The sequence below is a fragment of the Hyphomicrobium sp. genome (genome assembly GCF_041659645.1).
Taxonomy (GTDB): domain Bacteria; phylum Pseudomonadota; class Alphaproteobacteria; order Rhizobiales; family Hyphomicrobiaceae; genus Hyphomicrobium_B.
Genome location: NZ_JBAZXX010000001.1, coordinates 973128 through 1086136, shown reverse-complemented (window position 1 = coordinate 1086136; position 113009 = coordinate 973128). Strand labels below are relative to the sequence as shown.

The 113009-nt window shown below is 60.2% G+C and carries 108 protein-coding genes and 2 tRNA genes (2 of these 110 cut by a window edge); 53 read left to right on the top strand and 57 right to left on the bottom strand.

The features are described from left to right. The 5 genes from WC811_RS05080 to WC811_RS05060 all read left to right on the top strand — a co-directional run. A protein-coding gene (locus WC811_RS05080) for a hypothetical protein (protein WP_372641619.1) crosses the window boundary here: on the top strand, nucleotides 1–275 show its 3' portion. The gene continues 154 nt to the left of window position 1, outside the view; only the last 275 of its 429 coding nucleotides appear in the window; its start codon lies off the left edge, out of view; the stop codon is at nucleotides 273–275. A 71-nt stretch (nucleotides 276–346) separates the two neighbouring features. Continuing rightward, nucleotides 347–832, top strand: a complete 486-nt coding sequence (locus tag WC811_RS05075) for an isoprenylcysteine carboxylmethyltransferase family protein (RefSeq protein ID WP_372641617.1) — start codon at nucleotides 347–349, stop codon at nucleotides 830–832. A 12-nt stretch (nucleotides 833–844) separates the two neighbouring features. Further along, nucleotides 845–1519 (top strand): hypothetical protein, encoded by a 675-nt coding sequence (locus tag WC811_RS05070; protein WP_372641615.1) that lies wholly within the window; start codon nucleotides 845–847, stop codon nucleotides 1517–1519. 102 nt (nucleotides 1520–1621) lie between these two features. Continuing rightward, nucleotides 1622–2968, top strand: coding sequence for a hypothetical protein (locus WC811_RS05065; RefSeq protein ID WP_372641613.1), 1347 nt, complete (start codon nucleotides 1622–1624; stop codon nucleotides 2966–2968). A gap of 82 nt (nucleotides 2969–3050) precedes the next feature. After that, on the top strand, nucleotides 3051–4043 hold the full coding sequence (locus WC811_RS05060) for a DUF6232 family protein (RefSeq protein ID WP_372641611.1): 993 nt from the start codon (nucleotides 3051–3053) through the stop codon (nucleotides 4041–4043). A 6-nt stretch (nucleotides 4044–4049) separates the two neighbouring features. Here the strand turns inward: WC811_RS05060 and WC811_RS05055 are convergent, their stop codons facing one another. Next, on the bottom strand, nucleotides 4050–4487 hold the full coding sequence (locus WC811_RS05055; protein WP_372641609.1) for an N-acetyltransferase family protein: 438 nt from the start codon (nucleotides 4485–4487) through the stop codon (nucleotides 4050–4052). Between the two features lie 282 nt (nucleotides 4488–4769). On the opposite strand from WC811_RS05055, the gene WC811_RS05050 reads away from it, so the two are divergent. Both WC811_RS05050 and WC811_RS05045 read left to right on the top strand, forming a co-directional pair. Then, on the top strand, nucleotides 4770–5870 hold the full coding sequence (locus WC811_RS05050; protein WP_372641607.1) for a polysaccharide deacetylase family protein: 1101 nt from the start codon (nucleotides 4770–4772) through the stop codon (nucleotides 5868–5870). A gap of 21 nt (nucleotides 5871–5891) precedes the next feature. After that, the gene (locus tag WC811_RS05045; protein ID WP_372641605.1) at nucleotides 5892–6893 is read left to right on the top strand and encodes a polysaccharide deacetylase family protein; all 1002 of its coding nucleotides are present in this window, start codon (nucleotides 5892–5894) and stop codon (nucleotides 6891–6893) included. 19 nt (nucleotides 6894–6912) lie between these two features. On the opposite strand, the gene WC811_RS05040 is transcribed toward WC811_RS05045, so the two are convergent. Together WC811_RS05040 and WC811_RS05035 are read right to left on the bottom strand one after the other, a co-directional pair. After that, nucleotides 6913–7428 (bottom strand): DUF1269 domain-containing protein, encoded by a 516-nt coding sequence (locus tag WC811_RS05040; protein ID WP_372641603.1) that lies wholly within the window; start codon nucleotides 7426–7428, stop codon nucleotides 6913–6915. Nucleotides 7429–7581: 153 nt separating this feature from the next. Then, on the bottom strand, nucleotides 7582–7869 hold the full coding sequence (locus WC811_RS05035) for a hypothetical protein (protein WP_372641601.1): 288 nt from the start codon (nucleotides 7867–7869) through the stop codon (nucleotides 7582–7584). Nucleotides 7870–8162: 293 nt separating this feature from the next. Between WC811_RS05035 and WC811_RS05030 the strand changes: the two genes are divergently transcribed. Continuing rightward, nucleotides 8163–9680, top strand: coding sequence for a Do family serine endopeptidase (locus WC811_RS05030; protein ID WP_372641599.1), 1518 nt, complete (start codon nucleotides 8163–8165; stop codon nucleotides 9678–9680). A gap of 89 nt (nucleotides 9681–9769) precedes the next feature. Here WC811_RS05030 and WC811_RS05025 read toward each other — a convergent pair whose 3' ends face one another. After that, on the bottom strand, nucleotides 9770–10159 hold the full coding sequence (locus tag WC811_RS05025) for a response regulator transcription factor (protein WP_372641597.1): 390 nt from the start codon (nucleotides 10157–10159) through the stop codon (nucleotides 9770–9772). 656 nt (nucleotides 10160–10815) lie between these two features. Between WC811_RS05025 and WC811_RS05020 the strand changes: the two genes are divergently transcribed. Then, the gene (locus WC811_RS05020) at nucleotides 10816–11424 is read left to right on the top strand and encodes a helix-turn-helix domain-containing protein (RefSeq protein WP_372641595.1); all 609 of its coding nucleotides are present in this window, start codon (nucleotides 10816–10818) and stop codon (nucleotides 11422–11424) included. Nucleotides 11425–11611: 187 nt separating this feature from the next. Here WC811_RS05020 and WC811_RS05015 read toward each other — a convergent pair. Beyond that, nucleotides 11612–11698 (bottom strand) — tRNA-Leu (locus WC811_RS05015). Between the two features lie 265 nt (nucleotides 11699–11963). On the opposite strand from WC811_RS05015, the gene lipB reads away from it, so the two are divergent. Further along, the gene (gene lipB / locus WC811_RS05010) at nucleotides 11964–12698 is read left to right on the top strand and encodes a lipoyl(octanoyl) transferase LipB (RefSeq protein ID WP_372641593.1); all 735 of its coding nucleotides are present in this window, start codon (nucleotides 11964–11966) and stop codon (nucleotides 12696–12698) included. A gap of 78 nt (nucleotides 12699–12776) precedes the next feature. On the opposite strand, the gene WC811_RS05005 is transcribed toward lipB, so the two are convergent. Beyond that, nucleotides 12777–13151 (bottom strand): hypothetical protein, encoded by a 375-nt coding sequence (locus WC811_RS05005; protein ID WP_372641591.1) that lies wholly within the window; start codon nucleotides 13149–13151, stop codon nucleotides 12777–12779. A 245-nt stretch (nucleotides 13152–13396) separates the two neighbouring features. Between WC811_RS05005 and WC811_RS05000 the strand changes: the two genes are divergently transcribed. Continuing rightward, entirely contained in the window at nucleotides 13397–14245 is an 849-nt protein-coding gene (locus tag WC811_RS05000; protein WP_372641589.1) for a LysR family transcriptional regulator, read from the top strand. Between the two features lie 54 nt (nucleotides 14246–14299). Here the strand turns inward: WC811_RS05000 and WC811_RS04995 are convergent, their stop codons facing one another. The 11 genes from WC811_RS04995 to rpoZ all read right to left on the bottom strand — a co-directional run bounded on the left by WC811_RS04995 (nucleotide 14300) and on the right by rpoZ (nucleotide 26161). Continuing rightward, nucleotides 14300–16318: an acetyl-CoA carboxylase biotin carboxylase subunit gene (locus tag WC811_RS04995; protein WP_372641587.1), complete on the bottom strand. Its 2019-nt coding sequence runs from the start codon at nucleotides 16316–16318 to the stop codon at nucleotides 14300–14302. Nucleotides 16319–16528: 210 nt separating this feature from the next. Beyond that, nucleotides 16529–17539, bottom strand: a complete 1011-nt coding sequence (locus WC811_RS04990; RefSeq protein ID WP_372641585.1) for a hypothetical protein — start codon at nucleotides 17537–17539, stop codon at nucleotides 16529–16531. 575 nt (nucleotides 17540–18114) lie between these two features. Further along, nucleotides 18115–18834: a DNA repair protein RecO gene (gene recO, locus WC811_RS04985; protein WP_372641583.1), complete on the bottom strand. Its 720-nt coding sequence runs from the start codon at nucleotides 18832–18834 to the stop codon at nucleotides 18115–18117. 20 nt (nucleotides 18835–18854) lie between these two features. Beyond that, nucleotides 18855–19793, bottom strand: coding sequence for a GTPase Era (gene era, locus WC811_RS04980; RefSeq protein ID WP_372641581.1), 939 nt, complete (start codon nucleotides 19791–19793; stop codon nucleotides 18855–18857). Then, nucleotides 19786–20493: a ribonuclease III gene (gene rnc, locus WC811_RS04975; RefSeq protein ID WP_372641579.1), complete on the bottom strand. Its 708-nt coding sequence runs from the start codon at nucleotides 20491–20493 to the stop codon at nucleotides 19786–19788. The genes era and rnc overlap by 8 nt, the downstream gene beginning before the upstream one ends. Nucleotides 20494–20514: 21 nt before the next feature. After that, nucleotides 20515–21273 carry a signal peptidase I gene (gene lepB, locus WC811_RS04970; protein ID WP_372641577.1) on the bottom strand — a complete coding sequence of 253 codons (759 nt, stop codon included), beginning with the start codon at nucleotides 21271–21273 and terminating at the stop codon, nucleotides 20515–20517. 192 nt (nucleotides 21274–21465) lie between these two features. Next, nucleotides 21466–21882 (bottom strand): holo-ACP synthase, encoded by a 417-nt coding sequence (acpS, locus tag WC811_RS04965; RefSeq protein ID WP_372641575.1) that lies wholly within the window; start codon nucleotides 21880–21882, stop codon nucleotides 21466–21468. Continuing rightward, entirely contained in the window at nucleotides 21879–22667 is a 789-nt protein-coding gene (locus WC811_RS04960) for a pyridoxine 5'-phosphate synthase (RefSeq protein WP_372641764.1), read from the bottom strand. The genes acpS and WC811_RS04960 overlap by 4 nt, the downstream gene beginning before the upstream one ends. Nucleotides 22668–22770: 103 nt before the next feature. Next, on the bottom strand, nucleotides 22771–23325 hold the full coding sequence (locus WC811_RS04955; RefSeq protein WP_372641573.1) for a DUF2062 domain-containing protein: 555 nt from the start codon (nucleotides 23323–23325) through the stop codon (nucleotides 22771–22773). Between the two features lie 57 nt (nucleotides 23326–23382). Next, nucleotides 23383–25605 carry a bifunctional (p)ppGpp synthetase/guanosine-3',5'-bis(diphosphate) 3'-pyrophosphohydrolase gene (locus WC811_RS04950; RefSeq protein ID WP_372641571.1) on the bottom strand — a complete coding sequence of 741 codons (2223 nt, stop codon included), beginning with the start codon at nucleotides 25603–25605 and terminating at the stop codon, nucleotides 23383–23385. Nucleotides 25606–25708: 103 nt separating this feature from the next. Then, nucleotides 25709–26161 carry a DNA-directed RNA polymerase subunit omega gene (gene rpoZ, locus WC811_RS04945; protein ID WP_372641570.1) on the bottom strand — a complete coding sequence of 151 codons (453 nt, stop codon included), beginning with the start codon at nucleotides 26159–26161 and terminating at the stop codon, nucleotides 25709–25711. A gap of 400 nt (nucleotides 26162–26561) precedes the next feature. Here rpoZ and WC811_RS04940 point away from each other — a divergent pair, with 400 nt between their 5' ends. Next, on the top strand, nucleotides 26562–27221 hold the full coding sequence (locus WC811_RS04940; RefSeq protein ID WP_372641568.1) for an NYN domain-containing protein: 660 nt from the start codon (nucleotides 26562–26564) through the stop codon (nucleotides 27219–27221). 30 nt (nucleotides 27222–27251) lie between these two features. Next, on the top strand, nucleotides 27252–27911 hold the full coding sequence (locus WC811_RS04935; protein WP_372641566.1) for a uracil-DNA glycosylase: 660 nt from the start codon (nucleotides 27252–27254) through the stop codon (nucleotides 27909–27911). Here WC811_RS04935 and WC811_RS04930 read toward each other — a convergent pair. From WC811_RS04930 to dapA, 3 genes are read right to left on the bottom strand one after another with little or no spacing between them, the layout of a single operon-like run. After that, nucleotides 27892–28443: a peroxiredoxin gene (locus WC811_RS04930; protein ID WP_372641564.1), complete on the bottom strand. Its 552-nt coding sequence runs from the start codon at nucleotides 28441–28443 to the stop codon at nucleotides 27892–27894. The two genes, WC811_RS04935 and WC811_RS04930, sit on opposite strands and share 20 nt — an antisense overlap. Nucleotides 28444–28499: 56 nt before the next feature. Next, nucleotides 28500–28973, bottom strand: coding sequence for an SsrA-binding protein SmpB (gene smpB, locus WC811_RS04925; protein WP_372641562.1), 474 nt, complete (start codon nucleotides 28971–28973; stop codon nucleotides 28500–28502). Between the two features lie 23 nt (nucleotides 28974–28996). After that, nucleotides 28997–29887, bottom strand: a complete 891-nt coding sequence (dapA, locus tag WC811_RS04920) for a 4-hydroxy-tetrahydrodipicolinate synthase (protein WP_372641560.1) — start codon at nucleotides 29885–29887, stop codon at nucleotides 28997–28999. Between the two features lie 283 nt (nucleotides 29888–30170). On the opposite strand from dapA, the gene WC811_RS04915 reads away from it, so the two are divergent. Beyond that, on the top strand, nucleotides 30171–32390 hold the full coding sequence (locus tag WC811_RS04915) for a transglycosylase SLT domain-containing protein (protein ID WP_372641558.1): 2220 nt from the start codon (nucleotides 30171–30173) through the stop codon (nucleotides 32388–32390). Nucleotides 32391–32419: 29 nt separating this feature from the next. Further along, entirely contained in the window at nucleotides 32420–33403 is a 984-nt protein-coding gene (locus tag WC811_RS04910) for an alpha/beta fold hydrolase (RefSeq protein WP_372641556.1), read from the top strand. Here WC811_RS04910 and WC811_RS04905 read toward each other — a convergent pair. The 7 genes from WC811_RS04905 to WC811_RS04875 form a co-directional block, all read right to left on the bottom strand. After that, entirely contained in the window at nucleotides 33343–35172 is a 1830-nt protein-coding gene (locus WC811_RS04905) for a hypothetical protein (RefSeq protein WP_372641554.1), read from the bottom strand. The genes WC811_RS04910 and WC811_RS04905 overlap by 61 nt on opposite strands. Nucleotides 35173–35348: 176 nt before the next feature. Then, the gene (locus tag WC811_RS04900) at nucleotides 35349–37499 is read right to left on the bottom strand and encodes an OmpA family protein (protein WP_372641552.1); all 2151 of its coding nucleotides are present in this window, start codon (nucleotides 37497–37499) and stop codon (nucleotides 35349–35351) included. A gap of 400 nt (nucleotides 37500–37899) precedes the next feature. Next, nucleotides 37900–38874, bottom strand: a complete 975-nt coding sequence (locus WC811_RS04895; protein ID WP_372641550.1) for a siroheme synthase — start codon at nucleotides 38872–38874, stop codon at nucleotides 37900–37902. A gap of 120 nt (nucleotides 38875–38994) precedes the next feature. Continuing rightward, a complete protein-coding gene (locus WC811_RS04890) occupies nucleotides 38995–40332 on the bottom strand; it encodes a cytochrome c (protein WP_372641548.1) in 1338 nt (445 codons plus the stop codon). Then, a complete protein-coding gene (locus tag WC811_RS04885; protein ID WP_372641546.1) occupies nucleotides 40329–42479 on the bottom strand; it encodes a molybdopterin cofactor-binding domain-containing protein in 2151 nt (716 codons plus the stop codon). The genes WC811_RS04890 and WC811_RS04885 overlap by 4 nt, the downstream gene beginning before the upstream one ends. Nucleotides 42480–42494: 15 nt before the next feature. After that, the gene (locus WC811_RS04880) at nucleotides 42495–42947 is read right to left on the bottom strand and encodes a (2Fe-2S)-binding protein (protein WP_372641544.1); all 453 of its coding nucleotides are present in this window, start codon (nucleotides 42945–42947) and stop codon (nucleotides 42495–42497) included. A 206-nt stretch (nucleotides 42948–43153) separates the two neighbouring features. After that, entirely contained in the window at nucleotides 43154–44041 is an 888-nt protein-coding gene (locus WC811_RS04875) for an alpha/beta fold hydrolase (RefSeq protein ID WP_372641542.1), read from the bottom strand. 170 nt (nucleotides 44042–44211) lie between these two features. Between WC811_RS04875 and WC811_RS04870 the strand changes: the two genes are divergently transcribed. The 6 genes from WC811_RS04870 to WC811_RS04845 all read left to right on the top strand — a co-directional run bounded on the left by WC811_RS04870 (nucleotide 44212) and on the right by WC811_RS04845 (nucleotide 51091). After that, nucleotides 44212–45273: a TrkA family potassium uptake protein gene (locus tag WC811_RS04870; protein ID WP_372641540.1), complete on the top strand. Its 1062-nt coding sequence runs from the start codon at nucleotides 44212–44214 to the stop codon at nucleotides 45271–45273. A gap of 211 nt (nucleotides 45274–45484) precedes the next feature. Further along, entirely contained in the window at nucleotides 45485–46081 is a 597-nt protein-coding gene (locus WC811_RS04865) for a DedA family protein (protein ID WP_372641538.1), read from the top strand. A 227-nt stretch (nucleotides 46082–46308) separates the two neighbouring features. Beyond that, nucleotides 46309–47769 carry a phenylacetate--CoA ligase family protein gene (locus WC811_RS04860; RefSeq protein WP_372641536.1) on the top strand — a complete coding sequence of 487 codons (1461 nt, stop codon included), beginning with the start codon at nucleotides 46309–46311 and terminating at the stop codon, nucleotides 47767–47769. A gap of 379 nt (nucleotides 47770–48148) precedes the next feature. Further along, entirely contained in the window at nucleotides 48149–49594 is a 1446-nt protein-coding gene (locus WC811_RS04855; protein ID WP_372641534.1) for a nitrogen regulation protein NR(II), read from the top strand. Then, nucleotides 49591–50250 carry a response regulator transcription factor gene (locus WC811_RS04850; RefSeq protein WP_372641532.1) on the top strand — a complete coding sequence of 220 codons (660 nt, stop codon included), beginning with the start codon at nucleotides 49591–49593 and terminating at the stop codon, nucleotides 50248–50250. The genes WC811_RS04855 and WC811_RS04850 overlap by 4 nt, the downstream gene beginning before the upstream one ends. A gap of 391 nt (nucleotides 50251–50641) precedes the next feature. Next, the gene (locus WC811_RS04845) at nucleotides 50642–51091 is read left to right on the top strand and encodes a YaiI/YqxD family protein (RefSeq protein WP_372641530.1); all 450 of its coding nucleotides are present in this window, start codon (nucleotides 50642–50644) and stop codon (nucleotides 51089–51091) included. Between the two features lie 48 nt (nucleotides 51092–51139). On the opposite strand, the gene WC811_RS04840 is transcribed toward WC811_RS04845, so the two are convergent. After that, nucleotides 51140–51231, bottom strand: a tRNA-Ser gene (locus tag WC811_RS04840). 158 nt (nucleotides 51232–51389) lie between these two features. On the opposite strand from WC811_RS04840, the gene WC811_RS04835 reads away from it, so the two are divergent. Continuing rightward, complete coding sequence (locus WC811_RS04835) at nucleotides 51390–52043, top strand: hypothetical protein (RefSeq protein ID WP_372641528.1); 654 nt, start codon at nucleotides 51390–51392, stop codon at nucleotides 52041–52043. Between the two features lie 27 nt (nucleotides 52044–52070). Here WC811_RS04835 and WC811_RS04830 read toward each other — a convergent pair whose 3' ends face one another. After that, the gene (locus tag WC811_RS04830; RefSeq protein ID WP_372641526.1) at nucleotides 52071–52343 is read right to left on the bottom strand and encodes a sel1 repeat family protein; all 273 of its coding nucleotides are present in this window, start codon (nucleotides 52341–52343) and stop codon (nucleotides 52071–52073) included. A 422-nt stretch (nucleotides 52344–52765) separates the two neighbouring features. Between WC811_RS04830 and WC811_RS04825 the strand changes: the two genes are divergently transcribed. Next, complete coding sequence (locus tag WC811_RS04825) at nucleotides 52766–53044, top strand: hypothetical protein (RefSeq protein ID WP_372641525.1); 279 nt, start codon at nucleotides 52766–52768, stop codon at nucleotides 53042–53044. A gap of 14 nt (nucleotides 53045–53058) precedes the next feature. On the opposite strand, the gene WC811_RS04820 is transcribed toward WC811_RS04825, so the two are convergent. Both WC811_RS04820 and WC811_RS04815 read right to left on the bottom strand, forming a co-directional pair. Continuing rightward, nucleotides 53059–53703 (bottom strand): glutathione S-transferase family protein, encoded by a 645-nt coding sequence (locus WC811_RS04820; protein ID WP_372641523.1) that lies wholly within the window; start codon nucleotides 53701–53703, stop codon nucleotides 53059–53061. Between the two features lie 8 nt (nucleotides 53704–53711). Beyond that, a complete protein-coding gene (locus WC811_RS04815; protein WP_372641521.1) occupies nucleotides 53712–54680 on the bottom strand; it encodes a quinone oxidoreductase in 969 nt (322 codons plus the stop codon). A 205-nt stretch (nucleotides 54681–54885) separates the two neighbouring features. Here WC811_RS04815 and WC811_RS04810 point away from each other — a divergent pair, with 205 nt between their 5' ends. The 5 genes from WC811_RS04810 (at nucleotide 54886) to WC811_RS04790 (ending at nucleotide 57968) form a co-directional block, all read left to right on the top strand. Beyond that, a complete protein-coding gene (locus tag WC811_RS04810) occupies nucleotides 54886–55296 on the top strand; it encodes a hypothetical protein (protein ID WP_372641762.1) in 411 nt (136 codons plus the stop codon). Nucleotides 55297–55392: 96 nt separating this feature from the next. After that, nucleotides 55393–55947, top strand: coding sequence for a DedA family protein (locus tag WC811_RS04805; RefSeq protein ID WP_372641519.1), 555 nt, complete (start codon nucleotides 55393–55395; stop codon nucleotides 55945–55947). A gap of 112 nt (nucleotides 55948–56059) precedes the next feature. Continuing rightward, the gene (locus WC811_RS04800) at nucleotides 56060–56221 is read left to right on the top strand and encodes a hypothetical protein (protein WP_372641517.1); all 162 of its coding nucleotides are present in this window, start codon (nucleotides 56060–56062) and stop codon (nucleotides 56219–56221) included. A gap of 67 nt (nucleotides 56222–56288) precedes the next feature. Next, the gene (locus tag WC811_RS04795; protein WP_372641515.1) at nucleotides 56289–57653 is read left to right on the top strand and encodes a cytochrome P450; all 1365 of its coding nucleotides are present in this window, start codon (nucleotides 56289–56291) and stop codon (nucleotides 57651–57653) included. 165 nt (nucleotides 57654–57818) lie between these two features. Then, a complete protein-coding gene (locus WC811_RS04790; RefSeq protein WP_372641513.1) occupies nucleotides 57819–57968 on the top strand; it encodes a hypothetical protein in 150 nt (49 codons plus the stop codon). 9 nt (nucleotides 57969–57977) lie between these two features. Here the strand turns inward: WC811_RS04790 and gatB are convergent, their stop codons facing one another. The 6 genes from gatB to gatC are packed head-to-tail and all read right to left on the bottom strand — an operon-like array spanning nucleotide 57978 to nucleotide 62315. Beyond that, on the bottom strand, nucleotides 57978–59459 hold the full coding sequence (gene gatB / locus WC811_RS04785) for an Asp-tRNA(Asn)/Glu-tRNA(Gln) amidotransferase subunit GatB (protein WP_372641511.1): 1482 nt from the start codon (nucleotides 59457–59459) through the stop codon (nucleotides 57978–57980). Next, a complete protein-coding gene (locus WC811_RS04780; protein WP_372641509.1) occupies nucleotides 59456–59767 on the bottom strand; it encodes a hypothetical protein in 312 nt (103 codons plus the stop codon). The genes gatB and WC811_RS04780 overlap by 4 nt, the downstream gene beginning before the upstream one ends. Next, nucleotides 59757–60074, bottom strand: a complete 318-nt coding sequence (locus tag WC811_RS04775; protein WP_372641507.1) for a chorismate mutase — start codon at nucleotides 60072–60074, stop codon at nucleotides 59757–59759. Before WC811_RS04775 ends, WC811_RS04780 begins: the two co-directional genes overlap by 11 nt. A 37-nt stretch (nucleotides 60075–60111) precedes the next feature. Beyond that, nucleotides 60112–61611, bottom strand: coding sequence for an Asp-tRNA(Asn)/Glu-tRNA(Gln) amidotransferase subunit GatA (gene gatA / locus WC811_RS04770; protein ID WP_372641505.1), 1500 nt, complete (start codon nucleotides 61609–61611; stop codon nucleotides 60112–60114). After that, entirely contained in the window at nucleotides 61608–62024 is a 417-nt protein-coding gene (locus WC811_RS04765) for a hypothetical protein (protein WP_372641503.1), read from the bottom strand. The genes gatA and WC811_RS04765 overlap by 4 nt, the downstream gene beginning before the upstream one ends. Nucleotides 62025–62027: 3 nt before the next feature. Next, entirely contained in the window at nucleotides 62028–62315 is a 288-nt protein-coding gene (gene gatC / locus WC811_RS04760) for an Asp-tRNA(Asn)/Glu-tRNA(Gln) amidotransferase subunit GatC (protein ID WP_372641760.1), read from the bottom strand. 227 nt (nucleotides 62316–62542) lie between these two features. Between gatC and ruvX the strand changes: the two genes are divergently transcribed. From ruvX to dprA, 5 genes are all read left to right on the top strand, one after another. Continuing rightward, complete coding sequence (gene ruvX / locus WC811_RS04755) at nucleotides 62543–63040, top strand: Holliday junction resolvase RuvX (RefSeq protein ID WP_372641758.1); 498 nt, start codon at nucleotides 62543–62545, stop codon at nucleotides 63038–63040. Between the two features lie 125 nt (nucleotides 63041–63165). Beyond that, complete coding sequence (locus tag WC811_RS04750) at nucleotides 63166–64140, top strand: aspartate carbamoyltransferase catalytic subunit (RefSeq protein WP_372641500.1); 975 nt, start codon at nucleotides 63166–63168, stop codon at nucleotides 64138–64140. After that, nucleotides 64137–65468, top strand: coding sequence for a dihydroorotase (locus tag WC811_RS04745; protein ID WP_372641498.1), 1332 nt, complete (start codon nucleotides 64137–64139; stop codon nucleotides 65466–65468). Before WC811_RS04750 ends, WC811_RS04745 begins: the two co-directional genes overlap by 4 nt. Before the next feature lie 50 nt (nucleotides 65469–65518). Then, nucleotides 65519–66151 (top strand): glycerol-3-phosphate 1-O-acyltransferase PlsY, encoded by a 633-nt coding sequence (gene plsY, locus WC811_RS04740; RefSeq protein ID WP_372641496.1) that lies wholly within the window; start codon nucleotides 65519–65521, stop codon nucleotides 66149–66151. After that, the gene (dprA, locus tag WC811_RS04735; RefSeq protein WP_372641494.1) at nucleotides 66135–67322 is read left to right on the top strand and encodes a DNA-processing protein DprA; all 1188 of its coding nucleotides are present in this window, start codon (nucleotides 66135–66137) and stop codon (nucleotides 67320–67322) included. The genes plsY and dprA overlap by 17 nt, the downstream gene beginning before the upstream one ends. A 43-nt stretch (nucleotides 67323–67365) precedes the next feature. Here dprA and WC811_RS04730 read toward each other — a convergent pair whose 3' ends face one another. Further along, a complete protein-coding gene (locus WC811_RS04730; protein ID WP_372641492.1) occupies nucleotides 67366–67581 on the bottom strand; it encodes a hypothetical protein in 216 nt (71 codons plus the stop codon). Between the two features lie 84 nt (nucleotides 67582–67665). Between WC811_RS04730 and WC811_RS04725 the strand changes: the two genes are divergently transcribed. Together WC811_RS04725 and WC811_RS04720 are read left to right on the top strand one after the other, a co-directional pair. Further along, nucleotides 67666–68586 carry an IS1595 family transposase gene (locus WC811_RS04725; protein ID WP_372641490.1) on the top strand — a complete coding sequence of 307 codons (921 nt, stop codon included), beginning with the start codon at nucleotides 67666–67668 and terminating at the stop codon, nucleotides 68584–68586. A 60-nt stretch (nucleotides 68587–68646) separates the two neighbouring features. Then, nucleotides 68647–68934, top strand: coding sequence for a hypothetical protein (locus WC811_RS04720; RefSeq protein WP_372641488.1), 288 nt, complete (start codon nucleotides 68647–68649; stop codon nucleotides 68932–68934). Between the two features lie 262 nt (nucleotides 68935–69196). Here WC811_RS04720 and WC811_RS04715 read toward each other — a convergent pair whose 3' ends face one another. Then, nucleotides 69197–70114: a hypothetical protein gene (locus tag WC811_RS04715; protein ID WP_372641486.1), complete on the bottom strand. Its 918-nt coding sequence runs from the start codon at nucleotides 70112–70114 to the stop codon at nucleotides 69197–69199. A 223-nt stretch (nucleotides 70115–70337) separates the two neighbouring features. On the opposite strand from WC811_RS04715, the gene topA reads away from it, so the two are divergent. The 5 genes from topA to rpmG all read left to right on the top strand — a co-directional run bounded on the left by topA (nucleotide 70338) and on the right by rpmG (nucleotide 76901). Then, nucleotides 70338–73109, top strand: coding sequence for a type I DNA topoisomerase (gene topA, locus WC811_RS04710; protein WP_372641484.1), 2772 nt, complete (start codon nucleotides 70338–70340; stop codon nucleotides 73107–73109). Nucleotides 73110–73132: 23 nt separating this feature from the next. Further along, nucleotides 73133–75409, top strand: a complete 2277-nt coding sequence (gene rnr / locus WC811_RS04705; RefSeq protein WP_372641482.1) for a ribonuclease R — start codon at nucleotides 73133–73135, stop codon at nucleotides 75407–75409. A gap of 23 nt (nucleotides 75410–75432) precedes the next feature. Continuing rightward, nucleotides 75433–75948, top strand: coding sequence for a DUF983 domain-containing protein (locus tag WC811_RS04700; protein WP_372641480.1), 516 nt, complete (start codon nucleotides 75433–75435; stop codon nucleotides 75946–75948). Further along, nucleotides 75945–76658, top strand: a complete 714-nt coding sequence (locus WC811_RS04695) for an NUDIX hydrolase (protein WP_372641478.1) — start codon at nucleotides 75945–75947, stop codon at nucleotides 76656–76658. Before WC811_RS04700 ends, WC811_RS04695 begins: the two co-directional genes overlap by 4 nt. Before the next feature lie 75 nt (nucleotides 76659–76733). Next, the gene (rpmG, locus tag WC811_RS04690; protein WP_045836778.1) at nucleotides 76734–76901 is read left to right on the top strand and encodes a 50S ribosomal protein L33; all 168 of its coding nucleotides are present in this window, start codon (nucleotides 76734–76736) and stop codon (nucleotides 76899–76901) included. A gap of 573 nt (nucleotides 76902–77474) precedes the next feature. Here rpmG and WC811_RS04685 read toward each other — a convergent pair. Beyond that, nucleotides 77475–78845, bottom strand: a complete 1371-nt coding sequence (locus tag WC811_RS04685; RefSeq protein ID WP_372641476.1) for a PleD family two-component system response regulator — start codon at nucleotides 78843–78845, stop codon at nucleotides 77475–77477. A 23-nt stretch (nucleotides 78846–78868) separates the two neighbouring features. After that, nucleotides 78869–79303 (bottom strand): response regulator, encoded by a 435-nt coding sequence (locus tag WC811_RS04680; protein ID WP_372641474.1) that lies wholly within the window; start codon nucleotides 79301–79303, stop codon nucleotides 78869–78871. A gap of 121 nt (nucleotides 79304–79424) precedes the next feature. Here WC811_RS04680 and WC811_RS04675 point away from each other — a divergent pair, with 121 nt between their 5' ends. Beyond that, nucleotides 79425–79718, top strand: coding sequence for a DUF3572 domain-containing protein (locus WC811_RS04675; RefSeq protein WP_372641473.1), 294 nt, complete (start codon nucleotides 79425–79427; stop codon nucleotides 79716–79718). A gap of 4 nt (nucleotides 79719–79722) precedes the next feature. On the opposite strand, the gene WC811_RS04670 is transcribed toward WC811_RS04675, so the two are convergent. Next, nucleotides 79723–80595: a cell envelope integrity EipB family protein gene (locus WC811_RS04670; RefSeq protein ID WP_372641471.1), complete on the bottom strand. Its 873-nt coding sequence runs from the start codon at nucleotides 80593–80595 to the stop codon at nucleotides 79723–79725. A gap of 129 nt (nucleotides 80596–80724) precedes the next feature. On the opposite strand from WC811_RS04670, the gene WC811_RS04665 reads away from it, so the two are divergent. The 4 genes from WC811_RS04665 (at nucleotide 80725) to WC811_RS04650 (ending at nucleotide 83690) form a co-directional block, all read left to right on the top strand. Continuing rightward, a complete protein-coding gene (locus WC811_RS04665) occupies nucleotides 80725–81186 on the top strand; it encodes a RidA family protein (RefSeq protein ID WP_372641469.1) in 462 nt (153 codons plus the stop codon). Nucleotides 81187–81190: 4 nt separating this feature from the next. Continuing rightward, nucleotides 81191–81940 (top strand): glycerophosphodiester phosphodiesterase family protein, encoded by a 750-nt coding sequence (locus WC811_RS04660; protein ID WP_372641467.1) that lies wholly within the window; start codon nucleotides 81191–81193, stop codon nucleotides 81938–81940. A 112-nt stretch (nucleotides 81941–82052) separates the two neighbouring features. After that, nucleotides 82053–83225 carry a GNAT family N-acetyltransferase gene (locus WC811_RS04655; protein WP_372641465.1) on the top strand — a complete coding sequence of 391 codons (1173 nt, stop codon included), beginning with the start codon at nucleotides 82053–82055 and terminating at the stop codon, nucleotides 83223–83225. Nucleotides 83226–83270: 45 nt separating this feature from the next. Beyond that, nucleotides 83271–83690, top strand: coding sequence for an HIT family protein (locus tag WC811_RS04650; RefSeq protein ID WP_372641463.1), 420 nt, complete (start codon nucleotides 83271–83273; stop codon nucleotides 83688–83690). A 44-nt stretch (nucleotides 83691–83734) separates the two neighbouring features. On the opposite strand, the gene WC811_RS04645 is transcribed toward WC811_RS04650, so the two are convergent. From WC811_RS04645 to clpS, 3 genes are all read right to left on the bottom strand, one after another. After that, nucleotides 83735–84418, bottom strand: a complete 684-nt coding sequence (locus WC811_RS04645) for a GNAT family N-acetyltransferase (protein ID WP_372641461.1) — start codon at nucleotides 84416–84418, stop codon at nucleotides 83735–83737. A 222-nt stretch (nucleotides 84419–84640) separates the two neighbouring features. Further along, on the bottom strand, nucleotides 84641–87094 hold the full coding sequence (clpA, locus tag WC811_RS04640) for an ATP-dependent Clp protease ATP-binding subunit ClpA (protein ID WP_372641459.1): 2454 nt from the start codon (nucleotides 87092–87094) through the stop codon (nucleotides 84641–84643). Nucleotides 87095–87101: 7 nt separating this feature from the next. Beyond that, nucleotides 87102–87449: an ATP-dependent Clp protease adapter ClpS gene (gene clpS / locus WC811_RS04635; RefSeq protein ID WP_372641756.1), complete on the bottom strand. Its 348-nt coding sequence runs from the start codon at nucleotides 87447–87449 to the stop codon at nucleotides 87102–87104. Nucleotides 87450–88140: 691 nt separating this feature from the next. Between clpS and WC811_RS04630 the strand changes: the two genes are divergently transcribed. Both WC811_RS04630 and WC811_RS04625 read left to right on the top strand, forming a co-directional pair. Further along, nucleotides 88141–89868: a D-alanyl-D-alanine carboxypeptidase gene (locus WC811_RS04630; RefSeq protein WP_372641457.1), complete on the top strand. Its 1728-nt coding sequence runs from the start codon at nucleotides 88141–88143 to the stop codon at nucleotides 89866–89868. A 65-nt stretch (nucleotides 89869–89933) separates the two neighbouring features. Continuing rightward, nucleotides 89934–90302, top strand: a complete 369-nt coding sequence (locus WC811_RS04625; protein WP_372641455.1) for a cupin domain-containing protein — start codon at nucleotides 89934–89936, stop codon at nucleotides 90300–90302. Nucleotides 90303–90377: 75 nt separating this feature from the next. On the opposite strand, the gene putA is transcribed toward WC811_RS04625, so the two are convergent. Further along, nucleotides 90378–93560 carry a bifunctional proline dehydrogenase/L-glutamate gamma-semialdehyde dehydrogenase PutA gene (gene putA, locus WC811_RS04620; RefSeq protein WP_372641453.1) on the bottom strand — a complete coding sequence of 1061 codons (3183 nt, stop codon included), beginning with the start codon at nucleotides 93558–93560 and terminating at the stop codon, nucleotides 90378–90380. Between the two features lie 167 nt (nucleotides 93561–93727). Here putA and panC point away from each other — a divergent pair, with 167 nt between their 5' ends. Next, nucleotides 93728–94579 carry a pantoate--beta-alanine ligase gene (gene panC, locus WC811_RS04615; protein ID WP_372641450.1) on the top strand — a complete coding sequence of 284 codons (852 nt, stop codon included), beginning with the start codon at nucleotides 93728–93730 and terminating at the stop codon, nucleotides 94577–94579. 170 nt (nucleotides 94580–94749) lie between these two features. Next, entirely contained in the window at nucleotides 94750–96759 is a 2010-nt protein-coding gene (gene parE, locus WC811_RS04610; protein ID WP_372641448.1) for a DNA topoisomerase IV subunit B, read from the top strand. Nucleotides 96760–96814: 55 nt separating this feature from the next. Here parE and WC811_RS04605 read toward each other — a convergent pair whose 3' ends face one another. Continuing rightward, nucleotides 96815–98221, bottom strand: a complete 1407-nt coding sequence (locus WC811_RS04605) for a fatty acid desaturase (protein WP_372641446.1) — start codon at nucleotides 98219–98221, stop codon at nucleotides 96815–96817. A 387-nt stretch (nucleotides 98222–98608) separates the two neighbouring features. On the opposite strand from WC811_RS04605, the gene WC811_RS04600 reads away from it, so the two are divergent. Then, nucleotides 98609–99280 carry an aquaporin gene (locus tag WC811_RS04600; protein ID WP_372641444.1) on the top strand — a complete coding sequence of 224 codons (672 nt, stop codon included), beginning with the start codon at nucleotides 98609–98611 and terminating at the stop codon, nucleotides 99278–99280. 301 nt (nucleotides 99281–99581) lie between these two features. Beyond that, on the top strand, nucleotides 99582–101300 hold the full coding sequence (locus WC811_RS04595; protein ID WP_372641442.1) for a DEAD/DEAH box helicase: 1719 nt from the start codon (nucleotides 99582–99584) through the stop codon (nucleotides 101298–101300). A gap of 75 nt (nucleotides 101301–101375) precedes the next feature. Here WC811_RS04595 and WC811_RS04590 read toward each other — a convergent pair whose 3' ends face one another. The 8 genes from WC811_RS04590 to WC811_RS04555 form a co-directional block, all read right to left on the bottom strand. Further along, the gene (locus tag WC811_RS04590) at nucleotides 101376–101783 is read right to left on the bottom strand and encodes a TfoX/Sxy family protein (protein WP_372641440.1); all 408 of its coding nucleotides are present in this window, start codon (nucleotides 101781–101783) and stop codon (nucleotides 101376–101378) included. Nucleotides 101784–101807: 24 nt separating this feature from the next. Continuing rightward, nucleotides 101808–102191, bottom strand: a complete 384-nt coding sequence (locus WC811_RS04585) for a HesB/IscA family protein (RefSeq protein ID WP_372641438.1) — start codon at nucleotides 102189–102191, stop codon at nucleotides 101808–101810. Nucleotides 102192–102259: 68 nt separating this feature from the next. Next, nucleotides 102260–102730, bottom strand: a complete 471-nt coding sequence (locus tag WC811_RS04580; RefSeq protein ID WP_372641436.1) for an SUF system Fe-S cluster assembly protein — start codon at nucleotides 102728–102730, stop codon at nucleotides 102260–102262. 12 nt (nucleotides 102731–102742) lie between these two features. After that, nucleotides 102743–104026, bottom strand: a complete 1284-nt coding sequence (locus WC811_RS04575; protein ID WP_372641434.1) for a cysteine desulfurase — start codon at nucleotides 104024–104026, stop codon at nucleotides 102743–102745. 4 nt (nucleotides 104027–104030) lie between these two features. Next, nucleotides 104031–105368: a Fe-S cluster assembly protein SufD gene (gene sufD / locus WC811_RS04570; RefSeq protein WP_372641432.1), complete on the bottom strand. Its 1338-nt coding sequence runs from the start codon at nucleotides 105366–105368 to the stop codon at nucleotides 104031–104033. 1 nt (nucleotide 105369) lies between these two features. Beyond that, complete coding sequence (gene sufC / locus WC811_RS04565) at nucleotides 105370–106125, bottom strand: Fe-S cluster assembly ATPase SufC (protein WP_372641430.1); 756 nt, start codon at nucleotides 106123–106125, stop codon at nucleotides 105370–105372. Nucleotides 106126–106160: 35 nt separating this feature from the next. Further along, the gene (gene sufB / locus WC811_RS04560; protein ID WP_372641428.1) at nucleotides 106161–107630 is read right to left on the bottom strand and encodes a Fe-S cluster assembly protein SufB; all 1470 of its coding nucleotides are present in this window, start codon (nucleotides 107628–107630) and stop codon (nucleotides 106161–106163) included. A gap of 55 nt (nucleotides 107631–107685) precedes the next feature. Next, a complete protein-coding gene (locus WC811_RS04555; protein ID WP_372641426.1) occupies nucleotides 107686–109308 on the bottom strand; it encodes an aminotransferase class V-fold PLP-dependent enzyme in 1623 nt (540 codons plus the stop codon). 271 nt (nucleotides 109309–109579) lie between these two features. Between WC811_RS04555 and WC811_RS04550 the strand changes: the two genes are divergently transcribed. Beyond that, entirely contained in the window at nucleotides 109580–110365 is a 786-nt protein-coding gene (locus tag WC811_RS04550) for an alpha/beta hydrolase (RefSeq protein WP_372641424.1), read from the top strand. Nucleotides 110366–110405: 40 nt separating this feature from the next. Here WC811_RS04550 and WC811_RS04545 read toward each other — a convergent pair whose 3' ends face one another. Continuing rightward, on the bottom strand, nucleotides 110406–111545 hold the full coding sequence (locus WC811_RS04545) for an anhydro-N-acetylmuramic acid kinase (RefSeq protein WP_372641422.1): 1140 nt from the start codon (nucleotides 111543–111545) through the stop codon (nucleotides 110406–110408). A gap of 93 nt (nucleotides 111546–111638) precedes the next feature. Here WC811_RS04545 and tyrS point away from each other — a divergent pair, with 93 nt between their 5' ends. Continuing rightward, nucleotides 111639–112895, top strand: a complete 1257-nt coding sequence (gene tyrS / locus WC811_RS04540; RefSeq protein WP_372641420.1) for a tyrosine--tRNA ligase — start codon at nucleotides 111639–111641, stop codon at nucleotides 112893–112895. Here tyrS and WC811_RS04535 read toward each other — a convergent pair. Then, on the bottom strand, nucleotides 112892–113009 hold the 3' end of the coding sequence (locus WC811_RS04535) for an AsmA-like C-terminal region-containing protein (RefSeq protein WP_372641418.1). Its footprint extends 3587 nt past the window's final position; 118 of the gene's 3705 nt are visible here — the last part of the coding sequence; its start codon lies off the right edge, out of view; it ends in the stop codon at nucleotides 112892–112894. The genes tyrS and WC811_RS04535 overlap by 4 nt on opposite strands.

Here is a 113009-nt window from a genome sequence, read left to right as displayed (position 1 = left end):
GGTTTGCCGACCGCAAGCAGGCGTCCTCCCTGGCCCGGGGCATTCAATCGGGCTTCGCTGCAACCCTCGGAAACGCCGCGCACGGCATCGACCCGCAGGGCGAGCACGCCGCCAGCATCCAAAAACTCCGGGAATATAACCAACGCTTGGTCGAAAAGGGCTGCAAAAGCTACGACCTCGACGCCGAGTTGCAAAAGAGCGATATCTCCGATGTTCCGGCGCCAACCGTTCTGCCGCCGAAGAAAAAGAAAGCTTCGGCTCCGGCGGCGCCGTAGCCACCCGGCGGCCGACTGCCGCACGGCGCGTAGCGGCTGACTGGGATGCCATTTGGCGATAGTCTGGCTGAATGACCGACCAGAAATCAGAACCCATCGCGGCGGCAACCGGATTTCCTTGGCCGCCCGTGCTCTTCGTCGCGGCCATCGCTGTTGCCTGGACGCTGATGGTATTCGCACCGCTACCGTGGCCGGGCCTTGACGATACCGCGGCCCATTGGGTGGGGCTCGCGTTCGGCGCATTCGGACTTCTCGCGGTCGTCTCGGGCTTCGCGACGCTGATCGCACATCGCACCACCTACCTTCCCAACCGCGCCTCGACGCGGCTCGTCACGACCGGCCCCTTCGCCGTGTTCCGAAACCCGATTTACCTTGGCGAGGCGCTGCTGCTTCTCTATGGCGCCGAAATCACCCAATCGATCTGGTTCGTCGCAGCCGCCCTGCTTTTCGTGATTCTCGTTACTTTGCTGCAGATCATTCCCGAGGAACGCCATCTCGAAGCAGCGTTTGGCGACGAATATCTGGCCTACAAAGCTCGCTCGCGGCGCTGGATCTGATATCGGATCGCCATGAACTCCGCTTACGCCGAAAAGGAACGCGAATTCGTCGCCGGTCTCGCCGAAGACACCGGCCGCGATCTCGCAGCCTGGATGACGGCGATTGCCAGTAGCGGCCACACCGAGCGCAACGACATTATTGATTGGCTCCGCCATCAGGGCTTCCATTTTGCATGGGCGTCCTGGCTCGAACGCATCCACCACAACGGCGGTCGCCTGATCTACGCCGGCATTCTCCCAAACGAACAGCACCCCGCGAACCGCGCGGCATCGACTAGCGAAACAACCGAGGAGCCGCCGTCGCGGACTCGACCGGTCCGCTCTGTGCTCCAGCCTCCACAACCGTCGGGCGGCGACATTCAAAATCTCTTGAGCGAGGCCAAAGGCTTGCGCCCTCTTGCCGAGCACATTCTGCGCGAAGTGGGGCGTGCGGTGCCTGCGACGGAATTTGCAGCTGCCGGACCGCTGGTCACGATGTCGGCTCCCAAGCCCTTCGCGGCGCTTTATCCAGGTCCGAAAAAATTGCGCCTCTACGCCAATTTCGGACCGGCGGGCACCAATCGCAGCAAACCCGCCGAAGCCGTCAACAAGGGCGCGCCGCCATTTGCCGAGATGCTCGTTCTCGACGATGCCCGCAGCATCGACGAAGACTTCCGCCGCTTGATCCGCGCCGCCGCCGCCCGCTAACGCCGCGATAACCCGCGCCGTCGGAAGATTGCATACACCACGCTACGGCAGCACCATTGATTTGCCGGAATTTTCATCGCCATTGTCGCGCCGGAGGCACCCATGTCGGTTGGACGGAAGCCCATAGCGGCCCGGTATTTCGTACTTGTCGTGATGCTGGGATTTTCCAGCGGCGCCCATGCGCAAGCTGCGAAGCGCGATGCCATCGCCGATTGGCTGCGGTCCGTCGAAGGCAAAACGGCGGCGGGCAGCGACGCCAATGCGCTCGATCCCACGAAGAAGCCATCGAAACCCAGCGCCGATGAAGAAGCAGCAAAAGCCGCCGCCGCCGATCCGCGTGACGGCGACCCTCAATATGAGCAGGCCAAATCGCTGATGGCCGCCATTGATTCCATTTTGCGCGACGCCGCCGACACCCGCGCCGGCGAAAACAAACTGCCGAGCCGCGACGACTACATCATCCCGCCGTTCTGGAAGGAGACGCGCGAAGACCGCAACGCCAAGGTTCGCACCCTTCTCGATGCCGCACTCGGCATCGTCACGAACGCACCCGTGGTTGAAGTGCAAAAACGCGTCGAACTTCTGCGGCACAACATCCGCGAGCTTGAAGACGCCAACGTCAAGCTCAAGGAAAAGCAGCTCGTCGCTCCCAAGGACGCGAACTTTCCCGGGATTTTGACCGACACCGTCTCCTCTCTCCAGGATCAGATTGCGGAGAACAATAAGAGGATCGAGGCCAACCGCGTTGAGATCACAAGCTCGAAAACCGAGATCGCCGTCGCCTTGAAGGCCGCCGGCGTCGAGCTTTCCCAACAGCAGGTCGATCTGCTTCTCGATAGCGTCCTATCGGGCGATCTCGTTCGTCTCGTCGCCGTCTTCAACGCCGCGAAGCTGATCGACGCCCAACTCGCCAAACTTATCGGCACGACAGGCGACAACATGGAGGCCGCGCGCCGCTATTTCGCAATGCACGCCGCGCTCTTCGCTATGCTGGTACAGGCCCAGGACGCGACCATCGCCAAGATCGATACGCAATACCTGCCGAAGCTCGATGCCATCATCGCCGATATCGCCGCCGCCCGCGATCGCACCGCCGAGTTGCTTAAAGCCGACAACCGCCCTGATCAGCAACGTGCCCTCCAATCGAATCGCGAAAGCCAAAAGGTCGCCGACGAAGCCGCAAAGGCCTATCGCCACTATCTGCAACAGCAACGCGAACAGATCGCCGGCGCCCGCCTCAAGGCGACGCATGACCTGAAGATCGCGGACAACACTTACGAAACGGTCGAGGCCAGCGTTCAGCTTCGCAATTTGATTCGCGAGAGTTCGACCTCCTTCGAGGCCATCCAGAAACTCGAAGCCCCGAGCTTCGAACAGATTTTCAAGAACGACGAGTTGCGTAGAGAATTCGAAGATCTCACCAAAAAACTTGATGTTCCCGCCAGCTGATAAGCGTGTGTGACATCTGCGCAAGGCTTCTGTTTCCTTGCCGCATCGACTATGTTTCCGCTCGGACTATTACCGTAGTCCCATGAGCAGGTTTTCGATGGTGTTTACCGGACGAATTCGCGAGAGCGCAGCCGCGACCAAAACATTCGGGTCGCTGCGCATTGATCGCCGCGTGCTATCGACGCCGACGCGCACGATTGCCATCGCCAATATCGCGACGGTCAGCACCGGCACGCATGTCGCGCACAGGCCGACCGCAATCTATTGGCTGCTGACGCTTCTGTTTGTTCTGATGGCCCTAGGTTCGATGCGCCCGGACTTTACATGGGGACCGCTGGCGCCGACCGGCGGAACCGTCGTCCTCGGATTCCTTGCGGTTGTCTTCGCCGGCCTCGCACTTCGCCCCGACGACAAAACGCACTACCTGCTTATCTTGTCGGCCGATGGCGTGCTGTCGCGATTTACCGCGCCGGACCGCTCCATTCTCGAAGAAGTACGCACGATCCTCACCGACAAGATCAACCGCGCTGACGAGACGATGGTCTTCAACGTCAATTTCGACCGCGGCCACATCGAACAACTCGGCGGCAATTCGGGACAGGGGCAGCCCGCTTCACTGCCGCCGCCCGATCACGGTACTCAGCCGCATCCGACGCAATCCGGCCGCCCAAGCAATATCGGCGTGCCACCAGAGCGCGGACCGCAAACTGGTGGCAACAGGCCACGGCAAAATCCGGCGGAAAACACCGGACCGCCGTCGCGTCCCCTGCGCACACAGCCGACGCTATCGGCGTCATTGAACGGCGCGGCCGCGCCGAATGCCGTCGCCGAAAACTTCGTCGATTATTCCGGCGTCCTTCCGGCGATCGTCGAGATGCACCGCTTCTATGCACGCCAGGCCGGCACCCAGCACCTCGAACAACGGCTCTCGGAACTTGAGCTGCTGATGCGCGCCGGAACGCCGACGGTATCGCAGAAGACGCGCCTCCAGGAGTTATCGGGTGAAATGTCCCAAATCCTCGGAGCGTATCCGCAAGCGGTCGAACTATTCGACCACATCAACAGCCTCGTTTGACGAGGCTCAGCGCCGATACTGCACGAACTCCGTCAGCGTGCCGATGCGATCATAAAGCTTACGCGCCGTTGCGTTGTTGTCTTGCGTCGCCCAATACGTCCGGTCCGCGCCACGACGGTCGGCTTCGGCGTACGTTGCTTCGATAAGGGCTCGACCAACGCCAAGTCCCCGCGCGTCAGACGCAACGAAGAGATCCTCAAGATAGCAATACCAACCCGCCGACCATGTCGAACGATGAAACACGAGCGCCGCGATCCCGACGGCTTTTCCGTCATCGTCGACTGCGATCAAGGCCGTCATGTTGTCGTCTTGATCGAGAAGGCGGCGCCACGTCGTCGCAATGATCTCCTCGGACACGCTGGCCTTGTAAAAAACGACATAAGCTCGAAAGAGCTTCAACCAAGCTTCTTCGTCGCTCGCCACCACCGGCCTGACGCTGACCATCGACGTTCCACCTATTTCATTTCGAGCGCCGCTCTATCGCGCATTTCGCAGTCCTTGTCAGCCTTTGCGGAACCATACGAAAAAGTACAGAAATCGCGCATTTTTCGCTGCCAATCGTCAGCATTTGTTCACATTTCCGCCGATGCGGACAACGAAGCGATGCAAAACGCGGCACTTGAGTAACAGCGAAAAAAGGATCGGCAGGGCACAACCGCCGTTGCTTGATCATTCATAGTCGCCTCCGTACAAATCCGGCTCGGCTCCCATCATGAAGCGAGACAGATGCGGTACGTTTCCGTCTATATCCTGGCTTTTGCGTCCCTTCTGGCACTCGCCATGCATGATCCTCTCTTCGCGGAAGTCGAAGTTGGCGCCGCGGTCAAGCCGGACGCGTGCATCGGCGACGACACGAAGCTGGGTGTCTCGCGCGTCGTCGAAATCGATACCGAAGGCGGCGTCGACGTCGGCGGCGAGAAAGCCGGCGCCAAGCAGTTTTTGAACGACGGCGAAGTCGTCCTGACCTTCGATGACGGCCCGATGAAGTCGGTCACCGGACCGATCCTCAAGGCGCTGGCCGACCAGTGCACCAAGGCGACGTTCTTCATGGTCGGTCAAATGGCGCTCGCTAATCCGGAAATGGTGAAGGAAGTCGCAGCTGCGGGCCACACCGTCGGCTCGCATACGTGGTCTCACAAGAACATCCATGTCATCTCGCTCGCGAAAGCGCAGCAGGAGATCGAGGCCGCGATTTCGACCGTCTCGAAAGCCAAGGGCACCCCTGTCGCGCCGCTGTTTCGCTTTCCCTATCTCAACTCCACCAAACAGACCGAAGCCTATCTGCGCTCTCGCAACATCGGAGCCGTGTGGATCGACGTCGATTCCAAGGATTACCGAACGCGTAGCGCGAAAGTCGTCGAGCAGAATATTCTTTCCCAGCTCGCCAAGCAGAAGAAGGGCATCATTCTGATGCACGACATCCACGCTTGGACGGCCGCGCAGCTTCCCGACTTGCTGAAAGAGCTTCACGACCGAGGCTACAAGGTCGTACAGTTCGTTCCCAAGGGACAGATCGAGACGATCGCCTCCTATGACGCTGCCGCCGAAAAGGCGCTCGCCGCCAAAGCCGCCGCGAAAGCCGCAAACCCGATGGTGTCGCGCTCGATCGTTTGGCCGATGTCCTCTATCCCCGGAACGGACCTGGCCGCCGTCTCGCCGACCGGAACGCGCCTCAGGGCGGGCTCGCGCTATAAAAGGGTCGCGACCAAGCCCACGATTGTTGACGGCGTGGCCGACGATTCCGCTCCGGTGAAGATCCCTGTTTCAAAATATAAGAAGACCGCCAAGCCGAAGGACGAGACCTCGTCCTGGGGACTATTCAATTGATCGCGCCGCCAGCCGTCCTCGATGCGGCTCACGAACTTTAAATTTGCCGCGGCTCTGTTATTCCTGACGTCGACGGCGCCGGGAGCACAGGCCGACTGCACCGACCCGAAAACCGCCCTCGGCGTTTCCCGCATCATCGAGATCGATGCCAGCAAAGGCGGAATTTACGGCGCCGTTACGCGCCAAACGAAAGAGCCCTCGTTCCTGAAGCCCAAGGAAGTCGTCCTGACCTTCGACGACGGCCCCATGCCGTGGATCACGCGCTCAATCCTCGATACGCTCGACCGCTTCTGCACCAAGGCGACGTTCTTCGAAGTTGGCCGCATGGCGCTCGAGCATCCAAATGTTACGCAAGAGGTCGTGGCGCGCGGCCACACCCTTGGCGCCCACACGATGACCCATCCGTTCAATCTGCCGCGGATGGAGGAATCTGCCGCCACCGACGACATCGAGCAGGGTTTCGCCGCAGTCGCTTTGGCGGCCGGAACTCCGATAGCGCCATTCTTCCGGTTTCCGGGGCTCGCGGATTCGCCGGCTCTCATAAGGTATCTGCGCACACGCGGCATCGCCGCCTTCACCGTCGATGTGGTGTCGAACGACAGCTATATCCCGGATAAAAGCCGCCTCATTGCGCGCACGCTCGCCGGTATCGAGCAGTATCAGGGCGGAATTATTCTATTCCATGACATCAAAGCCGTGACGGCCAAAGCCCTCCCCGACATCCTCGCGGCCCTCAAAGCGCGCGGTTACACTGTCGTCCAGATGCGTTCGAAAATACCGGCGCAACTGCTGCCCGAAGCGGTTGCGGAAGTTACCATCGATGGCGGCAGGACGAAGCGCAGGCGGAAGCTGCCGTTCTATGCCTCCGTCGAGCCCGACCGCGCGGCGACAACGGCGGCGCTACGCGGCTATATAAAGAAGAAGACCCGAAACGGCAGAAAGGAGCCGTCCAAGGAAATACGCCGCCAAAGACGAACTTCGGCGGCGCACCGTGCCCATCGGGCCAATAGGTCCGAGCATTGAAAACCCGGGCCAGCGCGAATTAGGTCTGCGGAGTTTGCGCCATCGCCGGAGCGTGTGTCGCAATCGCATCGCGCAGCGCCTGCTCTTTTGTATTGTCGAGCGACGTCTTGAGCACCACGCCACCCGTGCCGCTGATCGCTTCAAAAACCTTATCTTCCGTCATCTTCTTGATTTCGACGAACAGAGCCGCGCTTCCCGGCTGCAGGCTCGACGACAGATCCTTCATGAAGTCGTCGTTGATACCGTAATCCGCAAGCGCACCGCCGAGAGCGCCGGAGGCCGCACCAACTGCTGCTCCGAGCAGCGGCATCAAAAAGATCATGCCGACCAGCGTTCCCCAGAAGCCACCCGAGAGCGCGCCCGCCGCGGTCGTATTGATGAGCTGGTTGAGTTTGACCTTGCCGTCTTCGTGCTTGACCGCGATCACCGCATCTTTGATCTCGATCAGATATTGTTTCTGAAGCTCGAACAGCTTCGTGCGCATTTCCTCGGCTTTCGCCTCGGTCGGATAAACAATGACGATGAGATCGGACATTAGGGTCACTCCACCTGCTGGTTTTTGCCACCCTACATCGGGCGTCCAGGCATTGTTGCCAACGAAATAGATCAAATTGACGAATGCCGGCACGCACGTTCGATGAATGCGGTAAATCTTAAGTTAGAGACGCGCGCGGAGTGAACGTCTGGATTAGTGCGACGTGCGCTTTGTGGCGCGTGCCCGTGTCCGCTTGTCGGCCATCAGCGCCCGAAGCTTGGTTGCGTCGCCCTGCACGGTGATCCGCAGATACGTCGGCAAACCGCCGTGGCCCTCCGCGCCGTCAGCAAAAGCGCTTACGAAATCGCCGATCGTCAACGGACCGTCGAAATGGCGCGTCACGATATCGTGGTCCGGATAGACCGCAGCGGCGTCATCGATATCCGCCAGAATGACCGCCTCGGCCTCATTGGCATTCCGCGAATAAAAACGTTGTCCCATCATCGTCACTCCTGAAGTATCCGCACACGGCGGACCACGCCTGTATTGACTGCAGAGTAGAACCTTCCGCCGGCTGCTTTCTTTCTCAATCGATCCCGGATTTTTCCGATCGCACGATAGTAACCGCTTTTTTCCTGAGCAATTGAGCCGAATGGAATAGGACTTTTACTTTCTAATTTTTAAGCCATTGGACGGATTCCGGAAAGCTTGGTTTTGGCAAATTCGCGTCACCCCCAGCCCGGGAGCGGTGCCATTGACGTGCGCCGACCCTCGAAGAACCAGGAAATCCGATAATGGACGAGACCAAGATGAACGCGGCGCAACATTCAGGCGGGCGCGTGATCGCAAACCACAAGATAAAATTAGCTGCCTGCGCGGCGATCGTCGCAATCCTCGGAGCCGGAGCCGTTCTCGCGGCCGACAAGCCGTTGCCGAACGCATTGATGACGCCCGTCGCCGATCTGAGTACGCCCGGAACTTCCCAGCTCGCCGTTCCAAGTTTTGCCGATCTCGTGCAGCGCGTGAAACCTGCTGTCGTCTCGGTCTTTGTAAAGGCCGAGCAGGTGGATGACGTCTCGGATACGCCGGAACAGGGCGAAAACCCATTCCAGGGCCTCCCCTTCCAGCCGGGTCCGCAATCGCAGGATCAGAACGGCCGCCCCCAGCCCCACCTTATGCAGGCCCAAGGTTCCGGGTTCTTCATCTCGGCTGACGGTTACATGATCACGAACAATCACGTCGTCGATCACGCCACGAGCGTCGAGATCATGACCACCGACGGCAAGCGCTACCATGCCAAGGTCGCGGGCACGGACCCGAAGACGGACCTAGCGCTTCTGAAAGTCGACGGCTCATCCGATTTCCCTTACGTTCGCTTCGCCTCCAAGTCTCCGCGCATCGGCGACTGGGTTGTGGCGATGGGTAACCCGTTCGGTCTCGGCGGCACCGTCACGGCCGGTATCGTTTCAGCGAACGGCCGCGATATCGGCTCCGGCCCCTACGACGACTTCATCCAGATCGACGCGCCGATCAACAAGGGCAATTCAGGCGGCCCGACCTTCAACCAGAACGGTGAGGTCGTCGGCGTGAACACCGCGATCTTCTCGCCGTCAGGCGGCTCGGTCGGCATCGCCTTCGATATCCCGGCAGAAACGGCGAAAAACGTTTCCGAGCAGCTCCGCTCCTCGGGTCAGGTCGTTCGCGGTTGGATCGGTGTCTCAATACAGCCCGTAACGGCCGATATCGCCGATAGCCTGGGCCTCAAGGAGGCAAAAGGCGCATTGGTCGACGAGCCGCAGGATGGCGGCCCCGCGGCCCAGGCAGGACTCAAGTCGCAGGATGTGATCCTTTCCGTCAACGACCACGAGATCAAGGATGGTCGCGACCTGGCCCGCACGATCGCGGCCGTATCGCCCGGTCAGCGGATCAAGGTTTCCTACATCCGCAACGGCGAAACGCGCAGCGTTGATTTGGACGTCGCTCGGTATCCCGACGGCAAATCGGCTCAGAACAGCGACAATGCCGAAAGCGATTTTAAACTCGGCATGACACTCGCGCCGGCCGATCAAGTCGAAGGCGCAGGTTCGCACGGCGCCGTTGTGATGAACGTCGATCCCGCAAGCCCCGCCGCCGAAAAAGGCATCCAGCAGGGCGACGTCATTCTGTCGGTCGGCGGCAAGACCGTCTCCGGTCCGGGCGATGTGAAAAAGGCGCTGAAGGAAGCGAAGAACGCAAGCAAGCGCGCCGTGCTCATGCAGTTGAAGACGGCACAAGGCAACCGCTTCGTCGCCGTTCCGACCAGCCAAGGCTGATCGCTCAGACGCAGGAATAGGATCGGCGGCAGACCTTTGAGCCTGCCGCCGATCAATCGTTTCAAATTTAGTTATCGAATATCCGGCCGCTAGTGCCGGGTAGCCTGAATATCGCGGCCGAGCGCCCTATCGATGCACTGGATCATCGCTCCGCCATCGAACGGCTTGCTCAGAAAACCGATCGCTCCGGCCGCATGCACCCGCTCGCGCGTCCGTTCTTCCGGGAATGCCGTAATGAATATCATTGGTAGATCATGTCCAAGCGCTAAAAGACGGGTCTGCAGTTCGACGCCGGTCATGCCTGGCATGTGGACGTCCGTGATGACGCATGAGGTCTCCTCCAGTCTGGAGGACTTCAAAAATTCCTCAGCCGAAGAGAACGTGCTCGCACCGAACCCGAGCGACCGCACGAGGTTCTCGGTTGCCACGCGGACCGCCTCATCGTCATCGATGATGCTGATCAGGGGATTTTGCGACACTTCGGCGATCCTTTTTCAAAAAAAACATGCGGTGTGAACCGCATTCACAACCACAAGATGCCGCTTACGGCGGAAGTTTTAAATCATACGCTGGTTTGTATCGACCCGCCCATTCGAAGGGTCCCCCTAATAAAAAAGCGCGCCGGTTGCGTTTAAAACCGGCGCGCCAGAGGCCTCGGGACATCTCGGGAGGAGGACAGCCCCGGGGGGACGGGGGCGAGATATTGCCGAGGACACCATGAGCTGGAGGGTCGTTAGGTTAACGAGGCGAGAAGGATTTTATCGTTCTCGGGCCCCGATACTGGCACCGCCCACTCAAGCGGTATTCTCCGTTCGCACAAGCGATTCCCGAAACGCATGATCGGCGCATAAGCGGAACTTGTCGTCCCTTTCACCGCTTCCCGAAGCGAACACGGCGGGGTCGAAACGAAACCATCGCGATCCTGGGGCGCCCGCTCTCGCCTCCACGAACTCCATACCAAAGTATGTAAGAACCAAGCTGACGATGTAGGTCCGGAAACGCTTGTAGGATAGAGCGCACCGGCTCGCTTCCGTACTTTCCCAACACACCCGACGGACTTCAATCGCACCGCATCGGCGCGATTTGGATGCTCCGGCCGAAACGAAAGCTTAGGAAACAGGGAAGGTCTTCCGCGATGTCGCTTCAATTGACCTCGGACTTTCAGGACAGCGCCGTACAGTATCAGCGCATCGGTACCAGCATCGGCGGAATGTCTCGCTTCGGTTATCACGAAAGCGCGGAATCACCGATTTTAGATCGTTTGGCGAAAGCCTTGGTCGAAGCCGGCGTCAATCCCGACAAGCTCGATCGTCGCGCCGAGAACGAGAAGCGGCTCGCGATCGTGGCCCGCCTTTTCGAGCTACCTGTTTCAACCGATACCGATCATGACCAGACGTCGCGGAAAGCACCGTCTGCATTGCCGAAGTGGCGCCTGAAGCGCGTAGTTGAATATGTCGACGCCAATATCTCGGAGCAGATCACACTGGCGGCGCTGGCCTCCACCGCGGGTATGAGCCGGATGTATTTCGCCAGCCAGTTTAAGGCCGCAACCGGAATGCGGCCTCACGACTATGTGCTGAACAAGCGTATCGAGCGTGCGCAGACTCTGTTGCTCACCACATCGGAGCCGCTTGTCGAGATCGCCTTGAGCGTTGGCTTCCAAACTCAGGCGCACTTCACTACCATCTTCAAGAAGATCGTCGGCAACACGCCACTCCGTTGGCGCCGCGGGCAACAGTCCTGAGCGGCGCGACCGCTCGGATTTCAATGCCCATCGGAGCGACAGCGGCGTCCCGATTGGATGTGCGCCAAGCCCGGAAGTAGAAGTACGAAACGCCAAATGATCGGCCATTGCCTTCATATCGGCAGCCGGTCCTAGACTTCGGCCGGTGCCTGAGAGCCCCGGCGCCAGCTCAGTGAGCCACTTTAAATGGTGCGGTCGAGAGGACTCGAACCTCCACGCCGTTTCCAGCGTTACCACCTCAAGGTAGTGCGTCTACCAATTCCGCCACGACCGCAGTTCAGACCCTTGGATCTGGAGATCGCGAAGGGCCTTGGCGCTGCCCAAATCCGCGAAGACGCCGACGTATCAGAGCGCTTCCAGGAACGCAAGCGGCAGATTGGCCAGAAACCCATCCAAGCCGCAAATGGCGGGACTCACATTATATATATGTGCGCCTCGGCGAATGACGTCCAGCGAGGTTGCCAGGTTCATTGGGCTGCCGCGCATAACTTGGGCGTTGAGAGAGCATCCCGCACCATCGCAACCGAAAGCGGCCGAAAGTGAAAGCTCAGCCATCCAAAACATCGATTGCTACCGGGTCGACCCCAGTCGACTGGGCGATTAGTGACGGCTATGTCGACTATGAGTCGGCCTTAAAGGTCATGAGCCACCGCGTGGTGGCAATCCGTGAGGGAAAAGCCAAGGAGCTTGTCTGGCTTCTTGAGCATCCCCCGCTTTACACCGCCGGGACCAGCGCCAAGGACCAAGACCTTCTGAACCCAAACGCGCTGCCGGTGTTTCGCACTGCACGCGGCGGTCAGTTCACGTATCACGGGCCGGGCCAGCGCGTAGCCTACGTCATGCTCGATCTCGAAACGCGCGGCCGCGATATCAGGGATTTCATCACCCGACTCGAGCTGTGGGTGATCAAAGCGCTCGCGGAATTCAACGTGACTGGAGAGATCCGTAGCGACCGGGTCGGCATCTGGGTCAAACGATCCTCAATGGGAAATGAGGTCGAAGACAAGATCGCGGCCATCGGCCTTCGTGTCAGCCGCTGGGTGTCGAGCCACGGCATAGCAATTAACGTCGATCCCGATCTTTCTCAGTTTCAGGGAATCGTTCCCTGCGGAATTCGCGATCACGGGGTGACGAGCATGGCCGACTTGGGCCTGCCGGTTTCGATATACGATGTGGACGTCGCGCTCCGCGGCAGTTTTCAACAAATTTTTGGACCGACGAAGCCTGTCGATCCGCCCCAATTTGATACGGACCCGGGCGGGGAAGCGCTTTGATCACCGGCCAAAAGAAAAGGCGCCTGCACCGTTGAGGTACAAGCGCCTGATTACCGATGCCGCAACCTTCTTCCTACTTCATCTTCCTTCCCGATCGTTCGAGGCGCTGCCAACCGGCGGCGGCGCACCCCCATTCACGGGCGAATCGTAGTAGAGAAAACCCCCTTCGACCGAAACGCTTTCCGAACCGTCCAGTTCGTACTCGTCGTTCGCATTGTCGTTGAGGCGGATGATACAGCTCTTCTGACAGACCCCGTCGACCACCTTACCTACTGCCAGAACATCGTCTTTGGTGGACGTGTCCTCGGTGATGGTGAGCTTGACCTCTTCGTCACCGCGGTTGGCAATCGTGGCTGCTGAAGCAGCCGAGGTCGTAAGAAGAACTGCGATCGCGCCAGCCGCTATAACCCGAAGGTCGAAACGGCCGCTCCTGCGATCGCGGCTGAACATCATTACTTCTTCTTCTTTGCTGCCTTCTTGGCAGGGGCCTTCTTGACGGCTTTCTTTGCAGCTTTAGCCATTTTTAGATCGTCCTTCCGTTTGCTCGTTGACAGACACGCGTCTGTCGACCTGACTCTAGTCGGGTCAATTTCGACATTGATGATAATAATGGTGATGCACAAACGAAATTTGATGTTTGGTGATATCGGAAATTTCGATAGATGAGTTTCTTGCCTCCGCGATGAGGATCTCAACGGATGGACGTCAATCTCGCTCGCACATTCCTCGTCGTTGCCGAAACGGGAAGCTTCGTCGACACCGCGCGCAAGCTGAACATCACCCAATCGACCGTCTCGGCGCGAATCAAAGGTCTCGAAGAACTGCTCGGGCGCCCTCTCTTCACGCGTTCGAAGTCCGGCGCCGAACTGACCGGCGCAGGCGAACTCTTTCAGAAACACGCCCTCGCGATGGTGCGCGTCTGGCAACAAGCGCAGCTTCAGGTTTCGCTCGCAGATCAGCATCCCGAGCACATTTCCGTGGGCGCGCCGCTGAGCCTTTGGAGCGGTTTTCTGTTGAAATGGGCGGCTGGACTGAGGATTCAAATCCCCGGAATCGCCGTGTCCGCGACAGCCAGCGCTTCTCCCGTGCTGAGCCAACGGCTGATCGAAGGAACCCTCGATCTCGCGATCATGTACCGTCCGTCACCGCCGCCAGGCCTCACGATCGAGCACCTCTTCGATGAAGAGTTCGTGCTCGTCTCGTCCGCCAAGGCTTCGGCCCGGCGTGGAGTTAACGACTATCTGCTCATCGATTGGGGAACGGATTTTCTTCAGGATCATGCCGCGGCTTTTCCCGAGCATGCGAACCCAGCGATAAGCCTCGATCTCGGTCCGATGGGCTTGGACTATCTTCTGGCGAACGAATGCTCCGGATATTTCCCGGCTCGCATGGTGCGCAAACTCATCAGTCGCGGGCGAGTGAGAGAGCCAAAACGGGCTCGAAAGTTCGTCTATCCGGTTTATATGGTCTATCCGGAGACGCGAAATGAAGAGGCTTACGAGCCGATTCTACGTGGTCTGAGGCGGGCGGCGTCGAAACCCGGCTAATGCCGGATCACAGACGTAACAGTTTATTTCAAACGCCGCCGCGCGATACCCTTCTCAGGCGAACTCGATGATCACCGCATCGACGGCGAGACTGTCGCCGGGCTGCGCCGCGATCTTCTTCACCTTGCCGTCGCGCTCGGCCTTCAAGATGTTTTCCATCTTCATGGCTTCGACGACCGCCAGATTGTCTCCAGCTTTCACGTCCTGTCCCTCGGTAACATTCACCGCCTTGACGAGACCTGGCATCGGGCAAAGCAGGAATTTCGACATATCGGCCGGGACTTTTATCGGCATCAGCGCCGCCAGCTCGGCTTCGCGCTGCGTATAGACGTAAGTCGCAGCTTGGATGCCGCGATAGGACAGCGTCAAACCGTTGGGAATCGGACGAACTTGAACCGCAACGTCGGCGGCATCGACCGTTCCGACCCACACCGGTTCGCCCGGCCACCATTCCGACGTGATCTCCATCGTCTTCGCCGGTTGCCCATCCTTGTCGAGGATCGACACGTAATAAGGACCCGGAATGGCGCCGAGAGCCTCAAGCTCGACCGTCGCGGACCCAATCTTCACGACTCGCCGCTTTGCGAATCGGACGCCAAGGCCCGACATCTGGTCGGTGATGTCGCGGCGGCGCGCATTGCTAAGGTGGTCGATCGCCCCGGCCACCGCGGCGAGCGTGACCAAATGCTGGCCTTCCGGCTCACGCGGCACGAACCCGTCGGGGAACTCGTCCTTGATGAAGGCCGTCGAAATATTCCCTGACCGCCAGCGCGGATGCTGCATCACGGCTGAAACGAACGGCACGTTGTGCTGGATTCCGTCAATATAAAAGGCGTCGAGTGCCGCCGATTGCGCGTCGATGGCTTCGAGCCGGGTCGGCGCATGGGTCACGAGCTTGGCGATCATCGGGTCGTAGTACATCGAGATTTCGCCGCCCTCGAAGACGCCGGTGTCGTTTCGTACCGTCACGCCGTCCTTCGTCCCCTCGGCTGGCGGCCGGTACTTAACCAGGCGACCGATCGACGGCAGGAAGTTCCGGAATGGATCTTCAGCGTACACGCGGCTCTCGACGGCCCAGCCCGTCAGCTTGATGTCGGACTGCTTGAACGGCAGCTTTTCGCCCGCCGCCACGCGGATCATCTGCTCGACGAGATCAACGCCGGTCACGAGCTCCGTTACCGGATGCTCCACCTGCAGACGGGTGTTCATTTCGAGGAAATAGAACGAGCGGTCCTGCCCGGCGACGAACTCTACGGTACCGGCACTGTCGTAACCGACCGCCTTGGCGAGCGCGACTGACTGCTCGCCCATCGCCTTGCGGGTCTTCTCATCGAGCAGCGGCGACGGCGCTTCTTCCAAAACTTTCTGGTTGCGACGCTGGATCGAGCATTCGCGCTCGCCGAGATAGACGACGTTGCCGTGCTTGTCGCCTAACACCTGAATTTCGATGTGGCGCGGATTTTCAATGAACTTTTCGACGAAGCAGCGGTCATCGCCGAACGACGACTTCGCTTCGGAGCGTGCGAGTTCGAAGCCCTCGGCCGCTTCCTTCGCGTCATAGGCGATGCGCATGCCCTTGCCGCCGCCGCCCGCCGACGCCTTGATCATCACGGGGTAGCCGATTTCGTTGGCGATCTGGACCGCGTGCTTGCTGTCCTTGATCTCGCCCAGGTAGCCGGGAACCGTCGAAACTTTGGCCTCAGCGGCCGCCTTCTTACTCTCGATCTTGTCGCCCATGGCCGCAATGGCGCGCGCGTTCGGCCCGATGAAGACGATGCCGTTCTTCTGCAGCGCCAACGGGAATGCTTCGCGCTCAGAGAGGAAGCCATAGCCCGGATGAACGGCCTCGGCCCCCGTCGCCTTGCAGGCCTCGATGATCTTGTCCATCACCAGATAAGACTCTGCCGCAGGCGCGGCGCCGATGTAAACGGCTTCATCGGCCATCTCGACATGCAGCGCGTCCCGGTCGGCGTCCGAATAAACCGCGACGGTCTTGATGCCCATCTTGCGGGCAGTTTTGATGACGCGGCAGGCGATCTCACCACGATTGGCAATCAATATTTTCTTGAACATCGGTGCGTCCCGGTCCTTCCCGTCAATCTTTTGGCTGCCTCAGCTTGTCGCAAGGCAACATGCCGTTCTAGAGCGTGTGCAAGGCCGCGTAAACACGCCGTTCGCACCACGTGTGCCAGGGCATCTGCGATCAGCTGCCGCACAGCGAAAGCCGCCCGCGAGGAGACCCGCCGGCGGCTCGAAAGTAACTATGGATGTGCAGCGTTTTCGCTAGGCCGCCTGCCCCAGCCGGCAAACCGCCTCGGTGATCGTCGGATGAATGCGCGGGCTCTCGTGATTTAAGTACGAGATGAGCGCCCGTTCGCTCGGCGTCAGTCTACCGTCGCGCCCGAGCCGTCCAACGAGCCAGAGCGGGTCCACCTCGGCGATCGGCTCATTCGTGATGATCTCGATGCGTTGATGTTCGAGCCGCGCCAACGCCCGTTCTTCCAGACTCTGGTCATGATAGGCGTCTTGCATCGAGGAAAGGTTCGCGTGAACCATGGCGAGCAAAGAGAATAGGATCGACGTCTGGCCGTCATCGTCGTCCAAATCCGCTTCCTGCCGGAGCGCCTCCTCGCGGGTCGGAACCGAATAGCCCGATGCCGACATCATGACGTTGGCGATGGCCTTGACGAAAAGATCGGTCCAAAGAGCATTAGGCGGCGATCCCGCCACGGCTTCATCGATATCGAACAGAACGTCGGCTTCGATCCGCGTCACGGCGACGTGACCGTCTCCCCCGAAGGCATAAAGAATGCGACGGAGAAGATCGACTTCGCATTCGCTGATCCTGCCCGCGGCCACGGACTTGCCGTGACGCAGCGGACCATGCCCGGTGATGACCGCGTGTTTGACCTGCTCGAGCACGAACTTCGACAGGCTCGCCGGCGCCCAGCGCGCCTTGCCGAGCACGGTGAGTACGAGATCGATCTCGGCCTTGGACTTGATCTTGCCGTCGCTTGTGACGCGATTGACCAGCCAGTTCGCGTTCGCAGCGGTCAGATATCCCCGCGGCGGCTCCTGAATAATGAGAAAGTCGGTGATCGCCTCGACGAAGAAATCAGCCCAGTCGGCATGCTGCACCATGCAACCGCGGTGCAGAGAAAACAGCAAGTCGGCCTCATCCGACGAGGTGACGCCATCTTCGTAGAAGGCACGCTTCAAATAGAGCATGTCGTCAAACTCGATCGCTTGCCGCTCCAGAATGTCGTCAATCGGCAGCGACCTCAAACCGCCCATCGATAGCCCCCTAACGCCACGCCCAATACGTATGAAGGGTAAGCAACGATGTTTAATTGCGTCTTAAAAGACGTAGGAAAATGGAAGAAGAAATCCGTGCATTTTCCGATGCGTGGCAACCGAGCCGCAGAACACTTGAATATCGGGACCGCAGCTCGACGCCGCGGCCCCGCTAGACCCTCCGTGCTCCCGCATGCGCAGAGGGAATGGAAATTCCACGCATAGGAGTTGTCTACGCATCAGCATGAATGCTTGCTGAAGGGAAACTGAATTCCCTCCTAAATCGACACCGTAAGGCAACAGTCCATCTTGATAAGTGAGAAGGCCCGTTCGGAGGGGGGATCCGAACGGGCGGTCGCTAACCGTGCGAGCGGTGTGGGTCGCAACGCCGGTCAAGTCGCAGGACACAACCGAACCCAGCCGATGAACGGCGAAATCCGGCGACGCATCCGATGGCCGTGAGGACGAAGCGAAACTTGTTCGCTTCCCCATGGTCAATAACAAGAACGGCTGTTCATGCTGCTTCCGTCGCCGCCGCCTCGGATTGCATTAAAAAATGCCGAACTACGGCACCCTTAGGCCGCGAGTTGCGCGACGAGGCGCATCCGTGTCTCCGGCAACGTCTGGCCTCTCGGCTGCAAAAGATGCTTCTCTATGAAATATCCCGTGAGCGCGAAGCCGAGATTCACGTCTTGCGCCGTGACCGGTCCCGACCTCTGCTTCGTCAGAAACTGCGGAAGCCCCAAAAGCTTGTCGCGATAAGGCTCTCCTGCCGACGCCGAAACGGCGCGCCCGGATTTAGGCGAAACATAGATAAGCTGATCGTTGACGCCAGTCGCCGCGCACTGGCTGAGATCGAGGCCGAACCCCAACTCATCGAGGAGAGCCAGCTCCCACCTGACGAGCAGCGCGGGCCAGACCGTCGCGTCGTTCAAAAAACCCAAAACGAATAGAGTAATTTCGTAGAGATTGGGGTGGGGATCGCGTTCGGGCAGCAGCCCGGTCAAGGTCGTTATGGTGGATAACGCCATCAGCGCTTGGGCGTCGTCCAGCGTTTCGGCAGCGAAGGCGCGCCGCATCTCGACGCTCATCGAGCCGAGCTGATCCGCAAGCCGCGCCTTCCAAGCCGCATCGACGTGATTTCCGGCCTGAAGGATCGGACGCAAGCGCCTCGATCGGCCACCATGCACAAGCCCCATGTGCCGGCCGTGGGCGCGCGTCCACAAATCGACGACCGCGGTCGTCTCACCGTGCGGTCTTACCGAAAGAACGATGCCTTCATCCGTCCACTGCATGGGGCTTCATAGCAGGCGACTCACGATTTGGGAAAACGCAGGCCCATTTCGCGGTACCGCTCAGGATCGCTTTCCCAGTTTTCGCGAACTTTGACGAACAGGAACAGATGAACGCGGTGCCCCGCCATTTCCTCTATCGCGTGCCGCGCCGTGCTCGAAATCTTCTTGATCGTCTCGCCGCCTTTGCCGAGCACGATTTTCTTCTGCCCGTCGCGCTCGACATAAATCGTCTGCTCGACGCGCGCCGAACCGTCCTTCAGACTTTTCCAGTCCGTCGTTTCAACGGTCGTGGTGTAGGGAAGTTCCTGATGCAGAAAGCGATAGACGCTCTCACGCGTCATCTCCGCAGCCTGCGTCCGCATCGGCACATCCGTGACGTCGTCTTCCGAATAGTGCCAAGGTCCCTTGGGCACGAGGCCCGCGAGATAGGTCCGCAAATCCTTGATGCCCTGGCCCTCAAGTGCCGAGATCATGAAGATGCGGTTCGGTGAAAGACGCTCCTCGAGGTCCTTGGCGAGTTCCAAAAGCTTCGGCTTGTCGTCGACCCTGTCGATCTTGTTCAGCACCACGATCTTAGGCATACGCGCACCCTTCAAGCGCTCGATGATGCCGTCGACATCGTCGCCGAAGTGCGTCGCGGCATCGAGCACCAACAGCACCGCATCGGCATCTTCCAGGCCGCCCCAAGCAGCTTCGACCATGGCCCGGTCGAGCCGGCGCTTCGGATTGAAAATGCCGGCCGTATCGATGAAAACGATCTGGCTGTCGCCTTCCATCGCGATGCCCCGGATGGGCGCACGCGTCGTCTGAACCTTATGCGAGACGATGGCGATCTTGGCACCGACGAGCGCGTTGACCAGCGTCGACTTGCCGGCATTCGTCGGACCGATGATCGCGACGAACCCGCACCGCCGATTGTCGTCCGTCGCCGGTTCCTTTGGCTCGTTGCTCTCAGACATCGCCGACATGTGCTCCAACACCTTCGCGCGTAAGCAGTGCGCTTGCCGCCGCCTGCTCCGCAATGCGCTTCGAAGCGCCTTCGCCTTGCGCCGGCGCCCTGCCCGAGATCAGCACCTCGGCCGTGAAGCGCGGCGCGTGATCCGGACCGTTACGGGCAACGACGGTATAGCGCGGCAGCGCCAGACCTTGCCCTTGCGCCCATTCCTGCAACGCCGATTTCGCATCCACGGCAACTTCGGGCACCGGCTCGGATTGATCCTGCCAGAGTTTGCTGACGACCGTCCGAGCCTTCTCGAAGCCGCCATCGATGAAGACGGCGCCGAGCAGCGCCTCCGCGGCATCGGCCAGAATCGTCGTCTTATTCCGTCCGCCGCTGTCGGCCTCGCTTTCCGACAGAATGAGATGATCGCCGAGGCCGATGTTACGCGCCACCTTAGCGCAGGCTTCGCCCCGGACAAGACGATTATACCGCCGCGCCAGTTCGCCCTCGTTCGCTTCAGGGTATTGCTTATTCAGCGCTTCCGCGATCGCGAGGCCCAGGACGCGGTCTCCGATGAATTCGAGGCGCTCGTTGTCCGACCGAGCGACCCTGCCGCCGCGCACGCTGGCATGCGTGAGCGCACGTTCGAGCAAGCCGGAGTCCTTGAACTTGTATCCGAGCTTCGTCTCGAGGTCTTTGAACTTGCGTGGTCTTAACATGGCGCAAATGCCGCTTCGCGGTCACCGCACGAGAGTGAAGAACCTGGTCCAGCGAATGTCAAATGGCCAAGTCCAAGGCGCCCACCAGTGCATTGCGTCGGGTCCGTCGACCTTAGCGGAAAAAAAGATGATTTCCGCCCGCCCGATGAAATTCTCATAAGGAACAAACCCGACCGCGCTCCGCACCCGGCTGTCCGTCGAGTTATCGCGATTATCACCCATCATGAAATAATGGTCCGGCGGCACCTTGTAGACGCCAGTATTATCGTACGGACCATTGGGATCGCTATCGAGAACCTTATACTTCACACCATTCGGCAGGGTTTCCTCGAACACCGGTATCGTCCGCTCGTGCCCCTCTTCCCAGGTCGTGAATTCGCCCGCGGGCACCTTCGGAACGCCGACCCCGTTAATGAAGACCTGACCGTCTTTCATCTGGATTTCGTCGCCCGGCAGGCCCATCACGCGCTTGATGTAGTCAGTAGAGTTGTCGCGCGGCAGCTTGAAAACCGCGACATCGCCGCGCTTCGGCGGCGCTCCCCAAATGCGGCCCGAGAACAAATCCGGGCTGAAGGGAAACGAGAACCGGCTATAGCCGTAAGACAGCTTCGAGACGAAAAGGTAATCGCCGATCAGCAGCGTTTCCTTCATCGATCCCGATGGAATGTTGAACGGCTGATAGAAGAAAACCCGGACAAACATCGCAATAGCGAGTGCTTCGACGACGATGATGATGGTTTCTGACCAACTCGATCTCGACGTCTTCGTACCAACACTCATCCGTGGCTCCTCTGCGCCGCCGACCGGCGTAGGCCGGGGCTCGCTGCGATTTAGCGGTCCGCTATAGCGAGTTTGGCCTGATGCCGCAACGACGGGCATAAACCTGACAAAAAGGTAAGGAAAACAGCGACTCGGTCGCAGTCGCTCCCCTCAAAAAAAACGAACTGCGAAAGATTTCCCGCCGAAGACGGCTCAACCCGGAAGATCGGCGCTCTCAGGCACCGCTGAAATGATCACGATCGCCTCGGCCATCGGGTATTCGTCGGTGAGCGTGACGTCGATCCGAGCCTTGAAGCCAGCCGGTACCAGCCTCGCGAGATGGCGCGCCGCACCGCCCGTCAAAGCCAGCGTCGGCCGCCCCGAAGGCGCGTTCACGACGCCGCTATCCTTAAGATAGACGCCGGCGCGAAACCCCGTGCCCAGCGCCTTGCTGGCAGCTTCTTTCGCAGCGAAGCGCTTGGCAAAGGTCCGGGCAGAGTGCGCGCGCGAAAACGCCTTGCGCCGCTCTTCCGCCGTGAACACGCGCTCCAGAAACCGATCCCCGAAACGCGCTATCGTCTTCTCGATCCGGCGGATATCGCAAAGGTCGTTGCCGATACCGAGGATCATTTCGCGCGCCGCACGGGAACTGGAGAGGGAACCGGCATCGTTTCTCGCGCTTCGTCCATCAGCACGCGCATGCGCCGAACGGCCATCGGCAGGCCACCAAAAATCGCCTCTCCGACCAGGAAATGACCGATATTAAGCTCGACGATTTCCGGAATCGCCGCGATGGGCTTTACAGTGTTGTAGGTCAGTCCGTGCCCGGCATGGACTTCGAGACCGGCTGCGGCTGCTGCCGTCGCTGCCTTCCTGTGACGCTCCAACTCGCGCGCAACGCCCGCCGCATCGTGTTCGAGCGCGAGATTGCAATAGCGGCCGGTGTGCAGCTCGACGATATCCGCTCCAACGTTCGCCGCCGCCTCGATGGTCTTTAAATCGGGTTCGATGAAAAGCGATACCCGAATGCCTGCGTCCTTGAGCTTGGCAATGAAAGGCTTCAGCGTCTTCACCGCCCCCTGAACCTCAAGGCCACCCTCCGTCGTGCGTTCTTGTCGCCGCTCGGGAACGAGGCAGCACGCATTCGGCACATGCCGCAACGCGATCTGCTGCATTTCCTTCGTCGTCGCCATTTCGAGGTTGAGCGGACGCGTCAGCTCGCTTTTGAGCCGCGTGATGTCGGTGTCGGAGATATGCCGGCGGTCTTCGCGTAGATGCGCCGTGATCCCGTCCGCGCCTCCCTCGATCGCGAGATGAGCGGCGCGCAGCGGATCGGGATGCATGCCGCCACGCGCGTTTCGCAGCGTCGCGACGTGGTCGATATTGACACCGAGACGCAATGCGCGAACGGACATCGGTGCGAAGCTGCCTTCAGGGGGCTTGCGGGTAATGGCCACGTTCTGTGCCACCGATTGCTAAGGGGTTTGCCGGACTGTTGGGAAAGTCGCGCGGAAAAGTTTACCCGACGTTGTGAAGTCGTTGAAAAAGGCGCACCGCGCGCCGCGTAGGATAGTAGCTGAAGACGGCTGCAATCAAGCCGACGAGAACTCCTCCGACCATCATAGGTTCGGCGATGGGTGAAAGATTGTCGACCGCGGCACCGAGCGTTTCGGGCGACGGCGCCATCAACGTGGCGCCAAGCACGTTTGCGGTCTCGCTCAGATGGTTGGCGGCATACGTCGGATCTTGCCCAAGCAACAGCGCCCCCGAAACATAGGACGCCGCCCAGATTGCGGGCCAGCTCAGCGGATTACCGACGAAGGTGCCGAGCACGGCGGCGGGCATGCTAACGCGGAATCCGAACGCCAAGGCGCACGCGAGGATTGTCTGGACCCCGAGAAACGGCGTACACGCCGTGAACACGCCGATGGCGAATCCCAATGCGACCTCGTGGGGTGTCGCCCGCACCTGAAGAAGCCGCCGCCAGAAATAGCGAAGCCTCGACCGCAGCCGAACCGCATTGAACGGCCAGTGGCTCGCACGAGCTTCAAGCGCTATATGCTTTTCGTCCAAACGTTATGATCCTAGTGGCCTTAAGACGCGAAATGATCGCGCGCTGTGCACCATAGCTTACTCGAAAAGCCGTTCCACCCTTGCGACGGACGGCTTCGCTCTGAGCCCGGCAATGATGTGGTTCAAATGCACCAGATCAAAAACCTCAAGTTCTATGTTCATCACCGTGAAGTCTGCGGCATGTCGGGCCATTTTGATATTGTCGATATTGCCGCCGGTCTCACCGATCACTTTGGCAATCTCGGCCAACGATCCCGGCGCGTTAACGGCAGTTACGCTGATTCTTGCCGGAAAGCGCTGCGGCCGTTCCGGATCCACGTCCCAAGTGACATCGATCCAATGCTCCTCCTCGTACTCTTTCAAGCGCGGAGAATGGATCTGGAAAACGCGAATGCCCTCACCCGGCGCCATCACGCCGACGATGCGATCGCCCGGAACCGCTCCACCTGGCTCGAATGCAACGGGTAGTTCCTGGCTCGGACCGCCGATCGACACCGCGGTCATGCTGTCGATCTCGGACGTGCGGAATTTGAGGCTCGTGACCTTATCGATATTGAACCAACCGTCCTGCTCGCGCGCGCGGCCGAAACGTCGCGTCGGCTTATAACCATCATCGAGAGTCTGGCCGTGAGGCAGAATGGCGCCGAGCACGTCCGGAAGCTTGACGTCATCCCGGCCGACGGCTGCAAGCAGATCGTCCGCCGTCTTGAAGCCGACTTTGGGCGCCGCCGCTCTAACCTTTTCCTCCGAATAGTCGACGTCAATCCCAGCGAGCGTCGACTGAACGAGTTGCCGCCCAAGCTCGATAAAGCGCCGGCGCTCCGCTTCTCGCGCCGCCCGCCGTATCGCCGACCTCGCGCGCCCCGTCACGGCAAACGCTTCCCAGGCGGCCGGGCGGACATGGCCCTTCGATGTTTCGATCACGACCTCGTCGCCATTGCGCAGATGCGTATCGATCGGAACGTGTCGCCCGTTGATATAGGCGGCAACCGCCTCGTTTCCGATGTCGGTATGGACCGCGTAAGCAAAATCGAGCGGCGTCGCGCCACGCGGCAGCGCAATGAGGCGCCCTTTCGGCGTGAAGCAGAAGACCTGATCGTGGAACAGCTCAAGCTTCGTGTGCTCAAGAAACTCCTCCGGATTCGCCGCTTCCAGCAATGAGCCAATCATGGTCCGTAGACGCCCATAAGGGCTGTCGTCGGACTCATCGTCCGGCTCAGCATCGTGGCCGTTCACGAGCCCCTGCTGTTTGTCCTTATAGAGAGAATGTGCCGCAACGCCGTATTCGGCGATGTGCTGCATCTCGTGGGTGCGAATCTGCAATTCCACGCGCTGATGGCGCGGCCCATAAACGGTGGTGTGGATCGACTGATAATTGTTTCGCTTCGGCGCGGAGATGTAATCCTTGAAGCGGCCGGGCACCGTACCCCAGGTCGTGTGTACGATGCCGAGGGCCCGATAGCAGTCCTCGATCGAGCCGACGATCACGCGGAACGCGTAGATATCTGAAAGCTGCTCGAGGCTGATCTGCTTGTGCTCCATCTTACTCCAGATGGAATACGGCTTTTTCTCTCGCCCGTATGTCTCCGCCTTGATCCCGGAATCAGCGCATTTGCGCGCGATCGCTTGGCGAATTTCCTCGACGAGACCCCGGTTGCGCTCGCGCATATCCGCGAGCCTTTCCGTGAGCGCCTCATAGGCTTCCGGATGCAGCCAGCGAAAAGCGTGATCTTCGAGTTCCTCTCGCAGCGCCTGCATGCCCATCATGCCGGCCAGCGGCGCATAGATATCCCGCGTCTCTTCCGAGTTCCGCCGACGACTCTCAGGCTTCATATGCTCGAGCGTTCGCATGTTGTGCAGACGGTCCGCGAGCTTGACGAGAAGCACGCGAATATCGCTCGAAATGGCGATGAGGAGTTTGCGGAAACTTTCCGCCTGCTCGGCTTTTTTAGAAACGAGATCGAGGCGCTTGATCTTCGTCAGCCCGTCGACGAGGCCGCCGATCTCAGGTCCGAACATCTGATCGATCTCGGAGCGAGTGGCGTCGGTATCTTCGATGACGTCGTGCAACAGCGCAGTCGCGATGGTCGCGTCGTCGAGTTTCAGGTCCGTCAGGATCGCGGCGACTTCGAGGGGATGGGAAAAATACGGCGCGCCGGACGCGCGCTTCTGGTTGCCATGCGCCTTCATGGCATAGACGTAGGCGCGATTGAGCAGCGCCTCGTCAGCATTTGGATCGTATTTCAGAACCCGTTCGACGAGTTCGTATTGCCGCATCATGACCCGCCGCACTCCTTCTGGGCGCAAGCGTAACCGAAGACGCAGGACGGATTAAAGTGGAACAGCCCGAGCTTGATGTCGCGAGCGGTTTGTTCCCACCGGCTCAGCGAGACCGGTCGCGCGGGTCGCGATCCCGCTCGCGGGGACCGCCACCTGACCCGATATTGGCCGAAGGCTCCAACGGCGTCATGCTCTCCAATCCGCGGAGAAGCTGTTCTTCCGTCATCACATCGACCTGCGTATCGGAGGAAAGGTCGTCTCGGCCAAGCATCGGGGCACGCCGTTCCGGCGGCAGGAGCGGCGCCGCGACGGCCTCCGGCTCATCGACTTCCGTATTCTTCTGAATGGACGAGATCAGCGTTTCGCGCATATCGTCAGGCGAGAGCGTGCGCTCAGCGATTTCGCGCAGCGCGACGACGGGGTTCTTATCGTTGTCCGCCGATATCGTGATTGCGCTACCATTCGTAATCGCGCGAGCCCGGTGAGCGGCGAGAAGCACCAGCTCAAACCGGTTTGGAATCTTGTCGACGCAATCTTCGACGGTAACGCGAGCCATGGGTTGGACCTTCCCTTGGAGGAATTAGACACAAAAAAGGGGCATTGAGGGCGCAAACAAGGGTTCGAGACAGCCTTTCAGCGCCAAGTTGATGCCTCTTTGCCACGTTCAACACGATTAAGCAAGCCGCTGGAACAGAGAAATCCACTGCGAGCTATTCCATCATTCGGAAAAAGCTTGCCAGATCGTTATATAGACTATTTGTCACAATTGTTGACTGACGGTCACTTCTGTTACCCCTTGAAACGATAGGGTTCTACGCCGTAGATACATTTACGAAGAGAGTAGATTTTCCCTTAAGCTTAAGTCCTTGTAGTCTTTAGCGAAGTGGTTTTCTCAACGATCCTCCCGGCGTCATTTCTGTACGTCGTTTAGTGGGAATTCTGCCTAGGAAACGCCAATGCATTTTTATCCGACCGAGCGCATCGCGCTCTTCATCGACGGCGCCAATCTTTACGCTACCGCAAAGTCGTTGGGATTTGACATCGACTACAAGCGGTTGCTCGGCGTCTTCCGCCAAAAAGGACAGCTCGTCCGGGCACTCTATTATACCGCGCTCGCCGAGGAGCAGGAATATTCGTCGATCCGTCCGCTCATCGACTGGTTGGACTACAACGGCTTCTCGATGGTGACGAAGCCCACCAAAGAATTCACCGACGCCACCGGCCGCCGGAAAGTCAAAGGCAACATGGACATTGAGCTGGCCGTTGATGCCATGCGTTTGTCGGACAGCCTCGATCACATCGTCATTTTCTCAGGAGACGGCGATTTCCGCAGCCTCGTCGCCGCCCTTCAACAGAAGGGCAAGCGCGTGAGCGTGATTTCGACGCTTCAGACGCAGCCTCCGATGGTCGCCGACGAGTTGCGCCGCCAAGCGGACCAGTTCGTTGACCTCGCCGACCTCGAAGACCAGGTCGGTCGGTCGCCGGGTGGTGCCGGGGGAAGCGGCGGCCGCACGCCGCGTGAAGGCGGTCGCAGCCATTCGGCTCGCGGACCACTTACGGTCGCGCGGGACGCCACCTACCAAGGCGATGACGATCTCGCGGAAGAAGAGATCTGAGCGGACTGGCGTCAACAAGAGCACGGGTAGATGGGCGCCGCCGCGGTCGAATTGACACTTGGCCCTGAAGCTCCGCCGAAGTGCTCGCGTTGCCCGCGTCTCGTTGCCTATCGCGCCGAAAACGAGCGCCAGGAACCCCAGTGGTTCAACGGTGCCGTGCCGTCGTTCGGTGCCTTAGACTCTAGTGTGCTCATCGTCGGCCTCGCCCCAGGGCGCAATGGTGCCAACCGAACAGGACGGCCATTTACCGGCGATTACGCTGGCGTTCTCCTCTACGACACGCTCCTCCGTTACGGTTTCGCGAAAGGCGAATATCACGCTCGCCCCGACGACGGCCTTAAGCTGCGCAACTGCATGATCACCAATGCCGTGCGTTGCGTGCCGCCGGAAAACAAACCTGAGCCAAAGGAAATCGCCAACTGCCGCCCCTACTTCGCAGCGCGGCTGGCGAGCCTTCCGAAACTCAAGATCATTCTGGCGCTCGGCCGTATCGCGCACGACCAGACGCTGACCACGCTGGCGAAGCGGAAAGCCCTTTATCCGTTCGCACACGGTACCCGTCACGAGCTTGCGCCGAACCTCGTGCTTTACGACAGCTTCCACTGCTCGCGCTACAATACCAACACCGGTCGGCTGACGACCGAGATGTTCCACTCCGTCTTCGAAGCGATCAGGCGAGAGTTGCGGTAAGCGATTGCAGCAGCGAGCGGGCGTGCTCCGCAGGAGCGTCGACCGGGTAAATGACGCGATAGATGACGCCGTTCCGGGTGATCATCGTCAACCGCGAGAGATACGTCACCCCGTCGGTTTCAAAGCGCGGCAGATCGAGCGCATCGGCAAACACAAGTTTTTCGTCGCTCAAGAGCAAATAAGGAATACCGGCGCGCGCTGAAAATGCGTGCTGGGCTTCGGCTGATTGCCCACTTATGCCAAAGACTTCGTAGCCCAGCAGTTCGAACTCGCCATAAGCATCGCGAAAACCTTCGGCCTCCGGCGTCGAGCCGTGCGCGCCCGGGATCACATCCCAGTCCGGCGGATTGGGAACACCGGGCATGCCCGTCATCGGATAGACAAAGACGATCGCCCGCTCCTGATAACGTGCGAGATTGACACTTGCTCCGCGTGTCGCGGTGAGCGCTACGTCGGGAAGCCGCGTCCCGGCAAGCAGATGCTTTGCCGCGCCATCGTCGATCGGTAGGGGCCAAGCCAAATTTGCTTCCATGGCGCGCACTCCAGTCGTTGCCGCTAGACCGCCGAATGACCCGAAGGCACGCGACCTCAACCCTTCTCACGCATGAGACGAGCCTTCTGCCGGTTCCAATCGCGCTTGGCGGCGTCTTGCCGTTTGTCCGAATGGTTCTTGCCTTCGGCAAGACCAATCTTGATTTTGACTCGGCCCTTCTCGTTGAAGTAAAGCTCAAGTGGCACCAGCGTCATGCCCTTCCGCTCGACTGCGATGCCGATCTTATGGATCTCGCTCGCGTGCATCAGCAGCCGGCGTTTCCGGCGTGGCTCATGCGGAAAGAGCGCCGCTCCGGGATATTCCGCGATGTAGCTGTTGATCAGCCAAACGCCATTATCTTCGACCGAAGCGTAGCTCTCAGCGATGTTCGATTGGCCACGCCGAAGCGACTTCACCTCGGAACCTAGAAGCTCGACACCCGCTTCCCAGCTATCCGTGATGAAATATTCATGCCGCGCTTTGCGGTTCTCGGCGACCAGCGTGCTGCCGTCGTCGCGTTTCGTAGCCATAAATCAGTGCTTTCCGGCAATCGTCACTCGGCGGCTTTCGCGCTCACGAGATCGAGGTCGCTAAGAACCTTGTCGATCGCCCGGCGCGACGCCTCGGTGAGCGGCACCATCGGCAGACGCATATCCGCCGTTCCGAAGCCCAGCCGCGACACGGCATACTTCACTGGCGCCGGATTGGTCTCGATGAAAAGAACTTCGTAGAGCGGCATCAGCCGATCTTGAATAGCAAGCGCCTTCTTGAAATCGCCCGCCATGCATGCGTTCTGGAGCTCCGAACACAGTCGCGGCGCGACGTTCGATGCGACGGAAATACATCCCGCCCCGCCGTGCGCCATGAAGCCAAGCGCAGTCGCGTCCTCGCCCGAGAGCTGACAGAACTCCGGTCCAAGCGCCACGCGCGTCTGTGCCGGTCGCGCAAGATTGGCCGTCGCATCCTTGACGCCGACAATGTTCTTCAGTTCGTAGCACCGCGCCATCGTCGCGACCGACATGTCGACGACCGAACGCCCCGGAATGTTGTAGATGATGATCGGAATATTGATCGCGTCGTTGATCGCCTTGAAGTGCTGATAAAGCCCCTCCTGGTTCGGCTTGTTGTAGTAGGGCGTCACGATCAAAACCGCGTCGGCGCCGACTTTCTCCGCATATTGCGAAAGCTCGACAGCTTCGTCGGTCGAGTTCGAACCCGTGCCCGCGATCACCGGAATGCGCTTCTTGGACGTTGCGACCGCAAGCTCAATGACGCGCGTGTGCTCCTCATAATCGAGTGTTGGGCTCTCTCCCGTCGTTCCGACCGGCACGATACCGTGAGTACCTTCGGAAATCTGCCACTCGATGAAACGGGTAAAGGCGGCTTCATCCACCTTCCCGTTGCGAAACGGCGTAACAAGCGCCGTAATTGAACCTCTGAACATGCGTTCGCCTTAACTTGAAACGGCTGAGATGGGCATCGACCGATGCCGCATCCCCGCCTCGATCGGGAAATCAACGTCAAAAGGACTCGAAACCATACGAGCATGGGTCACGGTCTTGCCGTACGCACATGCCATTCGTCCGGCCTGAACCGCTTGCTTCAGCATGCATAATTCCGCTTAATGCGGGGTATCGTTGCCAGCGACGCAAGCTCACTAACATTAAGCGCTCGTAAAGCTGGCTGCAAGATCGGGGCAAGTAGGGCGTTTTACCCAATGGGGAGCAATGCGACTAAGCCTCAATCCCAACACGCGAATTCGCTCTCTCTCACGCGTGCGATCCCGTCTGGCGGTCAACCTCGCCTTGATCGGCGTTGTTTTGATAGGTGCGTCCACCGTCGCCGAATCGGCGGTAAAGCCTGTACCCGCGCCCCAGCCCCTGGCTGCTGAGAAAGAACAGGCCCGCAAGCTCGATTCGGCCCTGAGCCCCCTTCTGTCGCTCGAACCCACCCCGGAAGACTTGGCGGCCCTCCGCGATGCGGCATCGGCCGTTCGCTCCAAAGATTTAGGCGCTTTCGCCGACGCAAAGGCCAAAATCAGCGATCCCGTCGGCCGCACGCTCGCCGATTGGATAAGATTTCGCGCCGGGCTCGGCGAGCCCGCCGAATTTCGCGCCTTCCTGCGCGACAACCCCTCCTGGCCGGATCGCTCGACGATAACGGAGGGCTTTGAAGAAGCCCTGTTCATGCATGGCGGCAGCGCCCAAGCGATCAAATCCTACTTCGTTACCACGATGCCGGAAACCGGCGCCGGCTATGCCGCGCTCGCATCGGCCAATCTGGCGGACGGCAACACAACTGAAGCCCGCAAGCTCGCCGCCATAGCCTGGCGCGAGATGTCCATTTCTCCCGCACTCGAAAACGGCTTCCTCGACCGTTTCGGAAACCTGCTCACGCCCGCGGATCACAAATGGCGCTTCGATCGTCTCGTCACCGATGACGTGCGCTATGCAGGCAATCGAAAGGACCGCGTCGCCCTAGCGAAGCGTCTCATTCCGCTGCTGCCCGCGAGCGAGCAAAAGAAAGCCGCGGCGCGCCTCGCGGTGTTCAACAAAGCCTCCAACGCTCAAGCCTTGATGAGCGCGCTGCAATCGGGAGGCCGCGACGATACTGGGCTCGCCTTCCACAAAGAGCAGTTGCTCCGCAAAGCAGGAAAGATCGAGGAAGCCGCCGACATCATCCTCGCCATTCCGCCGAATCCCAACAAGATCGCCGCGCTTGACGAATGGTGGGCCGAGCGCCGCGAACTGGCTTACGGCGCGCTGAAGCTTGGAAATCCGAAACTCGCCTATGATCTCGTCAAGGATGCCGGACCTCTGACGGTCAACCCACGCAAAGAACAGACGTTCATGGCGGGCTGGATCGCGTTTCGCTACTTGAATAAGCCGGCTCTCGCCGAGCGGCACTTCAAGGACATGGCCGCCGCCGCCGACGGACCGTTGAGCCAAGCCAAAGCTCGCTATTGGCTGGGCCGTGTCGAAGCCGAACGCGGTGACAAGGCCGGCGCCGCCGAGCAATATCGTCTCGCAGCCAAGAACCCCGACACCTTCCACGGCCTGCTTGCGATGCAAATGCTGGAGCCCGGACGCACGCGCTTGGAAATCTCCCAGCCCGCCTATCCCACCGCCGCGCAGATCCGGAAATTGACATCATCTGATGTGGCCCGCGCATTGGTCTTAGCGCAAAAAGCCAATCTCTCGCGCGAAATCACTCGCACGTTCCTGGCCGGACTCCGAAACGCCGCGCCGTCGGAAGCGGAAGTCGGCATGGTTGCCTACCTCGCCGAAGAAATCGGTGATCCGCAAATGTCCCTCCGCATCGCCAAGATCGCGATCGCGCGCGGGCAGAACCTGCTCACCTACGCCTATCCGCTGAAGCCCTTCCCCGGATATACGCCGCTGAGATCGCCGCCTGAGTTGCCCTTCCTTCTCGGCATCGCCCGCCAGGAAACCGAGTTCGATTCTCAGATCGTTTCCGGAGCCGGCGCCAAAGGCCTGTTGCAGGTCATGCCGATGACCGCGCGCCACGTCTGTCGCGATTACAAGATCAAATGCCAGATCGATCGGCTGCTCTCCGATCCGCAGTACAACGCAATGATCTCCTCGGCTTATATCGGCGACCGCTTGGACGAAGTCGGCGGCTCGTATGTTCTCGGCCTCGCGGCTTATAACGCCGGGCCGGGCCGCGCCCGACAATGGGTGAAGGAATTCGGCGATCCGAGAGATACCGACGTCGATCCCGTCGACTGGGTCGAGCGCATCCCGATCACCGAGACACGCGACTACGTCACCAAAGTCCTGGCCAACATCCAGATCTACCGCGCCCGCCTCGGCATGAAAAATCCGCTACGTCTGCAGCAGGATCTTACGCGCGATCGCGGCGACGCGAATATCCCGAAAGACAACGATCCCCGCGAAGGCGTCGCCGACAGCAACAGCGACGGTTGATAACCCGAGACACGAGGCGCGGCACTCACATGACGACCGAGCAGGCATTCGAAGACATTCATTTCACCGGACGCGATGGAACACGCCTCTACGGCCGCCACTACCGACCCGAGACCGTTTCGCACGCCCGGCCCGTCGTCTGTCTGGCTGGTCTGACGCGCAACAGCCGGGACTTTCACGACATCGCACTCGCGCTGCGGAGCGGCCCGAAACCGCGCGACGTCTTCACGCTCGACACCCGTGGGCGCGGCCTCTCGGAATACGATTCCGATTGGAAGAATTACGCCGTGCCGATCGAGATGCAGGACGCCATCGACTTCATGATGATGCTCGGCCTGCGCAACGTCGGCATAATCGGGACATCGCGCGGCGGGCTGATTTCGATGGTGCTGGCCGCCGCTCAGCCCTCACTCATGGGCGCCGTAGTCCTGAATGATATCGGCCCCGTCATCGAGGCGGAGGGCCTCGCGCGTATTGCTGGTTACGTCGGCCGCGTCCCGGTTCCAAAAAACTGGGCGGACGCCGCTCGCATCGTCGGAGATCTTTTTCGCCGCGATTTTCCGGAGATGACCGACGACGATTTTGCAGCGGTCGCCCGTCAGATTTTCAACGACAAGAACGGCAAGCCCGTCACCGGCTACGATCCGAAACTCGCGAAGTGTCTTTCGGTGCTCGACGGCCCGGTGCCGAAGCTATGGCCGCAGTTCGAAGCCATGAAGCGCATTCCCGTGCTCGTCCTTCGCGGCGCGAATTCCGATCTCCTGTCGGAGAAGACGGTCGAAGAAATGCGTCAGCGCCATCCGCGCCTGTCGTCTTTCACCGTTCCCGCCCAAGGCCACGCACCGCTGCTGCGCGACGCGCCGACGATCTCCGCCGTTGCCTCGTTCTTTGCCGAAACCGACGAACGGAACGACGGAACCCGTTACGGAACATTATCCCGCAGCGATTTCGGTCATGTCTCGCGGCTCGTATCGACCTCGCCACGATCAACGCGGCGCGAAAACTCGGTCTGACCGCCGCTCGCCAGGATGCGGGCCTGTTCGACCCAGCTTTCCCGCTCGATGCGCCCTTTGAATTCCAACATGCGGCTGACGCGATCAATATCGCCGCTGGTCCAATTCGCGATCTGATCGTAGCGGCTGATGCCCATTGCGTTGAGGCGCTTCTCGATCAGCACGCCGATCCCGCGGATACGCTTCAGGTCGTTGACAGGACCTTCGCTCGGCGCTTCGGGCTTCGCATCGGGTTTGGTGATCTCGACGCTCGCGGCCACCTTTTCGCGGATCGCGTCCGTGATCCGCGCTGGCATCGAAATCTTGGGATCGACCTTCGAGAGCGGCGAAATCGGCTCGATTGGTTTCAATCCGCGTGTGACGCTTGCCGATGCGGCAGCGATTGCGGCAGCAGCAGCAGCAGCCATTTCGGCAACCGACCGGCCCTGGCTCGCAGCCGCGACACCTGATAGATCCTCTCGCCGCGAACCGGTATTCTCGACAGTTGGCTGTGGCAAGGCCTGCGCGACTCTACTCGGATTCGATGCGCTGGCGTTCGGCGAGCCGTCCGCGGCCTTCGTCTCGGCGGAGGGCGCAGTTTGCGCCACAGTTTTCAGCATAGTTTTGCGATTGCGCGAATAATAGGTCTCGCCGCCCTTCGCCAGGATTTGCGCCTGCTCGACCCATTGCTCTCTGTCGATCCGGCCCGGAATCTCAAGCTCTTGTCCGATCCGCCGGACGTCGGACGCGCTCAATCCGGCAATGTGCTCGAAGTAGGTGATGCCACGCGCCTTCAGCTTTTGCTCGATGTCCGCGTCGATGGCACGGACGCGCTGAAAATCATCGCCGCCCTCGATGGGAGCCGCTGGTGCGGCGGGCGCCTGGACTTGAGGCGCAGGCTCGGGCTCCGGTTCAGCGACGACTTCGGGCTCTGGATCTGGTTCAGGCTCTGGCTCGGCAGGGAGGTCCTCCTCAAGTTCGGCCGTCGAAGGCTCGGCTTGAGTTTCGCCAACCTCCTCGGGATCGACTGGAACCTCGCCCCCAACGAACTCCGAGGCGTCGTAAGGCTCCGCTGCGGGCGCAACCACTTCCTCGGGCTCGGCAGCAGACTTTTCCACGGCAGTATTTTCGACCTGCGCCCGGCGCGACGTCCCCATGCCCGGAAAAGAAACGGACGCCGCAGCCGCCGCTTTCGCAGCCGCGACCGCACCCGCCGCCGCAGCCGTCGTCGCATCGCGCAATCTCGCCGCCAAACCACCCATTCGCGGCTCAGGTGTGGTCTTGACTTCCGGTTCCTGCAATTCCGGAATGTCCTCAGCCACCGGGATTTCCGGCAGTGGTTCCTCGACCGGAGGCGCGGGCGGCGGTTCCGGCGGCCGTGGCCTATAGATCCCCGTCACGGGCTTCAGAACGGAGGGACGAACCTCGACGATTGAGACCCTAGGCACACCTTCGTTGGGATCGGGCCCGATGAGCGCACGCTCGAAGCGCGACGGATCGAGCACAGTCGGCATCGGCCGCGGTTCGGGGCGGCGAAGCACTTCGATCCTCGGCTGCACCGGATCGATCGCCCTTGGCGCAACCGGCTGCGCCGGGCGCGCGCGTACCGGCTGCGGCGGCATGACGATGGGCGGCCGGACCGGCATGTCTGATTGGATTGGCGCCAAAGCAAGAGCCGGCGCCTCGGCGCTCGTGCCGTAGATGGCACGCTTAACCGAGCAGGCGACGAACGCGCCAAAAAAGAATGACGCGAGCAACAGCAGAAACGTTTGCAGCAGTAGATACGTCATTTCCTACCTAATCAGACGCCGGGAGATCCCGGTCTCGACAGTCCCCAACCAAGTGTCAGCTCTTTTTCTCCCTGCACGATATCCAGCCTGTGACGAGCCCTAGCGCGAATGCGAGCGCGACCCACCAGATCATCTTCAAGAACAGATAGTCCATCGATCGATCTCCGCTCCGTCCCTCAGTTGACCTTCACCGTGAATTCGATCCGGCGGTTCTTCGCACGGCCTTCCTCGGTCGAATTGTCCGCGATCGGCCGTGTCGATCCGTACCCGACAGCCGTCAGCCGCCGGACGTCGACGCCGTTCTGCGACAGAAAATCGGCGACGGCCCTCGCACGGCGATTTGATAGCCGATCGTTACGCTCGTCCGTGCCCTCCGAGTCCGTGTGCCCTTCGATTTGAATTCTGAAGGTCGGGCACTCGTTGGCTATCTGAGCGAGATCCCTCAGCGTCTGCGCGCTGTCGGAGGTCAGATCGGCCTTTGCGCGTTCGAAGTTGATCGTGCCTTTGGCCGATGCCTGCCGCATCAGCGTTTGGCAGCTATCGGCCGCTTTTTCCTCCGGCGACATGACGACGATAGCGTCACGGCTTTTGAACCCTGGCGGCAAATCGGTCGAAAGGACGCTGCGAATGTCGTTCGCGACCTGATCGCTTTCCGCCGCGCCTTTGATCGTGAACTCTTTGCCCGAAATCGAAACTTCGCCGTTCTTCAGGCGCGCCATCTCCTCAAGCCCGAGATGCGCCGCCGATGACCAAGGCTCCGGCGAAGCGCCGACGATCTTCATGTTATCGGTCACGCTCGAACCGGCATAAATCTGCTGCGCGATCTCGACGAGGCGCAGACGCGACGCATCATCCGGCGCTTCCCCCCCGATCGTTACCATGCCGTTTTGTTCGCGCGTCGCTTTCCACGACAGGTCGGTCTTCATCTGTCCCGTGAAGGCGATGTTCGTCGTCGCCTCGCATGTCTGACCGGCGGCCGCCTTCACGTCTCCGGGGACGGATTGCGAAGCCGCGTAGTCATCCGTATCGCCCGAGACCTCCAGATTATGATCTGTGAGGACCGACTTGCCTTTCTTCAACCGTGGCAGAGACGCAAGACCCGCGACGACGCATTGCTGCCATCCGTCCGGAGCTCCCGGGGCAACATGAGATTTGTCGTTGACCTGGCGTCCCGGGAAGCGCGCCTTGATCGCGTCGATGAGCGCGCCCCGCGCCGCTTCGCTCGGCACCATGCCGACCAGATCGAGCGACGTCCCGTCGTTTACGATCCCCATGACGTAGCCGCTGCCAGCAAGTGCGATGTCCGCTTTCGGGAAGCGGATTTGCTCGGTGATGCGGAAGTTCTGCGGCACCTCAAGCTTCAATGTTCTCTTGACCGTAGCGGCCGTCTGCGCGTCGGGCGCCTCACCCGAGAATGTCATCTCCCGGTCCCGAATCTCAACATCTCCCGTACGCAGCTGCGCGAGTTGATCGAGCGCCACGGCCGTCGCTTTCGCCCATTCTTGCGGAGCGCCGTCGCCGATATCCGTGTTGTCGGCAATCGTCATCGATCCGAACAGCGACTTCGCGCGAGCGCCGATCCGTTCGCGATCCTCGTCCGACGGCGCAAAGCCCGAAATCGCTATTCCCGCGCCACTCTTCTTGATATCCCACACAAACGGTCGAACCATCGGCGGCGTGATGGCTTCACGCGCCAAACCGAGACCGACTGGCCGCCGCTGCGCCAGCGCTTCCCGGACGTCACGGTAGGCATCCGAAGTCTTGGCCTCGCCCGCGATCGACAGATCGAGCATCGCGAGATTGGCCTGTCCCCGTTTCAGCTCCGAAAGATTTTTCAGGCTGAAGACGGCCCCCGCGAGCCAAGCGCCACGATCGATCGCACCGCGCGCCGGGCGCATGTCATCCGAGACGGTTGCACCGGGGAAGACGTTATGGGCTGCGGCGAGAAGCTCACGCCGCGCATCGTCGGACGGCACATCCCCCGCCAACCGGATCCGCCCGTCGCCGGACGACGTCGCCGACCAGCGATAATTAGCAACGCTTTCGAGAAGCTCCGACCGGTCGCTGGCGATCCGGACGCCCCAGACGTTCTCTAGACTCGATAGCGCCCGTGTCGGATCGCGTTCGTCCGGTGCGCGCCCCGTCAGAACGGCATCGCGGCCGACGAAATTAAAGCTGGCCCAGTTGAGGCCCGAGCGGCGAAGCGCATCGCTGGCCCGGCGGGAGAGATCAAGCTCGATCCCGCTTTGCTCGAGTTGAACCGCAACCCAGCTCAACATCGCGATCGGGACGAGTCCCAAAAGCCAATATGATGGATTGCAGCGCATGCGCACGCGACTCCGAATGCTACCGACGTCTCGCTGCCGCGGAACGACAAAAACTCAACGATGAGGGAAGCGACCCGCTAACCCCGCCCAGCGTGGCAAAACTCTGATCCGAGCGGACCCCCGAGCCGAAGTATAGACAAGAGGAAAGACCATTCCAAGCAGTGCGGAGCCACACCTTCGTCCCCTAAGAGGCTGATCCAGAAAGATTTTATTCAGGCCTAGCCGAACCGATCACACCCTGTGGCTCCAGGGCCGCTCAACCCAGTTGCTCGCATCCCTTCACGGCAACGGCATGGCAAGAAAGACAAATTTGCCTTGGAGGCTATCCTACCACCCGGTCAGGACGCCGAGCGGCGCGAAACGACAACCACCGATATACCGGCGGCGCGAAGACCGTCAGCTAGGTCGGTCTCGCCGTTGTCCGCGGCTCCGTACTGAGCCTCAGCCGCACGACGCGACTGCCGCCAGCTGCACGTCTAGCAAGCGCATCACCGACTTCCCGAGAATTACCCTGGCCGCTTGCGACCGGATGCCGGCGTGCTTCGCGACGAGCGAAATCCATGACAGCCGCCGGAATGCTTGTGTCGAAGAAAATATCGTCGGCCGCGCGCAGCAGTCGGATTGCGCCAAGCGTCAGCTCGTCAACATCCTCGCCGACGTCGATGATAGCGACAGGCTCAGGCCCAGCCGTCTGGCCCGCAATCAGATGATCGAGATCGTCCTGAGTTGGCCCACGGTCCGAACGTGCGATCGCCAGATCCGTAAAGCGCCGCCAAAAGCGCCGTTTCGCGTCCGGCGTATCTCCAAGGCGCGCGCCGTCACGGCGAAGATCGCGCGCGGCGGCGGCCCAGAGCGTGAAACTCTCAGGCAGCAAACTCTCGATCAGAGACCGAATGGCTTGTCCGAAGACTGGCGCCGCGCCGTCCGTCGAAATCCCGACGACGAGCGGCGATCGGTTGACGATCGCCCCGAACTGAAAATCGCAAAACGTCGGTCGGTCGACGACGTTGACCGGAACGCCGGCTGCGCGCGCGGCCGCCGCGAACGCCGCTGCATCGGCTTCGTCCCCAAACGATCCGACGGCAAGAGCCGCGCCCGCAACGTCGTCCGCCGTCCACCGCCGGCGAACGAGCAGAATTTGCCCGCTGGGCGGAGCCGCTTCCAACCCGGAGAAGCCATCTGCGAATGTCTCGGCAAAGACTTCCACATGCGCGCCGGACGCGGCCAAGAGTTCAGCCTTCCAAAGCGCCGGCTCACCGCCCCCAACGAGAACGACACGCTTGCCACCGAGCTTGAAGAAGACAGGCAAGTTCGCCAGCGGCCCGATCCGGGAACCACCACGTACAGAAGCCTGTCCCTCTTTGTCGTTGGACATGAAAACTCGAAATACAATCCGCGGCTCCGATGCCACGATCCTTCGAGCTTCCTAACTTTCAAAACCCGAGCGAACAAGCGACTTCGCTCGGGTCATCGTCGCGCGGAGACGATCCGCGCCCTACTGGGACGCCTGCCCGCTGATCTTCTTTACGTCGTTGGCCGTAATGCTGGACTTCTCAGCTCCAAACCTCGCCGTGACGTAGTTGGCAACCGCCGCAATCTCATCGTCCGAGTAAGCATTTCCAAACCCCGGCATCTTAACCACGCCGTTTGGCGTATGCCGCGTCACGCCCCAGATAATAGCCTGCGCGACGTTCTGCGCCGTGGGATCGTTCACCGTCCGGCCGCCGACGAAATCGGCGTAGGTGAGAATGGGACTCTTACCCGACCACCCATGACAGGCAGCGCAAGCACCCGCGAAGATCTTGGCACCGCGCGCATTCTCGTCGATCTCATGATCGCTTGGAAACGTCGAAGCCAACATCGTCTTCGGTATCGGAAGGGACGTGTCGGGGATTGGCGGGATCGTCTTGAGGTATACGACGAGCGCATTGATATCCTCAGGCGTCATGTGCCGAAGGCTCATATCGATGGCTTCGCCCATCGGCCCCGAAGCTGTTCCAAGGCCCTCGACATGGCCATGTGCGAGGAACTTCGCGGTCGTCTCCACGTCCCAGCTGCCGATGCCGGTCGTCTTATCCTGCGTCAGGTTGTAGGCACGCCAGCCCGCCGTAAACGCCCCCGCGAACTTCTTCTTGTTGTCGACGGCCTGCAATAGATTGCGCGGAGTGTGGCATTCGCCGCAATGCCCCAGTGCCTCGGCGAGATAAGCGCCGCGGTTCCATTCCGCGCTCTGGCTTGTGTTCGGACGATAGCGATCGTTGCTGTTGTAGAACAGCGACCAGAACATCATCCCCCAGCGCTGATTGAACGGAAACATGAGCGTGTTCGGCGGCGCTTCCTGCTTCACCGGCGTCAGGCTGAACAGGTAAGTCTTGATCGCAAGCGCATCGTCGTTGGTCAGCAGCGTGTAAGACGGATAGGGGAAGGCAGGATAGAGCCGCGATCCGTCGGGCGCGATGCCCTTGTGAATGGCATTGAGAAATTCAGCGTCCGTCCAGTTCCCGATGCCCGTCTCTTTATCCGGTGTGATGTTCGGCGAATAAAGCGTGCCGAAGGGCAGCTTGAACGCGAGTCCGCCGGCGTAGGGAACGCCACCCTTCGCGGTGTGGCAAGCTTCACAGTCCGCCGCGCGCGTCAGATATTCGCCGCGCGTAACAAGGTCTGCCGTCGCGAGGCTCGCAGGCACTCCCGTCGGATTTGTATCCTTATAGTCGCCGAGCGCAACCGTGCTGCCGCTGGCAAACGCCGTCGGCCCCGGCACGTAGATGATCCAACCGGCAACAACGAATACGACAGCCGCAACCGCCGCAAGAATCCAATAAAGGCGCTTCATACTGGCTTTCTCCCGGCGAGCGCTTCGCGATCAATCGGAAGTCGCGTCAGGCGAACGCCAGTCGCGGCAAACAGCGCATTTGCCAGTGCTGGCGGACCCGATGCAGTCCCCGGCTCGCCAACGCCGCCCGGATGTTCGGTGCTCGGAATGACATGCACCTCGATCTTTGGCGCTTCGTTGATCCGCAGCATGCGATAGTCGTTGAAGTTGCTTTGCTGGACACGGCCGTTCTCGATCGTGACCTCGCCGAAGAGCGCGGCGGTAAGGCCGAAGATCAGCGCGCCCTCGATCTGCGCCGCGATCGTGTCGGGATTGACCGGTATTCCCGCATCGATCGCAGTGACCAATCTGTGGACGCGTACCTCGCCGTTTTCATCGACCTCGGCCTCGCACACTGTCGCAACGAAGGTATTCCAGGCATTCTGCACTGAGATGCCTCGTCCCACGCGCGCGGACGTCGGAGCGCCCCAGTTGCCTTTTTCTGTGGCGAGATGGATAGCGGCTTTGAGCCGCGGATTGTTGTCGAGATGCCTCAATCGAAACGCGACCGGATCAACTTTTTCCCGGTGCGCAATATCGTCAATGAAGCTTTCGATGGCGAAGATGTTGTTGTTCGGGCCGACGCCGCGCCAAAAACCGGTCGGAACCGCGGGCGGTTCGGCGCGAATATATTCAACCTTGAGATTGGGGAAACCATACGGTTGATCGATCGCGCCATCGACGGCATCGCCGTCGACGCCGTCCTTGAATCCCGCGGGGAACCAGCGCGCCATAATGGACGAGCCGGTAATACGATGCGACCAGCCGACGATCTTGCCGTCTTTTAGCGTCGCCGAAACCGCGTTGTGATAGACCGGCCGGTAGACGTCGTGCTGCATGTCTTCTTCACGCCCCCACGTCACTTTGACGGGGCCATCGACGTGAAGGGCAACACGCGCCGCTCTGATTGTCATATCGTGGTCGAGCCTTCGCCCGAAACCGCCGCCCAAATAGAAATTGTGCACGGTCACTTTTTCGATCGGCAATCCGACAGCCTTGGCGACAGCCTCTTGCACACGCGCGATGACCTGAGTTCCCGTCCAAACTTCACAGGCATCTTTTGTGTAATGAACCGTGCAATTCAGCGGCTCCATCGTTGCGTGCGCGAGGAACGGAAGCTCATAGACACCATCATATCGCGTGCCATCGGCAAGCGCCTTGTCGACGTCGCCAGCTTGCTTCGCAACGGCGCCCGTTCCCTTGCTCGCAGCCCTCAACGCATCCCAAACCTGGGCAGAATTGACGTTCGCGTTCGGGCCTTCATCCCATTTGATATCGAGCGCCGTGAGGGCTTGCATCGCGGACCAAGTCGTATCGGCGACGACCGCGACGAAATCATCATCCGCTACGACCTGCTGAAAACCTTTGATGGCCTTCGCTTTCGTGTCGTCGACATGTCCCACCTTGCCACCGAAGATTGGACACTGCGCAATCGCCGCAAACTTCACGCCGGTCGGCATGGCGTCGATGCCGTATTTCGAACGGCCGTCGGTTTTGTCGAGCGTGTCCTTACGCTTCACCGGCTTGCCGATGAGCGTATAGTCCTTGGCCAGCTTGAGCTTTGGCTCTCCCACCGGCTTCATTGTTGCGGCAAGCGCGGCAAGCGCGCCGTAACCGACCTTCCGCCCACTCGCGTCGTGGATCACTTCACTGTTGGACGTCCGGCAGGTCGACGGTTCGACACTCCATTGCTGCGCGGCCGCTTCGACGAGCATTGCCCGTCCCGCCGCTCCGGCCTTGCGAAGCGGATCCCAGAACGCTCGCACGGACGTCGACCCGCCCGTCGCCTGAATCCCGAAAAGCGGATTGTTATAGGCCTTGTCAGGCGGCGCATGCTGCAGCACGACCTTGTTGAAATCGGCATCAAGCTCGTCGGCCAGGATCATCCCGACTGTCGTGTAGATGCCCTGCCCCATCTCGACTTGAGGCATGACAAGGGTCACAACATCGTCGTCGCCGATCCGGATGAAGGCATTCGGTGCGAACGTATCGCCGGCCGCTCGGGCGACAGGCAGACGAAAGCTGACAAGCAGAAATCCGGCCGCACCGGCCTTCAGAAGGTCGCGCCGCGAAAGGCCACGCGCTTCCAAGGATGCATTTGTGCTCATGGACACGGTCCTTCCTTACGCCGTCGCAGCTTTTTTGATCGCCGCGCGGATGCGGACATACGTGCCGCAGCGGCAGATGTTGCCGGCCATTGCGGCGTCGATATCGTCATCGCTCGGGTTGGGCTTGTGAGCCAGAAGCGCCGCCGCCGACATGATTTGCCCGGACTGGCAATAGCCGCACTGGATAACCTCAAGATCGAGCCATGCCTTCTGCACTTTGGCTCCGGCATCGGTGGCGCCGATACCCTCGATTGTCGTGATCGGGCGATTTCCGACCATATCGATCGTAAGCTGGCACGAACGCACCGCTTGCCCATCCACATGAACTGTGCACGCGCCGCACTGCGCGATCCCGCATCCGAATTTCGTTCCGGTCATGCCCAGCACATCGCGCAACGCCCACAGCAAAGGCGTTTCCGGCGACACGTCGACGTCATGAGGCTGACCGTTGACTTGAAGAGTGATCATCGAGAGCTCCCGGCACATAAATGATCATCGAAGCTGACGACGTTTCCATCGCAACTTTTGATGACCCTTATATTACCGCTATCATTCTCTCAATCAACGTCGCGGGAATGTCGGAAATTGCGCGATTTCCGACATGCGTGATAGCCGAACGGCGATATCGAAACATGACTCTGTGCCTTTCGATGAATTCGCACAGCACATGAAATTTATTCGGCCGCTTGCGTCAAATACGAGGCGATGGTCCGCGCGACCGGCGACGCGAGCAAAATATTGCGGTGTCCAAGACCTCTGAAATCCCGCAATTCCGCCGCATCGACTTTGGTCGTGATCTCCTCGGCGCTTTGGAAAGACACGTCCCAATCGTCACGATCGTGGATGACGAGCGCCTTGCATCCAATCGTCTGCAAGAAATTCACGATTGTGAAGCGCTCGAGCGGACGCCCACCGAGCCGTTCAAGCCGCCGTTCGAAGGCGTGTTGTCCGGACATTGTCAGGCCCCAATGTCTGGAAAAATCGCCCGTCACCTGCGCGAGGCGGTTGGGGCACGCAATCAGAACAATGCGTGGAATCTCAAGTTTGTTCGGCATCGGCGGATGCCCTTCCGCCGCGACGAGCGAGATCAGGCCGCCGAACGAGTGAGCGACGATCGCCGCCAGTGGACCGAAATGCGCGCCGACCACAGCCGTCGCTCGCGCGCAGTCGATCAGATTCGTCGAACTCGCGCCGCTGAGGCCGTGCGCGGGCAGGTCGAACAACACGACACGATAGCCCGCGCGCCGCATCGGCTCCGCAATCGCGGTCATGAACGACGCTTCCGCCGTCCAGCCGTGAACGACCAGCACTGTCCCGAGAGGCAAATCCCGATCGGGCTCGAAGATATACGTTTGGATATCCGCAACAGGAGTCGGAATGCGCTTCCAATGCGCCTTACGCAAATGAAAGCGGGCCCGCGTCGCAAGCTGCTGGTGATTTGGCGCGCGATATTGCGATAATTCCGGTGTACAGAAAATTTTAAATGCCCTATCGCCCGCAATTCCCCAAGGCAATCGCGAAAGGCTCTGATCGACCCACAATTCTTTCGGTATCCAAATCATTGCCCATTATTTGAATTTCAGACAGCCAATTCGCAAGAGCGGGCATCACTCTAATTATCGCGATGGTTGACAGCCCGTTGAGGGACCGCTTTGATAGCGTCCCGGCCCGAGCCTCACGCGATTAAAATCGCCCAATAAGCATTACCCAAGGCGCCACCAAGAGGCTCTCAATGAACTTCAGATCGCCTGGCGGCACGCTGTGTTACAGTGTGCTGTTCATGTTGGTGGTTATTACAATCGCGACCTGCGCGTATATCGGCGCCGGCTGGAGCTTTGCGGACGCGTCCTACATGGTCCTGTTGACGGTCTACACCGTCGGCTACGGCGAAGTGCATCCAATCGCTACACCCTATTTGCATATCGTGACCGTCGCGACGATGATTTTTGGGTGTACGGGCATGATCCTGCTTACAGGTGCCCTCGTCCAATTCCTCACAGTCAGTCAGCTGCAACAGATATTCGGGATGAAACGAATGAAGGCCGAGGTCGATAAGCTCGATGATCACGTCATCGTCGTGGGATTTGGCCGCATCGGAATGATGCTGGCCAAGGAGCTGAAAGCGGGCGGTATGAAATTCGTCGTGCTTGAGCAAGACGAAAGTCGCGCCCAGCACGTCCGCGATCTCGGCTATTTGTGCCTGGCGGGCGACGGAATGGACGAACGCAGCCTCTACGACGCCGGAATAACGCGCGCGCGATCTCTCGCCAGCGTATTGCCGAATGACGCGGCCAACGTCTTCATCACTTTGTCGGCTCGAAGCCTGAACCCGACGATCGAAATCATCGCTCGCGGCGAGCTTCCCTCGACCGAAAGCAAGTTGCTTCAAGCCGGGGCAAACAAAGTCGTCCTCCCGACGCACATCGGCGCCGAGCGCATCGCGGAGATGATCCTCTTTCCCGAAACATCCCGATTTCTCCGCGCTGGCACAAAAATGCAGGAACTCGAACGCTCGCTACGAAGCCTGGGTCTGGACATTACGCTCGTAGTCGTGCCCGAAAAGGGTGCTCTGACAGGATTGACCATCGGCGAAATAGAACGCAAGGCGGACGGCAGGTTTTTCATCGTGCAGTTGGATCGCCCCGGAGGCGAAACCGTCACGACGCCCGACCCATCGATACGTGTGCAAGCAGAAGACGGCGTCGTCGTCGTCGGCCGAAATGGACAAACCGCCCGCGCGATGTTTGAAGCGCCAGCCGAAAAATTACGTGCGGGCCGATTGACGTTTCGATGATCACCGGCCCTCTTGGGCATCGATCTGAACTCTGCGTCTCGATCCCCTTTAGGTCCTCTTTCATTTCATATCGAGTGACAGAAAAGCCGCGCGGTCCCTACAGCAATCTATTCGCAGCCCGGTTCGGGCTTACGCCCTCCGCGAAAAGGCAACGACGTTGATATCCCCTGAACAGCTACATCACTTGTTCGCGACGTACGGCGTATGGACAGTGGCCTTGATCGTCGGCCTCGAAAGTCTCGGCATTCCTCTGCCCGGAGAAGCGGTTTTGATCGTCGCCTCGGTTTATGCGGCAACCCACGACGGCAACATCGCAATGGTCATTGGGGCGGCGACGGTCGGCGCGATCGTCGGCGATAACATCGGCTACATGGTCGGACGTAAATTCGGCTACAGCCTTGTTCTGAAATTCGGCTCGTACCTCGGGCTGACAGAGGGCCGCGTCAAGCTCGGGCAATATCTTTTCCAGAAGTACGGCGGCGCTGTCGTTTTTTTTGGACGCTTTTTTGCGGTGTTGCGTTTTCTTGCTGCGTTCCTGGCGGGCGTCAATCAATTGGCATGGCCACGCTTTCTTGTCGCGAATGCGTTGGGGGGGCTTGTCTGGGCCAGCATCGTTGGCATATCCGCCTACACGTTCGGCCGCGGCATTCACGAGCTGCAAGGGCCAGTAGGCGCGGTCGCCTTCGTAGTCGCGGTGGGGATCGTAATTGCAATCTTTGTCTATCTGCGCCGCCACGAAGCGGAACTTCAGGCTCAAGCCGAAGCTTCATTACCCGGACCGCTCCCTGGCTTTGAACGCCGCGACTGAGCCAAGCCGTCGCAGGCGATGCGCCGCGCCTCGACCGCATCCCCGCCATTGCAAGACCCTCGGGTGAAAGATTCAAGCGATGAAAACCATGGCAATCACAGTTTTCGCTGCCAATTTGGCGGCCCTTGCCATACTTAAGCCGCGTCGAGCGCCGTCATGCCGATGATGCCGCCTCGCTTGCGTTTCCCTCACAACAAATACCGTCGTATCTCAAAGGCTTATATCTGATGAGAGGATTTCTCCGGGCAGTCTCGGATCAAGTTAAGTTGGCTCTCGCCATTCGTTCGTTGCTGCCGCCGCGCCCCGCCGATATGCATGCTCGCGCCGAGGCCCGCGAAGCCCGGTTTCGCAACCTGCTGCGTTACGCCGACGAGAACTCTCCCTTCTATCGCAAGCAGTTCCAAGGCATCGACCTGAAAACCTGCGCCATCACCGATCTTCCGACCCTCAGCAAGGCGAAGATGATGGCGAACCTTGACGATGTGTTCACCGATCGCGCGCTTCGCCGCGACGATCTCGAACGCTTCATGAACAATGCCGCGAACGTCGGCACTTATTTCGAGGGAAACTATGCTGTCTGTCACACGTCAGGCAGTCAGGGGCAGCCGGCGATCATCGTGCTGGATAAATCCGCGATATTGACGATGTTCGCCGCGCAGTTCGCCCGCGGCCAACCGGTCTCACGCAGGTTCCTCCCCCATCTGCGGCGTCTCTTTAATCCGGCCCGCTTCTCGATTATCACCCAGAAGCCTGGCTTTTATCCCAGCAGCACTTTCTTCAACTACTTTCCGGAACGCGCGCGCCGCTTCACCAAGCTGCAGCGCCTCTCGGTTTTCGATCCGCCCGATGTGCTCGTTGAAAAGCTCAACACCTTTCGGCCGAACATCATCACCGGCTACACGAGCGCGCTCGAAACTATTACCCGGGAGATGCAGGCCGGCCGACTGAAGCCTAACAGCGATCTTGAGCAGATAACCAACATCAGCGAGCCGCTGCCGAAAGCAATCGCTGAACACGTTCAGCAGGCATTCGGCATTCACGTCACCAACGTCTACAGCATGGCCGAATGCATGGCACTGACTTGCGGGTGCCAGGCGACCCACGGCAGCCACCTCAACGATGAACTGGCGATGCTTGAAGTGGTCGACGCCAACAACCGCCCCGTCCCGAATGGCACTCCGGGAAGCAAGGTTCTGCTGACGAACCTTTACAATTTAGCCCAGCCCATCATCCGCTACGAAATCGATGACATCGTCACGATCAGCCCGAAGCCGTGCGAATGCGGAAGCCTTTTGCCTCTGGTGGAGTCCGTCGATGGACGGTCAAAAGATCAGTTCTGGGTGAACATCAACGGCCAGATCCGGGAACTGCCGTATTACATCTTCCTGCTCGTGATCCATAACGAGACCAATCTCGCCGAGCACCAGTTTCTGCAAACCGGCGTCAACCAGTTCGTGCTGCGCGCTGTCGCCGTGCCCGGCAAAACGTTATCCGTCGACAGGCTGCGCGATCTCGTCCAGCAATCCCTGATATCCGAGCGTCTGGTGGGCATCGTCCACTTCGACGTCGAAATCGTCGATCAAATTTTGCCAGAAGAATCCGGCAAAGTTCGTCGGGCGAAGAATGTCTTCGGACCGCCCCCCGTGGCCGCGTCCGACCCGCAGCCGGCCTTGGCTAGCGAGATTTGAGAGACGACACGGCGGCGCGCAGGCGCCGCCTCAGACCAGGCCGTTAAATCCCCGCCGGTCAGCCGGATCCTCTTAATTTCCGAAACGAACGATGTTTGTCGTCGCTCCCGTTTTCAAATACGGGGCGAAGCTGTATGGAACCGCTGAAATTGATAGCGGAATGTCCGCCAGACATTGAAAATTAAGCCTACCACTCAGAATTGATCGCTTCCCCAATCAATTCAATCGCCTCCAAACTACCATTTGTCCCATGGCGCGCCAAATAGGACGCGTGCTTACCAACACGGAAGCCGCGCCTCACAATGAAATGTGAGCAGCGGCAGTGGCCCCGGTTTACGGCTGACTTTGGTGGAATCTGCGCAAGACGGGTACGGACTGGATGTTGAAACAAACGCTGCTGCCCTCCCAATCGAATTCCCACTTCTATCCGGCGCTCGCCCTTCTCGGCGCGACTACGATTTTTCTGATCGACACGTTCACTCCGCTCGATATCGCAATCGCGGTCCTCTATGTCGCCGTCATCATGTTGTCGGCGACCTTCCTGAGCCGAGAGGGTCTGCTGGCAATTTCCGCGACCTGCATTTTCCTGACGATCGCGAGCTTCGCTATCGTCCACTGGGACGACCTCGAAAGCAGCGCGATGATCCGCTGTCTGGTGAGCTTGAGCGCGATCATGGTCACGACGCTTCTGGCGCTCAAAAACAATAAGGCGACTCATGATTTGCGCGATCAGGCGGCCCTCCTCGACCTGACGCACGACGCGATTTATGTCCGCAACATCGATGACGTGATCGTCTATTGGAACGTCGGAGCCGAGGAACTCTATGGCTGGAAGAGCGAAGAAGCCGTTGGGCGCTCCGTGTTGGATCTTCTAAAAACCAAGTTTCCGAAGCCGATTAAAGAAATTATGGCGGACCTCGCTGACGCAAACCGCTGGCAGGGAGAAATCAGGCAGACCAAGCGCGACGGCACCGAAGTCGTCGTCGCCAGCCGATGGTCGCAACAGCGCGACGACAAAGGCCGCCCCATCGCGACTATGGTCACCAACAACGACATTACCGATCAACAACGCGCCGAGGATGATCTGCATAAGGCGCAGGGCGAGCTGGCTCACGTTACCCGACTGACGACCCTCGGAGAGTTGACGGCATCCATCGCCCACGAGGTCAATCAGCCGTTGGCGGCCGTCGTTACAAACGGGGAAGCGGCGCTACGCTGGATGCAACGCGACGTGCCCGACCTCAAAGAGGTGCATAGTTCGCTTGAACGGATGATCAGCAACGGCCGGAGAGCCAGCGACGTGATCGCAAGGCTCCGCGCGCTGACCCGCAAAACCGATCTTATCCGCGCTCCGCTCGACGCCAACGAGCTTCTCGAAGATGTCCTGCTTCTTGTCGAGCGCGAGCTGATTTCAAAGAACGTCGCCCTTAAACTCAACCTCGCGAACGTCCCTCTGCCGGTGCTCGGGGACCGCGTTCAGATGCAGCAGGCGATCATCAACCTCGCGGTGAATGCCGTCCAAGCGATGTCGACCGTCGCCGATCGGCCTCACGCCCTGCACATCCGCACACACATAGGCCAGGATGAAAATGCTCAAAAGACCGTGACAATCGAGATCAGCGACAATGGTCCCGGCATCGATCCAGCTGTCATTGGCAACCTTTTCACGGCATTCTACACGACAAAGTCCGAAGGCATGGGCATGGGATTGTCCATCTGCCGCTCGATCATCGAAAGCCATGGTGGCAAGATTGTCGCGACATCCGAGCCGGGACAAGGCGCGACGTTCTCGGTTCATTTGCCGGTCAGGGAGGATGCAGCGTGAAAAGCAACCCGGGTTCCGATCGCTCCGCCGACGCACGCGCATCTTCGTGCGTTTATGTGGTCGACGACGACATCGCTCTGCGCGAAGCGCTCAGCAGTCTTTTCAGGTCCGTAGGACTGCAGGTCGCAGTCTTTGGTTCGGCCGCGGAATTTCTGGAGAAAAAGCTTCCCGATATGCCGAGTTGCCTCGTCTTGGATATTCGGTTGCCGGGCGTCAGCGGCCTCGATTTTCAAGGCCAGCTCGCAAAGGCGGGCATTCGGATGCCTGTCATTTTCATGACCGGCCACGGCGATATTCCCATGTCAGTACGTGCCATGAAGGCTGGCGCGGTCGACTTTCTGACCAAACCATTCCGCGATCAGGACATGCTCGACGCAGTCTTCACAGCACTCGAAACCGATCGCAAGCAACTGGAATCCGACGCGGGTGTCGCGGAGCTGACGGCGCACTACCAAAGCCTGACGGCGCGCGAGAAAGAAGTCATGGCCTACGTGACGAAGGGACTCATGAACAAGCAAATCGCCGGCGAACTCGGCCTCAGCGAAATCACGGTCAAAATCCATCGCGGGCATGTGATGCGAAAAATGGCTGTCAGATCGTTGGCAGATCTCGTCCGTGCCGCCGAAAAACTCGGCCTCTCAAGCGTCAGCGCCTAACGCCACGCAAGCGATCCGGTTTCCCGATCGTTGAGATCCGCCAAAGCGGAACTCTGAGGCGCTTCTTCGGATGCGGTGCCAATTAAAAAAGGGGGCGGCGCTTCGAAGACGGGAGTATTCGAAGGCCTTTGGCAACCAAGGGGGTTTGGTGCCCAGACGACTCGCCGCCCACCCGAGAGTCCTCTAGCCGAAGAAAGATGCGGTCGAGCCGCTATTTGCGCCGGTCTGACAAGCGCTTCGAGCATTCGGCAAGCCATTGAAAACGGCGCGATCCTTCACACCGCGAAAGACAACAATGGAGCCGCGCGCGTGTTTCCGTGATGGCATCCGAACTGGTATTCTTTTCGCCGTCGCATAATCCGATTGGCGACCCGCAGGGATAGACCAAATCATGCAAATCTACGTCGATGCAGATGCTTGTCCGGTAAAGGCTGAAGTTATCCGCGTAGCGGAACGGCACGGCCTCACCGTACACATGGTGTCCAACAGCTGGATGCGGCTCGACGACAGCCCTCGGATCAACCGCGTCGTAGTGGCTGAAGGTCCCGATGCCGCCGACGACTGGATCGCCGAGCGCGTAGGAGCCTCGGATATCGCCGTAACAGCCGATATTTTGCTTGCCGCGCGGTGCCTGAAGGCCGGAGCGCAGTGCATCGGACCGACAGGCAAGCCGTTCAGCGACGCGAATATCGGCATGGCGATCGCGATGCGTGAAATGCAAAAGCACTTGCGCGAAACAGGCGAAAGCCGGGGCTTCAACTCCACGTTCACCCCGCGCGACCGCTCTCAGTTCCTCCAGGCGCTGGAACACGCCATTCAGGCCATCAAGCGCAGGGAATAAACAGGCTGTTCCGGAATGCGGCTTGCCCCGAGTTCAGCATGCCCAAATTGGCGGAGACGGAGGGATTCGAACCCTCGATACGCTTTAGGGCGTATGACGATTTAGCAAACCGTTGCCTTCAGCCACTCGGCCACGTCTCCCCAAATCAATGGGCAATGTGCCCCTATAGAGGGCAGGCCACAGCAATGCAAGACGCGTCGGATAACGTGAAGCCAGGATACAACGTTGTCTGGCCGCCGCCGCAAAGTCGTCCTAGTCTCCTGTGAGCAATATCGCTCCATGGAGACGGATTTCGGTCGTGAGTACTCAATTGAAATTTCTGTGGGGTACGGGCGTCCTGACACTTCTTGCCGCAGCGTCGGCTCAGGCGACGGAGCTCTGCGTTAAATGCACCGGCCCTGACGCCAACTACGCGTGCGTGGTCGCCGGCGGTTCGAACGCGACGCTCGATACTGTGGCGAAGTTCTACTGCATTACCACGCTCGCCAAAACCGGATCTCATGCCAGTTGCTCGATCGATCGGTCTGTGGCCGCGCCGTGTCCGGGAGAGCGCCGGGAATTACCGATACCCGCGCTTCTCAATGACGCTGCGGACGGTGAGTCTGGCGGCAGCGATTCCGCGACCGGCAAGCCGCCGCTCGACGCCTCGGCTCCCCCGCAAAATCACACAACCCTCAATACGCTGGAAGCAAACACCCCTCCGCCGCCGTCTGATCCGGCAGCGAACGCCACACCTTCAGAACCGGCGGCTAATGAGCCACCACCGAAGACGGTGCAGGAAATGATGGAGAAAAGCGCGAAATCGGCAGGTGGCGGCCTCGACCAGACGCAAAAGACGGCCGGCGACGCGGCGAAGTCAGCAGGCACGGCGCTCGAGAAAGCAGGCTCCGCAGTCGGCGGCGCTGCCAAGAGTTCGTGGAAGTGCCTGTCCTCGTTCTTTTCAAACTGCTGAAGCGACCAAGCGGCAGAGCCGTCGGCTTCAGTGAGCCGAGGCCAACCATTCGCGCGCCAATTTCTGCGCCCGGATCACTTCGGCTTTGCTCATGTCGCTCGACAGCTCTGACCGGTGGCGCTTGGCCTCGACGTTGCCGCGACTGGCGGCAATGTTGAACCACTTGTGAGCCTGAATGAGGTCGACCGTTCCGTCGCGTCCCGTGCAATAGCTGAGGCCCAGCTCGAAGAAAGCGTCCGATTGCTCTCCCTGCGAGGCGTATTCCAGCATCTGACGGGGAAACACGTCCATACGTGCCATATCTAAGAACTCCAAATCCGACCGCCGTTACGTACCTAATGTCGAACTGCGATCGTGCCCTGCGCTCCGAAGGGTTCACATGAAGCGCTTATGGACAATCGCAGCTGTTGGATGAAATCTCGTAAAACACCGAACAAAATTGGGGTAATTCCCGGGTAAACTTGCTTTACATCGCCTTTTCGGCCGTCCGGAATTCGAGCTTTTTTTCCACAACCAAACAGCTGGTGACAGGCCGTTAAGGCGGATTGCCATCATTTGCTAACCATGCTTCAAAAATGCCGTTTGGCGGTGCGCCAGAGCGACGGGGCTCAACGGTGTTCAGCCAAGGTTCAGCCGAGCGCTGGTAACCATGTTTTTGCGGGCCGGTCTCGGCCCAGACGTCAAGGAGGGTTCAAGCCGTCGAGGCGGCTTGATGAGGGACAATGGTTCACACGATGGTCTGCCGCTCGTTTGCGGCTGCGGGATTGGTAGCCCTGGCGGGCTGTGCACAGGACAGCTCAGGCGCGCACCCGGCTTTCATCGGTTTATCGGATCTTGCGGCCAGCAGCGCTTCGGCAAATCCCCAACCCGCCGACTCCGGCGATTCCTCCGATGTCCTGCGCCATATTCAGTCGAATAAGGTTCTCGGTGCCATGGCGTTCCAGAAAGTTACCGGCCAGACGGTCGATCCCGATAGCCTCATTGGCCACGACAACGAATAACTCCCGGCAGAGCCTTACGGCTTTTTCACCGCTAGACCTTTGCTCACCGCCGGACGCGCGCCGATATCGTTGAGCCACCTCTCGACATTCGGAAACTTCGTGATGTCCTGGCCAAGCGTCTTCCAAATCCGCGCAGCCGGAAAACTCGCGATATCTGCAATCGAGTAAGCACCCGCTAGATACGGCCTGCCTTCGAGGCGCTTGTTCATCACCCCGAAAAGACGTTCGACCTCCTTGGTATAGCGATCGATCGCGTAGGGAATTTTCTCCGGCGCGGAGTTCGCGAAATGATTTCGCTGGCCCACCATCGGGCCGAGACCGCCGACCTGCCAGAAAAGCCATTGGTCGACATCCGCCTTGGCCCGCTCGTTCGACGGATAGAACGCTCCGAACTTGCGCGCGAGATACAGCAGGATCGCCCCCGATTCAAAAATCGCGATCGCGTTCCCATCCGGGCCATCCGGATCGACGATCGCCGGTATTTTGTTGTTGGGCGAAATGGCGAGAAAGTCCTGATCGAATTGCTCGCCCTTGCCGAGATCCACGAACTTGACGTCATAAGGCACGCCAAGCTCTTCGAGCATGATCGCAATCTTGAAACCATTCGGCGTCGTCGAGAAATAGAGGGTGATCGGCTCCTCTTCTGCGTCGTCCAGCATTTTGCTCCTCAGGGAACGAGAATAACGGAGCCCGTCGTTCTTCGGGCTTCGAGATCGCGATGTGCACTGGCGGCCTGAGCGAGCGGATATCGGTGATTGGTCGTGATCCGAATCTTCTTGCTAAGCACCATCTCGAATAGGTCTGCGGCGTTTTCTTCCAAATCCTGAGTTGTCGCCGTATAAGCTAAAATCGACGGCCGCGTGGCGAAGAGCGAACCTTTCAGAGCCGTTAGCTCGAATGGAGGAACTGGGCCCGACGAATTTCCGAAGGAAGCCCAAAGTCCTTTCTGCCTGAGGCAATCGAGAGACTTCGGAAAGGTGTCCTTGCCGACGGAATCGTAGACGACGTCGCACCCCTTGCCCGCCGTTAAGTCTCGCACGCGTTCGACGAAATCTTCCCGCGTTGTGTTGATGACATGCGTGCAACCGTTCTCCCGCGCAACCTCCGCTTTCTCATCCGAACTCACCGTCCCGATGATTGTCGCGCCGAGCGCCCGTGCCCATTGGCAGGCAATGAGACCGACCCCGCCCGCTGCGGCGTGAAACAGCATCGTTGTACTGCCATCGACACGATAGACTTGGCGAAGCAGGCAGCGCACTGTCATGCCGCGCAGCAGCATGGCCGCTGCCAGTTCGTAATCGATCCCGTCCGGCAGCTTGACCAGACGTCCTTCGGGGATAACCCGCACGTCTGCATAGGCGCCGATTGACCCCGCATATGCGACCCTGTCACCGACCTTCAATCTCTCGACGCCCGGCCCTAGGCCGATGACCTCTCCGGCCCCTTCGGAGCCGATCGTCGCCGGAAAGCTTGGCAGCTTATAGAGCCCCGTCCGATGATAGATATCGATATAATTGACGCCGATCGCATGCTGACGAAGAAGCACCTCACCGGCGCCCGGCACCGGCATCGCCATCTCCTCGTAGACCAAGGCATCGGGTCCCCCTGGGGTGTGAACGCGAACAGAATGTGGCATTGAACTTCCTTTCCCAATGATCATGTGGAGCGAGAGATGCCGTTTCGTCGCGAATCTCGCTACTGGCTTGACAAGGGTCACATCTTGGACGGCCCTCTGCCACGAGCCCGCCACGCTGACTTTCTACCGGCAGATGGAAAAGAGAACGGAACCCGTCTTGCATAGCCACAGGAATTCGCAACGCCCCAGAAGCCGCAAAGTGGCGATGGCCCTCGTTCTAGCGTCATTTGCCGTCGGAGGATGCGCTGGCAACGAAGCGGCGTTGGGTGATCCCGCGCTCGGCCTCAAATGCGTCGACGATAGCAACGTCTGCATCAGCCAGCGCAAGATGGTCTTCGATTCCTATATGGCGGATTCATCCCACGCCTGGGTGAAGCAACCGGCCGGTCCCCATGAATACGCATCCGGCGTTCGCCTCATGGCGCTCAGCAAAAAGCGCAAGGAACTCACCTGCGCCGAACTCGCACTCGGTAAGGCGGAAGCCGATCACGGACCGACATCCCTGAGCGGCGGCGCCTACATCGGCCTCACCTCTGGGCAGGTCGCCAGAGGGGCAATGCTCTCGCGCGAGGTGTCGCGAGAACTTGCCCGGGAAATTGCGCGCCGGTGTCATTAAAACTTGAAGCTGCACACTGGCTCCTTATTTAGCCGCTATGGCGTTTCAGCCTCGCACGCCGAGAATCAAGAACAACGCAACCGCGAAAGCTTCTGAATGAGCGTGCACGAATTCGTCGATGTCATTGTTACCTTCGTAAGAGCCAACGAAAATTGGGCCATCCCCGTGGCATTCGGCGTGGCATTTCTCGAAAGCTTTTGCTTTCTGTCCATCCTCTGGCCGGGCACGGCAATCCTCATTGGAATTTCCGCGCTTCTCGCCAAAAGCGGCGTCGAATTGAGCGTGCTTTGGCCCGCGATCGCGGCGGCCGGAGTCGGCGGCTCTCTCGGCTACGCGCTTTCGTACTGGATCGGCCTCCACTACAAAGACGGCATCCGCGACATCTGGCCGTTCAACCGCAATCCCCAACTCGTGGACAGCGGCCAAGCGTTCTTCGACAAATGGGGCGCCTTGAGCGTCTTCTTCGGTCACTTTTTTGGCCCCGTGCGCGCCGTCATTCCCGTGGTGGCCGGCATGTACGCATTGCCGCAGTGGCAGTTCCAACTCGCCAATATCGTATCGGCGTTCATTTGGGCGGCGGGCGTCATCGCCCCCTCTTATTTCGGCTTCGGCTATCTTCTCGGCCCGGAAAGCACGCCGCCAGGCCCATAATGCAGCCTGAGCTTGCGCTCAGAGGCGCGATCTCGTAGAGGAACGCTCCAAATGCTGCGCTTAAGGCGTGGCCATCGGATTCACCCCTTTCGGGCATTGAGGCTGTTTTTCCATGTCGAAGACGTCGTTGAAGAATATTCAGAAGCAGAAGAAGAAGGCTCGCCGCATGATCGGCCGCCCGCCTCAGACGCGCATCCAGGGCAACACGCCCGCCGTTCGCAGGCGCCTCAAGAAGCTCTCGGGCATTGCACGCGCGAAAACAGCAGCGGCCTAAAACACGGCGCAGTCCGTCACTAACTACTCGTCAGCCGGCACACTGTGGTGACGAGAGCAACAACGCGATGACGACTGCGCTTTATCCGCCGACGGTCACTCCGGCCTCGCGCGCCCTGCCATTACTTCCGTTTCTCGGCCGCTTCGTCCGCAATCCGCTGCGCGCGATTCCGATTGCCGTCTACAACGAGCCGGTCGTCACATACGGTAAAAAGCGCCCGCTGATCGCATGGGTGACCGATCCGGCGCTCATCGAAGATATCCTTCTCAAGAAGGCGGACCTGTTTCCGAAGACGCGACTCGATCGCCGCGTCCTGAAGCCAATCATCGGCAACGGATTGCTGACGGCCCAAGGCGAAAGCTGGCGCTGGCAGCGCAGAATCGCGAGCCCGCCGTTCAGGCACACCGAACTCCTGACCTACGTCCCGACAATGGTCGAAGCGGCGAATGATTGTGTCGCGAGCTGGACGTCTCGCGGCTCCCAACCTTTCGTCACGAATGTCGAGGAAGACATAACCGAGACGACGTTCGCCATCATCGCACGTACGATATTGGCGGGCGTCAGCAGGCGCGACGGTGACTCTATCAAGCGTGCCGGCCGCGCCTATCTCGACCCGATTTCCTGGGAGGTTGCGGCCTCCCTGCTCCAACTCCCCGAAATGATGTGGCACCCCGGCAAGCGCCGCATGCGCAAGGCCGCGACCGAGCTACGCTCGATCGTGCGGAACCTCGTCGTTCAGCGGCGAAAGGAAAGCGTCCCCGGCACCGATCTCCTCGCGCGTATGCTCACGGCCAAGGACCCCGATACCGGCGAACCGATGGCCGACGAAATGATCGCCGACAATCTCGCGACGTTCCTGTTCGCAGGCCATGAGACGACAGCAAAGGCGTTGACGTGGACGCTCTACGTCCTTGCTCGCGCGCCGGAATGGCAGGATCGGCTACGCGAGGAGATTTTCGCGACTGTCGGCAGCGGACAGCTCGACGCCACGGCGATCGCAAAACTTCCCATCACTTCGCGCGTGCTGAAAGAGGTGATGCGGCTCTATCCGCCCGCGCCTGTCATGACGCGTGTCACGGCCGAGGACATGGAGATAGGCGGCAAACAACTTCCCAAGCCCACGCTCATCGTCATCCCTATTTTCGCCGTCCATCGCCACACAGCGTTGTGGCAAGATCCCAACCGCTTCGACCCCGACCGCTTCCTGCCGGAAAACGAAGCCCGCTATCCACGCACGCAGTTCATGCCGTTCGGCTACGGTCAGCGGGTCTGCATCGGCTCGTCGTTCGCAATCCTGGAGGCGATGGCAATCCTGGCCACCCTGTTGCGCAGCGTCCGCTTCGAATGGGACGGCCGTCACGCACCTGAGCCCGTGAGCCGCGTGACGCTTAGGCCAAAGGGCGGAATGCCCCTCATTGTCCGACCACTGTAACGCGTTCTCACGGCCGTCGTGGCGTTAAGCGGCCGTTTACCCCGAGTTACCCGTTCGCAAATTTCGCCGTCGCATTTGTAGAGGCCGCGTGAGCGTGGCCTAAAACAGTCAGTGCTATGATTTGTCGCATTAGAAAAACCGCCTCCAAGGGAGGGGCGAATAACAATGACAAAAATAGCTTATGTGATCGCGGTCATCGTGCCGTTCGGTTTGGTTTTCTTGGCGTGCATCGGCATCGCCCATGTCGCGATGGTTGGCCTCAAAGAAAGAAAGGCCAAGCGTTTGGCCCTTCAGACGGCACAGCAGCGCGGCTGACGGTTCTCGTCAAATCCCGAGCTTGGCTTTCAGGATCTCGTTGACGGCGGCCGGGTTCGCCTTGCCGCCCGTCGACTTCATCACCTGACCGACAAACCAGCCGAGCATCGAGGGTTTGGCCTTCGCCTGCTCGACCTTATCGGGATTGGCGGCGATGATCGCATCGACGGCCGTCTCGATGGCGCCGGTGTCCGTCACCTGCTTCATGCCGCGCTTTTCGACGATGTCGGCCGGATCGCCGCCCTCGGTCCAGACGATCTCAAACAGATCCTTCGCGATCTTGCCCGAGATGGCGTTGGAGCCGATCAGGTCGACGATGCCGCCGAGCTGCGCAGCGGACATCGGGCTGTCCTCGATCGACTTGCCTTCCTTGTTCAGCCGTCCGAACAGCTCGTTGATGACCCAGTTGGCCGTCACTTTGCCGTCGCGGCCCTTGGCGACCGTCTCGAAATAATCGGCCGACGACCGCTCCGCGACGAGCACGTCCGCGTCGTAGCCCGAGAGACCGAAGCTCGTCATGAAGCGCGCGCGCTTTTCGTCGGGAAGCTCGGGCAGCCCCGATTCCAAATCATCGACATAGCTTTGCGTGAATTCCAGCGGCAGGAGATCGGGATCCGGGAAATAGCGATAATCGTGCGCTTCTTCCTTCGACCGCATCGAGCGAGTCTCGCCCTTCACGGAATCGAATAGCCGCGTCTCCTGATTAATCTTCCCGCCATCCTCGATGATGTCGATCTGCCGGCGTGCCTCGTATTCGATCGACTGACCGATGAAACGAATGGAGTTGACGTTCTTGATCTCGCACCGCGTGCCGAGTTCATCGCCGGGCTTCCTCACCGAGACGTTGACGTCGGCCCGAAGGTTGCCCTTCTCCATGTCGCCGTCGGACGTGCCAAGATAGCGCAAAATGGTCCGCAGCTTCGTAACATAGGCCTGCGCCTGCTTGGACGAGCGAAGATCCGGCCGCGAGACGATCTCCATCAGCGCCACGCCCGAACGATTGAGATCGACGTAGGAATAATCGGGATGCTGGTCGTGGAGCGACTTTCCGGCGTCCTGCTCAAGATGCAGCCGCTCGACGCCGATCTTCAGTGTCTCGCCGTCAACCTCGATCTCTATTTCGCCCTCGCCGACGATCGGCTGCTTGTACTGCGAAATCTGATAGCCCTGCGGCAGATCTGGATAGAAGTAGTTCTTGCGATCGAAAACGCTCTTCAGGTTGATCTGAGCTTTAAGACCCAAACCTGTGCGGATCGCCTGCGCCACGCACTCACGATTGATCACCGGCAACATTCCCGGCATGGCCGCATCGACCAGCGAGACATGACTGTTCGGGTCTGCTCCGAAGCCCGTCGAAGCGCCAGAAAACAACTTCGACTTCGATGCGACCTGCGCATGAACTTCCAGGCCGACAATGACTTCCCAATCTCCCGTCGCGCCCGCGATGAGATTTTTCGCCTTCGGCTTTTCAGCGACTTTCTGAGAGCTCATTTCTCGCCTCCGGTCCGGCCCTTCATGGCATAGCCGATAGCTGCATAAATGGAGCCGGCGACAAGCGACACGATAAACACGCCCGCCGCCGCACGACCCAATGTCGGAGCGTCCCAAAGGCGGAGCAGCGCCAAGACATAAAGCACCCCAACGCCCGCAGCCGCCCCTCCAAAACCCGCGATCATGATCTTGGCTTTATCGTCGGCGCGCTTGCCGAGCATGTACGCCACGGCGATCGTCGCCGGATTGAAGACGCCATAAAGCAGAACTTCGGTCAAAGGCACGTCCGGCTGGAAATCAGGTCCCACCGTTTGCTCCTGGCTTGTCGGCCGCATCCTGCGCCTGTCGCAACTTTTCTTCTTCGAACTGAACGAACCATCCGATCATGTTACGCCACTGAGCGCCGACCATCTCGATCATCTCCGGCGGCATGTTCTTCGCTGCTGCGCGTTCCTTGACGCGATCGATAACCTGCTGAATGCGCCATTGCACGACAGCGCCTTCGCGCGTCGTCATCTTCAGTTGCCAGGCGCGATCGACGTAGCCGTAACGCTCAGCGATGAGATCGACGAGAGCGTTATCGATACGATCGATTTCGCTCCGCACCTGAGACATGTCTGCGCATTCCCAAGGCCGTTTAGGATCCATGATGTCAGCCCTTCTTCCACCATGCGTCCGGCACGGAAAACCGGCCGGCGGCATCTTCTATGACCTGAGCGGTCCGGAACAACGTTTCCTCATCGAAAGGCTTGCCGATGAGCTGCAATCCGAGCGGCGTTCCCTGCGAGGAAAGTCCGCCGGGAACCGACATGCCCGGCAGGCCCGCCATGTTCACCGTAACGGTAAATATGTCCTCTAAATACATCGCCAAGGGGTCGCCGGACTTTTCACCGAAGGCAAAAGCGGGCGACGGCGTCGTCGGCGTCAGCACGACATCGACGGTGTTCCAAGCCGTATCGAAGTCCTGCTTGATGAGGGTGCGGACCTTCTGCGCCTTGAGGTAATAGGCGTCGTAGTAGCCGGCCGAAAGAACGTAGGTGCCGATCAGGATGCGGCGGCGCACTTCCTTACCGAAACCGGCCGCGCGCGTCTTCTCGTAGGTGTCGATCAGGTTGTCGCCGTTGACGCGCAGGCCATACCGCATGCCGTCGTAGCGCGCGAGGTTCGATGAGCACTCGGCAGGCGCCACAATGTAATAAGCAGGAAGCGCGTATTTCGTGTGCGGCAGCGAGATCTCGTGGATCGACGCACCGGCCGCTTTAAGCCACGCGATGCCGTCGTCCCAGAGCTTCTGGATTTCCGCCGACATGCCGTCGACGCGATATTCCTTAGGGATGCCGACACGCAGACCTTTGACGCCCTTGCCGAGCGCCGCCTCGTAATCAGGAACCGGCGCATCGACCGACGTGGTATCCTTCGGATCGTGGCTCGCCATCGCTTTCAGCATGATCGCGGTGTCGCGCACGGTCTTCGCGATCGGTCCTGCCTGATCGAGCGACGACGCGAACGCCACGATGCCCCAGCGCGAGCAACGGCCATAGGTCGGCTTGATGCCGACCGTCCCCGTTAACGCGGCAGGCTGGCGGATCGAGCCGCCGGTATCCGTCGCCGTCGCTGCGAGGCAGAGGTTTGCGGCAACCGCCGACGACGATCCGCCCGACGATCCGCCAGGAACGAGTTTGTCCGTCGACGTTTTACCGTCGCTGCTCCTCCGACGCCACGGGCTGACGACGTTGCCGAACGCGCTCGTCTCGTTCGACGATCCCATTGCGAATTCGTCGTTGTTGAGCTTGCCGAGCATGACCGCTCCGGCGTCCCACAAATTCTGTCCGACGGTCGATTCATACGTCGGCTTGAAGTCGCCGAGAATATTCGAGCACGCCGTCGTGCGAATGCCATTCGTGCAAAAGAGATCCTTGTTGCCGATTGGCAGCCCTTCGAGCGGACGTGCTTTTCCTTCGGCAATCAGCTTGTCGCTGGCCTTCGCCTGCGCGCGGGCGTGCTCGGGCGTCGGCAAAACGTAAGCGTTGAGCGCGCCGTTGCCTGTCTCGATCGCGGAAAGGAACGAGTCCGTGAGTTCGAGCGCCGTGAAAGACTTCTTCCGAAGTCCGTCGCGCGCTTCGGCCATGGTGAGTTTGGTAAGATCGGTCACCGCTCGACTTTCCCTTTCAACCCTTTGCAGCGCTCGTACACCAGCGCTTCTGTTCCACTCGCAACCTCGATGCGATCAGCGTCGAGGCGCGTGAACGTCACCGTCTGCGGATACTCGTCCGCCCCTTCGGTGCATTGCATCTTGCTTTCGAAGACGTTGGCCTTCACTTCCCGGAGCGAGACGAAATCGCATCCGCCCTCCCAGCTTCCCGTTCCTTCGCGCGTCAATGTCAGCGGATAGGTCGAGATGTTGGGCGCCGCCTTGCCGCTTTCGATATCCTCAAGTTTCCCGCAGCCCGTGGTCGGCGAATAAGTACCTTCACCGACGAACGGCGCATCGAGCTTCGTCTCCTCGGACCACGCTGCGCTGGACACGAGCAAGAAAGCGGCAGCGGCAAGCAACGCCTGGAACATTCCTCACTCCACGACCTTGGGCACCACGAAGAAGTTGTCCTCCGACATCGGCGCGTTCGCCGTAACCTGATCGGCAATCTCACCGTCGGTCACGACGTCGTCCCGCATCGTGAGCTTTTGATCGACGACCCGCGTCATCGGCTCGACCGCAGAGGTATCGACCTCGTCGAGTTGCTTGACCCAGTCGAAGATACCGGAAAGCTCCTTCTCGAGACCCTTGGCCTCCTCGTCGCTCACGCGCATCCGGGCGAGACGCGCGATACGGCGAACGGTCGCTTCGTCGACCTGCATGAAAAGTCCCTTCAAGACATCGGGGGATTGCGCCGCTCTCATAACCGGGCGGGGCCCTCCAATGCAACCGGCGCCGCATTCTGTAAGGCGTCAAGTCACGGAAATGGCCGGGAAAGCCGAAACCGCCGCGCGCAGGCAATGCCAATTTGTCGCCGAAGCTGCTAGATCGGGCTTCCAATTCCTTGAACGCTTCCGAGATCAGGCATTCCCGAGTGAAAGAACCCTCCATTTCCACGCCCCATCCGCCTCCTCAAGGCCTAACCACGGAAGATCAGCAGCAATTCCGCGATGCAGCGGCGCCCGCGGGGCGCCTGATCGGGATCGACGGCGGCACCAAAACGCTCGGCCTCGCCCTCTCGGACGTGCGCCGCACGATAGCGTCTCCGCTTGAGACAATCCGCCGGACGAAGTTCACGGCCGACGCCACGCGCCTGTTCTCCCTCGTCGCCGAGCACGGCGTCACCGGCCTCGTTCTCGGCCTCCCCCGCAACCTCGACGGCACCGAGGGCCCGCGCGCCCAGGCAACACGCGCCCTCGCCCGCAATCTCAATAAGTTATCGCCACTGCCGGTTTTGCTCTGGGACGAGCGGCTGACGACGGCGGAAGCCGAGCGCATGTTGATCGGCGCCGATCAGACCCGCAAACGCCGCGCCGAGGTGATCGACAAACTTGCCGCGACCATCATCCTGCAAAGCGCTCTCGATCGCATCAATCGGCCGGTGTGAACCGCCGCTAAGCGCCGCATAAGCCACACTCACCGTGGCATTTCAGGCTCCGTTAAGGTGTTTGAGATTGATGTCGCGCCCCGACCTTGCGGCCCCATCAGACTCCCCCTATAGAAACGCCTTTAATGACATCGAAATCCAATTCCAGCGCGCTGAAGGTATTTCCGCGCCGCCATTTGCTGACTTGCGAAGGTCTGTCGGCGAACGAGATCAATTTTCTCCTCGACCTCGCCGACCGTAATGCGGACCACATCCGCAACAACGGCCGCAAACGCGATGTTCTCGCAGGGCGAACTCTGATCAATCTCTTTTTTGAGTCTTCGACCCGCACGCAATCGTCGTTTGAAATGGCAGGCAAGCGCTTGAGCGCCGACGTCATGAACATGAACGTCGCGACGTCCTCGGTCACGAAGGGCGAAACGCTCGTCGACACTGCCGTTACGCTCAACGCCATGCGGCCTGACATCATCGTCGTGCGCCATCACGCAGCGGGCGCAGTTGAGCTCTTGTCGCAGAAAGTCGATTGTTCGGTCATCAATGCCGGCGACGGCGCTCACCAGCACCCGACGCAAGCGCTCCTCGACGCCTTGACGATCCGCCGGGCGAAAGGCCGTGTGGCCGGGCTGACGGTCGCGATTTGCGGCGACATTCTTCACTCCCGCGTTGCCCGCTCCAACATCAACGTGCTGAACGCGCTTGGCGCCCACGTCAGGATCATCGCCCCGACGACCCTTCTACCATCGTCACCCGAACGTCTCGGCTGCGAAGTCTTCACTGACATGTGGAAGGGCATCGAAGGCGCCGATATCGTCATGATGCTGCGCCTGCAGCTTGAGCGCATGGATGCGTCCTACGTTCCGTCCGGCCGCGAGTTCTTCCACTTCTTCGGCCTCGATCACGAGAAACTCGCCCGCGCCAAGCCCGATGCTCTCGTCATGCATCCCGGACCGATGAACCGCGGCGTCGAGATCGCATCGACAGTTGCCGATCATTCCAGAAGCGTTATCCGCGAGCAGGTTGAAATGGGCGTTGCAGTTCGCATGGCCGTTCTCGAAGCCTTATCTGCGCACCTTCCCCGCTTCGCGGAGGACGCGCCATGAGGAAACCGATCGAAAAGCCGAAGAGCGTCGGCCCCGCCACCGTCTTCATCAACGCCCGCTTAGTCGATCCGGCGTCCAACCGCGATGAGCCGGGTGGCCTCCTCGTCAAAGATGGGCTTATCGCCGACCTCGGCGCGCATTTGCGTCGGAATGCACCGGAAGGCGCGACCGTCATCGACTGTAAGGGGCACGTGCTTGCTCCCGGCCTGATCGACGCCCAGGTCTTTACCGGCGAGCCTGGCTTCGAGCACCGCGAAACTTTGAAGACCGCGAGCCACGCCGCCGCCGCGGGGGGTGTCACGACCATCGTCGTCATGCCCGATACCAATCCGGTGATCGATCAGGTCGCGCTCGTTGATTTCATCCAGCGCCGCGCCCGCGACAATGCCCTCGTTCACGTCCACACGATGGCCGCGTTGACGAAGGGCCTAAAAGGCGAAGAGATGACCGAAATCGGTCTTCTGAAGCGCGCGGGCGCCATCGCGTTTTCGAATGGCAAATCGAGCATCGTCAACACGCGCGTGATGCGCAACGTCCTGAGCTACTCGAAAGATTTCAACGCCCTCGTTGTCCACCACACGGAAGATCCATATCTTTCGAACGGCGCAATGAACTCCGGCGAGGTTGCGGCTCGGCTCGGCCTTTCCGGCGTCTCCAAAATTGCCGAAACCATCGTGCTCGAACGCGATGTGCGCCTCGTCGAAATGACGGGCGGCCGCTATCACGCCGCAACGATCAGTTGCCGGGAAAGCCTCGACGTCGTCAAAAACGCGAAGAGCAAGAAGCTGTCCGTCAGTTGCGGCGTCTCGATCAACCACCTGACGCTCAACGAAAACGACATCGGTCCCTATCGTACGTTCTTCAAGGTCCGGCCGCCTCTGCGGCGCGAGGAAGATCGTGTCGCCATGGTGCAGGCGGTCGCGAACGGCGATGTCGATATCATCGTCTCAAGCCACGACCCCCAGGACGCCGACACCAAACGCCGGCCGTTCGCGGAAGCTGCAGACGGCGCCGTCGGCCTCGAAACGCTGCTCTCGGCGGCGCTCCGTCTCGTTCACTCCGGCGACATGACCTTGTCGGCGATGTTGAAGGCTCTGACCATCAATCCGGCGCGACTGTTGGGCCTCCATTCGGGACGCTTGGCCAAAGGCGCTATTGCAGATCTTGTGCTGTTCGATCCCGGCGAGCCGTGGGTCGTGAACAAGGACTTGCTGCGGTCTCGCTCGAAGAATACGCCATTCGATGAGGCCAAGATGCAAGGCCGCGTTCTCCGAACGATGGTCGCTGGCCAAACGGTCTTTGAATATGCTGGTGTCGAGCGTACCTAGGCAGTAATTCTCTCGTGAATGCCGAATTCGTCATACGAGAGATTTCAGTCATGAGCTTGTTGCCACCCTTGGCATTGCTGACGGCCGACGGCTCATGGCCTGCGATCATCATCGCGGCTATTCTCGGTTATCTTCTAGGCTCCATTCCGTTCGGCCTTCTCCTCACGCGCGCCGCCGGACTGGGCGATATCCGCAGCATCGGCTCGGGCAATATTGGCGCCACCAATGTTCTAAGAACCGGCAATAAGAAGCTTGCAGCCGCGACGCTTCTACTCGACGCCGCCAAAGGTGCCGTCGCCGTTCTGATCGCACGGCACACGCTTGGCGAAACGGCCGCGATGATCGCCGGTCTCACAGCCTTTCTCGGCCATGTGTTTCCGGTCTGGCTTGGGTTCAAAGGCGGTAAGGGCGTCGCGACGTATCTCGGCGTTCTGATCGCGCTTGCATGGCAGTTGGCGGTCGTCTTCGCGGTGCTTTGGCTCGCCGTCGCCAAGCTCGGTCGGATATCTTCGCTCGCCGCCATCGTTGCAACGATTGCCGTGCCAATCGCAGCGTGGATTTGGGGTGAACGCGATCTCGCAACCGTGACCACCCTGATGAGCGCGATAGTCCTCATCAAACATCGCGCCAATATCGAACGGCTGATAGCTGGAGAGGAGCCGAGAATTGGCTCCAAAACCTGATCAGCCGGAACTTTTCAGCGATCCATCTGCTCCTCCGCCCGCGAAACTCTCCGACGAGGAAAAGCTCGCGTGCCTGCGCTTGATCCGGTCGGAGAACGTCGGCCCGGTCACGTTTCGCGACCTCATCAATTATTATGGCGGAGCGTCCAAAGCTCTGGAGGTGCTCCCCTCCCTTTCGCGTCGCGGTGGTTCCGGACGCCCCATCCGCATTTGCCCAAAGGCCGACGCCGAACGCGAACTTGCAACTGCGCAACGCATCGGTGCCGTTCCGCTCTTTACGGTCGAACGTGACTATCCCGCCATTCTGGCACGCATCGAAGCGCCGCCGCCGATGCTCTACGTCAAAGGCAATCAAGAGTTTTTGAAACGGCCAGCCATCGCCATCGTCGGCTCGCGGCAATGCTCCGCCGCAGGCGTCCAACTGACAAAGCTGTTCGCGACCCAATTGGCGGAAGCGGGCTTCGTCATCGTTTCGGGGCTGGCGCGCGGGATCGACCGGGCCGCGCACGAAGCCTCTCTGGCGCGAGGCACCATCGCGGTGGTCGCGGGCGGCATCGACTGGGTCTATCCACCGGAACACGCCGAGTTACAGGCCCGTATTGCGTCCGAGGGATGCCTCGTCACGGAACGGCCGCCCGGCCTCCAACCGCGCGACAAAGACTTCCCGCGCCGAAATCGCATCATCGCGGGCTTGGTCTACGGCGTCGTTGTTGTTGAAGCTGCCTCGCGCTCCGGAACACTTGTAACCGCCCGATACGCCAACGAACTTGGACGCGAGGTCTTCTCCGTCCCAGGCCACCCACTCGATCCGCGCGCGGAAGGAACCAACCGGCTGATCAAGCAGGGCGCTATGCTGGTGACGGAAGCGGACGATATCATCGACGTCCTGCGCCCCATTCTCGGCTTGGCGGAACACCGGTTCGATTACGCGGGACCTGAGCCCACGTCGGCGGACCAGACCATCCCGCCGTCTCCGGGAACCGACTTTCCCGCCGAAGATGCGCTGAATGCCGTTCTCACTGCACTGGGACCGGCGCCCGTCGCCGTCGACGCGATCGCGCGCCAGACCGGCCTCAACGCCCAAATCGTGCAGGTTGCTCTCCTGGAGCTTGACCTTGCCGGACGCATCGAGCGGCAGGGCCACAGCCTAGTGGCGCTGAAAGCCCCCTAACTGGGGATGAGCGCTGAAAGCACCATAATGAAGAATGCGTCTCTTATGTACCCCGGCGATGCGTCTCGCGCTGAGCCTCAGCGTGCGATATGGCGAGCATACGAGACAGCTTGTGGCAGCCCTCGCGTTCCGCCATCTGCTGCAATTCGCCCAGCAGATCAGCTAGATACTCGAGGTGATCCCGCCGCTCGCCCCCCGCCCGGCCGGAAAGCCCGCTATTGTGCAAATCGTCCATCACGCCTGAGATCATTCCCGCCATTTTCGATATGCTTAACGTATCGGCATATTATACTTGACGTACCACGGCCAATTCCCTATGGTGATCTACATAGGGAGACTGGCCATGACAGACGTTCTTTCGCACAAGCGTTTCCACGATGAGCAGGCGGCCTACGATTGGGTCGAAGCTCACTTGTGGCCAGAGGGTCCGGTGTGCCCGAAGTGCGGCGGCAAGCATGACCGTGTTACGAAACTTCAGGGCAAGAGCACCCGGATCGGCGTCTACAAGTGCAAAGACTGCCGCAAGCCTTTCACCGTCAAGGTCGGAACGATCTTCGAAGACAGCCATATCCCACTGCGGATGTGGCTTCAGGCCATTGCGCTGCTGGCTGCCAGCAAGAAGGGCATCTCGTCTAACCAGCTTCACCGGATGCTTGGCATCACGCTCAAGTCGGCCTGGTTCATGTCGCACCGTATCCGTGAGGCGATGCGGTCCGGCGGCCTTGCGCCACCGATGGGCGGTTCTGGCAGCGTCGTAGAAGTGGATGAGACGTTCTTTGGCAACAAGAAAGGCATGCCGATCCGTCGCGGACTTTCGCACAAGCACGCCGTGCTGACGCTCGTTGAACGTGGCGGAGAAGCTCGGAGCTTTCATATCGAAAAGGCAAACATCGCGAACGTCGTTCCGATTGCCCGCGCCAACATCGACAAAGAGACGAAGATCGTCACCGATACGGCGTCTTACTACGGGCCGTTTGAAGTCGGCTTCGCAGGATACGATACCGTCAACCATGGGATTGCCGAGTACGTTCGCGGCGAAATTCACACGAACACGGTTGAGTCGTACTTCAGCGTCTTCAAGCGCGGAATGAAGGGTACGTACCAGCATTGCAACGAAAAGCACTTGCATCGGTACCTTGCGGAATTTGACTTTCGCTACAACGCGCGCATTGCGTTGGGAGTGAACGACCAGCAGCGCGCGGATCAACTTTTAAACGGCGCAAAAGGTAAGCGCCTTACGTACCGTGCCGCTGGTAGCGCCTGATCCAAAAACAACAGAATGGGCACTAAAGCGGTCTAAGAAACCCGACTCGGAGAGCAACAAATGACTGAGTTGGAAACCGAGCAATTGTTCGCGGAGATCACTCCAGATCTTCACGCTCAACGACTGATGATAGAATTGATTTTTCAAATGTTCCTTACGTTGGGGAACGCCGAAAAAGAAACCGCCGTCCAAAGGCTCGACATTCTTGCAAAGTCCCTTTCAAGCGAACTTTCCAAGGTAAGGATTGAATCAACTGATCCTGTTGCACAGGACAACGCGGCTCATGCTTTGAACGTATCGCTTGATCGAATGTTTGATAATATTCGTGCTCGTTTGAAAAAATCTTAGACGCGTCGTATCCGATTTGTGAAATTAACTCGCCCATCTTACGATATTGTTGCAGCATCATTGTGGCCCCATCCTTCGTGGTTATCCGCTAGCTATTCCTTCGAGAAAGACGCCAACACGATGCCTAAACGCAAAGAACCAGAACTAACACCAGCGGAACAATCGAAGCGCTTCAGGCAGGCGGCTAAAGAAGCGGGCGTAAGTTCAAAAGAGGAAGATTTCGAAGGCGCATTTTTGCGAATCGCGCGCGAGAAACCGTCCTCTAAGCCAGGGGCACTCCATGCTCGTCGAGGCGGGAAGCCACCTTCTGCATAAAGCCCTTGGTCAAGGCGAATAAATGCATAGCCTCATCTTCCGTGTAAACGCTTTCGACGTGCATGGTGTCGTCTCGGCAGCCGTCCTTAATGGACACAAGCGCCATGTGGATGCGGTCGAAAAATTTCTTATCGGCTAAATCGGTCCACTGCCGTGGATGCATAAGACTTTCCCGCGCTTCGATTTCATCTTTGATCACCTTCAGGACCGCCCCCCACGCCTTATGCTGGCCTCTTGTCGGTGTCGGCAACCCTAAGCAAGTCCGAATTGCCTCCAGTCCGACTTCAACTGTGCGCATGAGATGGCAAACCGCGCCGGTCCAGCGTTCCAGCGCGAGGCATTTGCCAGCCTCGGCTATTTCGAACCGTGCCTTTTTCTTAAATTTGAGATCGACGTCTTCGCCGAAAAGCGGTGCAGGTTGCGCGTAAAGTTCGATCTTGTTGGGCGATACGATCAACGCCGTTGGCCCCTCAAGGTCCGTCGGCATTCGATTTCCAAGCGCTGTCATAGAGGCGTGTAGCCTCTGCAGATTGATTGCTGAGAACAATACCCCGTGCTCGTTAGGGACGCCTCGATCAAGCAGAACGCGCACGTTATCCGCGTCGGACGCAATGCCTTTGAGGCCAATATCATTCGCTATGGAATGAACGCGCGAGATGTGATCGCGCAGCTGCCCGAAATCTGGGTTTGTGATTACCGTAGGATTTTCTGTTCCAAGCGCGCGCATTGCTTGAGCCCAACTAGCAATCCAGTTTGCGGCACGAACGAGTTCTCCAACAGGCAAGGAGTACATGGCAATGATTTCCCCCAGGCTAACCAGCCTGAAGCTCTTAGCTTCCCATACGAAAGCGGCTGGTGCATTCATCTAGCACCTGCCCGTTGGTACGTGAAGTATAATATGCCGTAACGTATACTACTCCCTAAAAAGTGGCAATATTAATAATACGGCAACCCAGGATTGAAGCAACCTGGGATTTGACAGCGCTGCGGCGATCAACCATGTTCCCGGCCCGCCGAGCGGCACCAGATAGAGGACCGCTGATCCGCAGCAAATGCGGGTGTAACGGCGCCTGGAGCAAAATCGCCAAATGAACGTCGTCATCGTCGAATCCGCCGCTAAGGCCAAGACGATCAACAAATATTTGGGTTCAAATTACAAGGTCATCGCGTCCTACGGACACGTGCGTGACCTGCCGCCCAAGGATGGCTCCGTCGAGCCCGACTCCGACTTCATGATGCACTGGGAAGTCGATCCGAAGTCCCAGAAGATCATGCGTGAAATCGCCGAGGCGTTGAAAAAGGCCGACAAGCTGATCCTCGCGACCGACCCTGATCGCGAAGGCGAGGCCATTTCCTGGCACATCCTCCAGATCCTCCGCGAGAAGAAAGCGCTGAAGAAGGAAACGGAGGTTGAGCGCGTAGCGTTCAACGCCATCACCAAGCAGTCGATCCTCGCCGCACTGAAAGAACCGCGCCAGATCGACGAGCCCCTCGTTGACGCCTATCTCGCCCGCCGTGCCCTAGACTATCTCGTTGGTTTCACGCTCTCCCCTGTGCTGTGGCGCAAGCTCCCCGGGTCGCGCTCGGCTGGACGCGTTCAGTCCGTCGCCCTGCGGCTCGTCTGTGACCGCGAAGCCGAAATCGAGGCGTTCAAAACCGAAGAATACTGGACGATCGAAGCCCTCCTCTCGACGGCGAAGGGCGAGGACGTCCGCGCCCGCCTTGTCAATATCGCCGGCACCGCGCTGAAGAAGCTCGACATCAAGGACGAGGCGACCGCCACTGCGATCAGAAAGGCTTTGATCGGGCAGGATTTCCGCGTTGCCTCTGTTGAAAAGAAGGCGACGAAGCGCAATCCGTATGCGCCGTTCACGACGTCGACGCTCCAGATGGATGCGTCGCGCAAACTCGGCTTTTCGGCCAAGCAGACGATGCAGATCGCCCAGCGCCTTTACGAAGGCGTCGATATCGGCGGCGAGACCGTCGGCCTCATTACATATATGCGAACGGACGGCGTTCAGATCGTTCCCGAAGCGGTCAGCCAGATCCGCGACCTGATCTCGGCCGAATTCGGCCGAAACTACACACCATTTGCGCGCGAGTACAAAACCAAGGCCAAGAACGCCCAGGAAGCGCACGAAGCGATCCGCCCGACTGATCCGCGCCGCAAGCCGGACCAAGTCCGCAAGCACCTCCAAAAGGATCAGGCCGCTCTTTACGAGCTGATCTGGAAGCGCGCCATCGCTAGCCAGATGGCGGCGGCCGATATCGAGCAGACGACCGCCGAAATTGAAGTCAAAGGCAGCGACGGTAAAGTTTATGGTGTCCGCGCCAATGGCTCGGTCCTGATGTTCGACGGTTTTCTCAAAGTCTACGAGGAAGGCCGCGACGACCGGGTCCGCACCATCGAGAAGGGCAAGGACGACACGTCCGAAGACGACGACAATCGCCGTCTGCCGCCGCTTGCCGTCGGTGATCACCTCAAAGACAAAGAAATCAACGCCGACCAGCATTTCACGCAGCCGCCGCCGCGCTTCTCCGAAGCGACGCTGGTGAAGCGCATGGAAGAGCTCGGTATCGGCCGTCCGTCGACCTACGCCTCGACGATGGCGGTGCTGGTCGACCGCGATTACGTCCGCATCGACAAGAAGCGCCTCGTCCCCGAGGACAAAGGCCGTCTTGTCATCGCTTTCCTCGAAAGCTTCTTCAAGCGCTACGTCGAATACGATTTCACAGCCGACCTGGAAGAAAAGCTCGATCTCATCTCGAACAACGAGCTTGAATATAAAGTCGTGCTACGCGATTTCTGGCGCGACTTCATGGCCGCAGTCGGCGAGATCAAGGATCTCCGCGTCGGCGACGTTCTCGAAGCGCTCAACGAAATGCTCGGACCGCACGTCTTCCCGGATAAGGGCGACGGCAGCGATCCCCGCCTCTGCCCGAAGTGCGGATCCGGCCGCTTGAGCCTCAAGATCTCGGGCAAGTACGGCGCCTTCATCGGCTGCGGAAACTATCCCGAATGCAACTACACGCGCCAACTCACGCAAAACGCCGACAGTGATGCGGCCGCTCTCGACGGTAAGGTGCTCGGATATAACGACGACGGTGTCGCGGTCACGCTGCGCACCGGCCGGTTCGGGCCCTATATTCAGCTCGGCGAAGCCGTGGGCGACGAGAAGCCGAAGCGCTCGAGCATTCCGAAGGGCATCGACGCCGCCACTCTCGATTTCGAAAAAGCGATGCAGCTTCTCTCGCTGCCGCGCGAAGTCGGCATGCATCCGACGGAAGGCGGCGCGATCACCGCTGGCCTCGGCCGCTTCGGACCCTTCATCGTTCACGAGAACGACGGCGCGAAGACCTACGTCAATCTCGAAAGCCTTGAAGACGTCTTCTCCGTCGGGCTCAATCGCGCCGTGACGCTCATCGCCGAGAAGCGCGCGGGCGGCGGCAAAAGCCGCTTCCAGCGCAACGCTCCGAAGGTCGTCAAGGATTTGGGCGCGCACCCGAGCGAAGGCGGCCCGGTGCAAGTTCTCGAAGGCCGCTACGGCCCCTACGTCACACACAACAAGGTCAACGCCACCGTTCCTCGCGCCAAGGATCCGACGTCTTTGACAATGGACGAGGCCGTCGCGCTTCTCGCCGAACGCATCGCCAACGGCGGTGGTAAGAAGGGGAAACCCGCGCGCGGCGCCAAAGCCAAAGCGACCAAAGACGCAAAGCCCACGAAAGCGACGAAGACCGCTAAGTCCGCTCCGAAGGCAGAGTCGAAACCGGCCGCGCCCAAGGCCGCGAAGCCGCCTGCCAAGAAATCCGCTTCGGCGCCCGCCGGAGCAAAGAAACTCGCAAGGGCGAAGGCCTGACCGCAAACCGACGAGGCGCACAGGTGGCCCGCAAGACGATTCCGGCGCGAGCCCCCGCCAACGGTGGTCTGCCGAGCAAGGAGCAAATCCTTGAGTTCCTGAATTCCGCACCCGGCAAGGCTGGAAAGCGTGAAATCGCGCGCGCATTCGGAGTTTCGGGCGGCGCGAAAATAGCTTTGAAGCGCGTGCTCGCCGAAATGGCGGAAGAAGGTTCGCTCGCGGGCGACAAGAAACACTTGCGCGAAAAAGGCAAACTGGCGCCCGTTACCCCGCTCGAAATCACCGGCCGCGATGATGACGGCGATCTCATCGCCAAGCCCTTGCAATGGGAGGAGTCGGACGGCAAGCGCCCCCTCGTCCGAATCATCGCCGCTCGCGGTGAACGTAACGCCGAATACGGCATCGGCGACCACATTCTCGCGCGCCTCCAGAAACTGCCGCGCGGCAGCGGCGCCGCATCCTACGAAGCGACGCCGGTCAAGAAACTCCCGCGCGAGAAGCGCCGTCTCCTCGGCATTTTTCGCGCATCGAAGCGCGGCGGCGGCACAATCGAGCCGATCGACCGCAAGGAATTGAAGAGTTGGTCGATCCTACCCGGCGACATGGGCGGAGCCGACGACGGCGATCTCGTTCGCTTCCAACTCGTCCGCAGCGGCCGCTTCGCGACGCCGCGCGCCGAGATCGTCGAAAGCCTCGGCAATCCCGACGACCAGCGAAAAATCTCGCTCATCGCCATCCACGCGCATGGCATTCCGGAAGACTTTCCGGAATCCGTCTTGCAGGAATGCGAAACGCTGACGCCCCCGACGATGGATGGCCGCACGGATCTTCGCAGCCTGCCGCTTTTGACGATCGATCCGATCGACGCCCGCGACCACGACGATGCCGTTCATGCCACGCCCGACCCGGACGCCAAGAATTCCGGCGGCTTCGTCGTGACTGTCGCCATTGCAGATGTGGCGCAGTACATCCGTCCAGGATCGAAGCTCGACCGCGAGGCGCAACTCCGGGGCAACTCGGTCTACTTCCCCGACCGCGTCGTGCCGATGCTTCCCGAGAAAATATCGAACGACCTATGCTCGTTGCGCGAACTTGAAGAACGCCCCTGCCTCGCCGTGCGTATGGTGTTCGACAAACACGGCGAGAAGCGCAGCCACGCGTTCGTGCGCGCCATGATGAAATCGGCGGCGAAGCTCTCGTATCAGGAAGCCCAGGCGGCCATCGACGGCAACCCGTCAGAGAAATGTGCTCCGCTGATGGAGCGCGCGCTGCTGCCGCTTTGGGCCGCTTATCGCGCTGTCGCCACCGCGCGCAACAAGCGCGGACCGCTCGATCTCGATCTGCCCGAACGCCGGATCGTTCTCGACGACCAGGGCCGGGTCGCGCGCGTCGTTACGCCGGAACGCCTCGAAGCGCATCGCCTCATCGAAGAATTCATGATCCAGGCGAACGTCGCCGCCGCCGAGACGCTGGAGGAAAAGCGCCTTCCCCTCGTCTATCGCATCCACGATCAGCCGAGCCCCGAGAAACTCAAAGGCCTTCGCGACTTCCTCGAAACGCTCGACATGAAAATTCCGCACGCCGGCGCGCTGAAGCCGGAAGCATTCAATCGCGTTCTCGAGCAGGCAAAAGATCTGCCCGTGCCGGATCTTATCAGCGAAGTGATCCTGCGCTCGCAATCGCAGGCCGAATACAATCCGAAGAACATCGGGCACTTCGGCTTGAATCTCGTCCGCTATGCGCACTTTACGTCACCCATCCGGCGCTACGCCGATCTTATCGTGCATCGGGCGCTGATCCGCGCGCTGAACCTTGGTCCCGATGGACTAACGGACGAGGAAATCCCGCGCCTCGCGACCGTCGCAAAGGCGATCTCCGATACCGAACGGCGCGCCATGTCGGCCGAACGCGAGACCACCGATCGCCTGATCGCGGCACATCTCGCCGATCGCGTCGGCACCACATTTCACGCCCGCGTCGCAGGCGTGACCCGCTCTGGGCTGTTCGTGAAGCTCAAGGATACCGGCGCCGACGGCTACATCCCGATTTCAAGTCTCGGCAACGATTATTACCACCACGTCGAAGCCGCGCACGCGCTTGTCGGAGCCCGGTCCGGCGCCGGTTATCGTTTGGGCGATACCGTCGAAGTCCGCCTCCTCGAAGCCATACCGTCAGCAGGCGCCTTGCGCTTCGAGATGCTGACGGAACCGTCGCGCGGCAATTTCGGCGCAGGCGTTCCCAGGAACCGTGACAATTCCGGGAAGAGAAAATACGGAAAGTTTCGCGGCCAGAGGCGCTGAGGCGGCAAAATAGGATGCCCGCCATGACCTCGCCGGAACTTGACCTCGCGGCAAAGAGACGCCATCACGATCCCATGGCAAACCCAGTCGACAATATTCTTCCGCAAGACGACGGCTCGGATCGCGATTGCTGGCAAGCGCTGCGGCGTGGCTGGGGCGAACGCTGCCCCCATTGCGGAACCGGCCAGATCTACGGCAAATATCTCAAGGTCAACGACCTCTGCCCCGATTGCGGTACCGAACTTTTTCATCAGCGCGCCGATGACGCTCCGCCCTACTTCGTCATGACCATCACGGCCCACGTTGTTGTCGGCGGTATCCTCATTCTGGAACGGCTCTATTCTCCGCCCACATGGGTGCAACTCGCGATCTGGCTGCCGGCGCTCGTCATTTTGAGCCTCTGGCTCTTGCCGCGCGTGAAGGGCGCGCTGATCGGGTATCAATGGGCACTGCGAATGCACGGTTTCGGCGACCCAAGCATGGATGAGCCCGAACCATTACCGCCCTCCTCCCCCCGAGACGGCAGCCTGACACCATGACGGCGATGGCCGCGGGACGAGGGGATGACGCAACGATCGACGTCCCGATCCGCGACGCCACTTGCCTTCTCGTTGCTGACATCTCCGGCAGCGAGCCCAAATTGCTTATGGGGAAGCGTCACGCAGACCAGGTCTTCCTGCCCAACAAATGGGTGTTTCCCGGCGGCCGCGTCGAGGAGGAGGACCGGCAGTTTGCCGATCGCTTCGCTGAACCGTTTTCGCCGAACGATCTTGCCCGTGCGATCAAGCCCTTTGCGCTCGCTGGCATTCGCGAGCTTTACGAGGAAACCGGCTTGCTTATCGGCAGCGCTAACGCACTGCCCGATCCCGGCCCCGTATGGCAGACATTCGCGGCCTCCGGACAGGCACCGGCTCCGAAGCATCTCATTCCGCTGGCGCGCGCGATCACGCCGCCAGGGCGCGTCCGCCGCTATGATACGTGGTTCTTCCTCGCCAACGCGAACGCCCTGTCCGCCCCTCCCGCGGCCACGGATGGCGAGCTGCTCGATATCGGCTGGTTCACTCTACCGAAAGCTGGAAAACTCGATCTGCCCAACATCACGAGGCTCGTTCTCGATGACGTCGCCTCCGTCTTTAGAGCCACCCGTGACTTCGGAGATACGGTCGAGCCACTGCCATTCTATTATTCCGACGGCTCAACCTTTCGCCGGGACCTAATATCGTGTAAAGTCGCACCTCCGACGCCTTGACACGGCAAAGTTGGCGCGTATGTTGCGCGCTCCCTCGCCAAGCTTCTTGGCATTTTTTAGTTAAGGCCACGATCCATGGCGAAGCCAGTTACGCAGAAAATCAAATTGTTGTCGTCTGCCGGAACCGGCTTCTTCTATGTCACGAAGAAGAATCCGCGCACGTCGACTGAAAAGCTTGTTTTCAAGAAGTACGATCCGGTCGTGCGCAAGCACGTCGAATTCAAAGAAACAAAGATTAAGTAAGAGTTCGTTCGGCCTTTTTTGGCCAAAACTGACGCAAATCAATCGCTGTGATGAGGCTCTGGGTCAGTAATGTGGCCAGGGCTAAAAGCAAACTCGGCAGCGGGGTAAATCGTTCCGAGACAGCTTCACAACCCTGGCCACGACCGGGCGAGGTTCAAAGAGGGCGTTGTTCCTCACCCAGCTTCGCGATCGATCCTCCGCAACCGTTCGAGGAGGCCACTCGTGTGGTCGCTTGGTTCGATCATACCCACTCTACCAGGCTATGCGGCGGGCCCGATAGCGCGGGATTTCAAGATCGCCGTCTCACAGCTAAGGCCCGCGAGATCAGCGTCGAGTTCGCAAAATTCCTGTTTATCCCCACAATGACGCGTAGATTGGTGCCAGAATACGATCCAGAAAGCAACAACTGCTTTACTGTGTCACTGGCGCTACGATTCACGCAAGCGCTCGCATATCAAGATTTTCCCTAAGCCAAAGAAAAAATTGAATATTTGCGGAACAGCATCGAACCGGCGCGCGTCCACCGCTGTGTAAATTGCCCGAAAGCAACGCCGGTTTCAACTAAAGTAGCATTTACGCCGCGTCGGAGACGACACGATTTCGCCCTCGTCGCTTAGCGGTGTAGAGGGCGTTATCGGCGCGCTTGAACATGATCGCAGGCGTGTCGTCAGGCGTCTCCAGCGTTCCGATTCCGACGCTCGCCGTCATGCGGATATTCCGCCCGTCGCCGATCATGAACTCGTCGGACGCCACGCAAGCGCGCAACCGCTCCCCCACCTGATACGCATGTGCGAGATCGGTGTCCGGCATGATGATCACGAACTCTTCGCCGCCGAGCCGGCAGGCAAGATCGACGCCGCGCGTGTTCCGCTTAAGCCGAACGGAAAATTCCTTGAGGACGGCATCGCCGACATCATGGCCGTAGGTATCGTTCACGTTCTTGAAATGATCGATATCCGCGACGAGCATCGACAAGCTTCGTCCCGTCCGTATCGCTTCCGAAACAAGCGTCCTCAAATGCCCTTCCATGTAGCGCCGATTATGAAGCCCGGTGAGGGAATCCGTAATCGACAGCTCCACGGTCTCGGCCAAGCGATGCCGGAGAAAATCGGAATGCCGCTTGCGCCGGATCTGCGTTTTGACACGCGCGAGCAGCTCATGCTGATCGATCGGCCGCATCAGGTAGTCGTTAACGCCCATGTCAAGACCGCGAAGCAAGCGTGCTTCATCGCCCGGCTCGACCAGCATAATGACCGGAAGGTGCCGCGTCCGCTCCAGGGAACGCACCTGCGAGCAAAGCCGCAAGCCGTCCGCGCCCTGCATCGAAAGGCTGACGATCAGGAGATCGAAATTGTTTTCTGCGATCCGAACCAGCGCAGTTTGACAATCCGGCTCCAGCTGAGCATCGTTGGCGCGCGACAGCACTTCAAGCAACCGCGCCGCCGAACGCGGATGATCGTCGACCAGCAAAACGCGTCCCGACCGGGCCGAAAGCGCGCGCGCCAGCGATCCGTCGTCGGGAATGCCCATTTCCTTGCCTGTCGACGCGCGCATTATCATCTCGTCGTTCAGCATCTTGAGACGCGCGAGATTCTTCACGCGCGTCACGAGCGCGATGTCATCGACGGGCTTCGTCAAAAAATCGTCGGCGCCGCTTTCTAGACCGAGCACCTTGTCGGCAGGCTGATCGAGCGCCGTAACCATGACGACGGGAATGTGATGAGTGTCGTGGCTGCCTTTGATGCGGCGGCAGGTTTCAAATCCGTCCATGCCCGGCATCATGACATCGAGAAGCACGACGTCGACGCTCTCGCGCGCAAGAACGTCGAGTGCCTGTTGTCCGTTGTTCGCCGTCAGAACATCGAAATATTCGGCCTGAAGCCTCGCTTCGAGAAGCTTCACGTTCGCGAGAATGTCATCGACGATAAGGACGCGGGCGGTCATGGATCAAAAATCTGCAAAGGAAACTATGGCCTCGAAGACCCGATAAACTTCCGAACTGTTTCAAGAAACGAGGAAACTGAAATCGGCTTTGAGATATACGCCTCGCAACCGCCAGACCGAATTCTCTCTTCATCGCCCTTCATTGCGAAGGCCGTAACCGCAACAATCGGAATCTGACAAAGCGCATCGTCGTCCTTCAGCCATCGCGTCACCTCAAGCCCCGAAACTTCCGGTAGCTGGATGTCCATCAGGATGAGATCGGGGCGATGACGGCGTGCAAGATCGAGTGCCTCGAAGCCATTCCGCGTCTGAATGGTTTTGTAACCATGCGCAACGAGCAGATCGTTGAAGAGCTTCATGTTGAGCTCGTTGTCTTCGACGATCAGGACGGACCGCGTACCAAGCCGCGACTCCGGCACACGGCGCTCGACGTTCGCTCTGGTTTCTTGATACGTCATAGCAACCGCCCACTCTCCATTGCGGCCGTTGTGCACCGATTCTGGCCAGAACCGGCGCTCGACTTTGCCCTCGAAAGCGGTAACCAACAGTTAAAGACACATCGATGATTAGGTAACCAATATGTTCCGACCGAAAACACAGCGCCTCACCGAAGATCGGGCGGAAGCACTCGCGTTGCAGGTGCTAGCTTTCGTATTGGCCGACCCAAAGCAGATTTCGCGGTTCCTGGCCCTCACCGGAAGCACACCCGACGACCTCCGAACCGTCGCCTCCTCTCGCGAGCTGCAGCTCGCGACGCTAGATTACCTTTTGTCTGATGAAGGTCTTCTTCTGGCCTTCTGCCAGGAAGCCGGGATCGATCCCGCCACCATCGCACCGGCTCACCGGCTCCTCGCAGGGCCGACGGAGTTTTAACCGATCAGCGCGAAGTCTTGTCCGCCGCTGGGCATTTGCCCGGATCAAGGAACGTCAGCTCTTTGAGCGTGCCTTTGATCGAGAACTCGCCGTAGTCGATCTTGAGGTCACTCGTCACGCCGTCCTCGAAATAGCGGAACGACAATTCATAGGCCGGCGTCTGATCTTCACGATCCTTACCGGCATCGAAATAACTGATCGCCATCGGCCAGGACTCAACCGCCGCCAGCCGGTCTGCGCCCTTGAACGTACCGGCAGACGCCGGCGCCCCGGTCCCGAACTTTTTGCCGATGATCGTATTGGTCAGATAATATTTCTCACCCTTCTCCGAGCCGTCGTAGAGATTGGCCGCAAACATCTTGACCCCGCTCTTGGCGGCCTGGACTAAAGTCGAAGCGTGCTGCATCGGGAAATAGATGTCGGTCGGCAGAGAGACACGCTTCTTGGCTGGCTTCACGAGATCGACGCCGACAACCGGTGTCCCGCCCTTCGTCCTCAGCGCATCGCCCTGGCTCGAATCCGCAAGCTCGTCATTCTGATACTGCGTGGAGGAAAATCGGAGCTTCTTGGCGTCGGCCTCTTCCCAGCTCGAATTTCTAAGATCGCTTACCGTCTCGGCGCCGTCCTGGTTCGTCATCACGGTGACGAAGCGCATATTCTGCGTATACCCATCGCACGACGAACCTTTGAGTTCATAGACCATCCGCCCCGAGACGCCGGTGACGCCGGAGCCCGCCGACGCGTCGCCCAACGACAGGTCATAAACGGCGCGATGAGGAGCGAATGGCGTAAGGTCGGCGGCCATTGCCGAATGGCTCGCCATTTCGGAGGCGAGGGCAAAGATCGCTACCAATGCGTAGCCAAAACGCGGGATCATCGGACTTAGCTCGCTCTCAGGTCGGAGTAGTTTATAGCTACAGCACTCTAGTTGCCAGATAAAGCATTGCAAAGAGGCCGTGCGGCGGCCACAAACTGCCGGACAACCTAAACATCGAGTAATCTTTCAATGACCTCCATCGACGAGCGGCTCACTGAATTGGGCCTGAAACTGCCGGAAGCCCCGCAACCCGTCGCCAATTACGTGCCCTTTCTTCTCTCTGGCGATCAACTCTTCATATCGGGCCAGATCTCCAAGGACGGCACCGGCCGCGTGCTGATTGGAACGCTTGGCGGCGCCCTTTCCGTTGAGCAGGGCCAGGAAGCCGCCCGACATTGCGCGCTCAATTTGCTGGCGCAGGCCAAAGCCGCGCTCGGCGATCTGAACCGCGTTGCTCAGGTCTTGCGGTTGACCGGCTTCGTCGCATCGACACCTGACTTCACCGATCAGCCGAAAGTCATCAACGGCGCGTCGGATCTGCTCGTATCCGTCCTCGGCGATGCCGGCCGTCACACGAGGTCGGCCGTCGGCGTCGCGAGCTTGCCGTTGAACGCCTGCGTCGAAATCGACGCGATCTTCAAAATCCGCTGACGCCATGTCCGGCCCAGCCGATTTCTTCCGGCCGTTTGCACACCGTGGATTGCACGACGCCAAGCGCGGGATCATTGAGAATACAGGCCCGGCATTCGAGGCCGCGATCGCGGGAGGCTACGGCATCGAATGCGATATTAGGCCGATCAAGCGCGGCGTCCCGATCGTTTTCCACGATGAAACCTTGCAACGGCTTGTTGCCGCGCGTGGCGCCATTGCCGACCTCAAGGAAAGCGATCTCAAGACGCTGCGCTATCGCGACGGGGAAACGCCGATCCTGACACTTGCCGCGCTCCTCGATCTCGTCGCGGGCCAAGTGCCTCTTCTCATCGAGATCAAAAGCGAATGGCAACCGCCCGAAAAGAATTTCATCGCCAGCGTCGCATCGCAAGTTTCGAAATATCCGGGGCCGGTCGCGTTGATGTCGTTCGACCCTGCTGTCATGGCCGCCATAAGAACGGCCGCTCCCGAGATTCTCAGAGGGATCATTTCCGGAAGCTACGCGGGTGCGGGATGGTGGCCGCGTAAGATCGGAAAAGCCCGCTCCGATGCTTTGCGCGATCTGCTCGAATCCGGCCCAGCGGCTCCGGATTTCTACGCTTACGAGGTCGATGCTCTGCCGACGCCCGTCACGGAATTCGTCCGTCGGACCTCAGGCCTCCCCGTCTTTACCTGGACCGTGCGAACGGCGAAACAGCGCCGCATCGCCGAAACATGGGCCGACGCCATGATCTTCGAAGGCTTCAGACCGTAACGCGGCGGCCGCGACATCGCGCCCCCAGGCGAGGGACCGCCCTGCTCTGGGATCGCTTTGATCCTATATCAAGACGTTGCATAGACTTTGCGCCCGCGCGACAACGATCCAGATGCCGATATTTTCAGATACCGCCGTCAATCTCGTACCCTCGCTCGCGACGCTCGACGCCGCGCAATGGGATGCATGCGCCAACCCCGACGCCGCGACGTACAATCCGTTCGTCAGCCATGCCTTCCTGAAAGCGCTCGAAGACTCCCGCACCGTCGGCCGCCAGACGGGATGGCTGCCGCGCCACCTCGTCATCAACGACGAAGCCGGAAACATGTCTGCGGCCGCCCCCGCATACGTCAAATCGCACAGCCAAGGCGAATACGTGTTCGACCACGGCTGGGCCGACGCCTACGAGCGCGCAGGTGGGCAATATTATCCCAAGCTCCAGATCGCAGTCCCCTTCACGCCTGTCCCCGGCCCTCGCCTTCTCGTAAAACCCGGAGACAATGCCTGTAACGACGAACAGCTCTTGGCTGCAGCCGCCATCGAGGTCGTGCGTCAGGGCGGTCTTTCGTCGGTGCATCTGACGTTTCTCGATTCCGAAGTGGCCGCTCGCCTGAAGGCCCTCGGCTTCCTCGTGCGCGTTGGCCAGCAGTTCCATTGGCAGAACCAGGGTTACGCGACGTTCGACGATTTCCTCGGGACGTTAGCGTCGCGCAAACGCAAGGCCGTGAAGAAAGAACGCCAAGCCGCTTTGACTCCCGGCATGGAAATCGAACAGATCTCCGGAAAAGACATCACCGAAGACCATTGGGATGCGATGTTCGCGTTCTATACCGACACCGGCAACCGCAAGTGGGGACGCCCCTACCTCAATCGCACGTTCTTTTCGCTGCTCGGCGAAACGATGCCCGAGCGCTGTCTTCTCGTCCTGGCCAAACGAGACGGTCAATATATTGCCGGAGCACTGAACTTGATCGGCGGCGACTGCCTATTCGGCCGCTATTGGGGCGCGGTCGAGCACCACCCCGCCTTGCATTTCGAACTCTGCTATTATCAGGCCATCGATTACGCCATCGCCAACAAGCTACCGCGCGTCGAAGCTGGCGCCCAGGGCGAGCATAAACTTGCGCGCGGCTACCTGCCCGTCGAAACCTATTCCGCCCATTGGATCGCCGACATGTCATTGCGCCGGGCCGTTGAGCGCTTCCTTATGCAGGAGCGTGACGCGGTCGCCCAACTGAATGCCGACTTGACCGAAATGGGCCCCTATCGCAAAGACGAGGCCTAATTCCTTCTCCCATTGGAGAAGGCGCAGCCCACGGGGACTCCGCCAATGTCGTATGATACCTCGAACATCTTCGCGAAAATCCTGCGCGGCGAGATCCCCTGCCACAAGGTCTACGAAGATGCCGACGCCATCGTCTTCATGGATGTGATGCCCCAGACGAACGGCCATGCGCTGATCGTGCCGAAAGCACCGTCGCGCAACCTCCTCGATGCCGACCCGGCAGTTCTGGCCAAGATCATTCCCCTGGTCCAGAAAGTCGCCGTCGCAGCCAAGTCGGCCTTCAACGCCGACGGTATCAGCATCGCGCAGTTCAACGAGGCGGCAGGTGGCCAAACCGTCTTCCATCTGCATTTCCACGTCATGCCACGCTACGATGGCCAGCCGCTGCAAATTCACGCGCGGAAAATGGAAGACGCGGCCGTGCTCGCAGCCAATGCCGAGAAGCTCAAGGCCGCACTCGCCTGATATCCGGCACAGGCCCGAATTTCTCGTCGGGCCGGTTTGCGCTCTTAGCCAAGCCCAGCAGCGGCAACCGTCAATCGCGTCCTCTGCCGCCCTGCCTCATCGAAGTTTTCAGGCATCAGCCACGACTCGTAAACCGCCTTGAGTGCCGGCCATTCCTCGTCGAGCATCGAGAACCAGGCGGTGTCGCGGTTGGCTCCTTTGCTCACCATGTGCTGGCGGAACAGACCTTCATAGGTGAAACCAAAACGGCGCGCGGCGCGCTTGGACGGCTCGTTATCGTTGTGACATTTCCATTCGAAACGGCGATAGCCGAGAGTTTCGAAAGCGTGCTCGGCGAAGAGGTAGAGCGCTTCGGTCGCTATGCGCGTGCGTGCAATCGCCGGCCCCCAAAGGATCGATCCGATCTCGATGACGCCGTGCGCCGGTTCGATGCGCATAAACGCTTGGCGGCCCACGGCGCGGCCGCTGCTCTTATCGACCACAGCCCAGAACATCGGGTCCTGGCTCCGAGACATCGTCTCGAGCCATGGCTGCAAGTCGGCACGCGTCGCAGGCGGGCCCTCAAAAAGATAGCGGAAACGCTCATCAGCCCCGAGCGCGGCGGATTGTTCAAACAACGCATCGCCGTGCCGTACCGGATCTAGCGGCTCCAGACGCGTGTAACGGCCATCGATGACAACGCGCGAAGGGCGCGGGCGGGGCGTCCAGTGGGAGAGATCACGGCTCATGCGCCCATCGGGCCTCTGTCGAATTTTTACAGATGGACGGATCGTCTATTTCTGTTCGAGCAGTCAATAGCAGGGTTTCGACCGCTCGGAAGCCATAGCCTGCGGCGAACGCCACCTCACCTAACGTCGAGCGTGCAAAAAAGAAAACGCGCCGGGCGATGACCCGGCGCGTTGCAATCTTGAAGTTGGTTCAGCGCGGCAAAAATCCGCTGACGAACAAACTCAATCTTCCTTCTTCTTCCGCGGCACGCTTGGCACCGCGCCGGAACCGCTGGGCTTGTCGCCCTTCTCCTTCGGTCCCGACAGCGCTTTCTTCGGCGTCGCGTCGGCAAGGACCGGCTGCGGACCGTCGTCTTCGTCCGTCTCTTCGTCTTCCGGTGTTTTCATCTTCTTCGAAGGATCGAGTGGCAGGAAGTCGAACGTCAGCGTCCGGTCCGGCCCCTTGCCAGCCACAAGCACCTTCACCGTGCCGCCGTTTTCGAGCTTGCCGAACAACAACTCTTCGGCGAGCGGTTTCTTGATGTACTCCTGGATGACACGACCCAAAGGCCGGGCACCGAACTTCTCGTCGTAGCCTTTTTCCGCCAGCCAGCGCGTCGCCTCATCCGACAGTTCGATCGAAACACCGCGATCCGCGAGTTGTGCTTCGAGCTGGAAGATGAACTTCTCGACGACCTGCGCGATGATCTCGGGCGAGAGCCCAGAGAACGGCACAATGGCATCGAGACGGTTGCGGAACTCCGGCGTGAACAGCTTCGTCACCGCCTCGGTATCCTCGCCCTCGCGCTTGGCTCGGTTGAAGCCCATCGGCGGCTTGGCCATGTCGGAAGCCCCCGCGTTCGTCGTCATGATCAGAACGACGTTGCGGAAGTCGATAGACTTGCCGTTGTGGTCGGTAAGCTTGCCGTGGTCCATCACCTGCAACAGGATGTTGAACAGATCCGGATGCGCCTTCTCGATCTCGTCGAGCAGCAGCACGCAATGAGGATGCTGATCGACGCCATCTGTCAGAAGACCGCCCTGGTCGAAGCCGACATAGCCCGGAGGCGCACCGATGAGCCGCGAAACCGTGTGCTTCTCCATGTATTCCGACATGTCGAAACGCAGAAGCTCGACGCCCATGAGGTTGGCGAGTTGCTTCGCGACTTCCGTCTTGCCGACGCCCGTCGGGCCTGAGAACAGGTAGCAGCCGATTGGCTTCTCGGGTTCCCGCAAGCCTGCACGCGCCAACTTGATCGCGCTCGAAAGCGCATCGATCGCCTTGTCCTGACCGAACACGAGCCGTTTCAGATCGCGGCCGATGTGGGCGATGATTTCGGCATCGCTCTTCGTCACGGTCTTCGGCGGGATACGCGCCATCGTCGCAACGGTCGCCTCGATCTCCTTGGTGGTGATCTTCTTCTTCCGCTTGCTTTCCGGCAGCAACATCTGCGACGCACCCGTCTCGTCGATCACGTCGATCGCCTTGTCGGGTAGCTTCCGGTCGTGGATGTACCTGGCCGACAGCTCCACCGCCGCCTTGATGGCTTCGTTCGTGTACTTGATCTTGTGATAGTCCTCGAAGACGGACTTGAGGCCCTTCAAGATCTCGATGGCATCCTCGACGGTCGGCTCCTTCACATCGATCTTCTGGAACCGGCGGACGAGCGCTCGGTCCTTCTCGAAGTGCTGACGATACTCCTTGTAAGTCGTCGAGCCGATGCAGCGAAGCGTTCCCGACTGCAACGCGGGCTTCAAGAGATTGGAAGCATCCATGGCTCCGCCAGACGTCGCACCGGCACCGATAACGGTGTGGATCTCGTCGATGAACAGAACGGCGCCCGGAAAGGCCTCGACCTCTTTCATCACGGCCTTGAGCCGCTCCTCGAAGTCACCGCGATACCGCGTACCCGCGAGCAACGCGCCCATGTCGAGCGAGAAGATCGTTGCTCCCTTGAGAACGTCCGGCACTTGTCCGCCGACGATCTTGCGCGCCAAGCCTTCCGCGATTGCGGTTTTGCCGACGCCGGGATCACCGACGAGAAGCGGATTGTTCTTCTGCCGCCGGCAGAGCACCTGAATCGTGCGCATCACCTCCTGCTCGCGGCCGATCAAAGGATCGATCTTGCCGTCGCGGGCCTTTTTGTTGAGGTTGACACAGTAGGTGTTGAGCGCATCACCCGGTTTCTTCTCTTCGCTTTCCGTTGCGTTCACCTCGTCATCGACTCCCCGAACCGTGCGCGGCTCGAACATGCCGGGCCGCTTGGCGATACCGTGCGCAATGTATTGAACAGCGTCGAAACGCGTCATTTCCTGCTCTTGCAGGAAGTAGGCCGCGTGGCTTTCGCGCTCCGAGAAAATTCCAACGAGAACATTCGCCCCGGTCACCTCTTCTCGACCCGACGTCTGCACATGGACGATCGCCCGCTGCACAACCCGTTGGAACGAGTTCGTCGGATGAGCGTCCCTCGCCGACTTGGATACGATCGGCTTGAGCTCGGTATCCAAATATTCGATGAGGCGAGCTCTGAGCTGCTCGAGGTCGACGGAACAAGCGCGCATCACCGCCGCGGCATCCCGGTCATCAACCAGCGCCAAAAGCAGATGCTCAAGCGTCGCGAATTCGTGATGGCGGACGTTGGCGTACTGCACCGCCCGGTGCAGCGAGGCTTCAAGATTTTTGGAGAGCGATGTCAATCGAGTCCTACTCTTTCTCCATGGTGCATTGTAGAGGGTGGCCATGCTGGCGCGAAAAGTCCATGACCTGCGTCACCTTGGTTTCTGCGACTTCATAAGTATAGACGCCGCAAATCCCGACACCTTTATGGTGGACATGAAGCATGATGCGCGTTGCATCCTCCTGTCCCTTATTGAAAAAGCGCTGCAGTACGAGAACCACGAACTCCATCGGTGTGAAGTCATCGTTCAACAGAAGAACCTTATATAGGTTCGGCTTCTTCGTTTTGGGACGGGTCTTCGTAACAATACCCGTTTTGGACTCTCCGTCGCCGTCATCACGGCGCGGTCCATCGGGCGGTTCGTTCGCTGCCATGCGTGCAGCATCCACGAGGGAATGTATCTCCACCGTCTTCATCGCGTGCCTCGGGTAGAACCCGAATCCATCGGATCTCCTAAAGGTATCCCGCAACGTCCGTGCGTTGGAGGCAGAAAAGTTACGCCAGCCCCGCAAACGCCAGCCGGACCGGACACCCGTCGTTCTTGCCAAATGTTCAAGCTAACACCCGTGTTCTTCAAGCCCGTAATATAGGCACGCTGACGCGCAAAAAATAGAACGAGCGCAGTGACGCATCCAACAGTCCCCAAGAGATGGATCGCGTGGTGGGTTTCCGGGTGCAACCGGCGCCATCACTCCACCCATCGGCTCCGGAACACCGTGCGACGAATTCAATGCCCTCGCCCATACTTATCGAGGTCCGGCATCCGCCTTTTGCCCCGCCCGTCCAGGCCTCCTCAGACTCAAGGATAGCGCCCAATAATGGCGCGGCCAAAGAGGTAATTTTTACCCTCTTCCTTAACGCTAACGAAGTCCTCTGTTCCTACACTCGGAATGGCATCGATTAAGCGCCAAAAGTCTCTTTGACGCCCAAAAGGTGCCTAAAAACAATGCTCTTCCTTTCAGGAATGAGGGGTGGGGCGCTCACGAGAGGCCACAATTGGCCAACTCGGGAATTTGGGTGTCAGCATTTGCCGCTTATCGTGGGCGGCCAGAGGGATAAAGCGTCGTGTTGCGACGAGCGTTTGCGTGCGCATCGGCATTACTGATCGTTTTTGGCTTCGCCCAGACGAGCGCGAACGCGCGCGGAAACCGCCACGCCGCGCTAATCTTGGACGCCAATACCGGTGCTATCCTGCATAATACCGACGGCGATGCGCCACGCCACCCGGCGTCTCTCACGAAGATGATGACGCTCTATCTGACATTCGAGACGCTGCAATCCGGCCGTCTCCGGATGTCTGACAAAATCACGATTTCCGAACACGCCGCCGACGCCGCCCCGTCGAAGCTCGACCTTGATCCCGGCGATCAAATCTCTGTTGCCGACGCGATCAAGGCCATCGTCACCAAATCCGCGAACGACATCGCCGTGGCTCTCGCCGAAAGAATCGGCGGAAGCGAGCCTAATTTCGCGCGCTTGATGAACACCCGCGCCCTCGCGATCGGCATGACCGGCACGCACTACGAAAACGCCTCCGGCCTTCCCAACGACGATCAGATCACGACCGCCCGCGACATGGCGACCTTAGCTCTGCATCTGCAGGACGATTTTCCGCAATATTACCCGTTCTTTGCGACCCGGGTCTTTTCCTATGGCGGCAAATCGTTCCGCAATCACAACACCATGCTGAACAGTATGGCGGGCATCGACGGCATCAAAACCGGCTACACGCGTGCGTCCGGCTTCAATCTCGTGACCTCGCTCCGTCGCGGCGACCGTCATCTGGTCGGCGTCGTCTTTGGCGGCGACACCGCCGGCGAGCGCAATGCCGAAATGCGCATCCTGCTCACGCGGGCGTTATCGCGGGCCTCTCCGAACAAGACGCGCAAGCCGCTTATGCTCGCAAGATTGCGCAGCGAGCCGAAAATTGCCCAGCGTCCCGCCAAGCGGCAGCAGGCGATCGCCGTCGCGGAAGCAACCCGCGTGACGCCCGAACGTCCGCGCGTCCCCGAACCACCACCCGCCGCCGCGCCAGAGGAAGACTCGGAAACACCTGTGCACATTTTCAAGGTTCGCGCCGTTCCGATCAGCAACAAAGCTCGTCGTGATGCCCCATCACCCGACGAGACGACGGATATGGAAGGCACCGACCGCGCACCGGACCGGTCCGTGTCGCCGACATCCGTTCCACCTGTACGAGAAACCGTGCCCGCACTCGTCCGTGTCGGCGCGGCTTCCAAGCCGGACCGGACGCCAAACGCTCCTATTCGCGCATTCGCACCCACGAATTTGGCAGGGCCCCGCTCAGGCTCGGCCCCGCGCCCCGAAGTTCACCGCGTCGCCGCCTATGAGCCACCGCCGCCTCGGCCGTTACCTGCCAGACGCGCGGAACGGAAGAAGCAAAACGTGGCGAGCAACGAAATGCACGCGCCGCCTGTTATTCGCGGCATGCCGCCTTCGACTCTCGGCGCCCAGGCTCGCACACTTGGCGCTGCCTCCGGGCAGGAAAGTTTCAGACCACGCGACAGCGTCGCACAAGCAGCCAGCGGCCGATATGCCGTGCAGATCGGAGCCTATGGCTCGATCGACGACGCCCAGCGCGCGTTGACGAACGTCCAGGACCGTGCCGGACGGCTCCTCGCGGGCGTGTCATCGGTCACCAACCCGACGACGAAGAACGGTCAACAGTATTTCCGGGCGCGCTTCACGGGTTTCGACGCCAACCGGGCAACGTCGACCTGCAACGCGCTGCGCCGTCAGTCGGTGGATTGCTTCGTCATGGCCGGCGAGTAACGGCTTGCTCCGGCAAGCGGCCCGGTCGTAGCATCGCGGATAATCTCGCAACGCAGGGCTCATCCGTGACCGTCACCTCCACTGAATTCCCCAAGCTTGTCGTTTTCCAGGGTGTCCTCCCGCCGGGAGAAACCTATCGACCGGCCGATGATCGCGTCGTCGCCGGGAATCCCGTGCAGTTCGCCCAGAACCTGTTCCAGAGCCCGGACGGCAGATTCAACAGCGGAATCTGGAGCAGCGAACCCGGAACCTGGCGCGTCGTATTCACGGAAACCGAGTTCTGTCACATTCTCGAAGGCCTCATCATCGTTCGTGGCGACGACGGCTCCGAAGCGGCCTTCCGCGCGGGCGACGCCTTCCTCACACCCTCGGGCTTCACCGGGACATGGGAAATCGTCGAGCCCGCGAAAAAATTCTACGCGGTGTACGAGTAGCATTCCTTACTTGAGGTCTGGCCTGCACCGCCGACACAGGGCCGCACTGCGGAGTCGCAAGTGTCAACAAAAACTTCATCCCTTGCCGCTCAGCAGCGTGTAATTGCCGCCGGTCGCGGTGATGTCGGTTGAGCGCGTCCGCTCGGTCGCAAACCGCGCGAGATAGTTCGGACCGCCAGCCTTCGGCCCAGTGCCCGAAAGCCCCTCGCCGCCGAATGGCTGCACCCCAACCACCGCGCCGATCTGGTTGCGATTGACGTAAAGATTGCCGACGTGCGCGTTCTCCGCGACGTAATCGGCAACGCTCTCGATCCGGCTATGCAGCCCAAGCGTCAACCCGAAACCGGTAGCGTTGAGCGCCGCGATCACCTTGTCGATGTGTCCGCGTTCGTAGCGGACCAAGTGAAGGATCGGCCCGAACACTTCGCGATCGAGTCTGTCGAACCGGTCGATCTCATACAGTCCCGGCGTCACGTAAGTCCCGGCCCGGCAACTTTCCGGCATCGCCAGATCGATGATCTCGCGGCCCTCGCGCAGCATGAGAACCTTATGGCTCTCCAGATTGTCTTGCGCGGCTTCATCGATCACCGGCCCGATATCGGTCGCATAGTCGAGCGGATCACCGACATCGAGAGCCTCGATGGCTCCTGCCAACATGGATCGGATGCGCGGCGCGTTATCGTCCTGCACGAACAGAACGCGCGCCGCCGAGCACCGTTGCCCGGCGCTGTCGAACGCCGACCGCACCACGTCGCGCACGACCTGCTCCGGCAACGCCGAGGAATCCGCGATCATCGCGTTGATGCCGCCCGTTTCGGCAATGAACGGCACGATGGCGGCGCGGCGATCGGCCAGCGCCCGCTGAATGGCCCACGCGGTGTCGTTCGAGCCGGTAAAGGCGATGCCTTGGATCCGCAGATCCCTGACCAAAGCCTCGCCGAGCTTGCCGCCGCCCGTCACGAGCTGCAGCGCCTCGCACGGCACGCCCGCTTCATGCAACAGCTTGACGGTAAGAAAGCCCGAGATCGGAGCTTGTTCCGCAGGCTTCGCGACGACCGCATTCCCGGCCGCAAGCGCCGCCGCAACCTGCCCGACAAAAATTGCGACCGGAAAATTCCATGGCGAGATGCAACCGAAGACGCCACGTCCGCGAAGCGTCAGCGTATTTTCTTCGCCCGTCGGACCTTTGAGCACGATTGGATTGGCGAACAGCCGGCGTGCTTCAACCGCGTAATAGCGGAGATAATCGACCGCCTCGCGCACTTCCGAGTGCGCCGCGTCGATCGTCTTTCCGGCTTCCCGAATGAGCGCCGCCATGAGCGAAGCGCGATCGCGCTCGAAAAGATCCGCCGCGACGTCAAGAATGCGCGCACGTTCGAGAGCGTCCGTCTTCTCCCAGCGCGGCGCTGCGGAAACCGCCGATGCAATCGCGTCTTCCAGATGCTGCGGCGTCGCGAGCCGCACCGTGCCGATACGGTCGCGATGATCGTGCGGCGAAAGCGAAATCGTCGCCGCGTCGCCGCCCGCCGTCACCACGCCATTGACGATGGGTCCGGCCGAAAACGGCGTCTTCAAAACTTTTGCGATGTCGCTTTGAAGCGCCTCCCGCACGCTCTCTTCGGCGAGCGCCAGTCCCACGCTGTTCTTGCGTTCCGGCAGAAAGATATCGCGCGGCCGCACGGCGAGTTTCGGCCGCTCGCCCGAATTGAATTCGCGGTCCGCGATCTCGACCGGGTCGGTGATCATCTCCGAAATCGGTGTTTCCTCGTCGCCCAAGCGATTGACGAACGAGGTATTGGCTCCGTTTTCGAGCAGACGCCGCACGAGGTAACCGAGTAAATCTTCATGTCCGCCGACCGGCGCATAGATGCGGCACGCACGGCCGAATTTACCGTCGCCAACGACCTGCTCGTAAAGCGCTTCGCCCATGCCGTGCAGCCGCTGATATTCGAATTCGACCGCGCCACCCGCAACCGACGCCGCCGCGACCGTATGCGCGTTATGCGTCGCGAACTGCGGAAAGAACGCCACCGGATCGGAGATCAAAAGCCGCATCGCCGCGAGATAGGAAACGTCGGTGTGCAGCTTGCGCGAGAAGACCGGATAGTCATCGAGCCCGCGTTCCTGCGCCCATTTGATTTCACTGTCCCAGTACGCGCCTTTGACGAGACGAACCGGGATGCGCTTCCCCGTCTGCCCGCTCAGGTGCCGCAACCACCGCAACATCGGGATCGCGCGCTTGCCGTAAGCTTGGACCGCGATGCCAAGGCCGTTCCAGCCGTCGAGATGCGGACTAATAAACGTGTCCCCGAAGATATCGGCCGTCACATCAAGACGATCCTGCTCCTCCGCGTCAACCGTCAGACCGAGACCTTTCGCCCGTGCCGCGCGCGCCAATGTGAGCAGCTTGGGAGCAAGCTCCGCTCGCAGGCGCTTCTCTTTGCCCGGCTCGAAGCGCGGATGCAGCGCCGAAAGTTTTACCGAGATCGACGGCCGCGCGAAAATCGCGTCCGCATGTGGCGTGGTATAAGGCCCGGCATCAGCGCCGACCGCATCGATAGCAACCATATAGCGCTGGAAATAGCGTTCGGCATCTTGCTCGGATCTCGCAGTCTCTCCGAGCATGTCATAGGAAAAGCGATAGCCCTTCTCCTCGAAGGCATGTGCCCGCGACAAGGCACTTTCGATGGTCGAGCCGAGCACAAATTGCTCGCCCAGCAGCCGCACCGCATGGCGAACGGCAAGGCGGATGGTGCCTTCGCCCGAACGGGCCACAAGCCGCTTCATCGCCTGCAGCGGATTGGCGCCCTTGGCTTCTTTCAGCCGCATGATGCGGCCGGTCAGCATCAAACCCCACGTCGAGGCATTGACGAAGAGACTATCGGAATGGCCGCGATGTTTCTCCCAAGCGCCGCCCGAGATTTTATCGGCGATGAACGCGTTCGCGGTCTCGGCGTCGGGAATGCGCAGCAGCGCTTCCGCCAGGCACATCAGAATGATGCCCTCGTCCGTCGCCAGCCCATACTCGTGCATGAAAGCGTCGACGCCGGCATGACTTGCCTTGGCGGCGCGCGCGGTATGCACGAGGCGGCGCGCGACATCCGCGGTTCGCCGGCGCTCATCCTCGGTGAAAAGCGCGCGCTCGATCAGTGCCCCAACGAGGCGCTGCTCATCCATAAGATACTGCGCTGCGAACTCGTCCCGGTTGGGGAGACCCCGCTGTGTCACGCTGTCCTCACGCCGCAATGTCGCGACCATACTGTTCCCGCTGATATAGGGCGTCCGAAGCGATTCGCCCGTTAACGGATATTAGCAGATCGCCAATCCAGCGCCTCCCCTTCGCACGCGGGCACACTCCTTCCCCCTTGACGGCTCGCTCGTTATCCCGGCACCACTGCCCAAAATGAAGCTCGGGGCCTGTTCCTTTGTCCGATACAGTCAAGATTGTGCGAACCGTTAGCGACCTCAGGAAAGTCACCGCCAAGTGGCGGGGTCGCGGCCATACCATCGGTCTCATACCCACCATGGGCGCCCTCCACAGCGGACATCTTTCGCTCGTCAGACTGGCGAAGAAGAAGGTCGACAGGGCCGTCGTGTCGATTTTCGTCAACCCGACTCAGTTTGCCGTAAATGAGGATCTCTCCCGGTATCCGCGCGATGAAGCCGGCGACCTGAAGAAGCTCGCGGGCGCCGACGCCGATCTCGTCTGGGCGCCAAGCGTCGAAGAGATGTATCCGGAAGGCCATTCGACCGGCATCCGTGCGGGGAGCGCAGCCAAGGATCTCGAAGGCGTCTTCCGTCCGCAGCATTTCGACGGGGTCGCGACGGTCTGTGCCAAGCTTTTCAATCAGGTGACGCCCGATATCGCCATTTTCGGCGAAAAGGACTTCCAGCAATTGACCGTGCTTCGCCAGATGGTCCGCGACCTCGATATGTCCCTGAAATTGATCGGCGCACCGACGAAACGCGATACCGACGGCCTGGCGCTTTCGTCCCGCAATGCCTATCTCTCGCTGTCCGAACGCAAGGTCGCGCCATCACTTTATGCTGTAATCTCAGCGCTCGCCGAAGATGCTGCCAATGGCGCCGACATGCTGACGACGATCGCTAACGCCAAGCGCAAGCTCACAACGGCCGGTTTCACGAAAATCGACTATGTCGAAATCCGCGATGCCGAAACACTCGAGCCTGGATCAACCGCAAGTGGCCGTCCGCTGCGCGTTCTCGCGGCGTGCTGGCTCGGCAAAACCCGGCTGATCGATAACGTCGCAGTCTGATCCGTCACCCAAGTTGCAGGTCTGCCACAAAACCGAAACGCCATGGTAGCCCGAGGCCGCGTCGGGCTATAAGGAACTCTCCGAGATTCGCTTCAGTGGCCCAGTCGTCCCGCGTCCCGCCGCTTCTTCCCGAATGCGTGGTTACGCCAATGCACGACTGAGGGCCGCCGATGAGCCGATCGCAAACTGACCTCTTTCCGGAATTCGAAAGCGAAATGACTGAGAAATCGTCGCGTGCCCGTAAGCCAGTCGTCGAAAGTGGCTATAGCGAGCAAGATATCGAAGTGCTCGAAGGTCTGGAGCCGGTTCGCCGTCGCCCCGGCATGTACATTGGTGGCACCGACGAAAAGGCCATGCACCACCTCTTCGCCGAGGTGATCGACAACTCCATGGACGAAGCCGTCGCCGGCCACGCGACCTGGATCGAGGTCGAATTCGAGGCGGACGGCTTCCTGAGCGTCACCGATAACGGTCGCGGCATTCCGGTCGGCCCGCACCCGAAATTCAAGAACAAGAGCGCGCTTGAAGTCGTGCTGACGGTGCTGCACGCTGGCGGCAAGTTCGATTCGAAAGCCTACAACACGTCGGGCGGCCTGCACGGCGTCGGCGTTTCGGTCGTCAACGCACTGTCGGAAACCCTCGAAGTTCAAGTGGCGCGCGATCAGCAGCTCTATCGCATGGTTTTCTCGCGCGGCGAGCCGCAGACCAAGCTCGAAAAGCTTGGCTCCATCATGAACCGGCGCGGCACCAAGGTCCGCTTCAAGCCGGACGAGAAAATCTTCGGCAAGGGCGCGGCCTTCAAACCGGCTCGCCTGATGAAGATGGCGCGCTCGAAAGCCTATCTGTTCGGCGGCGTCGAAATTCGCTGGAAATGCGCGCCCGAACTCATCAAGGACGACACTCCCGCCGAAGCGAAATTTCATTTCCCTGGCGGCCTCAGCGATTACCTGACCTCGTCGATCGAGGGCCAGACGCGCGTCACGAAGGATATCTTCGCGGGCCGAACGTCCAAGGAAAATGGCCACGGCTCGGTCGAGTGGGCCATTGCCTGGATTTCCGACGAGGACGGTTTCTCCTCGTCGTATTGCAATACCATTCCGACGGCCGAAGGTGGCACCCACGAGAACGGCTTGCGACAGGCGCTCTACAAGGGGCTCCGGGCCTATGGCGACCTGGTCAACGCGAAAAAAGCCCAGCAGATCACGTCCGAGGATGTGATGGGCACAGCCGCGTCCATGCTCTCCGTCTTCATCCGCGAACCCGAGTTCCAGGGCCAGACCAAGGACAAGCTCGCGACCGTCGAAGCGACCAAGATCGTCGAAACCGCCGTGCGCGACGCTTTCGATCACTGGCTTGCTGATTCCCCGCAACAGGCAACGAAGCTTCTGGAATGGGCGATCGACCAGTCGGATGAGCGTCTGAAGCGCCGCCGCGAGAAAGAGGTCGGCCGTCAATCCGCAACGCGTAGGCTCCGTCTTCCCGGCAAGCTTGCCGACTGCTCGATCCAGCAAGCGGCTGGCACCGAGATCTTCATCGTCGAAGGCGACTCGGCCGGCGGCAGCGCCAAGAGCGCTCGCGACCGCGAAACGCAGGCGATCCTGCCCCTACGCGGTAAAATTCTGAACGTCGCGAACGCATCGTCCGCGAAGCTCTCGCAGAACCAGCTTCTTGCCGACTTGATCCAAGCGCTCGGCGTCGGCACGGGCACCAAGTATCGCGACGACGACCTACGCTACGAGCGCGTGATCGTCATGACTGACGCCGACGTCGACGGCGCCCACATCGCCTCGCTGCTGATCACCTTCTTCTACCAGGAGATGCCGGAACTCGTCGAAAACGGCCATCTCTTCTTAGCCGTGCCGCCGCTCTATAAGATTTCCGACAAGAGCGACGTCGTCTATGCGCGGACCGAAGTGCATCGGGACGAACTACTGGCGACGCACTTCAAGAACAAGAAGCCGAAGGTCACGCGCTTCAAAGGCCTCGGCGAGATGGACTTCAAGGATCTGAAAGAGACGACGATGGACAAGAAGCGCCGCACGCTTCTGCGCGTCGATATTGCCGAAAGCGCCCGCGAGGGCCTTCCCGAGGCCGTCAATGCGCTGATGGGCTCGAAGCCGGAAGCGCGCTTTCGCTTCATCCAGGAAAACGCTGCCTTCGCCAAAGATCTCGATATTTAATCCGGCACACGCTCTCCCCTTGGGGAGAGGGTCAGGCGAGGTGTTCGCAACTTCGCTACTCGCCCCGCGATGAAGCTTCATTCTCGCGTTGAATGGCGGCGGCGCCGCTGACCTTCGCATACTCCAGCGTGTCGGTATCGACGTAGACTTCGCCGTCCGACTTCGGCGCATACTTCTCGCCGAGCACTTCGATAACGGTCGGATTGCGTTCCTCAACCACGCCGTGCGGCGAGTTGAAGTAGCCTTCGACCACGATCCCCTTCTCGCGATATTGCGGATCCTGCAGCAACAGCTCGTGCAAACCCTTGAGCTTGTAGTGGGGCACTGACGCGTAGATATGGTGCGGCAGGTGATAATCCATGCCGAACGGAAACACCGCATAGCGGATGAACGGGTTGACGAGGAACACGCGCGTATTCGTGTAACGCCCGCGATCGGCGTTACCGTGCTGCACCCATTGGCGCATGATCATAAACAGCGGAAACGCGGTGAAGAGCGGCAGGATCCACAGCAGGCCATAATAGTCCCATGCCGGTCCCCAGCCCGCGACCTGGATCGCAGTCAGCGCCGAATAGACGATCGCCATATAAACGATGCGGCTGATGTTCGTTGCTCGGTGAGAAATCACCGTATCGACGTGCGCGTGCGGCAGCTTGTTTTCATCGAGGAAATAGAAATATGCGATGACGATAGCGGCCATACCGGCAAGAGCCGCGAACGCCCACTCTCCGTGTCCGGTCTTGATCAGCGTGATGGCCGCGATCGGCGCCGCTACGGCATAAATGACGCCAGCCAGCGTCGGCAGGCGCTCACCCTTGCGCTCGCGATCCATATAGGGGTTGTTGTCCGTCCCGAGAGCGCTGTAACGCGCGCGCACGATCATGTAGCGGAACAGGTTTGGTAGCCAAAGCTGCTTCCCGAGTTCCTTCAGCATCTCGACATGCGTGATCGGGAAGTCGAGATCGTGACCGCTCTCCTGCAGCTGCGCCCAATCGGGATCGCGCAGCGGATCGTTGATGAACTGGTGATGCGCCAGATGGTGCAACCGGTATTGGAACGTCGAGGTGTAGATCGGAAACCCGCCAAGCCAGTCGGACACGGCTTCGTTCAAGATCTTGTTCTCGAACAGCGTGAAGTGCGTGCCCTCATGGATGACTCCACCGAACTGGTGCTGCGACGCCCCGACCGCGGCGATGCACACGAGCGTCGCTGGGATATTCCACCACCAGCCGAGACCGGCGGCCGCCACGGCGCCGTAGCTCCAGATCGTCAAACCGATGGATCCGATGATGACGAGATAAACAAACCCGATGTGCGCGAAGTTGGTGGTGTTATCGCGCTTCTTCAGGTCCCGTATCGCCTCGCCTCGGCGGATGCCCCGCGGCCGGGCGTCTGCGGTCTCCGCAGTCGCCTCCCGGGCGGCAATGCTGCCCGCCACCGCCGAACCAGCCTTCACTGTCATCGCTCGAAATCCTTGCGAATTTGCACGTACGCCGCTGCATCCATAGATGATGCGCGCGAACCAGACGCAACAGCGCCCTCCACTCTAACTCTGATATTCAAGCAGTAGACGGCGCCGCCGAACCGGTATCTACCGCGCTGACTTATCGGCCAGAAAGTCAATTTCATTGATACGACAAATAAGCTCTTCTGAGTTGTGGAGCCTCGTTAACATTTTTTCAACCCGAACGGTCCCGCCGCCCTCGCTCCCGGGGCCGACATGTTGCAGTGATGCGTCTGTCCAAACACCCCGATTCGCGTTCACCAAGGGGGCAAAAGGGGCAGTCGGTCTGCATCTCCGGCGCAAGCCGCGAGGTCAAGCCAGAGGGATACAAGGAGAATATTCCACATGAATACGAGAGCATTAGCCGCAGAAGCGTTCGGAACGTTCATGCTCATGTCGGCCATTTTTGGCTCGGCCTTCTACTCTTTCGGAGCACCTTCCGGCGCTGCCGGAATCCTCGGTGTCGCGTTTTGCATCGGCATCACCGTCATGGTGACGGCCTTTGCGATTGGCCACGTCTCGGGCGGCCACTACAATCCCGCAGTAACGCTCGGTCTGGTTGCGGGCGGCCGTTTCGATATAAAATCGGCCATTCCCTACATCATCGCCCAACTCATCGGGGCCTGCGCATCCGGTGTGATTTTCTCTCTTGTCGGCCATACGAGCCCGACGTTCGCTGCCAACGGCTACGGCGAGCTTTCGATGTTAAAGGCGAGCCTCTCTGAGGTGTTTATCCTCGAAACCGTGTTGACCGCGTTCTTCCTCGTCGTGATCATGGGCGTGACGCGGGCAAATCATCCCTCCATGATGGCACCCATCGCTATCGGCTTGGCCCTGACGGCGATCCACATCATGTCGATCCCGATCTCGAACACCTCGGTCAATCCGGCGCGAAGCTTCGCCCCGGCAGTCTTTGCTGGTGGCGTTCCTCTGTCGCAGATCTGGATGTTCTTCGTGGCGCCTATTCTTGGCGGCGCTATTGGCGGCGTCTTTGGCCGGTGGCTGCTCGAAGAATAGCAGCTTCGTAAAGTTGAGCTTTAGGGCCGAAATTCGCCGCCCTAAAGCTCCCCTGTGACACAACCTCGCGGTTCCCCACACCCAAATTAGTGGGTTTTTCTTGCGATTCCCCGGGATGTATGCGAGCACGCAAACGTGCCGGAGCGCAGGGGATCGATTTGCGCATTTTTTAAATGCTTTTTTTGATCCGCACTCCTATTCGGCTTAGGTCCTTTCGGCACCCGTCCCCCTGCGCTCTCGAAAGACTGTCTGTCGCCTCGCGCCGGACAACCCGATCGTGTGCAGATGGAGATAGGTACTTTTGGAAACCAAGACGTTCGCTGACCTCGGGCTTTCGCCTAAGGTTCAGGTAGCTATTACGGCTGCGGGTTACACCATACCAACCCCAATTCAAGCCGCAGCCATTCCGGTCGCGGTGACCGGCCGAGACGTCCTCGGCATTGCCCAGACGGGCACCGGCAAAACAGCTTCCTTCGTTCTCCCGATGATCACGCGCCTCGAGTCCGGCCGCGCGCGTGCGCGCATGCCCCGCTCGCTCATCCTTGCGCCGACGCGCGAACTCGCCGCCCAGGTCGCGCAGAGCTTCGAGAAATACGGCATCAATCACAAGTTGTCGGTGGCGCTCCTGATTGGCGGCGTCTCGATGGACGATCAGGTGAAGAAACTCGACCGCGGCGTCGACGTCCTGATAGCCACTCCCGGCCGCCTTCTCGACCATTTCGGCCGTGGCCGCGTCATGCTGATGGGCGTCGAAATCCTCGTCATCGACGAAGCCGACCGCATGCTCGACATGGGCTTCATTCCCGACATCGAGAAGATCTGCAAGCTACTGCCGCCGCGCCGCCAGACGTTGTTCTTCTCGGCGACGATGCCGCCTGAAATCACGCGCCTCGTCAATCAGTTCCTGAATAACCCCGAGCGTATCGAAGTCGCGAAACCCGCGACGACCGCCAAAACGATTACGCAGCGCTTCGTCTATTGCTCGAACGGCGAAGACTGGGCCAAGCGCGAAGTCCTGCGCGACCTTATCCGCGATGGCAACGTCAAGAACGCCATCATCTTCTGCAATCGCAAGCGTGACGTCGCCGTTCTGTTCAAGTCGCTCGCCAAGCACGGCTTCAATGCCGGCGCTCTCCATGGCGACATGGACCAGTCGAGCCGCACCGAAACACTCGACAAGTTCCGCAAGGGCGAGATCATGCTGCTGGCCGCATCTGACGTCGCCGCCCGTGGCCTCGATATCCCCGAGGTGTCGCACGTCTTCAACTTCGACCTGCCTTGGGCTGCCGACGACTACGTTCATCGCATCGGCCGAACCGGCCGCGCCGGTCACGAAGGGCATTCCATTTCCCTCGTAAGCCCCGACGACCTGAAGTTCGTCAAGGACATCGAAAAGGTAACCGCTGAGACGGCCGTGTGGCTCGGAGATCCGCCAAGCGAAGACGACATTGCCGGCGCCGGCAAACGTCGCCGCGGTCGCGGTGGCCAGACTCGCGGCGCAGCGCCCGAAAAGTCGGGACGGCCAGCGCGAGGTGGCTCGCGGAGCGGCCATCGCGAACCACGACCTGCATCAGAACGGCCTCAAGGCGAACGGCCAGCCGAACGGACGGCGGAACCTCGCACTGAGCGCCCCAAGGCTCAACCGCCGGCACGGGAGCAAGATCGTGTGCCCGCGCCAGTTCGCGCCGAACAGCCCGCGGATCGTCCCGCCCGCAACAGCGAACAGCGTGCCGACCAGCCGAGGCGTGAACGCCAACCCCACCGTGAACAGGCCAAGCGCGAGCGCGCCCCGAGCGACCAACCGACGGTCGACGCCTGGACGGACGAGCCGAAAGCTCCACGTCGCAGCGAGCGAACCCCTGAGAAGCGGCAGGCCGCGCAGGAACAGCCCCGCAAGTCCGCTCCGCCTCAGAAGGCTCCGGCTCCTCAGAAGGGCGGCGATCGGTTGGGTTTTGCTGAAAACATCCCGGCGTTCATGCGCAAGCCGCCACGCCCGATGAAAGTCCCCGGCCGGGGTTGAGACGATAACCCTCTCCCTTCGGGGAGAGGCAGTCCTCCAACCATCGCGAAACCGAGGATGGGCAACCATCCGGCATCACCGCGCCGTTGATTTGGCTTTCGGCAATGCCTTTGCTTTGGACCTCTTAGCGGGAGATTTCCCCGCCTTCGCTCGGGAAGCCTCACGCGCAGCTGCAACCGACGCGCGCGCCCAATCCTGCAGCTCATCCGTTTCATCAAGCAGTCGCTCCGGCAACCGCCAATAGGACCGAAGCTCCGCCAACCCCTTCTTCGTCATGTAACTGAACGGCCGCGAACCCTCGGCTTCGAACATCGCGCGTGTCGCGTCCGATGTTTTGAAATAAATCGCCCCATCGTCGATGAGGGCAAAGAACGTCGCGTCGAAATAGACGCCGATACCGCCGAACATGCGCCGCCCACTGACGTCGCCAGCACGCTCCAGAGCTTCCTTCAATATTTCGAGAAGATCGTCGTTCGCGGACATGGAGCCGACCCGCCCGCGCTTGCGTCAACCGGCCGGCGCGAACCCCTGCGGCGTCGCGGGTTCGAGATTGACGCTCTCGCCGCAGCCGCATGCGCTCTTTTGGTTCGGGTTGTTGAACACGAACTGCGACGACAGCTTATCGGTCTTGTAGTCCATCTCGGTGCCGATCAGGTACATGATCGCAGCCGGATCGATGAGCACGACGGCACCCTTGTCCTCGATGACTTCATCGAATTTACCGATCTCTTCCGCCCAGGTCATGGTGTATTCCATGCCCGCACAGCCGCCTTTTTTGATGCCGATCTTGAGCGCCTTGATACCCGGCTTCTGCGCAAGAAGGCCCGACACGCGCACCGCAGCGGCATCGGTCAACGTCATGACTTTTGGCATCATTCTAAGCGACGGCACATCGGCCTCCGTAGATCGTAACTTCGCTGCAACTATATGGGTGTTCGCCGTCCAAAACGATACCCTCGTCAAAACATTCCGACCGCCAGCCGCGCTTCGTCCGACATTCGGCTTTGATCCCAGGGCGGATCGAACACGATGCTGACCTTCGTCCCTGCCACTCCCGGCACCGCATTAACGGCGTTTTCGACCCAGATCGGCATCTCGCCCGCGACCGGGCAGCCCGGCGCCGTCAGCGTCATTTTGATGTCAACGTTGCGGTTGTCGTCGACCTCGACCTTGTAAATCAGCCCGAGTTCGTAAATGTCGGCCGGGATTTCCGGGTCGTAAACGGTCTTGAGCGCCGCAACGATATCGTTCGTCAGGCGCTCGATTTCTTCCGGCGGCAGCAAAGACGTCTCCGACCCGGCATCCGCCGCTGGGGTGTTCGCGGCCGGATCCGGCGCCACGCCTCCATCGGGCGGCGACGTCGGCGGCGCGTCCAGCGCTTCGACCGCAGCCTTCAAAATTTCGCGATCTTCGATTTGCTTCCCGTCCATGCGGAAGCTCCTTTAAGTGAAAAGGTCATGCGCCTTGGTGAGCGCGGTAACCAGCGCGTCAGCCTCGGCTTTCGTATTGTACAACGCGAAGGATGCGCGGCAGGTTGCAGTCACGCCCAGGCGCTCCATCAACGGCTGCGCACAATGGTGGCCGGCGCGGACGGCAACGCCCGACCGGTCGATGATTGTCGACACATCGTGAGGGTGTAACCCATCCACTGCGAACGAGAAAATCGCGCCTTTGCCAGGTGCTGTGCCGTAAAGCTTGAGCCACGGCAGTTCGGCCAGCCGCTCGGCGGCGTAGGCGCCGATCTCGGCTTCGTAGCGCGCAATCTTCTCGCGGCCGATCTGCATCATGTAATTCAGCGCCGCGCCCAAACCAACGGCTTCGACGATTGCCGGCGTTCCGGCCTCAAACCTATGTGGCGGCTCGTTATACGTGACATTATCGAGCGTCACGCTTTCGATCATATCCCCGCCGCCTTCGTAAGGCGGCATCGACGCCAGCAATTGGCGCTTGCCATAAAGCACGCCGATCCCCGACGGGCCGTAGGTCTTGTGCCCAGTGAAAACATAGAAATCGGCGTCAAGATCCCGCACGTCGACGCCCATGTGAACCGCCGCCTGACTACCGTCGACCAGCACCGGCACACCCTTCGCATGGGCAATGCGAATAATCTCCTTCACTGGATTGATCGTGCCGAGCACATTCGACATGTGCGTCACGGCAACGATCTTGGTGCGACTGGTGATCAGGCTGTCGAGCTTCTCGATGATCAGCTCGCCGCTGTCTGTCATTGGTGCCCACTTGAGCACGGCACCATTCCGCGCCCTCAGGAAATGCCACGGCACGATGTTGGCGTGGTGCTCCATGATCGTGATGACGATCTCGTCGCCTTCGCCGATCCGCGGTTCCCCGAATGATCGCGCCACGAGATTGATCGCGCTCGTCGCATTGCGCGTGAAAATGATCTCGTCCGCATGCTCGGCGTTGAGAAAGCGGCGCACCGTCTCGCGTGCCGCTTCGTATTTGTCGGTCGCCGTATTCGATAGAAAATGCAGCCCGCGATGCACATTCGCGTATTCGAAGCGATAGGCATGATCCATCGCCTCGATGACGGAGAGCGGCTTCTGAGCCGAAGCGCCGTTGTCGAGATAGACCAGCGGCTTGTCGTTCACTTCGCGGAAAAGGATCGGAAAATCGGCGCGAATGCGCTCGACGTCGTAAGGCGCACCTGTAAGCCCTGCTTGCGATGCCGCGCTCCGGGCGACGGCGATGATTGATTCACGACCCATTGTTTTATCCGTGCCGCGAGCGATCGAGCCACTGAATGGCGTAAGCCGTCAGCGCATCCCGAAGCTGTTCGTTTTCCACCTTCTCGATGGCTTCACCAATAAAGGATTCGATCATCAGCGCCCGCGCTTCTTTCTCCGGAATGCCCCGCGAACGGCAATAGAAGAGAAGGTCGGCATCGAGCTCGGCAACCGTCGTTCCGTGACCGCAGACGACGTCATCCGCGTAGATCTCAAGTTCGGGCTTTGAATCGAATTCCGCGTCTTCCGAAAGCATCAAGGCCTGCGACATCTGCTTGCCGTCGGTCTTCTGCGCATCGGGGCGAACGATGATCTTACCCTGGAACACGCCGCGGCCGTGATCGTCCAGCACGCCCTTGAACAGCTCCCGGCTCTCGCAACGCGGCACCGCATGATCGACGACGAGGGTCGTGTCGATGTGCTCGGCGCGGCGCGCGAGATAGGCGCCCGAAATGTCGAGCTTTCCGCCCTCGCCCTCGAAAATCACGTTGAGACCATTTCGCGCCAGGCCGAGCCCGGTCGAGAATTGGAAGTTGCGATAGGTTGCATCGGCGCCGAGCGTAACATCGCAATTGGAAAGGTGCAGCGACTTGCCTTCATCGACCGCGACCTTCGCATGACGAAGCGTCGCGCCTTTGCCGACCGTCACTTCCGTCAGCGAATTGAGTTGCGCCTCATGCGACGCGCCGGGCAAAACAACATGCGCTTCAATGACGGTCGCGGATGCGCCTTGCCCCATCGTCACGAAATTCCGTACCGCGACGGACGAAGCGTCGGACCCCGCACGAACAAAAACGATCAGCAGAGGCTTTGGGACCGACGCCCCTTCGGCAACGGTCACGACGGCGCCGTCGGTCATGAAGGCCGTGTTCAGCGCTTCGACCGCGTCGCCGCCTTCCGGTGTCGAGGCCAGCGCCGCGCTCACGTCTTCCGTTGCGGAAGCCAGCATTTGGCCAAGCGCCGCGACCTCAAGGCCCGCTTCATCGGCTACGTCGCCAAGCTCGGCCCGATGGTTCCCATTGACGAACACGATCCGACGCGCGTCGACGTGCGCCAACGGCCCGAGCGCCACAATCAATTCCGCGATTGTCAAAGGCGTCGCGCGGTCGACGGCCGGCGGAAAAACCTCTTTCACGTTGGCGCGAAGATCGGTGTATTTCCATTCCTCAATGCGCCGGTGCGGCAAACCGAGACCGCTGAATGCGCCGATAGCTTGCGCCCGCCGCTCTTGCACCACAGCGCTTCCTGGAAGCGTCTCCGCGACGGCCTCGAAGCTCTCCGAAATGGCCTGCTCGGCCTTCGTCTTCATGATCGCTACGTTCATGTCACGCTGCCTTGTGAGTGTATTCAGCGTAGCCCGACTTTTCGAGTTCGAGCGCAAGCTCTTTTCCGCCGGTCTTCTGAATGCGGCCATCGGCGAGCACATGCACCTTGTCGGGCACGATGTAGTTCAACAGTCGCTGATAGTGCGTAATGACGACAAACGCGCGATCTTTGGCTCGCAGCGCGTTGACACCATCCGAAACGACGCGCAACGCGTCGATATCGAGACCGGAATCCGTTTCATCGAGAACGCACAGCGTCGGCTCCAGAAGCGCCATCTGCAAGATCTCGGAGCGCTTCTTCTCGCCGCCGGAAAAACCGACGTTGACAGGCCGCTTCAGCATCTCGACGTCGATGTTGAGGTTCTGACCCTTTTCCTTCACGAGTTTGAAGAACGCGGGCGTCGTCAGCTCGGCTGCGCCACGCTTCTTGCGCACCGAATTCAGCGCCGTCCGCAGGAACGTCAGCCCAGCGACGCCCGGAATTTCCATCGGATATTGAAACGCCAGGAACACGCCTTTCGCTGCGCGCTCGTCGGGCTCCATGTCGACGATCGACTCGCCGTTCCATAGGATGTCGCCGTCGACGATCTCATAGCCGTCGCGCCCTGCTAGTACATAAGCGAGCGTCGACTTGCCCGAGCCGTTCGGCCCCATGATGGCGTGAACTTCGCCGTTCGGCACGTTGAGCGACAGCCCCTTGAGAATCATCCGATCCTCGTCCGCGAGCTTCACGTGCAGGTTTTTGATTTCAAGCATTTCTCGTACCTTTAGAACAAATTCAATTGCGGCTCTTAGCCGACCGAACCTTCAAGCGAGATGCCGATCAGCTTCTGGCTTTCGGCCATGAACTCCATCGGCAGCTGTTGCAGCACGTCGCGAACGAACCCGTTGACGACAAGCGCGATCGCCTCTTCCGACGAAAGCCCGCGCTGACGGCAATAGAACAGCATGTCGTCAGAGATCTTCGACGTCGTCGCCTCGTGCTCGAAGTGCGCGCTAGAGTTTTTCGCTTCGATGTAAGGCACGGTGTGCGCACCGCATTTATCGCCGATCAGAAGCGAGTCGCAGTTCGTGAAATTGCGCACGTTCGTCGCCTTGCGGTGCGCTGTAACAAGCCCGCGATACGTATTCTGCGAATAGCCCGCTGCGATGCCTTTCGAGATGATGCGGCTCGACGAATTCTTGCCGAGATGGATCATCTTGGTGCCGCTGTCGACCTGCTGATAGCCGTTCGAAACCGCGATGGAGTAGAACTCACCGCGCGAATAGTCGCCACGCAGGATGCAGCTCGGATACTTCCAAGTGATCGCCGAGCCGGTCTCGACCTGCGTCCACGAAATCTTCGCGTGATGACCACGGCAGTCGCCGCGCTTCGTCACGAAGTTGTAAACGCCGCCCTTACCCTGCGAGTCGCCGGGATACCAGTTCTGCACGGTCGAATATTTGATCTCGGCTTCATCCAGCGCCACCAACTCGACGACCGCTGCGTGCAGCTGATTTTCGTCGCGCATCGGCGCCGTGCAGCCTTCGAGGTAGGAGACGTAGGCGCCCTTGTCCGCGATGATCAGTGTGCGCTCGAACTGTCCGGTCTGCTTCGCGTTTATGCGGAAGTACGTCGAAAGTTCCATCGGGCATCGCACGCCTTCCGGCACGTAGACGAACGAGCCGTCCGAGAAGACAGCCGAATTCAACGCCGCATAGAAGTTGTCCGACTGCGGCACAACGGAGCCGAGATATTTCTTCACCAGCTCCGGATACTCGCGCACGGCTTCCGAAATGGAGCAGAAGATAACGCCGGCCTTCTTCAACTCCTCCTTAAATGTCGTCACGACCGAAACGCTATCGAACACGGCATCGACCGCGACGCGCGACGTCTTAACGCCCGCGAGGATTTCCTGCTCCCTGAGCGGAATGCCGAGCTTTTTATACGTTTCGAGCAGCTCTGGATCGACCTCGTCGAGGCTCTTCGGCCCCTCCGTCGATTTCGGCGCGGAATAGTAATAGAGGTCCTGAAAATCGATCCTCGGATAATGGACCTTCGCCCACGTCGGCTCCGTCATCGCCTTCCAGCGCGTGAACGCTTCGAGCCGCCAATTCAAAAGCCACTCCGGCTCGCCTTTCTTGGCCGAGATGAAGCGCACGGTCGATTCATCGAGGCCCTTCGGCGCCGTGATGCTGTCGATTTTCGTCTCGAAACCGTATTTGTACTGGTCGACATCGATCTTGCGAACTTGATCGATCGTCTCCTGAACAGCAGCCATTTCCACGTCTCTCTTTTTTACGCGCCGCCATTCGGCAGCACTTTAAATCTAGCCGTCACGCCGCAAGTGCTGGCGCGCCTACAATCGTCTTCCACGCAGCAAGAAACGCTGCGATGTCATCCTTCGTCGTCGTGCCGCCGAGACTGATGCGGATCGTGCTCGACGCGATATCGTGCCCTAATCCCATCGCCTCCAGAACATGGCTCGCGCCAACCTTGCCCGACGAGCAGGCAGAGCCCGCGCTTACGGCAATACCCGCCAGATCCAGGCGAATGACGAGCGTTTCGGCGAGTTTGCCCGGAAGCGCCACCGCCGTCGTATTCGCGATCCGCGACGCGCCTTCGCCGGCGATTACAGCATTAGGACTGATGCGCTTGATCTCCGCCTCGAGACCATCGCGCAAAGCGCCGACGACGTTTATCGCTGTAAGATCGCGAAGCGCCGCTTCGGCAGCCGCCCCGAACCCCGCGATACCAGCGACATTCTCCGTCCCAGCGCGACGGCGACGCTCCTGCCCACCGCCCCTGAGCAACGGCACAAGATCCACATGGTCACGAATGACGAGCGCGCCAACCCCCTTCGGGCCGCCGAATTTGTGCGCGGAAATCGCCAGCGTATCGACGTCGAGCGCGGCGAAATCAATCGCCAAGCGGCCCGCTGCCTGCACCGCATCGGTGTGCATCTTGATGCCGTGCGCGCGGGCAAGTTCCGCAATTTCAGCCACAGGCTGAATGACGCCCGTTTCGTTGTTGGCCAACTGCACAGCGATGATAGCAGGACGCACGATGCCCGGCGACGTCAAGAGCCCGGCGACGTCTTCGACCTTAATCACGCCGTCCGGCCCGACCGGCAGCATGACAATCTCGGCGCCCGCCGCTCGTGTCGGCGCCAGCACGGAATCATGCTCGATGCCGCTCGTCAAAATCGTCGCCCAGGGTTGCGATAACGCCCAGGCGTTGGCTTCGCTCGCGCCGCTTGTGAATACGACCTCGGACGGCTTCGCGCCGACCAGCCTTGCCACGCTCTCGCGCGCAGCTTCTACCATCGACCGGGCCCTGCGACCTTCCGCATGCACCGACGACGGATTGCCGACGATTTCGAGAGCTTCGATCATCGCCGCCTTGGCTTCCGCCCGGAGCGGCGCCGTCGCGTTGAAATCGAGATAGGTCCGTCCGACCGTCGCCCGCATTGGCAGGGGCGACGCAGACCGCGAGCGCGCCGAATACCGGCCGCCCGCGACTACATCCGCCAAACGAACCGAAGCCAGAAACGTCCCCGTCGTTTCGCTCAGCGCGCTCCACAGCCCATGCGTCACGCACGGCGTCACGGAAGAGCAGCGTGGATCGTTGTGAGAACAGCGGGTGAAGCGGGTGTCTTCTTCAACCGCGTCCATGATGTCGGCGACGGAAATTTCTTCAGCGGGCTTCGCGAGGCGATAGCCGCCGGAACGGCCACGGGCACTTTCCACGAGGCCACTGCGCCGCAACGGGACAAAGAGTTGTTCGAGATAAGCGAGCGGCAAACTCTGACGCTCAGCAACAGTGGACAGCGGCGTGGCGCCATCCTCGGCATGCCCGGCAAGGTCAGCCATGGCCATGACCGCATACCGGCCTTTGGTCGTCAGTTCCAACGTCTCGATCTCCGGACTATCGTCGCCCCAAGTGGCGGCGGAATCCAAACCCGCGCATCCTTAGCTTGCATCCGGCACCCCGGACTGTGCTAAGAGAGCCGCCCTAGCGGAAGGGTCGTGCGTTTACCAACGCCAAGCCCTACATTTCGAACGGTTCTAAAGTTATGGAAATCCTGAGCGCTGGAGTCAAGGATTGAGAATTCGACCCACAAGGATTTGAACGCCAAAAGGTCGCATCCGGCTCCGCCCAAGTCACCCAGATTTCTAACCGAGCTCATTCACACGCCCCATTCACAAGAACGAGACCGAGTAACTCCTGATGCCCGAACTCATTATAAACGGCCCCGGCGGACGCCTTGAGGCCCGTTACCACCACGAAAACAACGCCGATAGCCCGATCGCACTCATCCTGCATCCCCACCCGCAATTCGGGGGCACGATGAACAACCAGATCGTCTATTCGCTCTACCATACCTTCGCCGCACGCGGATTTTCCGTGCTGCGTTTCAATTTCCGCGGCGTCGGTCGCAGCCAAGGCGTCTGGGACGGCGGCCCGGGCGAACTCGCCGACGCGGCGTCCGCGCTCGACTGGCTCCAACTCGTCAAGCCCGACGCCAAGACCTGCTGGATTGCCGGCGTATCGTTCGGCACCTGGATAGCGATGCAGCTTCTTATGCGCCGCCCCGAGGTCGACGGCTTCATCTGCGTCGCCCCACCTTCGAACCTCTATGATTTCTCGTTCCTGGCTCCGTGCCCCTCGTCCGGCCTGATCATCAACGGTGACATGGACCGCGTCGTCCCGACGGCTTCCGTCGTCGAAATGGCGGCGAAGGTGAAGGTCCAGAAGGGCATCAAGATCACGCACGAGATCGTCCCCGGCGCCAACCACTTCTTCGAGAACAAGACCGAAGAAATGGGAAGCATTGTCGGTTCCTACCTCGACGATCGCATGATCCAGTTCGAGCAGGATCGCGAGCGCAACAAGGAACGCGAGCGCGAACGTGAGCGCGAACGTCAGCGCCAGCGCGAACTCGAACGTATGGAATCGCAGAGCACTCCGGCCCCGGCTGCGAGCGGCGGCGACGACGACAGCGACGACGAGTAACGCTCCGAGCGAGCGGAATCGGCGCCCAATCGGTGTCCGGTCAGTGAATAACGTGAGCGGCGGGATCGACCCTGAGGCCACCGCTCATCGGTTCCTGCACCCCTGTTGTGCCGGGGAATGTAATCGGCAGCCCGCGCAGCGAGCGGACCGCAAGATAGGCCCAAGCTTCCGCTTCCAGGCTGTCCCCATCCAGTCCGACCGCTTCCGCCGGCGCGACCGCATGCTGGACCTGTTCTGCGAGCATTCGCATCATCGTTCGGTTGTGACGGCCACCACCGGCGACGACCCAGAGTTCCGGCTCGCTCGGCATATGTTCGCGGGCTTTTGCAATCGCGCGGGCGGTGAAAGCGGTCAGCGTCGCCGCTCCATCTTCCGTGCTCAACGCATTTACGGCTTCCGTATCGAATGCATTTCGGTCGAGCGATTTCGGCGGCGTTTCCGCGAAGAAACCGTCGCTCAAGAAGGCAATGACCGCCTCTTCGTCGACTTGACCTTGCGCCGCCGTCGCGCCGCTGGAATCCAGATATGCCCCGGTTTTCCGTAGCATCCAATCATTGATCAGCGCGTTCCCTGGGCCGGTATCGAACGCGATCAGCGTCCCGTCGCGGCCGATCCAGGTGACGTTCGCGACGCCGCCAATATTGACGATCGCAATCGGTCGTTGCGGCAGTTTCGCCGCGAGGGCGCGATGATAGACGGGGACCAGCGGGGCTCCTTCGCCGCCGGCTTCCACATCGGCCGCCCGCAGGTCATAGACGACCGGACAACGGGTGAAATTCGCCAGCAGATCGCCAAGTCCAAGCTGCACCGTCAATCCGATTTCCGGGCGGTGCAGCACCGTCTGGCCGTGAAACCCGATCACATCGACCGACGATCCTTTGACGCCGGTCTCCTTGAAAAACTGCGCGACGGCGACGCCGTGGCATTCGGTCAGCGCCCGCTCGGCTTCCACCAGCGAATACGGTCGCTCCTCGCGCGATCGAAGATCCTTGGCATCCCCGATGGCGTTGACAAGCATCCGGCGCATGGAATCTTCGTACGGAAACGTCCTCGCCGGGCCGCGAACCACTTGGTCCTCGCCATCCGTTTCGATCAAAGCCACGTCGATGCCATCGAGCGAGGTCCCGCTCATCAGTCCGACCGCTTTCATCAACTTGCCCATAGCGACCTTCCCGTGCATGGTGCCGCCGCCCCGCGGCGGAGCCGCAAAACCACCGAGCGGCACGGCCTCAAAACATAGCTCGCGACGATCGAAGTGAAAGCCTGAACTGCAATGACGACACCGAATTCCGAATTTCTCAAGACCATGACCGAGCGTGGCTTTCTCCACCAGTGCTCGGATCTCGCAGGGCTGGATAAGCTCGCGGGCGACGGCCGCATCGTGGCCTATGTCGGCTACGATTGCACGGCCCCTTCGCTGCACGTCGGCTCGCTGATCTCGATTATGATGCTGACTTGGCTCCAGAAGCACGGTGGCAAACCCATCGCGCTGATGGGCGGCGGCACGACCCGTGTCGGCGATCCTTCGGGCAAGGACGAGACGCGGCAAATACGTTCGGTCGAAGAGATCGAAGCCAACAAGACCGGTATGCAGCAGGTCTTTGCGAAATTTCTCCACTTCGGCGATCGGACCTCCGACGCCATGATGGTCGATAACGCCGAGTGGCTGGCGCCGCTCAACTACATCGAGTTTCTGCGAGATGTTGGCCGCCATTTCTCGGTCAACCGCATGCTGACGATGGATAGCGCCAAGCTGCGTCTCGATCGCGAGCAGGAGCTGTCGTTTATCGAATTCAACTACATGCTGTTGCAGGCCTACGATTTCGTCGAACTCAATCGGCGCTATGGCTGCAACCTGCAGATGGGCGGCTCCGATCAATGGGGCAACATCGTCACCGGCATCGACCTCGGCCGCCGCATGGGCGCCAAGGAGCAACTCTACGCGTTGACCTGCCCGCTGCTGACGACGGCATCCGGCGCCAAGATGGGCAAGACCGCTGCCGGCGCCGTCTGGCTCAATGAGGCGCAGCTTTCCGCCTACGACTACTGGCAATTCTGGCGCAACACCGAAGACGCCGACGTCTCGCGCTTCCTGAAGCTTTTCACGTTTCTGCCGCTCGACGAAATCGCCAAGCTCGAACAGCTTTCGGGCTCCGAGATCAACGAGGCAAAGAAGGTGCTCGCCACGGAAGCGACGGCGCTGCTGCACGGCCGCGACAAAGCTGACGCTGCCTCCGAGACCGCGCGCAAGACATTCGAACAGGGCGCGCTCGCAGCCGATCTTCCGACGGTCGAAATTCCGCGCGGCGATCTCGACGCCGGACTCGGCATTTTATCGGCGTTTGTAAAAGCCGGGCTCGTCGCCTCCAACAGCGAGGCCCGCCGTCAAATCCAGGGCGGCGGCCTCAAGGTCAACGACGAAGCCGTGACGAGCGACAAAGCAAACCTCACCACCGCCGACGCCGGATCGGCCGGCGTCATCAAGCTTTCGCTCGGCAAGAAGAAGCACGTACTTTTAAAGCCCGTCTAGTGGCTGGTCGTCGTCGACGACCAGCCGTCGACCGCTTGGGCCTCAGCCTTCGGAGCGACTTTTTTCGCTTTGGCCTGCGACTTTGATTTCGACTTGGGTTTGCTCGGTGCCGGC

What these genes read in the sequence shown, in the direction of transcription:
- WC811_RS05075 (WP_372641617.1), top strand. Translation starts at nt 347, where the DNA reads ATGACCGACCAGAAATCAGAACCCATCGCGGCGGCAACCGGATTTCCT.
- WC811_RS05070 (WP_372641615.1), top strand. Translation starts at nt 845, where the DNA reads ATGAACTCCGCTTACGCCGAAAAGGAACGCGAATTCGTCGCCGGTCTC.
- WC811_RS05065 (WP_372641613.1), top strand. Translation starts at nt 1,622, where the DNA reads ATGTCGGTTGGACGGAAGCCCATAGCGGCCCGGTATTTCGTACTTGTC.
- WC811_RS05060 (WP_372641611.1), top strand. Translation starts at nt 3,051, where the DNA reads ATGAGCAGGTTTTCGATGGTGTTTACCGGACGAATTCGCGAGAGCGCA.
- WC811_RS05055 (WP_372641609.1), bottom strand. Translation starts at nt 4,487, where the DNA reads ATGGTCAGCGTCAGGCCGGTGGTGGCGAGCGACGAAGAAGCTTGGTTG.
- WC811_RS05050 (WP_372641607.1), top strand. Translation starts at nt 4,770, where the DNA reads ATGCGGTACGTTTCCGTCTATATCCTGGCTTTTGCGTCCCTTCTGGCA.
- WC811_RS05045 (WP_372641605.1), top strand. Translation starts at nt 5,892, where the DNA reads ATGCGGCTCACGAACTTTAAATTTGCCGCGGCTCTGTTATTCCTGACG.
- WC811_RS05040 (WP_372641603.1), bottom strand. Translation starts at nt 7,428, where the DNA reads ATGTCCGATCTCATCGTCATTGTTTATCCGACCGAGGCGAAAGCCGAG.
- WC811_RS05035 (WP_372641601.1), bottom strand. Translation starts at nt 7,869, where the DNA reads ATGGGACAACGTTTTTATTCGCGGAATGCCAATGAGGCCGAGGCGGTC.
- WC811_RS05030 (WP_372641599.1), top strand. Translation starts at nt 8,163, where the DNA reads ATGGACGAGACCAAGATGAACGCGGCGCAACATTCAGGCGGGCGCGTG.
- WC811_RS05020 (WP_372641595.1), top strand. Translation starts at nt 10,816, where the DNA reads ATGTCGCTTCAATTGACCTCGGACTTTCAGGACAGCGCCGTACAGTAT.
- WC811_RS05005 (WP_372641591.1), bottom strand. Translation starts at nt 13,151, where the DNA reads ATGATGTTCAGCCGCGATCGCAGGAGCGGCCGTTTCGACCTTCGGGTT.
- WC811_RS05000 (WP_372641589.1), top strand. Translation starts at nt 13,397, where the DNA reads ATGGACGTCAATCTCGCTCGCACATTCCTCGTCGTTGCCGAAACGGGA.
- WC811_RS04995 (WP_372641587.1), bottom strand. Translation starts at nt 16,318, where the DNA reads ATGTTCAAGAAAATATTGATTGCCAATCGTGGTGAGATCGCCTGCCGC.
- WC811_RS04990 (WP_372641585.1), bottom strand. Translation starts at nt 17,539, where the DNA reads ATGGGCGGTTTGAGGTCGCTGCCGATTGACGACATTCTGGAGCGGCAA.
- recO (WP_372641583.1), bottom strand. Translation starts at nt 18,834, where the DNA reads ATGCAGTGGACGGATGAAGGCATCGTTCTTTCGGTAAGACCGCACGGT.
- era (WP_372641581.1), bottom strand. Translation starts at nt 19,793, where the DNA reads ATGTCTGAGAGCAACGAGCCAAAGGAACCGGCGACGGACGACAATCGG.
- rnc (WP_372641579.1), bottom strand. Translation starts at nt 20,493, where the DNA reads ATGTTAAGACCACGCAAGTTCAAAGACCTCGAGACGAAGCTCGGATAC.
- lepB (WP_372641577.1), bottom strand. Translation starts at nt 21,273, where the DNA reads ATGAGTGTTGGTACGAAGACGTCGAGATCGAGTTGGTCAGAAACCATC.
- acpS (WP_372641575.1), bottom strand. Translation starts at nt 21,882, where the DNA reads ATGATCCTCGGTATCGGCAACGACCTTTGCGATATCCGCCGGATCGAG.
- WC811_RS04960 (WP_372641764.1), bottom strand. Translation starts at nt 22,667, where the DNA reads ATGTCCGTTCGCGCATTGCGTCTCGGTGTCAATATCGACCACGTCGCG.
- WC811_RS04950 (WP_372641571.1), bottom strand. Translation starts at nt 25,605, where the DNA reads ATGATGCGGCAATACGAACTCGTCGAACGGGTTCTGAAATACGATCCA.
- rpoZ (WP_372641570.1), bottom strand. Translation starts at nt 26,161, where the DNA reads ATGGCTCGCGTTACCGTCGAAGATTGCGTCGACAAGATTCCAAACCGG.
- WC811_RS04940 (WP_372641568.1), top strand. Translation starts at nt 26,562, where the DNA reads ATGCATTTTTATCCGACCGAGCGCATCGCGCTCTTCATCGACGGCGCC.
- WC811_RS04935 (WP_372641566.1), top strand. Translation starts at nt 27,252, where the DNA reads ATGGGCGCCGCCGCGGTCGAATTGACACTTGGCCCTGAAGCTCCGCCG.
- WC811_RS04930 (WP_372641564.1), bottom strand. Translation starts at nt 28,443, where the DNA reads ATGGAAGCAAATTTGGCTTGGCCCCTACCGATCGACGATGGCGCGGCA.
- smpB (WP_372641562.1), bottom strand. Translation starts at nt 28,973, where the DNA reads ATGGCTACGAAACGCGACGACGGCAGCACGCTGGTCGCCGAGAACCGC.
- dapA (WP_372641560.1), bottom strand. Translation starts at nt 29,887, where the DNA reads ATGTTCAGAGGTTCAATTACGGCGCTTGTTACGCCGTTTCGCAACGGG.
- WC811_RS04915 (WP_372641558.1), top strand. Translation starts at nt 30,171, where the DNA reads ATGCGACTAAGCCTCAATCCCAACACGCGAATTCGCTCTCTCTCACGC.
- WC811_RS04910 (WP_372641556.1), top strand. Translation starts at nt 32,420, where the DNA reads ATGACGACCGAGCAGGCATTCGAAGACATTCATTTCACCGGACGCGAT.
- WC811_RS04905 (WP_372641554.1), bottom strand. Translation starts at nt 35,172, where the DNA reads ATGACGTATCTACTGCTGCAAACGTTTCTGCTGTTGCTCGCGTCATTC.
- WC811_RS04900 (WP_372641552.1), bottom strand. Translation starts at nt 37,499, where the DNA reads ATGCGCTGCAATCCATCATATTGGCTTTTGGGACTCGTCCCGATCGCG.
- WC811_RS04895 (WP_372641550.1), bottom strand. Translation starts at nt 38,874, where the DNA reads ATGTCCAACGACAAAGAGGGACAGGCTTCTGTACGTGGTGGTTCCCGG.
- WC811_RS04890 (WP_372641548.1), bottom strand. Translation starts at nt 40,332, where the DNA reads ATGAAGCGCCTTTATTGGATTCTTGCGGCGGTTGCGGCTGTCGTATTC.
- WC811_RS04885 (WP_372641546.1), bottom strand. Translation starts at nt 42,479, where the DNA reads ATGAGCACAAATGCATCCTTGGAAGCGCGTGGCCTTTCGCGGCGCGAC.
- WC811_RS04880 (WP_372641544.1), bottom strand. Translation starts at nt 42,947, where the DNA reads ATGATCACTCTTCAAGTCAACGGTCAGCCTCATGACGTCGACGTGTCG.
- WC811_RS04875 (WP_372641542.1), bottom strand. Translation starts at nt 44,041, where the DNA reads ATGATTTGGATACCGAAAGAATTGTGGGTCGATCAGAGCCTTTCGCGA.
- WC811_RS04870 (WP_372641540.1), top strand. Translation starts at nt 44,212, where the DNA reads ATGAACTTCAGATCGCCTGGCGGCACGCTGTGTTACAGTGTGCTGTTC.
- WC811_RS04860 (WP_372641536.1), top strand. Translation starts at nt 46,309, where the DNA reads ATGAGAGGATTTCTCCGGGCAGTCTCGGATCAAGTTAAGTTGGCTCTC.
- WC811_RS04855 (WP_372641534.1), top strand. Translation starts at nt 48,149, where the DNA reads ATGTTGAAACAAACGCTGCTGCCCTCCCAATCGAATTCCCACTTCTAT.
- WC811_RS04845 (WP_372641530.1), top strand. Translation starts at nt 50,642, where the DNA reads ATGCAAATCTACGTCGATGCAGATGCTTGTCCGGTAAAGGCTGAAGTT.
- WC811_RS04830 (WP_372641526.1), bottom strand. Translation starts at nt 52,343, where the DNA reads ATGGCACGTATGGACGTGTTTCCCCGTCAGATGCTGGAATACGCCTCG.
- WC811_RS04825 (WP_372641525.1), top strand. Translation starts at nt 52,766, where the DNA reads ATGGTTCACACGATGGTCTGCCGCTCGTTTGCGGCTGCGGGATTGGTA.
- WC811_RS04820 (WP_372641523.1), bottom strand. Translation starts at nt 53,703, where the DNA reads ATGCTGGACGACGCAGAAGAGGAGCCGATCACCCTCTATTTCTCGACG.
- WC811_RS04815 (WP_372641521.1), bottom strand. Translation starts at nt 54,680, where the DNA reads ATGCCACATTCTGTTCGCGTTCACACCCCAGGGGGACCCGATGCCTTG.
- WC811_RS04810 (WP_372641762.1), top strand. Translation starts at nt 54,886, where the DNA reads ATGGCCCTCGTTCTAGCGTCATTTGCCGTCGGAGGATGCGCTGGCAAC.
- WC811_RS04805 (WP_372641519.1), top strand. Translation starts at nt 55,393, where the DNA reads ATGAGCGTGCACGAATTCGTCGATGTCATTGTTACCTTCGTAAGAGCC.
- WC811_RS04800 (WP_372641517.1), top strand. Translation starts at nt 56,060, where the DNA reads ATGTCGAAGACGTCGTTGAAGAATATTCAGAAGCAGAAGAAGAAGGCT.
- WC811_RS04795 (WP_372641515.1), top strand. Translation starts at nt 56,289, where the DNA reads ATGACGACTGCGCTTTATCCGCCGACGGTCACTCCGGCCTCGCGCGCC.
- WC811_RS04790 (WP_372641513.1), top strand. Translation starts at nt 57,819, where the DNA reads ATGACAAAAATAGCTTATGTGATCGCGGTCATCGTGCCGTTCGGTTTG.
- gatB (WP_372641511.1), bottom strand. Translation starts at nt 59,459, where the DNA reads ATGAGCTCTCAGAAAGTCGCTGAAAAGCCGAAGGCGAAAAATCTCATC.
- WC811_RS04775 (WP_372641507.1), bottom strand. Translation starts at nt 60,074, where the DNA reads ATGTCTCAGGTGCGGAGCGAAATCGATCGTATCGATAACGCTCTCGTC.
- WC811_RS04765 (WP_372641503.1), bottom strand. Translation starts at nt 62,024, where the DNA reads ATGTTCCAGGCGTTGCTTGCCGCTGCCGCTTTCTTGCTCGTGTCCAGC.
- gatC (WP_372641760.1), bottom strand. Translation starts at nt 62,315, where the DNA reads ATGCAGGTCGACGAAGCGACCGTTCGCCGTATCGCGCGTCTCGCCCGG.
- WC811_RS04750 (WP_372641500.1), top strand. Translation starts at nt 63,166, where the DNA reads ATGACATCGAAATCCAATTCCAGCGCGCTGAAGGTATTTCCGCGCCGC.
- WC811_RS04745 (WP_372641498.1), top strand. Translation starts at nt 64,137, where the DNA reads ATGAGGAAACCGATCGAAAAGCCGAAGAGCGTCGGCCCCGCCACCGTC.
- plsY (WP_372641496.1), top strand. Translation starts at nt 65,519, where the DNA reads ATGAGCTTGTTGCCACCCTTGGCATTGCTGACGGCCGACGGCTCATGG.
- WC811_RS04730 (WP_372641492.1), bottom strand. Translation starts at nt 67,581, where the DNA reads ATGGCGGGAATGATCTCAGGCGTGATGGACGATTTGCACAATAGCGGG.
- WC811_RS04725 (WP_372641490.1), top strand. Translation starts at nt 67,666, where the DNA reads ATGACAGACGTTCTTTCGCACAAGCGTTTCCACGATGAGCAGGCGGCC.
- WC811_RS04720 (WP_372641488.1), top strand. Translation starts at nt 68,647, where the DNA reads ATGACTGAGTTGGAAACCGAGCAATTGTTCGCGGAGATCACTCCAGAT.
- WC811_RS04715 (WP_372641486.1), bottom strand. Translation starts at nt 70,114, where the DNA reads ATGAATGCACCAGCCGCTTTCGTATGGGAAGCTAAGAGCTTCAGGCTG.
- topA (WP_372641484.1), top strand. Translation starts at nt 70,338, where the DNA reads ATGAACGTCGTCATCGTCGAATCCGCCGCTAAGGCCAAGACGATCAAC.
- WC811_RS04700 (WP_372641480.1), top strand. Translation starts at nt 75,433, where the DNA reads ATGACCTCGCCGGAACTTGACCTCGCGGCAAAGAGACGCCATCACGAT.
- WC811_RS04695 (WP_372641478.1), top strand. Translation starts at nt 75,945, where the DNA reads ATGACGGCGATGGCCGCGGGACGAGGGGATGACGCAACGATCGACGTC.
- rpmG (WP_045836778.1), top strand. Translation starts at nt 76,734, where the DNA reads ATGGCGAAGCCAGTTACGCAGAAAATCAAATTGTTGTCGTCTGCCGGA.
- WC811_RS04685 (WP_372641476.1), bottom strand. Translation starts at nt 78,845, where the DNA reads ATGACCGCCCGCGTCCTTATCGTCGATGACATTCTCGCGAACGTGAAG.
- WC811_RS04680 (WP_372641474.1), bottom strand. Translation starts at nt 79,303, where the DNA reads ATGACGTATCAAGAAACCAGAGCGAACGTCGAGCGCCGTGTGCCGGAG.
- WC811_RS04675 (WP_372641473.1), top strand. Translation starts at nt 79,425, where the DNA reads ATGTTCCGACCGAAAACACAGCGCCTCACCGAAGATCGGGCGGAAGCA.
- WC811_RS04670 (WP_372641471.1), bottom strand. Translation starts at nt 80,595, where the DNA reads ATGATCCCGCGTTTTGGCTACGCATTGGTAGCGATCTTTGCCCTCGCC.
- WC811_RS04665 (WP_372641469.1), top strand. Translation starts at nt 80,725, where the DNA reads ATGACCTCCATCGACGAGCGGCTCACTGAATTGGGCCTGAAACTGCCG.
- WC811_RS04660 (WP_372641467.1), top strand. Translation starts at nt 81,191, where the DNA reads ATGTCCGGCCCAGCCGATTTCTTCCGGCCGTTTGCACACCGTGGATTG.
- WC811_RS04655 (WP_372641465.1), top strand. Translation starts at nt 82,053, where the DNA reads ATGCCGATATTTTCAGATACCGCCGTCAATCTCGTACCCTCGCTCGCG.
- WC811_RS04650 (WP_372641463.1), top strand. Translation starts at nt 83,271, where the DNA reads ATGTCGTATGATACCTCGAACATCTTCGCGAAAATCCTGCGCGGCGAG.
- WC811_RS04645 (WP_372641461.1), bottom strand. Translation starts at nt 84,418, where the DNA reads ATGAGCCGTGATCTCTCCCACTGGACGCCCCGCCCGCGCCCTTCGCGC.
- clpS (WP_372641756.1), bottom strand. Translation starts at nt 87,449, where the DNA reads ATGGCAGCGAACGAACCGCCCGATGGACCGCGCCGTGATGACGGCGAC.
- putA (WP_372641453.1), bottom strand. Translation starts at nt 93,560, where the DNA reads ATGGTCGCGACATTGCGGCGTGAGGACAGCGTGACACAGCGGGGTCTC.
- parE (WP_372641448.1), top strand. Translation starts at nt 94,750, where the DNA reads ATGAGCCGATCGCAAACTGACCTCTTTCCGGAATTCGAAAGCGAAATG.
- WC811_RS04605 (WP_372641446.1), bottom strand. Translation starts at nt 98,221, where the DNA reads ATGACAGTGAAGGCTGGTTCGGCGGTGGCGGGCAGCATTGCCGCCCGG.
- WC811_RS04600 (WP_372641444.1), top strand. Translation starts at nt 98,609, where the DNA reads ATGAATACGAGAGCATTAGCCGCAGAAGCGTTCGGAACGTTCATGCTC.
- WC811_RS04590 (WP_372641440.1), bottom strand. Translation starts at nt 101,783, where the DNA reads ATGTCCGCGAACGACGATCTTCTCGAAATATTGAAGGAAGCTCTGGAG.
- WC811_RS04580 (WP_372641436.1), bottom strand. Translation starts at nt 102,730, where the DNA reads ATGGACGGGAAGCAAATCGAAGATCGCGAAATTTTGAAGGCTGCGGTC.
- WC811_RS04575 (WP_372641434.1), bottom strand. Translation starts at nt 104,026, where the DNA reads ATGGGTCGTGAATCAATCATCGCCGTCGCCCGGAGCGCGGCATCGCAA.
- sufD (WP_372641432.1), bottom strand. Translation starts at nt 105,368, where the DNA reads ATGAACGTAGCGATCATGAAGACGAAGGCCGAGCAGGCCATTTCGGAG.
- sufC (WP_372641430.1), bottom strand. Translation starts at nt 106,125, where the DNA reads ATGCTTGAAATCAAAAACCTGCACGTGAAGCTCGCGGACGAGGATCGG.
- sufB (WP_372641428.1), bottom strand. Translation starts at nt 107,630, where the DNA reads ATGGCTGCTGTTCAGGAGACGATCGATCAAGTTCGCAAGATCGATGTC.
- WC811_RS04550 (WP_372641424.1), top strand. Translation starts at nt 109,580, where the DNA reads ATGCCCGAACTCATTATAAACGGCCCCGGCGGACGCCTTGAGGCCCGT.
- WC811_RS04545 (WP_372641422.1), bottom strand. Translation starts at nt 111,545, where the DNA reads ATGCACGGGAAGGTCGCTATGGGCAAGTTGATGAAAGCGGTCGGACTG.
- tyrS (WP_372641420.1), top strand. Translation starts at nt 111,639, where the DNA reads ATGACGACACCGAATTCCGAATTTCTCAAGACCATGACCGAGCGTGGC.